Source organism: Tardiphaga sp. OK245, from assembly GCF_900108575.1.
Lineage (GTDB): Bacteria > Pseudomonadota > Alphaproteobacteria > Rhizobiales > Xanthobacteraceae > Tardiphaga > Tardiphaga robiniae.
Genome location: NZ_FNWZ01000002.1, coordinates 343392 through 458734 on the forward strand (window position 1 = coordinate 343392; position 115343 = coordinate 458734).

The 115343-nt window shown below is 61.0% G+C and carries 106 protein-coding genes, 2 tRNA genes and 1 pseudogene (2 of these 109 cut by a window edge); 43 read left to right on the top strand and 66 right to left on the bottom strand.

All coding sequences use genetic code 11. From position 1 onward, the window contains the following. Positions 1–889 carry the 3' portion of an AI-2E family transporter gene (locus BLW80_RS08270; RefSeq protein ID WP_244528055.1) on the top strand. The gene continues 239 nt to the left of window position 1, outside the view, so only the last 889 of its 1128 coding nucleotides appear in the window; its start codon lies off the left edge, out of view; the stop codon is at positions 887–889. A 16-nt stretch (positions 890–905) separates the two neighbouring features. Here BLW80_RS08270 and BLW80_RS08275 read toward each other — a convergent pair whose 3' ends face one another. After that, positions 906–2345, bottom strand: coding sequence for a basic amino acid/polyamine antiporter (locus BLW80_RS08275; protein WP_093757592.1), 1440 nt, complete (start codon positions 2343–2345; stop codon positions 906–908). Between the two features lie 108 nt (positions 2346–2453). Then, on the bottom strand, positions 2454–2999 hold the full coding sequence (locus tag BLW80_RS08280; RefSeq protein ID WP_139285795.1) for a hypothetical protein: 546 nt from the start codon (positions 2997–2999) through the stop codon (positions 2454–2456). Between the two features lie 466 nt (positions 3000–3465). Between BLW80_RS08280 and BLW80_RS08285 the strand changes: the two genes are divergently transcribed. After that, positions 3466–4149 carry a hypothetical protein gene (locus BLW80_RS08285; protein ID WP_210185310.1) on the top strand — a complete coding sequence of 228 codons (684 nt, stop codon included), beginning with the start codon at positions 3466–3468 and terminating at the stop codon, positions 4147–4149. Between the two features lie 402 nt (positions 4150–4551). Here BLW80_RS08285 and BLW80_RS08290 read toward each other — a convergent pair whose 3' ends face one another. Then, positions 4552–5022, bottom strand: coding sequence for a DUF992 domain-containing protein (locus BLW80_RS08290; RefSeq protein WP_089263526.1), 471 nt, complete (start codon positions 5020–5022; stop codon positions 4552–4554). A 176-nt stretch (positions 5023–5198) separates the two neighbouring features. Beyond that, positions 5199–7025 (bottom strand): metallophosphoesterase family protein, encoded by a 1827-nt coding sequence (locus BLW80_RS08295; RefSeq protein ID WP_093757594.1) that lies wholly within the window; start codon positions 7023–7025, stop codon positions 5199–5201. 1030 nt (positions 7026–8055) lie between these two features. Here BLW80_RS08295 and BLW80_RS08305 point away from each other — a divergent pair. Continuing rightward, on the top strand, positions 8056–8619 hold the full coding sequence (locus BLW80_RS08305; RefSeq protein WP_093758172.1) for an HdeD family acid-resistance protein: 564 nt from the start codon (positions 8056–8058) through the stop codon (positions 8617–8619). Between the two features lie 70 nt (positions 8620–8689). Then, positions 8690–9241 (top strand): DUF1269 domain-containing protein, encoded by a 552-nt coding sequence (locus BLW80_RS08310; RefSeq protein ID WP_093757596.1) that lies wholly within the window; start codon positions 8690–8692, stop codon positions 9239–9241. Positions 9242–9405: 164 nt separating this feature from the next. Here the strand turns inward: BLW80_RS08310 and BLW80_RS08315 are convergent, their stop codons facing one another. From BLW80_RS08315 to BLW80_RS08340, 6 genes are read right to left on the bottom strand one after another with little or no spacing between them, the layout of a single operon-like run. Then, positions 9406–9810: a carboxymuconolactone decarboxylase family protein gene (locus BLW80_RS08315; protein ID WP_170849614.1), complete on the bottom strand. Its 405-nt coding sequence runs from the start codon at positions 9808–9810 to the stop codon at positions 9406–9408. 60 nt (positions 9811–9870) lie between these two features. Continuing rightward, entirely contained in the window at positions 9871–10593 is a 723-nt protein-coding gene (locus BLW80_RS08320; RefSeq protein ID WP_093757597.1) for an ABC transporter ATP-binding protein, read from the bottom strand. After that, complete coding sequence (locus tag BLW80_RS08325; RefSeq protein WP_093757598.1) at positions 10590–11315, bottom strand: ABC transporter ATP-binding protein; 726 nt, start codon at positions 11313–11315, stop codon at positions 10590–10592. The genes BLW80_RS08320 and BLW80_RS08325 overlap by 4 nt, the downstream gene beginning before the upstream one ends. Continuing rightward, positions 11312–12283, bottom strand: a complete 972-nt coding sequence (locus BLW80_RS08330; RefSeq protein WP_093757599.1) for a branched-chain amino acid ABC transporter permease — start codon at positions 12281–12283, stop codon at positions 11312–11314. Before BLW80_RS08330 ends, BLW80_RS08325 begins: the two co-directional genes overlap by 4 nt. Next, entirely contained in the window at positions 12280–13140 is an 861-nt protein-coding gene (locus tag BLW80_RS08335; RefSeq protein WP_089263519.1) for a branched-chain amino acid ABC transporter permease, read from the bottom strand. The genes BLW80_RS08330 and BLW80_RS08335 overlap by 4 nt, the downstream gene beginning before the upstream one ends. Before the next feature lie 19 nt (positions 13141–13159). Then, complete coding sequence (locus tag BLW80_RS08340; protein WP_089263518.1) at positions 13160–14383, bottom strand: ABC transporter substrate-binding protein; 1224 nt, start codon at positions 14381–14383, stop codon at positions 13160–13162. Between the two features lie 114 nt (positions 14384–14497). On the opposite strand from BLW80_RS08340, the gene BLW80_RS08345 reads away from it, so the two are divergent. The 3 genes from BLW80_RS08345 to BLW80_RS08355 all read left to right on the top strand — a co-directional run bounded on the left by BLW80_RS08345 (position 14498) and on the right by BLW80_RS08355 (position 17372). Next, complete coding sequence (locus BLW80_RS08345; protein ID WP_093757600.1) at positions 14498–15181, top strand: GntR family transcriptional regulator; 684 nt, start codon at positions 14498–14500, stop codon at positions 15179–15181. Between the two features lie 61 nt (positions 15182–15242). Continuing rightward, positions 15243–16133, top strand: coding sequence for an NAD(P)-dependent oxidoreductase (locus BLW80_RS08350; RefSeq protein WP_093757601.1), 891 nt, complete (start codon positions 15243–15245; stop codon positions 16131–16133). A 12-nt stretch (positions 16134–16145) separates the two neighbouring features. Beyond that, a complete protein-coding gene (locus tag BLW80_RS08355) occupies positions 16146–17372 on the top strand; it encodes an alpha/beta fold hydrolase (protein ID WP_093757602.1) in 1227 nt (408 codons plus the stop codon). Between the two features lie 290 nt (positions 17373–17662). Here the strand turns inward: BLW80_RS08355 and BLW80_RS08360 are convergent, their stop codons facing one another. The 13 genes from BLW80_RS08360 to BLW80_RS08420 form a co-directional block, all read right to left on the bottom strand. Next, on the bottom strand, positions 17663–18604 hold the full coding sequence (locus tag BLW80_RS08360; protein ID WP_244528057.1) for a DUF2778 domain-containing protein: 942 nt from the start codon (positions 18602–18604) through the stop codon (positions 17663–17665). Positions 18605–18876: 272 nt separating this feature from the next. After that, positions 18877–18966, bottom strand: a tRNA-Ser gene (locus BLW80_RS08365). A gap of 224 nt (positions 18967–19190) precedes the next feature. Then, positions 19191–20663, bottom strand: a complete 1473-nt coding sequence (locus tag BLW80_RS08370; RefSeq protein WP_170849615.1) for a trehalose-6-phosphate synthase — start codon at positions 20661–20663, stop codon at positions 19191–19193. A gap of 157 nt (positions 20664–20820) precedes the next feature. Continuing rightward, positions 20821–21636: a trehalose-phosphatase gene (gene otsB, locus BLW80_RS08375; RefSeq protein WP_093758174.1), complete on the bottom strand. Its 816-nt coding sequence runs from the start codon at positions 21634–21636 to the stop codon at positions 20821–20823. Positions 21637–21646: 10 nt separating this feature from the next. Continuing rightward, positions 21647–23101 (bottom strand): MFS transporter, encoded by a 1455-nt coding sequence (locus tag BLW80_RS08380; protein ID WP_093758175.1) that lies wholly within the window; start codon positions 23099–23101, stop codon positions 21647–21649. Between the two features lie 213 nt (positions 23102–23314). Beyond that, positions 23315–24040 (bottom strand): GntR family transcriptional regulator, encoded by a 726-nt coding sequence (locus tag BLW80_RS08385; RefSeq protein WP_420878729.1) that lies wholly within the window; start codon positions 24038–24040, stop codon positions 23315–23317. An 11-nt stretch (positions 24041–24051) separates the two neighbouring features. After that, positions 24052–24450, bottom strand: a complete 399-nt coding sequence (hpxZ, locus tag BLW80_RS08390) for an oxalurate catabolism protein HpxZ (protein WP_089263511.1) — start codon at positions 24448–24450, stop codon at positions 24052–24054. A gap of 1 nt (position 24451) precedes the next feature. Continuing rightward, on the bottom strand, positions 24452–25867 hold the full coding sequence (locus BLW80_RS08395; protein ID WP_093757604.1) for an AtzE family amidohydrolase: 1416 nt from the start codon (positions 25865–25867) through the stop codon (positions 24452–24454). Beyond that, positions 25857–26036: a DUF4089 domain-containing protein gene (locus BLW80_RS08400; RefSeq protein ID WP_089263712.1), complete on the bottom strand. Its 180-nt coding sequence runs from the start codon at positions 26034–26036 to the stop codon at positions 25857–25859. Before BLW80_RS08400 ends, BLW80_RS08395 begins: the two co-directional genes overlap by 11 nt. Before the next feature lie 23 nt (positions 26037–26059). Continuing rightward, a complete protein-coding gene (locus tag BLW80_RS08405) occupies positions 26060–27874 on the bottom strand; it encodes a dipeptide ABC transporter ATP-binding protein (RefSeq protein WP_093757605.1) in 1815 nt (604 codons plus the stop codon). 211 nt (positions 27875–28085) lie between these two features. Further along, positions 28086–29006 (bottom strand): ABC transporter permease, encoded by a 921-nt coding sequence (locus BLW80_RS08410; protein ID WP_093757606.1) that lies wholly within the window; start codon positions 29004–29006, stop codon positions 28086–28088. A 10-nt stretch (positions 29007–29016) separates the two neighbouring features. Continuing rightward, positions 29017–30030, bottom strand: a complete 1014-nt coding sequence (locus BLW80_RS08415; RefSeq protein ID WP_093757607.1) for an ABC transporter permease — start codon at positions 30028–30030, stop codon at positions 29017–29019. A gap of 215 nt (positions 30031–30245) precedes the next feature. After that, positions 30246–31865, bottom strand: coding sequence for an ABC transporter substrate-binding protein (locus BLW80_RS08420; protein WP_093757608.1), 1620 nt, complete (start codon positions 31863–31865; stop codon positions 30246–30248). Between the two features lie 319 nt (positions 31866–32184). Here BLW80_RS08420 and BLW80_RS08425 point away from each other — a divergent pair, with 319 nt between their 5' ends. From BLW80_RS08425 to BLW80_RS08440, 4 genes are all read left to right on the top strand, one after another. Continuing rightward, the gene (locus BLW80_RS08425; protein ID WP_244528059.1) at positions 32185–34254 is read left to right on the top strand and encodes a TonB-dependent receptor; all 2070 of its coding nucleotides are present in this window, start codon (positions 32185–32187) and stop codon (positions 34252–34254) included. A gap of 130 nt (positions 34255–34384) precedes the next feature. Beyond that, the gene (gene exbB, locus BLW80_RS08430; protein WP_093757610.1) at positions 34385–35170 is read left to right on the top strand and encodes a tonB-system energizer ExbB; all 786 of its coding nucleotides are present in this window, start codon (positions 34385–34387) and stop codon (positions 35168–35170) included. 3 nt (positions 35171–35173) lie between these two features. Further along, positions 35174–35611 (top strand): TonB system transport protein ExbD, encoded by a 438-nt coding sequence (gene exbD, locus BLW80_RS08435; RefSeq protein WP_089263503.1) that lies wholly within the window; start codon positions 35174–35176, stop codon positions 35609–35611. Continuing rightward, positions 35608–36459 carry an energy transducer TonB family protein gene (locus BLW80_RS08440; protein WP_093757611.1) on the top strand — a complete coding sequence of 284 codons (852 nt, stop codon included), beginning with the start codon at positions 35608–35610 and terminating at the stop codon, positions 36457–36459. The genes exbD and BLW80_RS08440 overlap by 4 nt, the downstream gene beginning before the upstream one ends. A gap of 40 nt (positions 36460–36499) precedes the next feature. Here BLW80_RS08440 and ugpB read toward each other — a convergent pair whose 3' ends face one another. After that, the gene (ugpB, locus tag BLW80_RS08445) at positions 36500–37822 is read right to left on the bottom strand and encodes a sn-glycerol-3-phosphate ABC transporter substrate-binding protein UgpB (RefSeq protein ID WP_093757612.1); all 1323 of its coding nucleotides are present in this window, start codon (positions 37820–37822) and stop codon (positions 36500–36502) included. Positions 37823–38241: 419 nt separating this feature from the next. Here ugpB and BLW80_RS08450 point away from each other — a divergent pair, with 419 nt between their 5' ends. The 9 genes from BLW80_RS08450 to BLW80_RS08490 all read left to right on the top strand — a co-directional run bounded on the left by BLW80_RS08450 (position 38242) and on the right by BLW80_RS08490 (position 48320). Next, positions 38242–40269 carry a sensor histidine kinase gene (locus tag BLW80_RS08450; protein ID WP_244528146.1) on the top strand — a complete coding sequence of 676 codons (2028 nt, stop codon included), beginning with the start codon at positions 38242–38244 and terminating at the stop codon, positions 40267–40269. Beyond that, positions 40239–41993, top strand: a complete 1755-nt coding sequence (locus BLW80_RS08455) for an ATP-binding response regulator (protein ID WP_093757613.1) — start codon at positions 40239–40241, stop codon at positions 41991–41993. The genes BLW80_RS08450 and BLW80_RS08455 overlap by 31 nt, the downstream gene beginning before the upstream one ends. Beyond that, complete coding sequence (locus BLW80_RS08460; RefSeq protein WP_093757614.1) at positions 41990–42727, top strand: response regulator; 738 nt, start codon at positions 41990–41992, stop codon at positions 42725–42727. The genes BLW80_RS08455 and BLW80_RS08460 overlap by 4 nt, the downstream gene beginning before the upstream one ends. A gap of 194 nt (positions 42728–42921) precedes the next feature. After that, entirely contained in the window at positions 42922–43533 is a 612-nt protein-coding gene (locus tag BLW80_RS08465; protein ID WP_093757615.1) for a sigma-70 family RNA polymerase sigma factor, read from the top strand. A gap of 344 nt (positions 43534–43877) precedes the next feature. Then, entirely contained in the window at positions 43878–45287 is a 1410-nt protein-coding gene (locus BLW80_RS08470) for a cytochrome ubiquinol oxidase subunit I (RefSeq protein ID WP_093758177.1), read from the top strand. Beyond that, positions 45284–46285 carry a cytochrome d ubiquinol oxidase subunit II gene (gene cydB, locus BLW80_RS08475; protein ID WP_093757616.1) on the top strand — a complete coding sequence of 334 codons (1002 nt, stop codon included), beginning with the start codon at positions 45284–45286 and terminating at the stop codon, positions 46283–46285. Before BLW80_RS08470 ends, cydB begins: the two co-directional genes overlap by 4 nt. Continuing rightward, positions 46285–46434 (top strand): DUF2474 domain-containing protein, encoded by a 150-nt coding sequence (locus BLW80_RS08480; protein ID WP_089263496.1) that lies wholly within the window; start codon positions 46285–46287, stop codon positions 46432–46434. Before cydB ends, BLW80_RS08480 begins: the two co-directional genes overlap by 1 nt. A gap of 160 nt (positions 46435–46594) precedes the next feature. Beyond that, positions 46595–47197: a L,D-transpeptidase gene (locus tag BLW80_RS08485; protein WP_089263709.1), complete on the top strand. Its 603-nt coding sequence runs from the start codon at positions 46595–46597 to the stop codon at positions 47195–47197. Between the two features lie 82 nt (positions 47198–47279). Beyond that, positions 47280–48320 carry an amino acid ABC transporter substrate-binding protein gene (locus tag BLW80_RS08490; protein WP_093758178.1) on the top strand — a complete coding sequence of 347 codons (1041 nt, stop codon included), beginning with the start codon at positions 47280–47282 and terminating at the stop codon, positions 48318–48320. A gap of 267 nt (positions 48321–48587) precedes the next feature. Here the strand turns inward: BLW80_RS08490 and BLW80_RS08495 are convergent, their stop codons facing one another. Together BLW80_RS08495 and BLW80_RS08500 are read right to left on the bottom strand one after the other, a co-directional pair. Continuing rightward, entirely contained in the window at positions 48588–49724 is a 1137-nt protein-coding gene (locus BLW80_RS08495) for an acyl-CoA dehydrogenase family protein (RefSeq protein WP_093757617.1), read from the bottom strand. Between the two features lie 163 nt (positions 49725–49887). Further along, the gene (locus tag BLW80_RS08500) at positions 49888–51072 is read right to left on the bottom strand and encodes an acyl-CoA dehydrogenase family protein (RefSeq protein WP_093758179.1); all 1185 of its coding nucleotides are present in this window, start codon (positions 51070–51072) and stop codon (positions 49888–49890) included. Between the two features lie 172 nt (positions 51073–51244). Here BLW80_RS08500 and BLW80_RS08505 point away from each other — a divergent pair, with 172 nt between their 5' ends. Both BLW80_RS08505 and BLW80_RS08510 read left to right on the top strand, forming a co-directional pair. Continuing rightward, the gene (locus tag BLW80_RS08505; protein WP_093757618.1) at positions 51245–51790 is read left to right on the top strand and encodes a carboxymuconolactone decarboxylase family protein; all 546 of its coding nucleotides are present in this window, start codon (positions 51245–51247) and stop codon (positions 51788–51790) included. A 138-nt stretch (positions 51791–51928) separates the two neighbouring features. Beyond that, positions 51929–52426, top strand: coding sequence for a VOC family protein (locus BLW80_RS08510; RefSeq protein ID WP_093757619.1), 498 nt, complete (start codon positions 51929–51931; stop codon positions 52424–52426). Positions 52427–52521: 95 nt separating this feature from the next. Here the strand turns inward: BLW80_RS08510 and BLW80_RS08515 are convergent, their stop codons facing one another. Then, positions 52522–53787, bottom strand: a complete 1266-nt coding sequence (locus BLW80_RS08515) for an MFS transporter (RefSeq protein WP_093757620.1) — start codon at positions 53785–53787, stop codon at positions 52522–52524. Between the two features lie 214 nt (positions 53788–54001). Here BLW80_RS08515 and BLW80_RS08520 point away from each other — a divergent pair, with 214 nt between their 5' ends. Continuing rightward, positions 54002–54556 carry an ActR/PrrA/RegA family redox response regulator transcription factor gene (locus tag BLW80_RS08520; protein WP_089263491.1) on the top strand — a complete coding sequence of 185 codons (555 nt, stop codon included), beginning with the start codon at positions 54002–54004 and terminating at the stop codon, positions 54554–54556. 13 nt (positions 54557–54569) lie between these two features. Here BLW80_RS08520 and BLW80_RS08525 read toward each other — a convergent pair whose 3' ends face one another. Beyond that, positions 54570–55064 (bottom strand): MmcB family DNA repair protein, encoded by a 495-nt coding sequence (locus BLW80_RS08525; RefSeq protein ID WP_093757621.1) that lies wholly within the window; start codon positions 55062–55064, stop codon positions 54570–54572. A 148-nt stretch (positions 55065–55212) separates the two neighbouring features. Here BLW80_RS08525 and BLW80_RS08530 point away from each other — a divergent pair, with 148 nt between their 5' ends. The 3 genes from BLW80_RS08530 to BLW80_RS08540 all read left to right on the top strand — a co-directional run bounded on the left by BLW80_RS08530 (position 55213) and on the right by BLW80_RS08540 (position 57589). After that, entirely contained in the window at positions 55213–56337 is a 1125-nt protein-coding gene (locus tag BLW80_RS08530; protein WP_093757622.1) for a vWA domain-containing protein, read from the top strand. A gap of 249 nt (positions 56338–56586) precedes the next feature. Next, positions 56587–57255: an MBL fold metallo-hydrolase gene (locus BLW80_RS08535; protein WP_093757623.1), complete on the top strand. Its 669-nt coding sequence runs from the start codon at positions 56587–56589 to the stop codon at positions 57253–57255. A 7-nt stretch (positions 57256–57262) separates the two neighbouring features. Next, on the top strand, positions 57263–57589 hold the full coding sequence (locus BLW80_RS08540) for a hypothetical protein (RefSeq protein ID WP_093757624.1): 327 nt from the start codon (positions 57263–57265) through the stop codon (positions 57587–57589). 5 nt (positions 57590–57594) lie between these two features. Here the strand turns inward: BLW80_RS08540 and BLW80_RS08545 are convergent, their stop codons facing one another. From BLW80_RS08545 to BLW80_RS08585, 9 genes are all read right to left on the bottom strand, one after another. Next, positions 57595–57846, bottom strand: a complete 252-nt coding sequence (locus BLW80_RS08545; RefSeq protein ID WP_093757625.1) for a hypothetical protein — start codon at positions 57844–57846, stop codon at positions 57595–57597. 65 nt (positions 57847–57911) lie between these two features. After that, a complete protein-coding gene (locus BLW80_RS08550; protein ID WP_244528061.1) occupies positions 57912–58883 on the bottom strand; it encodes an acyl-CoA desaturase in 972 nt (323 codons plus the stop codon). Positions 58884–59049: 166 nt separating this feature from the next. Further along, positions 59050–59469 carry a DUF1236 domain-containing protein gene (locus BLW80_RS08555; protein WP_068730422.1) on the bottom strand — a complete coding sequence of 140 codons (420 nt, stop codon included), beginning with the start codon at positions 59467–59469 and terminating at the stop codon, positions 59050–59052. A gap of 195 nt (positions 59470–59664) precedes the next feature. Next, on the bottom strand, positions 59665–62154 hold the full coding sequence (locus BLW80_RS08560) for a PAS domain-containing hybrid sensor histidine kinase/response regulator family protein (RefSeq protein ID WP_093757626.1): 2490 nt from the start codon (positions 62152–62154) through the stop codon (positions 59665–59667). Positions 62155–62253: 99 nt separating this feature from the next. After that, on the bottom strand, positions 62254–63441 hold the full coding sequence (locus BLW80_RS08565; protein ID WP_170849617.1) for an extracellular catalytic domain type 1 short-chain-length polyhydroxyalkanoate depolymerase: 1188 nt from the start codon (positions 63439–63441) through the stop codon (positions 62254–62256). Between the two features lie 212 nt (positions 63442–63653). Further along, positions 63654–63902 (bottom strand): hypothetical protein, encoded by a 249-nt coding sequence (locus tag BLW80_RS08570; RefSeq protein WP_093757628.1) that lies wholly within the window; start codon positions 63900–63902, stop codon positions 63654–63656. Positions 63903–64007: 105 nt separating this feature from the next. Continuing rightward, entirely contained in the window at positions 64008–65405 is a 1398-nt protein-coding gene (chrA, locus tag BLW80_RS08575; RefSeq protein WP_093757629.1) for a chromate efflux transporter, read from the bottom strand. A gap of 1 nt (position 65406) precedes the next feature. Continuing rightward, positions 65407–66225, bottom strand: a complete 819-nt coding sequence (locus tag BLW80_RS08580; RefSeq protein WP_093757630.1) for a chromate resistance protein ChrB domain-containing protein — start codon at positions 66223–66225, stop codon at positions 65407–65409. 144 nt (positions 66226–66369) lie between these two features. After that, positions 66370–67788: an MFS transporter gene (locus BLW80_RS08585; protein ID WP_093757631.1), complete on the bottom strand. Its 1419-nt coding sequence runs from the start codon at positions 67786–67788 to the stop codon at positions 66370–66372. A 276-nt stretch (positions 67789–68064) separates the two neighbouring features. On the opposite strand from BLW80_RS08585, the gene sthA reads away from it, so the two are divergent. Further along, the gene (sthA, locus tag BLW80_RS08590; RefSeq protein ID WP_093758181.1) at positions 68065–69459 is read left to right on the top strand and encodes a Si-specific NAD(P)(+) transhydrogenase; all 1395 of its coding nucleotides are present in this window, start codon (positions 68065–68067) and stop codon (positions 69457–69459) included. A gap of 61 nt (positions 69460–69520) precedes the next feature. On the opposite strand, the gene BLW80_RS08595 is transcribed toward sthA, so the two are convergent. The 4 genes from BLW80_RS08595 to htpX all read right to left on the bottom strand — a co-directional run bounded on the left by BLW80_RS08595 (position 69521) and on the right by htpX (position 73083). After that, positions 69521–70270 (bottom strand): cupin domain-containing protein, encoded by a 750-nt coding sequence (locus BLW80_RS08595; RefSeq protein WP_244528063.1) that lies wholly within the window; start codon positions 70268–70270, stop codon positions 69521–69523. 53 nt (positions 70271–70323) lie between these two features. Beyond that, complete coding sequence (locus BLW80_RS08600; RefSeq protein ID WP_089263479.1) at positions 70324–70746, bottom strand: hypothetical protein; 423 nt, start codon at positions 70744–70746, stop codon at positions 70324–70326. 171 nt (positions 70747–70917) lie between these two features. Continuing rightward, positions 70918–71997, bottom strand: a complete 1080-nt coding sequence (locus tag BLW80_RS08605; RefSeq protein WP_093757632.1) for an OmpA family protein — start codon at positions 71995–71997, stop codon at positions 70918–70920. Positions 71998–72153: 156 nt separating this feature from the next. Beyond that, on the bottom strand, positions 72154–73083 hold the full coding sequence (htpX, locus tag BLW80_RS08610; RefSeq protein ID WP_093757633.1) for a zinc metalloprotease HtpX: 930 nt from the start codon (positions 73081–73083) through the stop codon (positions 72154–72156). A 46-nt stretch (positions 73084–73129) separates the two neighbouring features. Between htpX and BLW80_RS30220 the strand changes: the two genes are divergently transcribed. Further along, a complete protein-coding gene (locus BLW80_RS30220) occupies positions 73130–73285 on the top strand; it encodes a hypothetical protein (RefSeq protein WP_170849618.1) in 156 nt (51 codons plus the stop codon). After that, positions 73273–74499 (top strand): LLM class flavin-dependent oxidoreductase, encoded by a 1227-nt coding sequence (locus BLW80_RS08615; protein WP_093757634.1) that lies wholly within the window; start codon positions 73273–73275, stop codon positions 74497–74499. Before BLW80_RS30220 ends, BLW80_RS08615 begins: the two co-directional genes overlap by 13 nt. 130 nt (positions 74500–74629) lie before the next feature. On the opposite strand, the gene BLW80_RS08620 is transcribed toward BLW80_RS08615, so the two are convergent. Beyond that, the gene (locus tag BLW80_RS08620; RefSeq protein WP_244528148.1) at positions 74630–75403 is read right to left on the bottom strand and encodes an SGNH/GDSL hydrolase family protein; all 774 of its coding nucleotides are present in this window, start codon (positions 75401–75403) and stop codon (positions 74630–74632) included. A 150-nt stretch (positions 75404–75553) separates the two neighbouring features. On the opposite strand from BLW80_RS08620, the gene BLW80_RS08625 reads away from it, so the two are divergent. Further along, positions 75554–75850 carry a hypothetical protein gene (locus BLW80_RS08625; protein ID WP_093757636.1) on the top strand — a complete coding sequence of 99 codons (297 nt, stop codon included), beginning with the start codon at positions 75554–75556 and terminating at the stop codon, positions 75848–75850. On the opposite strand, the gene BLW80_RS08630 is transcribed toward BLW80_RS08625, so the two are convergent. Further along, positions 75831–76340, bottom strand: coding sequence for a cupin domain-containing protein (locus BLW80_RS08630; protein WP_093757637.1), 510 nt, complete (start codon positions 76338–76340; stop codon positions 75831–75833). The two genes, BLW80_RS08625 and BLW80_RS08630, sit on opposite strands and share 20 nt — an antisense overlap. Positions 76341–76358: 18 nt before the next feature. Then, positions 76359–77201: an SDR family NAD(P)-dependent oxidoreductase gene (locus BLW80_RS08635; protein WP_093757638.1), complete on the bottom strand. Its 843-nt coding sequence runs from the start codon at positions 77199–77201 to the stop codon at positions 76359–76361. Positions 77202–77446: 245 nt separating this feature from the next. Here BLW80_RS08635 and BLW80_RS08640 point away from each other — a divergent pair, with 245 nt between their 5' ends. Then, on the top strand, positions 77447–79135 hold the full coding sequence (locus tag BLW80_RS08640) for a methyl-accepting chemotaxis protein (protein WP_093758183.1): 1689 nt from the start codon (positions 77447–77449) through the stop codon (positions 79133–79135). 43 nt (positions 79136–79178) lie between these two features. Here BLW80_RS08640 and BLW80_RS08645 read toward each other — a convergent pair whose 3' ends face one another. After that, positions 79179–79979, bottom strand: a complete 801-nt coding sequence (locus tag BLW80_RS08645; protein WP_093758184.1) for a transglutaminase-like cysteine peptidase — start codon at positions 79977–79979, stop codon at positions 79179–79181. A gap of 447 nt (positions 79980–80426) precedes the next feature. Between BLW80_RS08645 and BLW80_RS08650 the strand changes: the two genes are divergently transcribed. The 4 genes from BLW80_RS08650 (at position 80427) to BLW80_RS08665 (ending at position 90391) form a co-directional block, all read left to right on the top strand. Next, entirely contained in the window at positions 80427–84956 is a 4530-nt protein-coding gene (locus BLW80_RS08650) for a cadherin-like domain-containing protein (protein ID WP_093757639.1), read from the top strand. Positions 84957–85072: 116 nt separating this feature from the next. Next, the gene (locus tag BLW80_RS08655) at positions 85073–86851 is read left to right on the top strand and encodes a type I secretion system permease/ATPase (protein WP_244528067.1); all 1779 of its coding nucleotides are present in this window, start codon (positions 85073–85075) and stop codon (positions 86849–86851) included. Next, complete coding sequence (locus tag BLW80_RS08660) at positions 86848–88155, top strand: HlyD family type I secretion periplasmic adaptor subunit (protein WP_093757640.1); 1308 nt, start codon at positions 86848–86850, stop codon at positions 88153–88155. Before BLW80_RS08655 ends, BLW80_RS08660 begins: the two co-directional genes overlap by 4 nt. A gap of 10 nt (positions 88156–88165) precedes the next feature. Further along, positions 88166–90391: a CHASE2 domain-containing protein gene (locus BLW80_RS08665; RefSeq protein WP_093757641.1), complete on the top strand. Its 2226-nt coding sequence runs from the start codon at positions 88166–88168 to the stop codon at positions 90389–90391. Positions 90392–90474: 83 nt separating this feature from the next. On the opposite strand, the gene BLW80_RS08670 is transcribed toward BLW80_RS08665, so the two are convergent. From BLW80_RS08670 to ssuD, 4 genes and pseudogenes are all read right to left on the bottom strand, one after another. Next, positions 90475–91077, bottom strand: coding sequence for a flavin reductase family protein (locus BLW80_RS08670; RefSeq protein WP_093757642.1), 603 nt, complete (start codon positions 91075–91077; stop codon positions 90475–90477). A gap of 25 nt (positions 91078–91102) precedes the next feature. Continuing rightward, positions 91103–91747, bottom strand: a pseudogene (locus BLW80_RS08675) (ABC transporter ATP-binding protein); the annotation flags it as partial. A gap of 239 nt (positions 91748–91986) precedes the next feature. Then, positions 91987–92793 carry an aliphatic sulfonate ABC transporter permease SsuC gene (gene ssuC, locus BLW80_RS08680; RefSeq protein WP_093757644.1) on the bottom strand — a complete coding sequence of 269 codons (807 nt, stop codon included), beginning with the start codon at positions 92791–92793 and terminating at the stop codon, positions 91987–91989. Positions 92794–92812: 19 nt separating this feature from the next. Then, positions 92813–93970: an FMNH2-dependent alkanesulfonate monooxygenase gene (gene ssuD / locus BLW80_RS08685; protein WP_068730429.1), complete on the bottom strand. Its 1158-nt coding sequence runs from the start codon at positions 93968–93970 to the stop codon at positions 92813–92815. Positions 93971–94582: 612 nt separating this feature from the next. Here ssuD and BLW80_RS08690 point away from each other — a divergent pair. The 5 genes from BLW80_RS08690 to BLW80_RS08705 all read left to right on the top strand — a co-directional run bounded on the left by BLW80_RS08690 (position 94583) and on the right by BLW80_RS08705 (position 98906). After that, complete coding sequence (locus BLW80_RS08690) at positions 94583–96304, top strand: putative bifunctional diguanylate cyclase/phosphodiesterase (RefSeq protein WP_244528170.1); 1722 nt, start codon at positions 94583–94585, stop codon at positions 96302–96304. A 93-nt stretch (positions 96305–96397) separates the two neighbouring features. Further along, positions 96398–96802: a YccF domain-containing protein gene (locus BLW80_RS08695; RefSeq protein WP_093757646.1), complete on the top strand. Its 405-nt coding sequence runs from the start codon at positions 96398–96400 to the stop codon at positions 96800–96802. Positions 96803–96917: 115 nt separating this feature from the next. After that, complete coding sequence (locus tag BLW80_RS08700) at positions 96918–97973, top strand: polysaccharide deacetylase family protein (RefSeq protein WP_093757647.1); 1056 nt, start codon at positions 96918–96920, stop codon at positions 97971–97973. Between the two features lie 209 nt (positions 97974–98182). Then, entirely contained in the window at positions 98183–98359 is a 177-nt protein-coding gene (locus BLW80_RS30225; protein ID WP_170849619.1) for a hypothetical protein, read from the top strand. 46 nt (positions 98360–98405) lie between these two features. Next, the gene (locus tag BLW80_RS08705; RefSeq protein ID WP_093757648.1) at positions 98406–98906 is read left to right on the top strand and encodes a hypothetical protein; all 501 of its coding nucleotides are present in this window, start codon (positions 98406–98408) and stop codon (positions 98904–98906) included. A gap of 8 nt (positions 98907–98914) precedes the next feature. On the opposite strand, the gene BLW80_RS08710 is transcribed toward BLW80_RS08705, so the two are convergent. The 3 genes from BLW80_RS08710 to BLW80_RS08720 all read right to left on the bottom strand — a co-directional run bounded on the left by BLW80_RS08710 (position 98915) and on the right by BLW80_RS08720 (position 102079). Then, on the bottom strand, positions 98915–100003 hold the full coding sequence (locus BLW80_RS08710) for an acyltransferase family protein (RefSeq protein WP_093757649.1): 1089 nt from the start codon (positions 100001–100003) through the stop codon (positions 98915–98917). A 112-nt stretch (positions 100004–100115) separates the two neighbouring features. Then, entirely contained in the window at positions 100116–101081 is a 966-nt protein-coding gene (locus BLW80_RS08715; RefSeq protein ID WP_093757650.1) for an amidohydrolase family protein, read from the bottom strand. 185 nt (positions 101082–101266) lie between these two features. After that, a complete protein-coding gene (locus BLW80_RS08720; protein ID WP_093757651.1) occupies positions 101267–102079 on the bottom strand; it encodes a class I SAM-dependent methyltransferase in 813 nt (270 codons plus the stop codon). Positions 102080–102469: 390 nt separating this feature from the next. Between BLW80_RS08720 and BLW80_RS08725 the strand changes: the two genes are divergently transcribed. Further along, a tRNA-Arg gene (locus tag BLW80_RS08725) sits at positions 102470–102546 on the top strand. An 85-nt stretch (positions 102547–102631) separates the two neighbouring features. Here the strand turns inward: BLW80_RS08725 and BLW80_RS08730 are convergent. Together BLW80_RS08730 and BLW80_RS08740 are read right to left on the bottom strand one after the other, a co-directional pair. Next, positions 102632–103723 (bottom strand): glycosyltransferase family 1 protein, encoded by a 1092-nt coding sequence (locus tag BLW80_RS08730; protein WP_139285796.1) that lies wholly within the window; start codon positions 103721–103723, stop codon positions 102632–102634. 743 nt (positions 103724–104466) lie between these two features. Then, a complete protein-coding gene (locus BLW80_RS08740) occupies positions 104467–104814 on the bottom strand; it encodes a hypothetical protein (RefSeq protein WP_089263456.1) in 348 nt (115 codons plus the stop codon). A gap of 522 nt (positions 104815–105336) precedes the next feature. On the opposite strand from BLW80_RS08740, the gene BLW80_RS08745 reads away from it, so the two are divergent. Both BLW80_RS08745 and BLW80_RS08750 read left to right on the top strand, forming a co-directional pair. Continuing rightward, the gene (locus BLW80_RS08745) at positions 105337–106221 is read left to right on the top strand and encodes a hypothetical protein (protein ID WP_093757654.1); all 885 of its coding nucleotides are present in this window, start codon (positions 105337–105339) and stop codon (positions 106219–106221) included. A 902-nt stretch (positions 106222–107123) separates the two neighbouring features. Beyond that, positions 107124–107837, top strand: coding sequence for a response regulator transcription factor (locus BLW80_RS08750; RefSeq protein ID WP_093757655.1), 714 nt, complete (start codon positions 107124–107126; stop codon positions 107835–107837). 169 nt (positions 107838–108006) lie between these two features. Here the strand turns inward: BLW80_RS08750 and BLW80_RS08755 are convergent, their stop codons facing one another. From BLW80_RS08755 to flgK, 12 genes are all read right to left on the bottom strand, one after another. Continuing rightward, positions 108007–108459, bottom strand: a complete 453-nt coding sequence (locus tag BLW80_RS08755) for a hypothetical protein (protein WP_089263453.1) — start codon at positions 108457–108459, stop codon at positions 108007–108009. Next, positions 108456–108947 carry a hypothetical protein gene (locus BLW80_RS08760; protein ID WP_244528069.1) on the bottom strand — a complete coding sequence of 164 codons (492 nt, stop codon included), beginning with the start codon at positions 108945–108947 and terminating at the stop codon, positions 108456–108458. Before BLW80_RS08760 ends, BLW80_RS08755 begins: the two co-directional genes overlap by 4 nt. A 33-nt stretch (positions 108948–108980) precedes the next feature. Continuing rightward, positions 108981–109445 (bottom strand): rod-binding protein, encoded by a 465-nt coding sequence (locus BLW80_RS08765; protein ID WP_093757656.1) that lies wholly within the window; start codon positions 109443–109445, stop codon positions 108981–108983. Positions 109446–109481: 36 nt separating this feature from the next. After that, entirely contained in the window at positions 109482–109877 is a 396-nt protein-coding gene (locus tag BLW80_RS08770; RefSeq protein ID WP_093757657.1) for a hypothetical protein, read from the bottom strand. Between the two features lie 6 nt (positions 109878–109883). Further along, positions 109884–110630 (bottom strand): flagellar biosynthesis protein FliR, encoded by a 747-nt coding sequence (gene fliR, locus BLW80_RS08775; protein ID WP_089263450.1) that lies wholly within the window; start codon positions 110628–110630, stop codon positions 109884–109886. Continuing rightward, entirely contained in the window at positions 110627–112714 is a 2088-nt protein-coding gene (gene flhA / locus BLW80_RS08780; RefSeq protein WP_093757658.1) for a flagellar biosynthesis protein FlhA, read from the bottom strand. Before flhA ends, fliR begins: the two co-directional genes overlap by 4 nt. Before the next feature lie 75 nt (positions 112715–112789). Next, complete coding sequence (fliQ, locus tag BLW80_RS08785) at positions 112790–113056, bottom strand: flagellar biosynthesis protein FliQ (RefSeq protein WP_068729862.1); 267 nt, start codon at positions 113054–113056, stop codon at positions 112790–112792. A 3-nt stretch (positions 113057–113059) separates the two neighbouring features. Further along, positions 113060–113470, bottom strand: coding sequence for a flagellar hook assembly protein FlgD (gene flgD, locus BLW80_RS08790; RefSeq protein ID WP_093757659.1), 411 nt, complete (start codon positions 113468–113470; stop codon positions 113060–113062). A 15-nt stretch (positions 113471–113485) separates the two neighbouring features. Further along, positions 113486–113893, bottom strand: a complete 408-nt coding sequence (gene flbT / locus BLW80_RS08795; RefSeq protein ID WP_093758186.1) for a flagellar biosynthesis repressor FlbT — start codon at positions 113891–113893, stop codon at positions 113486–113488. Positions 113894–113901: 8 nt separating this feature from the next. Next, a complete protein-coding gene (flaF, locus tag BLW80_RS08800) occupies positions 113902–114261 on the bottom strand; it encodes a flagellar biosynthesis regulator FlaF (protein WP_439074264.1) in 360 nt (119 codons plus the stop codon). A gap of 28 nt (positions 114262–114289) precedes the next feature. After that, on the bottom strand, positions 114290–115333 hold the full coding sequence (locus BLW80_RS08805) for a flagellar hook-associated family protein (RefSeq protein ID WP_093757661.1): 1044 nt from the start codon (positions 115331–115333) through the stop codon (positions 114290–114292). A gap of 5 nt (positions 115334–115338) precedes the next feature. Continuing rightward, positions 115339–115343, bottom strand: the 3' end of a protein-coding gene (gene flgK / locus BLW80_RS08810; RefSeq protein ID WP_093757662.1) for a flagellar hook-associated protein FlgK. 1465 nt of this gene lie beyond the right edge of the window; 5 of the gene's 1470 nt are visible here — the last part of the coding sequence; its start codon lies off the right edge, out of view; it ends in the stop codon at positions 115339–115341.

Here is a 115343-nt window from a genome sequence, read left to right on the forward strand (position 1 = left end):
TGGTCGATACATTCCGATCGGGCGCGCGTGGCGGCTAGCCATCGTGATCGTCATCCTGACTGCAGTGGTCGTGCTGGGGACAATATGGGGGATTGGAAAAATCCCCGAGCAGGCCCGGATCCTGATGCGCGTCATGGACGCACAACTGGATGTCCTGCAACAACGTCTGCTGGCTTTTGGCGTGGATCTGTTCGGCCCGGACGGAGGGCGCGACTTCTCCCGCTGGTTTCCCGATCATGACAAGCTCTTTGGCCACGCGCAATCGGCCGTCGGGACCGCCTCGAGCTTTCTTGCCAATACGCTCGTCATCATATTTCTCGGCCTTCTCTTTTCACTCGATCCGCAGGCCTATCGCGACGGCGTCGTATTGCTGGTCAAACCCTCCTCGCGTGAGCGCATGCGCTCTGTTCTGGATGAAATGGGCGCCGTGTTGCGCTCATGGCTCATGGGGCAACTGATCCGGATCGTCCTGATGACCGCCTGCGTGTGGCTGGCGCTCTATTTGCTCGGCCTTCCAAGCGCCTTTCTGCTTGGCCTGCAGGCCGGTCTGTCGAACTTCGTGCCTTATCTCGGCCCGATATTGGCCAGTATTCCCGTGGGATTGGTGGCAATGCCGCTTGGTCCCTCGATGGTGATCTGGGCCATCGGGATCTACACCGTTATTCAATCCATCGAGGGCTATGTGATCGGCCCGCTCATTCAGCGGCGCGCGGTGGAGCTGCCGCCCGCATGGACACTGGTCGCCATCGTCCTGCTCGGCTCTCTGTTCGGCGTCCTGGGAATTGCGCTTGCGATGCCGCTATTCGCGATCGGGCGCGTCGCCGTTCTTCGGCTCTATGTCGAGGACTGCCTGGGAGATAACCTGAACGACGGTCCTGACCTTAGGTAAAGGCGGGAAACTCCGACTAGATGGAAATATTGCCCATCGCAAGATTGTAGAGGCCAGCGGCCGCTGCCACGAGGATCGCTCCGAACAGGATTCCTTCGGCAGATGCAAAGACCGTCGCTTTCTGTTCCCGCCGCGCGATCACAAACAGGATCGTGACCGGCGCATAGAGAAGTGCCGAAAGCAGCAGGAAGGTGGGACCGCCTGCGTAAATCATCACAGCCGCGTAAATCGTGGCGAGCGCACCGCGCCCCGAGTCGATGGCGCGGCTACGTGGCTCCGTTTGATATGTTTCCCCGGTCCATGCGAGTTTAAGTCCGTATGCAGCGACAAACAGATAGGGAATGAGCGTCATTGAACTCGTCATCTTCAATGCCAGCGTGAAGGCATATTCAGCAAAATAGGTGACGAGCAGGAAAAGCTGGATCAGGCAGTTGGTAAGCCACAGCGCCCCTGCGGGCACTTTATTGATGTTCTCGCGCGTGAGGAAGCGCGGCATCGTGCCGCTGACGGCTGCGGAATGGAGAACCTCGGCGGCGAGCAATGACCAGGACAGGTAATTTCCAAGCACGGAGATCAGCAGGCCGATGCTGATGAATACCTTGCCCCAAGGCCCAACGATCGCTTCCAATACGCCCGCCATCGACGGCGTCGCGAGCGCGCTCAGCTCCGGGCGCAGAAGAATTCCGTAGGACAGCATGGTGACCAGGACAAGCAAAGCGAGCACACCAAGAAAACCCAGAACCGTCGCGATCCCGACATCGTTGCGGTCCTTTGCGTAGCGCGAGTAGACGCTTGCTCCTTCGATCCCCACGAACACGAATACGGTGACGAGCATCGTGTTGCGGACCTGGCTCGACACACTGGCAAAGCTCGGCTCCTCACCGCCCCAGAAATTATCCGCGAAGACATCGGCCTTGAACGCAAAAGCGGCAACGACGATGAACAGGAGTATCGGTATCATCTTCGCGAATGTCGCAATCGTATTGAGCGCAGCAGCTTCCTTGATGCCCCGGAGGATAAGGATGTGAACGCTCCAGAGCAGCAACGACGCGGCCACGATCGCAACGGGCGTGGTGCCGTCGCCAAACACCGGAAAGAACTGTCCCAATGTCGCTTTGATCAGCACAAGACAAGCAACATCGGCAAGGCAGCATCCGATCCAGTAACCGGCCGCAGATGCAAAGCCGGCATAGTCGCCGAAGCCAGCTTCAGCATAAGCGAAAATGCCCGTATCGAGATCGGGCCGACGCCGGGACAGCGTCTGAAAGACAAAAGCGAGCATCAGCATACCGGTGCCGGCAATGCACCAGGCAATCAGGGCGCCGAGACCGCCCGTGGCGCGACCGAATGCCGATGGTAATGCAAAGATCCCGGAGCCGACCATCGAGCCGACCACGAGCGCAATCAACGCGCCGCGCGAGAGCTTCTGATCGGATGAATTGGATGATGTTCCCATTTTTCTATTGAACCTGACGCTCGAAGACGATCGGTCGAATGAAGAAGGACCGGTATTGGCGCAGCAATAGGAGGGCACCGTTTCCGGGTCCCTCCGAGATCGTTCCGGCTATCCGTTCGCACCTTCTGCAATCGGCGACACGGTGTCGTCCACATCGAGCAGAACAGCCGCCCTAGAAAGCCGGTCAAAGAGTTTTCTGCGAGCTGCAACGGGTGGCCAGGCGTAAAGAAAGATTTCCGAAGGCTTCCAGATCGCAACCCAGCCCAGAATAAGAAAGCTCTCTGACAGAACCCTTGAAAACGGTCCCTCCGTCATTCGCTGAGCGAAGATCCAGCCGAGCAAGAGGCAAATGAAAAGGATCACCATTCCGACGACGAGTGACAGCCGGCCGGTCTTGAATAACTCGCTCAGTTCACGCGAGACGGCCTGGCTTCGAAGGCCAAAGTAGTATCTGACGGCGGCAGCGATATCGGATACGTGCGTTTTCCGCAGTTCGTCAGGCGGCAGATAGATGACGATTTCAATTGGGACACGGTCGGAAAACTCCAGCGCGCGATCAACGATATAATCTTCAGCCTGTAGCGCGAGATCAGTCTCGCGGAACGGAGACGGATCGAGCGTATCGAAGAGCTGCGATACCTTGCGAAGCTTCATTTCTATTCGCCCGACTTGTGCCCCTTCGGTCGAACGGTTTCTCATAGCCTTTCTCGATCGTCTTCGAGCAACACAGCGTGCTGGCGCGGCATCACTCAGTTTCTCGACCGCGTTGGGGCGCTCGCTGCACTTTTGTCACTGCGCGGCCGTCGCATGGAATGTCCGACGGGGCGAGCTGTCCCAACAGACCATTGACGCTGCCACCAGTACAATCAGGTGTTTCCCCTAGGGCGAGATGCAGATCCAGATTAGGGAACGCCGATTACGCCGCGTTTGTTGCGTCCAGCAACGCTCACCCAGGCGGGAAACGAATTGGCACCTGCGAGCTCATCGGGAAATCCCCTAAGTCCACTAAGGTGATCATCCGATATCGCATCGGCCTCACAGAAGCTTAGGCTAGCTTTTTGAAGGAGGCAGCGCCGTTTCGGAATTCGCGACAGCGGACAGAATTACGACTGGATCGCCGATGAGTGAACTGGACCTGCCGCCGAGCCGGGATACTGAGGACATTCGCTTCAGAACGAGAAGTATCGTCCTCAGGCAGCTCCCCTTTCTCGCGATCCTCGCGCTCGCAATCGCGGGTGTGGCCTATACGAATTTTTCAGGCAAACCGCTCATTGGCTATTGGGAGTTCCTCGCCCTCGCAATTGGTGTTGTATGCGTCGTGACTGAATGGACCGAGCTCGACGACAGGCGGGCTCGGGTTCGACTGGTATGGGCGCAAGCGCTTCACTGGATCGCGGTTCTTGTTACGATGAACATCATGCTGCTGGCAGGCGTTCAACAGCTTCTGCCTGCGCCTGCGACGAGTCTCGTGCTTTTGATGTTGCTGGCGCTTGGCACTTTTCTCGCCGGCCTGAACCTTATGTCGATGCAAATGGGATTTCTCGGCCTCTCAATGGCTCTGGCAGTTCCCGCGATCTCCTGGATCAAGCAATCGGCGCTCTTTCTGATTTTGGTTGTGGTCTTCGTGATAGGCCTTGCCATGGCTTTCTGGTCGCTCCGGACGGATACGCGTCGATCTGAGCGAACGAAGTCTTCACGACCCGCCTCGCCAGGCGATCCGGTTGCCGATCACGAAGACACATCGAACGAAGATACATCGGACATCGAAGCGGCCCGCCGGCGCCTTGGGCTAAGTGACGATTAGCAGATCCTGACAAACCAGGAAGCTGCGTTAGGCCGCATGGAGATGTGCAGCTTTCTCATTTAAGAGTTTCCGTTCGGAGCGATCCTCAACAGGAGATATCATGAAGCGCTTTATTGCTGCGGCAGGTTCAGGGTTGATTTTCTTGTGCGCTGCGTTCTCCGCGACTGCAGACCCTCGCGACTCCGTCGAGCGTGGTCAAAGGCTGGATTCTGAAGCAATTCGGGACGATGTCCGCACCAACCGCCTGAAGACACCGGCGTCACCGCTCAACGTCGAACAACCGCGGCAACCTCAAGGACAGACACTGCACCGCAGAGGGCGACCACGTTTGCACGCCATGCCGCGACCTCCGAGCGAGCGACAAATGCGGCTGCGCCGGCAACAAAAATCAGTTCAGTGACGCTAGCGTAACGTCATCGTCGCTATTCCCGCGGCAAGGCTCACGCCGATCTGGCGCTCTAGCGACAGTGGCTGGAGCATCACGGTCCTGCGAGATCCCCCGATCAGAACATTCGCGCCCAGACCCGGGCCAAACGCAACACTCCCACTCGCTCCGACGTAATTTCCACGGAGCGTACCCCGACCGACCTGTGAGTTTCGGGCGAAGACCCGCCAGACCAGCGCGCTCGACGGAGTCACCCCGAGATCCAGGCCGATACGGCGCACCGTTCCCTCATAGATGTACTGCCGTGACGCATTTCGCACCCTGAACACGCATCGCAGTGTCTGACGTGAGCCGATAATCAGGCCAATCCGCGGATTGCTCATACATGTCAGCGTCCCTGCCCTGAATGCGGCAGAGGAAGCCGGCAGCGATGAGACACAAAGCAAAAGGGATGCGCCGAAAAGTCCAAGCAGGGCCTTCTTGATCATGGGAGCCTCCACTTTCTGCGCGAGAATATGGCAGTGGCTATTCAGCGCCGCAAGATCGTCACGTCAGGCACAACTCGCAAGCAGACTCGATTTCAATTCGAATAGTTACGATGCGATGCCGCTCGACGCGGTTCTTCTGGTCGATACATTTCCGCAGACGATTGCGAGTAGCTGCATTACGCGATCGATGGCCTTGCGGTCGTATCCTCCGCCGCATCCGCACGGTCACGCACGCCCGCCCGCACGTCGATCCGCTCCGGCTCAAGCAAGCAAAGCTGCTCATCCGGCCCTGCCGCAAGCCTGTGAATATAGAAGTGCGTGCTCGTCGCATCAGCAGCGGCCATGACCGGTGACGGAGCCGAAATGACCTTCAGCGCGCCAAAAGTTCCGATCCAGTCGATATGACGATGTCCATGCATGACGACGGTTCGGTCGGCAAAGGCCTCCAGCCGACGGACAAACCAGCTGCCGTTGATCACCGCCGTGCCAATGCGTTCCGCGAACGCGGTCACTGGCATCGGATACTCCATCAGGTGATGATGCAATGCGATTATCCAGCGCGCTCTCGGGAACTGAGCGATAAAAGCCTCCAGCCGGCGGGTCTGCTCGATCGAGACCAGGCCAAGTGCATTGGTGAAGGAGAAATGTGTTTCAGCATTGGAGTTCAGCAGCGCTATGCCGAGACCATTCTCCTCCGGAGGCGGAACGACCATCGGGTACAAGTCATCGAAGACCCCGCGCAGTCGCGCGGCACGCTTCAGGCCACCGAGATCCGCGAAATCGGCCATCTGACGGCGATACGGCGCCAACGCGTCGTACAGTGTCGTTGTATGACCATTCGCGTCTTTCACAACAAAGACACGATCCTCCTGAATGGCAGCGATTGCCGAAAGCGTGCGGACCTGTCGCAGCCGTTTGCCCGGACTGAACGGGAGATCCAACCGCGCCGGATTCGCCCGGTCCACGATGTTGATGTCGTGATTTCCGGGCAGCACGAAGGTGCGCGCAGCGAGGTCCGGGTATCGCGACAGGACGTCCAGAAACTCCGCCCATTCGGTCGCCCGTCCAGCATCGGTCATATCGCCGCTGATCAGCACATGATCGAGCGGATCAACAGCATGAATTGCGGCCAGTCGCGCCATCACCTGCTGCAGACGCCTATTTCCTTGCGGTCCGGCGCGCCCGCTTTCAATGCGAAAACCGTACCGTTCGCCAACCACATGGAGGTCCGACAAATGAGCCACACGCCAGATCCTGGTGTGGGCCGGCGCTGCATCGAACGCGACAATATCCACCGGCTGCGCCATACGAGCATCGGCCAGACCCCAGACAAGCGATGCGCCGGCAAGGTAGCCGCATATCAGGACTGCGGCATTTGCCAGCGTCGGAATGATCAAACGATGAGGAACACCAAGATCTTCCAGGCCTCCTGTCCAGCGCGAGGCCGGCCACGCCCACATTGCCACCACCACGGCACAAATGGAGATGGCGATTCCCGCCGCGGCCGAATTCACCGCGCGGAGCCGCGCTCTGCCATGCACGGTCAGATGTCTTCCCAGCACCTTCTCCGTCAGATGCTGCAAGCCCTCGCGGCCGAGGACATATCCGGGCTGGATGGCAAGCGCGTTAAGAGACCAGAAGTTGACCTCGGCGAGCCGAAACAGAGGCTTCCAGCCGATCCACCCCAGCGCGACAATCCCGATTGCCACCAGCAGCGCGCCGATCTCGGTCAGGACGAGAACCTTGTCCGACAGAGTTGAGAGCCAGGCAGAAGCAACCAATGCCGCGAGACCCAACGACACCGCCGGCAATAGCAACGATACTGTCCAGGCAAACAGGAGCTTTGGCAGACTGACTTCAACAAGCAGGCTCCCGGCCATTGAGAGCAGGGTTCGCTGTTCAGGACTGGCGGCATCGTCCTCGATATCGCCCTGGCGCGGGTCGATCGTTTCCCTGTTCCACTCCTTCGTTGGCTCGTCGTCTCCCGCATCCCCTCTCTTCATGGCATCGCCTCTTGTGAGCAGGCATGTTCCTGTCACCAGAGTAACGCTATCACATCTTCGACGACATCCGCGCGCGTCAGGGTTTGACCCGATGCAACATCACCGCTCGTATGATGTAATTACCGAAGCATGGCGAGAGATGAGCGCGGCAAATAGAGACAGGTCACTGAAAATATCACTCAATTTCTCGAACATGTTGCGGCAGGCATGCAGATCTGATTAGGCGGTTCAAGACTCCTGAAAATTGAGACAGCGAGGCATACCCATATCGAGCGCATCTTCCCGTTCTGATTGACGGACTACGCCTTTGGTAATATCCATTCGCCCCGTGCGATATCAAAAATCAGGCTGATAAAAAGCCGGAACGGAGTCCCATGGACTCGCAATCGATCGCAACACAGGCTGAACGGCCTGATGTCCCGACTGGGCAATCGACCTGGTCGGAGACTGTTCAAGGGCTGGCGCCTGAAACCCATCGCCGCTTCACAACAGCTTTCATGGGTGAACTATCATTCGCGACTGCCATTTGCGGGCCCATACACGTCCGCGCCTCACCGTTGATCTTGCGGTGCCGTCGCCATTCGGAGTCGCTACGATTATCGGCTCTGCCGTGCAGTTCCGGTGCCTCCTTATATCCCTGACGTTCCTTTTCTATTCGTGAAAGGAGAAGTTCTATGGAAGCGATGGATCGGCGAAACCTCTTGCAGGGCCTTCTGTTCAGCGCGGTCGCCACGGGGCTTGGCACGAGCGTCTTTCTGACGACTGCCAAGGCCGCGCCAATCCCGCTGCAGAAAGACCTTGCCAACAAGTTGGAGCCGCTCACCGAAAACGCCCAGGTGGTTGTGGCAGGCCGGCCGCCACGCAGGGTCCTTCACCAGCCGCATCGATCGTGGCGACGTCGTCGCCGTGTGTGTTGGTGGCGCCATGGTCGCCGCGTCTGCGCTTGGCGCTGATGGCGTGAAGCGCATGCGCTGTGACACGGGCGGCCTCAAATCATAGCGCAAAAGCAGCGCAGGAGCGGGAGGACAAGATGACGACGTATGGCAATAGTTCCTCGGTAAGCGTCACCGGCTTGTCTTCACCGCCGTTCTGGATATGCGTACTGCTTGGCATCGTTCTGATTTTGGCCGGGCTCCTGATCCTCGGCGACGTCGTTCTCGCCACTGTCATCAGCACGCTGTTCATCGGCTGGACGGCCATTGCCACTGGCGTGTTCGAAATGATCCATGCGTTCTGGACCAAGGGATGGGGAGGATTTCTGTGGCAGATCCTGCTCGCCATTCTCTACGTCGCATTCGGCATCGTTCTGGTGCAGCAGCCCGTCGCCAGCGCGATCATCCTCACCTATGTCCTCGGTATATTGCTGCTGGTTTCCGGCGTCATTCGCGTGCTGCTTGGATTTAGCCGCTGGAGCAAAGGAGGCTGGATCATGCTGGCTTCAGGACTGTTCGGCGTTCTGGCAGGTCTGGTTATTCTGACAGGTTTTCCCAGGACGGGCCTGTGGGTCCTCGGCTCTCTGCTGGCCGTCGACATGATCTCCCACGGTCTGGCGTGGCTCGCTTACGCATGGCAGCTGAGAACCAAGGCAGCATAGCCGCAGAAGGAACCATCAACGACGCAGACCACGTGGCGGAATAGAAATCTCTTAGTCAGGAGGATTGGAAATGTCAGATCTCGTTGCGATCATCTATCCATCCGAGGCAAAAGCCGAAGAGGTGCGGCAGCGTCTGTTCAAGCTGCAGAAGGAATATCTGATCACGATCAGCGATGCCGTTATCGCGGTGAAAACTGAAGCCGGCCCCGTGAAGCTGAACCAGCTGATGAATACCACCATGGCCGGCGCGGCCTCCGGCAGCTTCTGGGGATTATTGATCGGCGTGCTGTTCCTGAATCCCCTTCTCGGCGTAGCACTGGGCGCCGCATCCGGTGCATTGGGCGGCGCACTGACGGATTACGGCATCAATGACGACTTCATGAAGGAGCTATCGGCAAACCTTCAGCCGGGAAATGCGGCGCTGTTCGTTCTCATCAAGAGCATCACTGCAGACAAGGTGCTCAAGGAAATTCAGGACGCCGGCGGCACTGTGCTGAAGACGTCCCTGGACGATGCCAAGGAGCAGGCGCTCAGGAACGCGCTCGCCAAGGCCACAACCGAGCCCCAGGCTCAGGCAGCACCAGCGGCATCCACGTCCACGGCATCCAAGCCCGCTGCCTGAGTTTGCGGGACTGGCATGGGTACAACAGAAGCGTCCGGCGTAGATATCTGCGCCAATTGCTCTTGTGCGTATCATCGCCGCGAATAACGAAGTCCGCCTGATCTTTACGGAGATCAAGCGGACTGTTGAATTTGCGTTTGAGGTGTCGTTGTCAGGCCGGCGACCTACTCTACCTTGCCCATTTCCTTGAGCACTTCATTGGCGGCCTTGAACGCATCGAGGCCGGCCGGGATGCCGCAATAGACCGTGGCGTGCAGCAGCACTTCCTTGATCTCGTCGACAGTGACGCCATTGGTGATCGCACCGCGGGTATGCAGCTTGATTTCCGGCGCGCGGTTCAGGGCAGTCAGCATTGCGAGGTTCAGCATGCTGCGGGTCTTGCGATCGAGGCCCGGACGATTCCAGGCGTAGCCCCAGCACCATTCGGTGGTGATGTGCTGGAACGACATCATGAAATCATTGGTCGACTGCATCGACTTGTCGACATAGGCAGCACCAAGTACTTCGCGCCGTGCGGCAAGACCGATGTCGAACATTCCGCCGAGTGTGATGTTCTGATCGTAGCTCATATTGTAGTCCTTCCGTTTGCGATTGCTAAGGGTTTGACGTCGTTCGCCCGTCTGCCTCGATCATATGCCGAGATAGGCCGCGCGAACGGCAGGATTTTCATTCAATTCTGCAGACGTGCCCTGCAGTGCGATGCGACCGCTTTCCAGCACATAGCCGCGTGTCGCGACGTCGAGTGCCAGTCCGACATTCTGCTCGACCAGCAATATCGAGGTTCCGCGGCTGTGGATCTTGGTGAAGGCATCGTGCATTTCCTCAACGACCTTTGGCGCCAGACCGTGGCTCGGTTCGTCCAGCAGCAACAGCTTCGGCTGCAGCATCAACGCACGCCCGACAGCGACCATCTGCTGCTCACCGCCCGACAGCGTGCCTGCCAATTGACCGCGCCGCTCCCGCAGACGCGGGAACAGTTCGAAGATGCCTTCCATACGCGACGACAGATCCTTGGCATGCCGCGCCGTAAAGGCGCCGAGCATCAGGTTTTCTTCCACCATCATATCCGAAAACACATGACGCCCTTCCGGAACATGCGCGATGCCCAGCGTGGGGATGTCATGCGAGGCGCGGTTCGACAGATCATTGCCTGCAAACCGCAACGTGCCGGTGACATGCGGCACCAGGCGCGAGATCGCGCGCAGGATCGTGCTCTTGCCCGCGGTATTGGCGCCGATGATGCAGACGAACTCGCCTTCGAACATCTGCAGATCGATGCTGTGCAGGACTTCGATCTCGCCATAACCGGCATTGAGGCCCTTGATCTCGAGCAATGGCTGAGACGCACTCATTTATGGGCCTCCATCGAACGGCCGAGATAGGCTTCCACCACCACCGGATCGTTCGCCACCTGCTCCGGCGTGCCATCGGCCAGGAGCCGACCGAAATTCAGCACCAGGATGCGATCACAGATCGTCATGATCGCGCGCATATGATGCTCGACGACCAGCAGCGTGATGCCGTCGTCGCGCAGCGAGCGGATCAGGTCCATGATCTCCTGCATCTCGACCGGATTGAGCGCGGCCATCACTTCGTCGAGCAGCAGTACTTTGGGGCCGGTACACAATGCGCGTGCCAGTTCGACACGCGCGCGCTCGGGGAACGAGAGATTGCCCGCAAGCTTGTGGGCAACGGATTTGAGCCCGACGCGGTCGAGGCAGATCAACGCCTCCTTGCGCGCGGTCTCCACGTCATGACGCAACAGGCCCGCGGTGAGCACGTTGTCGAGCACCGAACTTTCGGCAAACAGCGCCACGTTCTGGAACGTCTTAGTCATGCCAAGCGCCGCGACCTTGTGCGGCTTCTGGCCGACCACACTGGTACCGTCGAGCTGAATCGAGCCACTGTCCGGGCGAATGAGGCCGACCAGTGTACTGAAGAACGTCGTCTTGCCGGCGCCATTCGGGCCGATCAAGCCGACGATCTGGCCTTTCGGCACCGAGAACGTCACGTCTGACAGCGCCTGAAGCCCGCCGAAGCGACGCGAGATGCCACGCACATCGAGAATGGTCATGAGCGTGCCCTGCTCGAGAAGCGCGCCATCAGCGAATCGAACACGGTGATGAAGCCCCGTGGCCGCCACAGAATGACGGCGATCAGGATGACGCCGAAGATCAGTTGCGAAAGACCCGCTGCGCCCGACGAGAACAGATCGTTCATCAGCTCCTCGACCGGAATGATGAACAGCGCGCCGAGGATCGGACCGACCGCCGTACCGACGCCGCCCAGAATGGCGATCAACGCGACGCGGATGGAGATGGATGCTGCGCTGAACACCGTATCCGGATCGAAGAACACGGCGACCTGCGCATAGAGCGTGCCCAGCATGGCCATCAGGACGCCGGAGATCACAGCGGTCTGCAGCTTCACCTTGGTGGTGTCGATGCCGATCACTTCCGCAGCGGCCGGGTTTTCCTTGATGGCGCGCAGCCGATAGCCCATGGCACTGCGCCGAATCCATTCAAAAATGACCGTCACAATGATCAAGGCGATCAGCGCGATATAGGCATGCGGCAATAGCTGCTTGAACGAATAAGCAGCAATGCTGGGCGGCACGAACGGCACCGAGAGGCCGACCGGTCCGCCGGTGAGCGATGTCCAGACATTGGCAATGACGCGCATCACTTCGCCGAACGCCAGCGTTGCCAGAGCAAAGTAATGGCCCTGCAGTCGCATGGTCGGAACGGCAATGATCAGCGCGGCGATGCCACCGAGAAAGCCGCCGGCGAACATGCCGATCCACGGGCTGATGCCGAATTTCAGCACCAGGATGGTGGACGTATAGGCGCCGATGCCGAAGAAGGCAGCGTGGCCGAGCGACGTCTGGTTGGCCAGACCACCGATGATGTTCCAGACCTGTGCCATCGCAGCGAATAGCAGCGTGAAGGTGAGCACGCGGATCCAGTATCCGGTCGGGCTGAGCAGCAGCGGCAACACAGCCGCAATGGCGATCACAGCCAGAATTGCGATCCAGCGTTTCATCGGGATGCTCCTACGAGACCTTGCGGCCTCACCGCGAGCACGAAGATAAAGACGATGAACAGAATGAGGTTCTGCAACTGGATCGGAAAGAACAGCGAGGACAATGCCTGAATGACGCCCACCGCGAGCCCACCGACGACGGCACCCGCAACGCTGCCGAGACCACCGAGCACAACGACGGTGAACATCAGCACGACGAACTGGCCACCGACCCCGGGAAATACCGTGACATAAGGCAGGATCACCGCGCCGCCGAAGGCCGTGAGGCCGACGCCGAGTGCGAAGGCGATCTTGTACATCAATGCCGTATCGATCCCCATCAACTGCGCGGCCATCGGGTTCTGCGCAGTCGCGCGCATCGCCCGGCCGAACCAGCTCGTGCGCATGAACCACCACAGGGCCAGGCCACAGGCCAGCGACATGCCGAAGGCGATCAGATACGGCACGCTGATGAACAACGCGCCGAGCGACAGCGACATGGTCTGATAGGACGTGGTCACCGAACGGAACTGCGAGCCGAACAGCAGCAGCGAACCGTTTTCGATCACGATTAGCAGTCCGACGGTGAGGAAGATCTGCGCCACCGACGGCGCCTTCAGCACGCGTGCGATCAACTGCCCCTGCACCAGCCAGCCAATGCCGAATGCGACCGCAAAGGACAGCGGCGCAGCCAGCACCGGATCAAGGCCGAGATAGGCCCAGGCGAACCACGATACGAACATGCCGATCATCAGGAATTCCGCCTGCGCGAAATTCACGATGCCCATCACGCCATAAACCAGCGTCAGGCCGATGGAGATGACGGCGTAGACGCCGCCGACCAACAACCCATCGATTATTGCTTGTAGAAATGACACTGCGATCTTTCTTAGTTCGTCAGGATTTCCAGACCGCGGTGCCTTTGGCGACGTCCTTCGGCCAGACGGTGACGAGCTCCTTGTTGCGCCATTGCGCCATGACGGGAACGGACAGGGTATTGAGGCCGGTACTGTCGAATTCGACGGCGCCGCCGGTCATCGCCTTGGTCCAGCCGCCGGTGAACTTCGCGCCGCGCAGCGCCATGGTGACGTCCTCGGCCTTAGCCGACTTCGCCTTCTCGATCGCCTGCACCAGCACGTCGAGCGCGACGGCGTGTTCCAGCGCCTCATGCACCATGAAGTAGCCGAAGCGCTTGCGGAAACGCTCGGTGAGATCCGGCGCGAGATCGTAATTGGCCGGCGCGATCGAGAGCACATTCTCCGCGAATTCGCCGAGGCCTTTCTCGAAATCCGGAATAACATAGCCGGCCGCGCCACCGATGGCCGGAATCGTGATGCGCTGCTGGCGCATGGTGCGGATCAGCAGCAGGCTGTCATTGAGATAGGACACCGGGAAGACGGCCTGGGCACCGGACGCGCGCAGCTTGTTGATCAACGGCGTGGTGTCGGTGATCCCCAGCGGATAGGCATCGTCCATCGCGATGTCGATATTGGCTGCCTTGGCAGCGGCACGAAGGCCGGCCGCCTGCGCAGTGCCATAGGCAGTGTCCTCATACATGATCGCGATCTTGTCGATCTTGGCGCCGGATGCCTGCGCAATCGCCAGCGTATAGTCGAGCTGTGCTTTTCCGAGTGCGGAAGCCTTGGCGACGATCTGGAAGATGTTCTTGAAGCCGCGACCGGTGATCTGGTCCGCGAAGGACATGGTGAGCAGCGGAATGTCACGGCGTTCCGTGACTTCCGAAATCGCAATGGTCAACGATGACGCGAATGCGCCGAGGATCGCGGTCACCTCGTTCTGGGTGATAAGGCGCTGCGCGACGGTGCCCGCCGTGGTGGGTGTCGAGGTCGCGTCCGCAACGATCAGATTGATCTTGGCACCGCCGAGCGCCTTGATGCCGCCGGCTGCGTTGATCTCATCGGCGACCAGCTCGATGCCGTTGCGCGAATTGATGCCGAACTGCGCATTGGCGCCCGACAGCGGCATGATCACGCCGATATTGACCGGCTTCGCCTGCGCGCGTGCCGACGAAACAATCATCGGGCTGGCCAGCAGAGACGCGGTTCCGGCGAGCAGCGACCGTCGGCTCAGGCCACCACGATGGGAGGTTGTCTTGGACATGGGCGTTTTCTCCGAATGCAGAACGGCCTTTGCGGCTTCGTCGGCAATTCGACATAAAACAGACGAGCGGTCAAGCTGCTTGACAGATTGTCTGATAGGCGGTCAACTTGACGCATGGCAAAGATCGAATCGGACCTGAATGTCTCGCGGGAATCGACCAGCCTGCGACTGCTGGTTGAAAATCGACTACGCTCTGCAATCGGTAGCGGGCTGTTCAAGCCTGGCCAGCGGCTGATCGAGCGTGAGCTGTGCGAACAGGTCGGCGTCGGCCGCACCTCGATCCGCGAGGCGCTCCGGCAACTAGAGGCAGAGGGCCTCGTCACCACGATCCCGCATCGCGGCCCGATCGTCAGCACCATCAGCGTCGAGGAAGCCGAACAGCTCTACGATCTGCGTGCGCTGCTGGAGGGTTATGCCGGCCGCGAATGTGCGCGGCTGCGCGATCCGGAGATTATCGGGCGGTTGCGCAAACAGTTCGTCCAGATGGGCGCCGTTGCCGGTCAGGAAGACCGCAGCGACCTGTTGGCCGCCAAGACTGAATTCTATGCTGCGCTGCTCGAAGGCTGCGGCAATGTTTTCGTCGAACGCTTTCTGAAGATGCTGCTGAACCGCGTCACGGTACTGCGCATGACATCGATGACCCAGTCCAATCGCATCGGCCGCAGTCTTGCCGAAATCGAGACCATCCTTGTGGCGATCGAGGCCGGCGACGAAGATGGCGCCGAGCAGGCTTGCGTCCAGCACATCAAGAATGCCGCCGCGATAGCGCTGGAAGCGTTGCGGCGCGATAATCCCTGACAAGCGCGATCACCTGCCGCGCCAGATATCGCATAAAATAAGAACTTGAAGAGGAACGCCCGTGTCGAATTCAGCCGCCATCAATCCGCCCGCCAAGATCGCCGTCATCGGCCTCGGCAATATGGGACGCCCCATGGCCGCATGCATTGCGCGCGCGGGCTATCAGGTGGTTGGCTTCGATACGTTTGCAGAAGCCCGCGCCAAATATGCCGAAGCCGGCGGCACGTCAGCTGCGACCGTCGATGAAGCCGTTAAGGACGCAGCCGCGGTCATCACGCTGCTGCCAGATGGCAAGATCGTGCGCGTGGCCGTGGAAGGCTTCAAGGCGAAGCTCGCGCCGGGCACGGTGGTGATCGATATGAGCTCCTCCGCTCCGATGGGCACGCGCGCGCTCGGCGAAGAACTGATCGCGGCAGGCCTTGCTTTCATCGACGCACCGGTGTCGGGCGGCGTGAAACGCGCCGTCGACGGCACGCTGGCGATCATGGCCGGCGGCGACGGCAAGACCATCGATCGCACCGATCCCGTGCTGAATGCCATGGGCAAGTCGGTGTTCCGCACCGGTCCGCTCGGCTCCGGTCACGCCGCCAAGGCATTGAACAACTACGTCTCGGCAGCAGGCCTCGCCGCTGCCGCCGAAGCCGTTGCCATCGGTGGAAAGTTCGGCATCGATCCGAATGTCCTCGTCGACGTGTTGAATGCCTCCACCGGGCGCAACAATTCGACCGAAAACAAGCTCAAGCAGTTCATCATTCCCGAGAAATACACATCGGGATTTGGGCTGGCCTTGATGGCGAAAGATATCCGCACCGCCGACGAACTCGCACACCAGATCGGCGTCAGCGCGCCGCTGGCAGACGAAGTCGCTGCATTGTGGGATGCTGCACTGGAGAAACTCGGACCGTCTGCCGACCATGTCGAGATTGGCCGCTATCTCACTGCCAGGAAGTAGGTAACGTTGGGCATGGGCCTGATCGACGAGCTTCGCAATCGACTTGCGGTCGCGATTGCCGCGCCGGAGGTGCAGTCTTTTGCGCGCGGACTGGATCTTGAAATTCAGTTTGGGATCGATGAGGCCGCCGTCGCGATCGCTTGTCGCAACAACCAGCCGGTTGTCAGTATACCCAGCAATGCGCCGGATATCGCGCTATCTGGACCAGCCACAGCATGGCTGAAGGTGCTGGCGCCCTGCCCGCCGCCGACCTATCATTCATTTTCATCGATCCAGCTGCGCAACACCAGCTTCACCGTGAGCGGCGATGCGCTGGTCATTGCGCAGGCCCGCGCATTTCTAGAAGCCGTGTTTGCGAATCTGACGGCGCCGGCCGCGCATGCGGTCGAAGTCGATCTCACGCGCCTTGAGGGCCGCTATCACCGCGTGCACAGCGCCGGCGGGCAGATTGCCGAAATCTATTCAGAGGCCACGGGCACCGGCAGGCCAGTGCTGTGCCTCCACACGGCCGGAGCGGATACGCGGCAGTTTCACGGCGTGATGTGCGATCCCGAACTCGGGCGCGACTGGCGCCTGATCGGCTTCGACATGCCGCATCATGGCCGCTCCATGCCACCTATCGGTTGGGACGGCAGCATCTATCAGCTCGATCAGCCAACCTATCTGGACTGGTGCGCGAGCTTCATCGAACAGGCGATCGGCGAACCCGTTGTGGTGATGGGCTGCTCGATGGGCGCCGGCATCGCCATGGCGCTCGCCGCAGAGCGACCTGATCTCGTGAAGGCCGTGATCGCGCTCGAAGCGCCTGTGCGCCCACGCGGCCGTCGGAACGAGTATCTCACCCATGCAGGCGTCAATGGCGGCTGGCATTCGGCAGCCTATGTGCGCGGATTGATGAGCCCGTCCAGCCCCTCCGAGGATCGCCGCCGCGCCGCGTGGATCTATTCGCAGGGTGCGCCGGGCATCTATGACGGCGATCTGGCTTTCTATTCGGATGAGTTCGACGGCGAGCAGATCGCCAAGCTCATCGATGGCCACAAGATTCCCGTGCATCTCCTGATCGGTCACTACGACTTCTCCGCCACCGTAAGCGATGCCTACGCGCTCGCCGAATGGATCGAGGGCGCCGTGGTGACAGAGATGCCGGAGCTCGGGCATTTTCCGATGACGGAGAACCCGCCAAAGATGCTGGACTATCTGCGTCCCGTCTTCCAGGCACTGCGGAGTTTGCCGCTTTGACTGCGCGGGAATCAATCCGGGGGTTGCAGCCCCGGTGACGCCACCCAATTTTCGACCTTCGCGTAAAAACGAAACTGCTGTGCTTTCTTGAGCAACTCGTCTCTCTTCGGGCCGGGCTCCAAGGCGTCAGCTCGCTCAGCGCAATTTTTCGCCATTCGCGCGTAGTCACTGGGTGTCATATGCGAATCCCCCGATTCGGCGTTGGCATACTACCAATCCAAATCTGGGCGAAAATTAGTTCTGAAGATCAATCTCAAGCCGGTGCGATATCTGAGTATTCACAGACACGGCTACATCGACGTTTTTTGTGCCACCATGACGGTCGGATCGGCCAGGCTCGGTACGACGATCAATCTCTTCACGGCGCCTGCTTTGTAGGCCTGCAAGAACGTTGCGTAGTCCTTGAACGATACGCAACCGTTCGAATCTCCCTTTGGTCCCATCAGGTAGCTGTGCGTAAGCAATCCGGCGCGGCCAAACAGATCACCTTGACCCACCGGCTTCATTCGCAATGCTTCAACGCCGTGAAACGGCTTCTCTCGCTTGCTCAGTTCATATATCTGCGGTGGCGTCGCACCTCGATCATGGACGTGGACTTGCGCTGGATCGTCCATCAGTTCGCCAAGTCCAGAGTGAGCCTCGAGCCTCGTTCCGTCGGGCATGTAAACGGTGCGCGCGGAAATGTCGTAAAGCGCCGTCCGCGTTTCCGCCAACGTTGGAGGTGCACTGTCCTTTCCGTCACCAGAGATTCCACCCTCGGGTGACGCAGATGCCAAAACAGTTTCAGACGGCTGTAGCATCGCGAAGACTTTTTTAAGTGCTGCGCTTACATTGGACAAAGGATCAGACGGTGTTGACGCTTGATCGGGCAGAGACACAGCAATCAAATTGGCGGCCGACGGCCGGACTCTCGGTAGCGGCACTTTTCCATTCACCGCCGAGATTCCGAGCGAGCTGTCGGCGGGAAGCACCGGCTGCGATCGCATTGCTTGCGCGAGCTGCGACTTAGCCCGCTGAACTTCTAATTCGACATCAGAAGCCGACACTTCAAAATCAAACGCTTGCGGAAAACGCTGAACGAACGAGACGTCGTCGAGCTGGGGACGACTTGGATTTTTCGCCTTAAAGAAGCTCAGTACATTTTGAGGCTCTCGAACATACGCGCATAACGTCAGGGCCGCAGCGAGGGCTCCGGCAGACGCAGCAGCGATAACAATTCGAGATCTACGCAATTGATGCCCCGGACGCGACGCAAAAAGGCTACCCAATAATTCAAGCTTAAATCAAGCCAACGAGCCTGACGTATTAGGCCATTTTGGCCTTGCCAGACTTTGCGCCATTCAAGAATGGGCCGCCTTCCAGAGCGTGAGGTTCCTTTCAAATCCCAGCCCGCCGATACAGGCTCCTTAAAAACCTAGCCATCGACGCAGACGTCATCCTGTTACCGCGCGGCGAGCGGAAGGACGACGGCCGGCACAAATAGATCAGATGGTTAGGGGGGTGCTGGCGGAGAGAGTGGGATTCGAACCCACGGTACGGTTTCCCGCACACACGCTTTCCAAGCGTGCGCCTTAAGCCACTCGGCCATCTCTCCGGCGCGCCTTCTCATGACGGGCCGGAGCGAGATTTGCAAGGGACCGCCGGCCCGGCCCGGCGGTTTTTCTCAAATTATTGAAGGATATAGAGAATTCGGATGAGCCTTGGCGCCGCCTGCTGGCCCTGGCGAGCAGCGAATCGGCTTGCGATGCGTCGGCACAGCAATCCCCGCGCCAGCACGCCGCGGGGGACCTCCCCATTTCGCCTGGTTGGCGCCGCGGCTCAGTGGAACCGGCTACCGACCCCAGCGCCCAGCGATTGGACCGGCCAGAGTACGGCCGGCTCAACCGGCAGCGTTTCCACCGGCGTCTTGTCATTGGCGACATGGGCCTGCTGAAGCGCCTCGACGAAATCGGCGAACCAGTCCTGGATGGTGCCGGCGCGCAGCTTCGCCATCATGGCTTCCCAGCGCATCCGGCGCTCCAGCAACGGCATCGAAAATGCGGTCGCGATGGTGCGCGCCATGCCGTCCACATCATGCGGATTGACCAGCAGGGCCGTATCGAGCTCGTTGGCGGCGCCGGCATATTTCGACAGCACCAGCACACCGGGATCGACCGGGTTCTGTGCAGCGACATATTCCTTGGCGACCAGATTCATGCCGTCATGCAGCGGCGTCACCAGACCGACCTGCGCGGTGCGATAGAGACCAGCGAGGACGGTCTGGCTGAAGCCCTTGTTGAGATAACGGATCGGCGTCCAGTCAACTTCGCCGTGACGCCCGTTAATGTCGCTCACCAGCTTCGCAAGCTGGTTCTGCAGATCACCATAGGCCTCGATCGTGCCGCGCGACAGCGTCGCGATCTGCAACAGCGATACCGAGCGCTTGAGCTGCGGCTGCCGTGTCAGCATGCGATCGAATGCATCGAGACGATTGACGAGGCCCTTGGAGTAATCGACGCGATCGACGCCGATGGCGAGTTTCTCGCCGTTCAGGCTGCGGCGCAGCCGCGACACATCTGGATGCGACGCCGCTTTGGCGGCATGCGCAGCAAACTTCGCGGGATCGATGCCGATCGGAAATACCGCACAGCGCGACACGCCGTAACGCGACATCACCACACCACCCGTCGTGTCCAGACCGAGCTCGCCATCGACATAAGACAGGAAGTTGTCGCGATCACCTTCGGTCTGGAAGCCGATCAGATCGTAAGCGAGCATTGCCTCGACCAGTTCGCGATGATGCGGCACGCCGCCAAAAATATCGCGTGCCGGCCACGGCGTATGCAGGAAAAAGCCGAGCGGATGCGTCACGCCAAGCGCGCGCAATTCTGCGCCGAGCGCAAGGAAATGGTAATCCTGAATCCAGAACGCGGTGTCGGGTTTGCGGAACCGCAGCAGCGCGCGCGCGAAGAACGAATTCACTTCGCGATACGACTGATAATCATCGTGCGACGTGCAGATCAAGTCGGTACGGGAATGCAGTGCAGGCCAAAGCGCCGAATTGGCGAAGCCTTCGTAATAGCCACCGTAATGCGCCGCAGGCAGATCGAGCATCGCCAGCGCACCGGCGCCCAGCGCCTCAATTTCGGCAAACGGTTCCTTCTGCGCGCCATCGCGCACGCGGCCGCTGGAACCCACCCAAATCGCGCCAGATTTCTCCACCACGGGCAGCAAGGCTGCTGCCAGACCGCCGGTCATCGGCTCATTCGCCGAAGCGCGCGATACTCGGTTTGAGACTACGACGAGATTCACAGGGTCCCCTCCTGATTGCACACATTGATAAACGTCCGTTCATCAATATGGTTCCTCGTCACCATTCGACCCAATTGAAACCAAATTCGGGCACGCGACGATGGAACTCACCTTTCAGTGAGTTCCATCTGCATCGGTATCAATGACATGAGGTGAATCACTTCGATTTCGCTGCATCGTCGATCAGCAAGCGCGCGAGCCATGCGCGCACATCGCGCGGCTCGTCGAAGTGCCCCGATACGCCTTGCGCACGGCGACCGACGGAGAATGCGAGACCATTCATGCCGGGCATGATCGCAAATACCGATTCATCGGTGACATCATCGCCGATGAAGATCGGACGGCGCCCGCTGAATGGCTCATGCGTCATCAATTCGATCACGCCCGTCGCCTTGGTCACACCAGCCGGCTTGATCTCGCAAACAGCCTTGCCGGGCAGCACTTCGATCGGCGCATTCGGCAGATCCGCACGGATCGCTGAGACTGCATCATAGATCGCCTTCTCGGCATGCGGCGCGAGACGATAATGCAGCGCGAGCGCATACCCCTTGTCCTCGAGCAGAATACCCGGACTCAACTTCGCAATGGCAGCAAGGCGACGCTTCAATTCCTTGTCCATCGGCGGCGCGCCTGACGCCACCGATTCATTGTCGCCTGACAATCGCATTTCGGCGCCATGACCGCCGACGGCAGGAAACTGCATCGGCGCAAAGATCAGATCGATATCGTTGATCGAGCGGCCCGAAACGAGCGCCATGGCGCCATTCGTGCGCTGCAGCAGCTTGCCCATGGAGGTCGCCAGATCCGGCGGCACCCATACCTCACGCGGCGTCGGCGCCAGGTCGAGCAACGTGCCATCGATATCGAGCAGCAGCGCACATTCGCTAAGCCGCGGCAATTCCGCACCCGGATACAGTACCTCTTCGGAGTGCGGCGCATCGTCGACATGAATTTCGATAATTTTCTGAGACATGTTCATCAAGTTACTCCACCACGGCCAGCGGCCGTGCAACTGATTCAAGCGGCTGGCGTTCCGCCGCGACGGCATAGCGCCAGCCGACAATCGCAGCCACGATCATCAGAACAGCGCCAAACAGGTAGCCGGCAAACACGCTGTTGCGCGACCCGGTATCGATCAGCACGCCAAACAGCGCCGGGCCGGCAACGCCGCCGATCCCGGTGCCGATCGCGTAGAAGACAGCGATCGCCAATGCGCGCACCTCGATCGGGAACGTCTCACTGACGGTGAGATAGGCCGCGCTCGCCGCCGGCGACGCAAAGAAGAAGATGATCATCCAGGCGATGGTCTGGGTCTGTGCACTCAACACATCGATCGAGAACAGATAGCCGGAGATCGCAAGCAAGATGCCCGACATGCCGTAGGTCACCGCAATCATGACGCGACGCCCGAGCGTATCGAACAGCCGGCCGAGCAGCAGCGGTCCAAGAAAATTGCCTGCGGCAAACGGCAGGAGATACCAGCCGACGTGGTTGGACGGGATACCGAAGAAATCCGTCAGTACCAGCGCATAGGTGAAGAAGATCGCGTTGTAGAAAAACGCCTGCGACGCCATCAGCACGAGTCCGACCAGCGACCGTTGCCGATACAGCACGAACAGTGTCTGCGCGACTTCCTTCAGCGGCGTATGATCGCGCATCGTCAACCTGATCTTCGGCAGCGCGGCCAGAACCGACGGCTTGGCCTTCTGATGCGCGGAGATTTCGATCTCAGCCACGATCTCTTCGGCGCGCTGCGGCTGACCGTGGATCATCAGCCATCGCGGGCTTTCCGGAATCCACATCCGCATGAACAGCACGATGAGACCCAGAATAGCACCGGTGAAATAGGCCAGCCGCCAGCCATAGGCTTGCGAAATCACTGCGGGGTCCAGCAGGACAATGGCACAAACGGCGCCCATTGCGGCGCCCAGCCAGAAGCTGCCGTTGATCACCAGATCGGTCCAGCCGCGATAGCGCGCCGGGACAAGCTCCTGAATCGTCGAATTGATCGCGGTATATTCCCCGCCAATGCCGGCCCCCGTCAGGAATCGAAACACGGCATAGCTGGCAAGATTCCATGACAGCGCCGTCGCGGCAGTCGCCGTGAGGTAAAGCGCAAGCGTAATGAAGAACAGTTTCTTCCGGCCGATGCGATCCGTCAACCAACCGAAGCCCAGCGCGCCGATCACAGCGCCTGCAAGATAGGCGCTGTTGGCGAAGCCGACATCGAGATTCGAGAACCGCAGCGCCGGATCTTCCTTCAGCGCGCCGGACAGCGCCCCCGCCAGGGTCACCTCAAGGCCATCGAGAATCCATGTAATTCCGAGCGCCAGGACAACCCGTGTGTGAAAGCCGCTCCAGCGCAGCGCATCCAGACGCGCGGGAATATCGGTTTCGATGATACGATCCGAGTCGGAAGCTGACGTCTGGCTCGGCATCGGCGAAGCCGCGATATCCGCGCTGCTCAGATAAGCCATGCCGCCTTGCTCCTGAGCATTTGCTCGCTACCCCACGGACAAGCGGAAATCGATATCAACACGAAAAGCCCGAAACCTTGCGGTGACGGGTGATTCAGCGCCAGAGGGTTACATTCTCCGTGAAACAACCCACGAAGAACGCGTTGGTTCCCATTTTATGCGGGGAATTAGGACCTAGAGCGAAACGGCGTAATGCTCGTATTCGCCGCGTACCAGCTCGATATGGGCGCGCATCGCCGCCGCGGCGCCATTGCGATCGCCGCGCATGATGGCGACGACGACGCGGTCATGCTCGGCCTGCGATTTCGCGAGACGACCGAGATTGCGGAACTGGGCGCGCCGGAACGGCTGCACCCGCACCCGGGTCGCGAGCGTGATCTCGGCGATATATTCGTTCTGCGAGCCCGCATAGATCGCGTTGTGAAAACGTTCGTTCACTTCGTGGAAGCGATCCGGATTGCCGTCATAGCTCAGCACCCGCAGCTCTTCGTGAATGGCCTCCAGCCCGTGACGTTGCACGGCCGGCATCCGTTCGGCGGCGAGACCCGCACATATCGCTTCGAGCTCGGCCATCGCCTCGAACATGCCGGTGAGACGATCGATCGACGGCTGCGCCACGACGGCACCGCGATGCGCGCGCGAGTCGACAAGGCCGCTTGCCGTGAGCTGACGCAACGCTTCACGAACGGGCGTGCGCGAAACATTGAAACGCTGTGCCAGATCGGTTTCGTCGAGTGAGGTACCGGGAGGCAGCACGCCGCGCACGATCTCGTCGGCCAGTTGCAGGCGGAGCTCTTCGGCGCGCGTCATCTTGCCGGTGATAGTCCCGGCACGGTCAACCCGGCTGACCGGCCCGGCGATGCCCGCCTTGCGGCGCGGCTTCCCCGGCTGAATCAGCATGTCGTCGAAACTCATCCCTTGGCGCCCTGCGGTTCGTCGATCAGGCTGACAGACGCCGCCACGATTCGCCAGCCTTCCGGAAAGCGGATCCACGTCTGCATCTGTCGACCGACCTTACCCGGAGCCGTGTCGCGATAAAATAGCGTCGAGGCGACCGCAGTGTCGCGGCCATAGGCGGAAATCACCGTGCGCGCAGTGCGGCGCATCAATCCGACCGGCGAGCGTGCACCGCGAAATGCCTGGATCTCGTCATAACCGTAGAGGTTTTCGCCCATGCCGTAACGGAGCGTCCGCGGATCGTTGCGAAACAGCTCGCCAAGCACCGCCGTGTCGTTGGTCGTCAACGCCTTCTCATAACGTGCGAAAGCGGCGCCCACTTCGGCGATGACGTCCGGCAGATCAATGTCCATGTCAGAACCCTTTTGCTGATGGAGCAGCAACGATGCCGGCCCGCTCCAAAGCATAAGCGACGCGCAGCGCGATGTCTTCCCGCCACGGCGCCGCAATGATCTGCACACCGATCGGCATCGGATCGAGCGGCACGGGGACGGCGACCACGGGCAGACCGATGAAAGAGATCGGCTGGGTATGGATGCCGATATTGGCCCGCACTGGCAGTTCGACGCCGTCGAGCACGAAAGTCGCCTGCCCCAGTTTCGGCGCGATGCAAGGCGTCGCCGGCGCGATGATCACATCGACGTCCTTGAACAGTTCGAGCACCTTCGCGCGGTACCAGCGACGGAATTTCTGCGCGCGATCAACCAGCGGCGCCGGCACCATGGCGCCGGCCAGCAACCGGTCTCGCACCGCCGGGTCGAAGTCATTGGGCCGTGTCCGCAGACGGTCCAGATGCAGCGAGGCGCCTTCAACGGTCGAGATGACGTAGGCCGCCGAACGCGCGCGGGCGACCTCGGGCAGCTCGATGTCGCGTGTGACGCCGAGCGCCTTCGTGACACGCGCAACCGCCTCCTGGGCCTCCGGAAACAGGTTCTTGCGAAAGTATCCGCCGGCCGCAGCGATGCGGAGAGAGCCGATATCCTGTCCGAGCAGCGCCGTCACCGACTCGATGGCGCGGGTTGAACACGCGGCATCCTCGGCATCGGGTCCCTGCATGGCATCGTAGGACAGCGCGAGGTCCTCGACCGATCGTGCGAACGGGCCGAGATGATCGAAGCTCGCGACAAACGGAAACGAGCGCGCCCGCGACAGCCGGCCGTAAGTCGGCTTCAGGCCGAAGATACCGCAAAACGACGACGGCACGCGGATCGATCCGTTGGTGTCCGACCCCAAGGCAATCGGCACGAGACTGCCGCCGACTGCGCCGCCGGAACCGCCGGATGAGCCGCCGGTCATCCGGGTCACGTCATGCGGATTCCGCGACGGCCCGTCATGAATGTTCTCGCCCGTAAAATCATAGGCGTATTCGCCCATGTTGAGCGCGCCGACCAAGACGGCGCCCGCGGCTTCCATGCGCTCGACCAGTGTCGCATCGCGGGCTGAAGCCGGACGATCGCGATTGATCCTGGAACCGGCGCGGGTCGGCAGACCGGTGACATCGAACAGGTTCTTCACCGCGAACGGCACGCCTGCCAGCGGGCCGACGCTTTGACCGGCGGCAATCGCGGCATCCAGCGCCTTCGCCGTGGCGCGTGCGCGGTCGGCGGTGATATCCGTGAATGCGTTCAGGACCGGATTGTGCTGGGCGATGCGCGCCAGCGCTGCTTCAGTGACAGCGAGCGCCGAGATCTTCTTCACGGCAACCGCCTGGGCGATTTCGGAAGCCGGGCGCCAGTCGCCTTCGGGTGTGATGACAAGATCAAGCTGCATAGATGCTCGCCGGCTCGGTTTCATCTGGCAGCGCAAATTCGTCGACCATTTTGGCCATTTTCAGCGTCACCGCGAGATTGGCACGGACGGATGGCTTCCACGCGTCTTCAATCGGCAGTCCCAACGCCCCGGCGACAGCGTCGATATAGTCATCAAGCGGTTCGGCCACGGTCCCTCTCTCGATCATTCGTATCAGTGAACCGGCAGCGGCGGATGCGGGATCGCCGACAGCAGTTCCTTCGTATAAGCATCTTGCGGCGCATCCAGCACGGCCTCGGTCAGGCCCTGCTCGACGATCCGCCCCGTGCGCATCACGATGACACGATCGCACAGCAAACGCACCACATTCAAATCGTGCGATACGAACAAATAGCTCATCCCCATCGACTGCTTCAGGTCCTGCAGCAGGTTCAGCACCACCGCCTGCACAGAGACGTCGAGCGCCGCCGTCGGCTCGTCCAGGATGATCAGCTTCGGCTGCAGCGCGACGGCCCGGGCAATGCCGACACGCGCCTTCTGGCCACCGGACATCTGGTGCGGAAAGCGATCGAGCAATTCGAGCGGCAGCCCCACCTGTCGCGCGAGGTCTTCGCATTTTGCACGCAATGCATCGGAGCCCTTGATATCGCCGAGCTGCATGATCGGATCGGCGATGGCTCGCGCCGCCGTGAAACGAGGATTCAGGCTGTCCGTGGGATCCTGAAACACCATCTGGATGCTCTTGCGCAGCGGCAGCCGCGCAAAAGAGTTCGGCGCAATCTCGCCGATCTCGTCGCCATCGAACGAGATGCGGCCCGAGGTCTTGTCGATCAGCCGCATCACCATCATCGACGTCGTCGACTTGCCGCAGCCGGATTCGCCGACAAGACCGACGCTCTCGCCATGGCCGACCGTAAAGCTGATGCCATCGACAGCACGAAACTTGTCCGGCTCGGTCGGCGGCTTGCGCGAGAACAGTTTTGCCAGAGAGGCGGTTGCGCCCTGGCGCGCGTATTCCTTGACCAGATTTTCGACGGTGAGAAGGGGCTTCTGCTCCCCCTCCCCGCTTGCGGGGAGAGGGTCGGGGTGAGGGGGAATCAGAGATTCACTCGCCGGCTCCCCCTCACCCGACGCGCTGCGCGCGTCGACCTCTCCCCGCAAGCGGGGAGAGGTAAGAAGAGCCTGCACCGGCATCGCCGCGCGTTCTTCGGCCGGCAGCAGATCGCGCAGCGAGACGCCAAGCCGCGGCGTCGCCTGCATCAGCTTCTTCGTATAGGCGTGTTTCGGATTGGCGAAGATATCCGCCGACAGCGCCGTCTCGACCACCCTGCCCTTTTCCATCACCACCACACGGTCGCAATAGGCAGCGGCAAGACCGAGATCATGAGTGATCAGGATGGTCGACATGCCGCGGCTCTTGGTGAGCTCGACGACCAGATCCATCACGGCTTTCTGCGTCGTGACATCGAGGCCGGTGGTCGGCTCATCAGCGATCAGGAGCTGCGGATTGCAGGCCAGCGCCAATGCGATCACCACGCGCTGGCACATGCCGCCCGAGAGTTCGAACGGATAGGCATGATAGCGCTCGCGCGGGCGTGCGATCTTGACCTGCTCCAGCGCCTCGATGGCCTTCTCGGCACGGTCTGCGCTACCAGCCTGCGCATGTTGGCGCAGCACGTCCTCGATCTGGTCGCCGACCTTCCGGATCGGATTGAGCGCCGCGCGTGGATTCTGGAAGATCATCGAGATTTCGCGGCCGCGCAGGTCGCGCATCTGGTTCTCGGTTGCGCCCTTGATGTCGACGCCGGAGAACATCACCGAGCCTTCGGCGATCTTGCCGGCGCGGTCGAGAATGCGCATCACTGCATAGGACGTCACCGACTTGCCCGAGCCGGACTCGCCGACGATGCCGAGTGTTTCGCCCTTGGCCACGGAAATATTGACGTGCTGCACGGCCTTGACGATGCCGCGCCGCGTGGCGAATTCGACAGTGAGGTCGCTGACGTCGAGAAGCGGTTGAGCTGTCATGCCGATGTCTCCACGTGCTCGGTAGGCTCCCTCGCCCCGCCCTTGCGGGGAGAGGGTTGGGGTGAGGGGCTCTTGCGATCCGCAAACCCCTGCGTTGATGGCGAGGTCAGTGCCCTGCCCCTCACCCGCCGCTCGCTACGCGACCGTCGACCTCTCCCCGCGCAGAGCGGGGAGAGGTTAAGAAAGCGATCTGCGGAGTGTGCTTGCATCGTTACGTCCGTCGCTGCGGATCGACGATGTCGCGCAGACCGTCGCCGAGCAAGTTGAAGCAGAACACCGCGATCATCAGCGCGAGACCAGGAAATAATGCGATCCACCATTCGCCCGACACCATGAAGGACGCGCCTTCCGCGACCATGATGCCCCATTCCGCGGTCGGAGGCCGCACACCGAGGCCGATGAAGGAGAGGCCCGCGGCATTGAGGATGGCATAGCCCATGGTGAGCGACATCTGCACGATCATGATCGGCATGATGTTGGGCAGGATATGCACCAGCAGGATGCGCATCTCGCTATTGCCCGACAGCCGGGCCGCCTGCACAAAGCCGGCCTCGCGGCGGACATTGGCCTCGGCGCGAGCGACACGCGCATAAAGCGGGAAATTCACGATCGCCGTCGCAATGATGATGTTCTGTACGGTGTTGCCCAGCGCCGCGACGATACCCATGGCGAGCACGAACAGCGGAAACGCCATGATCGTATCGGCGATGCGGCCGACGATGCGATCGGTCCAGCCGCCGAAATAGCCCGAGGCGATGCCGGCGAGGCCGCCCATGGCGAACACCAGGATGACCGAGGCGATAGCGATGAAGAAATCGAGCCGGGTCGCGACAATGACGCGGCTGAAAATATCGCGGCCGAGCTGATCGGTCCCGAACCAGTGCGCCGCGGACGGCGCCTTCAGCGCCTGCGCCGTGTCGCTGGCGAGCGGATCGTAAGGCACGACATACGGACCGAACAATGCAGCGAAAACGATCAGCACCAGCAGGCCGAAGGCAAAACCCGTGACGCGGTTCTCGCCGAGAATGTAGCGCGTGTGCTGCAGCGTCGCAGCAAAGCCGGATGTGCGTTTTGCTGGCGCAGGCGGCGGCGCGGGAACGGCTTCGGAATCGACAGGCGTGACAGCGTTCATGGTTTACACCTCACCCTTCCAGCCGCACGCGTGGATCGATCACGCCGTAGAGAATGTCGATGATCAGATTGATCAGCACATACATGACGGCCATTGTCAGCACGAAGCCCTGCACCGGTGCGAAATCCGACGAGATTAGTGCTTCGACCGCGTAAGAGCCGATGCCCGGCCAGGCGAAAACCTTCTCGACCAAGACGTTCGCACCGAGCAGGAACGAGAATGTCATCGACAGTGTGGTGATGACCGGCAGCATTGCGTTGCGGAAGGCGTAAGTGACGATCACGGCGCGTGGCGACAGACCGCTGGCGCGCGCCGTGCGGACGAAGTCGGACGACAGGATCGCCAGCATCGAGGCGCGGGTCATGCGCGCGATCGGCGCCAGCGAGAAGATCGCCAAAGTTGCCGTCGGCAGGATCAACTGGTTGAAAGCGGACCTGAAGGCTTCCCAGTCACGGGCGATGAGACTGTCGATCAGATAGAAGCCGGTCACGTTGGGCGGCGTCGACGCGAACACGTCGAGACGTCCGAGCGGAGCCGGCGACCAGCCGAGCCTGAAATAGAAGACATAGACCAGCACCAGACCGGTGAAGAACACCGGCAATGACACACCGGCCGTCGTCGTCACCCGGCAGAGATGATCGATCCACGAGCCCGGCCGGGTGGCGGCGAGAATGCCGAGCGGAATGGCGATCATGACCGAGACCAGCAGACCCAGCAGCGTCAGCTCGGCCGAGGCCGGCAGGCGATTGCGAATTTCAGTCGCCACCGGTTGGCCGGTGGTCAGCGAGTTGCCGAGATCGCCCTTGGCCAGATCCGCCGTGTAGCGGAAGAACTGCTCGATCAGCGGCTTGTCGAGGCCGAGCTTCTTGCGGATTTCCTCGATCGCCTGTTTATCCGCTGACGGTCCTGCGAAATAGGCCGCGGGATCGCCGGGCAGTGCGCGCGTCAACAGGAATGTGACGATGACGACCCCGATCAAGCTCGGGATCGCGAACATCAATCGTTTGCCGATCAAAGCCAGCATGACACGTGCCTCGTATTCAGCGACGGATGTGAACGCAAACTCGCAGCGCTCCCTCTCCCCTTGCGGGAGAGGGTTGGGGAGAGGGGTAGCCGCAGGCGACGACGCTTCATGGCTACCCCTCTCCCGGCGCTTCGCGCCACCCTCCCCCGCAAGGGGGAGGGGACGATAGAACCGCCCCGTCATCGAACCAGGCGAGCTTCCTCGCACCCATCACATCACGCCTTCACGAGCGCGCGATAGTCGAGTCGACGGTGGAACCAGTACTGGTAGCCGGAGATGTTCTTCTGCATCGCCACGTTGACATAGGGCTGATACAGCGGGATCCGTGGCACATCGTTGAAAGCGAGATCGACGAAGCCTTTCACGTCCGCATCATAGGCTGCCTTGTCGCCGGTTGCAGCGGCGGTGCGCGCGCCGTTGATGAATTTGTCCATCTCGGGCGATTTGTAGCTCATGGTGTTGAACACCGAATTGTCGCCGTGATAGCACCAGTAGAAGAAGTATTCGGGGTAATCGAGCCAGCCGGAGAACACGTTGGTGTAGAGCGGCATCTCCTTCTTGTTCAGCTCGGTGCGCCAATTGGCGCCGGGGATCTTGTTGATGGTCGTCTTGATGCCGATCTGGCCGAGGCTTTCCTGCACCAGCACACAGAGTGGCTCATTGACGACAGCGAAGCCGAGATCGAATGAGATCGTGGTCTCGAAGCCATTGGGATAGCCGGCCTCTGCGAGCAGTGCCTTCGCCTTGGCCATGTCGGTATTGTATTTATGGGGCTGCGGCCACGCGACTTCGGTCGGCTTGTCGGCTGATGCGCCGTACATCGGATTGGCGAGACCGAACAACACGGCATCGACGATCTTCTGATAGGGCAGCGCATAGGCGACGGCCTGGCGCACCTTCGGATTGTCGAAGGGCGGCTTGGTGACATTCATGCCGATATACTGGATGCCGTTGCTGAACGGCAGCGACACCACGTCGAGCTTGCCGTTGGCCTTGATCTCCTGGAAATCCTTGTAGGGCAGTTCATAGGACATATCGGCATCGCCGCGCTCGAGCAGCGCGCGCCGGTTGCCGGCCTGCGGCACCATGCGCCAGATCACGCGCTTGATCTTCGGTATCGGACCGGAGACCCAGTCGTCATTGCGCTCGAGGATGACTTCGGTGCCGGCGGTCCACTTGGTCACCTTGTAGGCGCCGCCGCCGGCGGTCTGCATCTTGGTGTATTCGAGACCCCACGGATCCTTCTCGGTGGCGTTCTTCTTCACCAGTTCGGAATTGATCACGCAGGGGACGATAACCGCGAGATCCGGAATCGTCAGGCGATCCTTGGTGGCGAAATCGACGCGCACAGTGTGATCATCAACGATCACGAACTGCTCGGGCTTCTTCAGCGATCCGGCGCTCATCTGGAAGGTCGGAAAACCGCCGACGCTCACCGAGCGATCCAGTGACCACTTGACGTCCTTCGCCGTCACCGGCGTGCCATCGTGAAACTTCGCGTTCTTGCGCAGCTTGAAGGTCGCCGACATGTCGCTGATGGTCATGTCCTCGGCGAGTTCGGGCTTGAACTTGTCGCGGTCGTAATAGGGCACGCCGCCAGGGCCGGCCTTCATCTCGTGACCGATCAGGCGGTCGTAGCAATTCCAGGACACTTCATAGCCGGGCACATTGGTGCCGACGCCATGGATATCGAGGTTGTTGGGGCCGCTTTCGGAGACGATCAGCAGGGTTTCGGATCGGGCATCCGCCTTGGCGGACGAGAAGATCGCCGGACCGGAGACCATCGCGCCGGCGGCGGCGCCTGTGGCGGTTTTCAGAAAATCACGACGCTTCATTCTTGCTCTCCCCAAGGGCGCGAGTGGATCGGCTTGGGAACAGACATCGCAAACTTCGTGCCAGAGCTTAACGAACCCCTAATAGCTATCTATGCGACTGATAAATCTAGCATTTTTTCAACGACCCCGGCGGTCAGCATCGCCAGAGACTTCACCACATTGCATACAAAGATATTGATATGCCCATAATTTGGACTGACGCACCGACCTGCTCGGTCGTTGGTCTCCTGTTTCTGGCTTGACATACATCGGCTCCCGCCTCTTATTGCGAATAGTTCGCATTAGCATTCGCATCAGATCAAGAACCTTGGGGAATGGCGTGAGTTTGAGGTTGTGGGCGTCGATCACGGGGGCAGCGTGCCTCTCATCAATCTGGATTGGAGAGGCAAAGGCCCAGGAGGGACAAACGCTGTCGGAAATCGTGGTCAGTGCGGAGCGGCAGAAGGAAGCGGACGCCTTCCAGTCCACCACCCTGCTGACCGGTGATGCCCTCCAGCGCACCACCTCGGCCTCCATCGCCGACCTGCTGGCCACCCAGCCGGGCGTTGCCGCATCGACCTTTGCGCCGGGCGCGAGCAGGCCGAATATCCGCGGTCTCGACGACTATCGTGTCCGCATTCAGGAGAACGGCATCGGCAGCCAGGACGCCTCGGATTTCAGCCAGGATCATCAGGTCCCGGTCGATCCGCTCTCCGCCGACAAGATCGAGGTCATTCGCGGTCCCGCAACGCTGCGCTATGGCAATCAGGCCATCGGCGGCGTCGTCAATGCCAGCAACAACCGCATTCCGGAGAATCTGGTGCCGGACAATTTCAGCGCACGCATCAAGGGCGGCGGCTCCTCCGTGGATAGCAGCATCGACGGCGCGGCCAGCATCGATGCGTCAGGCAGTAATGTCGCCATTCACGTCGACGCCTTCGGCCGCAGCGCCGGCGATTACAGAATTCCCGGCGGCGGCGTGCAGGCCAATACGAGGCTACGCTCGGAAGGCCAGTCGGTCGGCGGCTCCTACATCTTCGATGGCGGCTATATCGGCACCGCGATCCAGCACATCACCAGCCTGTATCATATCCCCGGCATCGCCGAATCCGCGTCGCGGACTCGCATCGATCTCGAACAGACCAAGGTGACCAGCAAGGGCGAATGGCGCGCGCCGACCGAGGGCATCGCCGCGATCCGCTATACGTTCGGCGTCAGCGACTACAAGCATGGCGAGCTCGGCATCGGCAGCAATGGCGTCGACGGCCTGCAGAACACCATCACCAACAAGGAAATCGAAGGCCGCTTCGAATTGGATCACGCCGCGGTCGCAACACCGCTCGGCGCATTGACCGGAAGCTGGGGCGTACAGGCCAGCAACCGCAAGCTCGGCACCGCGGGCCTGCTCGGTGGGCTGCTCGCTCCCACCAATACGGACACAGTCGCAGGCTTCGTGTTCGAGCAATTGCAGCTCTCGGACACACTCAAATTCCAGGCGGCCGGCCGTATCGAGAGCCTGTCGGTCTCCGGCATGGCACCGATCTTCCCCAGCAATTTCCTGCCGCCGCCCGACACATTCTCCGAGACAGCAGCGACGCGCGATTTCACCCCGAAGAGCTTCAGCTTCGGACTGCTGAAATCACTGCCCTGGGATATGGTTGCCAATCTGAGCGTACAGCGTGCACAGCGCGCGCCTGCCGCGCCCGAGCTTTATTCGCGCGGCTCTGACGGCGCATCCGGCACTTTCGTCATCGGCAATCCCGATCTGAAAATCGAAACAGCTGAGTCGATCGAGGTCGGCCTGAAACGCAGCAGCGGCCAGCTTCGCTTCGAGGCGAGTCTCTACTACACGCGCTATCTCGATTTCATCTTCAAGCAGGTGACCGGCAACTTCTGCACCGACACTTTCGCAAGCTGCGGCGCGACCGGCCCACTGCTGCAAGTGGCCTACGGTCAGCGAGATGCGAACTTCCGCGGCGCCGAGTTGATGGCACAACTCGATGTGACGCCGCTCAGCGACGGCATGCTCGGGATCGACACCCAGTTCGACGTGGTCCGCGCGACCTTTGCCGATGGCAGCAATGTTCCGCGCATCGCACCGATGCGTGTCGGCGCCGGCGTCTGGTGGCGCAGCGCCGAATGGTATGCCCGTTTGGGCGTCCTGCATGCATTCACGCAGAACGACATTGCGCTCAATGAAACTTCGACGGCCGGCTACAATCTGCTGAAGGCTGAGGTGAGCTATACCCACACATTCGCGAAGGTCGACGGCGGCCTGCGCGACATCACCTTCGGCGTCACCGGAGACAATCTGCTCGACGAGCAGGTCCGCAACCACATCTCCTTCAAGAAGGCGGAGGTGTTGCAGCCTGGACGCGGCGTGCGGCTCTTCACGAGTATGAGATTTTGAGCCCAATGACCTTGGAATCGCTCCAGTTTGGGCCTCAACTCGGCCTCCAGAGGGCGACATCGTTCACATGCGAAGGTATTCTTCGCCATCATCTCCCATTGCAAACTTCGACCGACGGAATGCAGCCCCTATGACAAGATCCTGGTCTCCCATCACAACTGTATTGGTGGCGGTTAGCGGAACGGCGGCGCTTCCGCAGTTTGCTGTAGCTGCGACCACGGAAGCGCTGCTGCCGCATAATCTGTCCCCATGGGGCATGTTCATGAACGCCGACATCGTGGTGAAGGCCGTGATGATCGGGCTTGGCATCGCCTCGCTGGTGACCTGGACGGTCTGGCTCGCAAAGACCATCGAACTCAACCGCGAAACGCGGTCCGCCAAACGGCGGCTCGATATACTGGAAAGCGACACGACGCTGGCTCAGGTCGAGCGCGATAGTGCCAACGCCCGCGATCCCGTGGCCCAACTCATTCATTCGGCAGTGCGCGAGACTGCCCTCTCCCATGGACTGTTCGATGACGGCTTCAAGGAGCGCATTGCGCTCCGCCTTGAGCGCGTCGAACAGGCGATGTCGCGCCGGATCTCCCGTGGCATCGGCGTGGTCGCCACGATCGGTGCGACTGCGCCCTTTGTCGGCCTGTTCGGAACCGTCTGGGGCATCATGAACGCCTTCATCGGTATTTCGGAAACCAAGACCACCAACCTCGCCGTCGTCGCGCCGGGCATCGCCGAAGCCTTGCTCGCGACAGCACTCGGTCTTGTCGCAGCCATTCCGGCCGTGGTGATCTATAACCAGCTCGTTCGTAACATCACGACCTACCGAGCGCTGCTCGGCGACGCCTCCGCACAGGTCATGCTGCTGATGAGCCGCGATCACGGCCGTCGCGGAATGCCGATCTCGCGGGCGGCGGAATAGATCATGGCTGCAAGATTAGGTGGACGCTCAGGTGGCGGTGACGACCTCGAAGTCAACCACGAAATCAATGTGACGCCCTTCATCGACGTGATGCTGGTTCTGCTGATCATCTTCATGGTGGCAGCGCCGCTGGCGACGGTCGATCTCGGTGTCGACCTGCCGGCAAGCGCCGTCGAACCACAGCCGCGTCCCGACAAGCCGGTCTTCGTCACCGTCAAACCTGACCTGACGATCGCCGTCGGCGAAGACATCATCCCGCGCGATACGCTGAGCGGCACGCTGGATGCTGCGACCAAGAACAACAAGGACGAGCGCATCTTCCTGCGCGCGGACAAGGTCGTGAGCTATGGCGATCTGATGGAAGTGATGAACCTGCTGCGCAACGCAGGCTACCTCAAAATCGCACTGGTCGGCCTCGACGGACGAACCTCCGCGCCATGAACGTCTTTGCGCTACATGCGCCGACCGACAGCGTCGGTCTTCGCTGGACCGGGTCGGCGATCGCTATCGTCGCGATCCATGCCGGCCTGATCGCCGCAGGCATCTGGTGGTACCATCAACCGAACCCGCCGGGCGTTACGATGCCGACCATCATGATCGACATGGCGCCGGCCACCGCCGCGCCTGAAACGCAACCACTGGATATCGCGCCCGGCCCCGAGATGCAGCAAGCGGAAGCGCCGTCCGAGCCACCGCCCGAGCCCGTTCAGCAGAAGCAGGTGGAAGAACAGATCCCGCCGACGCCGCTGATGGAGAAGCCGGTCGTCGAAGCGCCGCCCGAGCAGAAGACCGAGCCGACGCCGCCCCCGCCCGAGCCCGCCAAGATCATTCCCGATCCGCCAAAGCCGGTGCCGGAAAAGCCCAAGCCGAAGCCAATACGCGCCGAGATCAAGAAGAAGCCCAACGATACGCCAGCAGCGCCGCAGACCACCGCAGCACCGCGCGCAGAACGCATTGCGCCTGCAGCATCGGCTGCAGCGGCCGGTGCCTCGAGGGCAGCGTCTGCGTCTTACAATCAGCTCGTTCAATCACACTTGCAGCGCTTCAAGCAATTTCCCCAGAGTGCACGCACCGGTCAGTCAGGCACGGCAGTCGTCAGGATCGCCTTTACACTCGATCGCAGCGGTCACGTGCTGTCTTCTCGCCTCCTGGGATCGTCGGGAAATCAAGCGCTCGATGCCGAAACGCTCGCCATGGTTCGTCGCGCGCAGCCATTCCCGGCATTTCCGCCGGAGAAGACCGGCGGTACAGAGGCGTTCAATGTTCCATTGAGATACGATCTTCGTTAGCGACTAACGAAGATCATGATACGTCGCGGCCCGACAGATATCACTGCACCGGATTCGCCCGCTCGAACTGGCGCAGCAGTTTGTTGCCGCGCTCTGCTGCAGCGTCGAGGGCCTCCTGCGCAGGCTTCTTGCCGCTGAAGGCCTGCTCCAGCTCATCCTCGATGGCGTCACGGATCAGCGTGAACGAGCCGAGGCGCAATCCCTTCGAATTTTCCGTCGGCGCTTTGAGGGTGATCTGTTCGATGGATTTCACGGTGCCCGGGTTGCGGTCGTAAAAACCCTGCTGGCGCGTGAGTTCATAAGCGGCGCGCGTGATCGGCAGGTAACCCGTCTTCTGATGCCAGGTCGCCTGCACTTCGGGCTGCGAAAGAAACGCAAAGAACTTCGCGATGCCTTTATATTCTTCGCGCGGGCGATCGCGCAGTACCCAGAGCGTTGCGCCGCCGATGATCGAATTCTGCGGCGCGGCCGTGACATCCGGCCAGTACGGCATCATGCCATAGCCGACCTCGAATTTCGCATTGGCGAGAATGTCGGCGCGGGTGCCTGACGAGCCCAGAAAAATCCCGCACTCGCTCTTCTGAAAGCGTGGCTCAGCTGCTGTCGCACGGCCGCTGTAGTCGAAGACCTTGGTCTTCTGCCATTCGGCGAGTTGCGTAATATGCCGCACCATCAGCGGATTGTTGAAGGTGAGCACGGCATCCAACCCGCCAAGGCCGTTGGACTTGGTGGCCACCGGAATGTTGTGGAATGCCGAGAAGTTCTCGACATTGATCCATGATGGCCAAGCCGTGGTGAAGCCGCAAACCGCGCCTGCCGTCCGCAATCGCTTGGCAGCGGCGCCGAGCTCTGGCCAGGTCCGCGGCGGCTCGTCCGGATTGAGACCGGCAGCCCGGAACAGATCCTTGTTGTAGTAAAGGATCGGCGTCGACGCATTGAACGGGAAGGACAGCATGTTGCCGGCCATGTCAGTGTAGTAGCCCGTAATGGCTGGCAGATAGGCCGACGGATTGAACGCCTCCGCCTGGTCGCGCATCAGTTCGTAGACGGGATAGGTTGCGCCTTTGGCGGCCATCATGGTGGCCGTCGCGATTTCGTTGACCTGGACGATGGCCGGCTGGCTCCGGGACCGGAAGGCAAAGATCGCCGCCGTGACGGTTTCGGTATAGTTGCCCTTGTAGACCGGAACGATGCGATAGCCCGTCTGCGTGGCGTTGAAATCCGCGGCCAGCTTTTCAACGTGCCGGCCGAGTTCTCCGGACATCGCGTGCCACCACTGAATGTCGGTGGCGCGTGCGGGCGTCGCCGTCTGGCTGACTGTCACCACGAGCGCGAGATATCCGAGCGCCGCCTTCAACTTCATTTCATTCTGCCCTTACAACGCCGTCGGCTGCCGGCCTGCTGTGCTAATCATTCTTGTTGGGAGGCCAAAGCTTCCGCCGCCCAATAAAATAATGATTCCATTATAGTTTTGATCGAAATCGCCCGGCACGGTGGCGTTCACCGGACGCGATCTGCCGCAGCACTCTGTTGCGACTTCGCGGCGTTCGGTTCAATCGGGACTGCGCCAATTCAACCAGTTGTTGCAGGTTAATAGCCAGCACCGCCTGTATTTGCTACATTGAACTGTCTCGCAACCTCAACGAAACTCTTTCAGACTAGAAAAAACGAATTGCCGGGTTGCGACGCACGGCTGTCTCACCGATTGAACCTTTCGCAAGGCCGAATGACACACCTGTGGTGACGAGCCCGCACAACGGAGTTTCTGAAGGACAGGACGAGCTGGCGGCGCGAGGCCGGACCGGTCTCGTTGCGGCTGTCCGTGCGATTCCGATCCGCTGGCGCATTTTGTCCATCGCAGCCCTAAACTCGGCAGTCGTCCTCGTCCTGGCGGGATTGATCTGGAGCGGCTCGCGGGTGCTGTCCTCGGCCTGGGATGACGTGCGCCAGGTCCGGCAATCCGATCAGGTTCTGGCCTTGCTCGAGAGCGAGACCGGCCGGCTGCAGAACCTGATCCATCGCTATATCAATCAGCCCAGCCCCGAACTGTTCGCCGAAATCCTGCTGCTGCGCGAGGCTGTGCTTGGGACACTGAATACCCGTGCCTCGACCGACCCCATGCTGTCAGGCTCGGTCGCCGAGCTGGAGCGCGTCACCGAACGCTTCCTCAGCGGCTTCGGTGAATTGCGGACGCTTCAGACCACCATTGCCAAGACCTATGAGGAACAGGTGCTCGGGCCTGCCAAGGACATGGCGGGACTGTACTCCATCATCGAAGGCGCCACGGGCCAGCGCGACGCGCTGATCTGGCCGGCACTCGGCAAGTCGCGTGAGGCATTCACCGCGATGCTGGTCGCCGCCAACGCCTATTATCTGTCGCTGGCATCCGCCTCGGCCGAAGATGCACGCCGCAACACCGAGACGATTGAGCGTACTATCCCGGTCATGACCGACCTCGCCGACAATGATCTGCAGCGTATTGCGTTGCAGCGGCTCAAGGGACGCTCAGTTGCCCTCCGCCAGGGGCTCGCAAAACTGTCCGAACAACTCTCCAGCCGCACGGACCTGCTGCGCAATTCGATCGATGCCAGCCAGGCCGACACGATTGCTGCGATCGATGGCCTGTCCGTCAAGATGCGCCAGCGCGAGCAGTCCGCGCAGGCCACTTTCGACCGCACGCTGACGGCGATCTCCCGCAATGTCATGGTCATCGCCACGGCATTCCTCGGGCTGATCATCACCGCAGGCATCATTATCGCGCTGAGCATCCGCCTGCCGCTGCAGCAGATCATGGCCTCGATGCGCGCAATCACCTCCGGCGACTATGATCGCAAGGTTCAGGGCACCGCCGCCAAGGACGAGGTTGGCGCCATGGCCCGCGCGGTCGAAGTGTTCCGTGAGAACGCCGTCGCCAAGCGCGAAGCCGAGAACGAGCTGCGCGCGTCGAAGGAGAAGGCCGAGAGCGCCTTGCTCGAACTAAATGCCGCACAGCAGAATTTGATCGACGCCGAACGGTTGGCCGCACTTGGCGGTCTGGTCGCCGGCGTGGCCCACGAGGTCAATAATCCGATCGGCATCAGCCTCACCGTGGCATCAAGCTTCGCCCGGCGCTCGGAAATGTTCGAGGCCGAACTGCGCTCCAATGCCCCGCTGCGGCGCTCGCAGCTCGAGGAATTCGTCAAGACGTCACGCGATGCGGCGCAGCAACTGGTCGCCAACCTGCATCGTGCTGGCGAGCTTATTCAGTCCTTCAAACAGGTCGCCGTCGATCGGTCCCACGCCGAACGGCGGCAGTTCAGCCTGTCCGAGGCCACCGATCAGATCATCGCCAGTCTGCGCCCCGTCCTGAAGAAGGCGCCGATCACGCTGACGGTCGACGTGCCGGACGGGCTGATGATCGATGGCTATCCCGGTTCCTACGGCCAGATCCTGACCAATCTGTTCCTGAACGCGGCCAATCACGCATTCCCGGACGGCAAGCCCGGCGCCATCGCTATCACCGCCAAGCCGCGCGGCACCGACGATATCGAGATCAGCTTTTCCGACAACGGCGCGGGCATGAGTCCGGACGTCCAGCGGCAGGCTTTCGACCCGTTTTTCACCACGCGCCGCAACGAAGGCGGCACCGGCCTTGGCCTCCACATCGTGTACAATCTGGTGACCCAGCAACTGGGTGGCCGGATGATGCTGGAGTCAAGATTGGGACAAGGCACGACATTTCGCATTATCATGCCGCGGGCCGCCACTGGCGCCGCCGGATCATTTGACGGGACTACGCAATGGCCGACCAGGACGATGTCCTCTACCTGATTGAAGACTCCGGTGATGTCCCGGAAGAATCCAATAACCGAAAATGGAAGATCGCGGTCATCGACGATGACCAGGCCGTGCATGAGGGCACGCGCTTCGCGCTGAGCGATTACACCCTGAACGGCCAGTCGCTGGAAATCCTGTCGGCCTATTCCGCTGCCGAAGGCCAGGCCCTGATGCGCGAGCATACGGATATCGCGGCCGTGTTGCTCGACGTCATCATGGAGACCGACGCGGCCGGCCTCGAACTGGTCGAGTTCATCCGCAACGAACTGCACAACGAAACCGTTCGTATCATCCTGCGCACCGGCCAACCCGGCCAGGCGCCGGAGCGCCGCGTCATCGTCGACTACGACATCAACGATTACAAGGCGAAGACCGAACTGACCGCCGACAAGCTGTTCACCTCGCTGACCGCGGCACTGCGCAGCTATCAGCAGCTCGAACGCATGGTGCAGACGCGGCGCGGCCTCGAAATCATCATCGACGCAGCCTCGACGCTCTATGATTTCAAGTCAATGCAGCGGCTTGCCGAAGGCGTGCTGACCCAGATTGCCTCGCTGCTGAATGTGGATTGCGCCGGCATTCTGGTGCTGCGCGATGGCGGCGTTGTCGGCGACGACTATGCCGTCCTCGCCGGATCCGGCTGCTACAGCCGCTTCATGGGTACCGCCACCGCGCAGTCGCTCGACCCGGACCTGCGCCTGATGGTCGAAGAGGCCTTCAAGCGCCGCAAGCATGATTTCGCCGACCATCGGACGGCGCTCTACATCCGCACCGGCAGCGGCCGTGAGGTTGTCGTGCTGCTGCAGGCGGAGCGGCAATTGTCGGAGACAGACCGCTCGCTGGTGGAGATCTTCGGCAGCCGATTGTCGATCGCCTTCGACAACGTGATCCTCTACCAGCAACTGCACGAGGCCAATACGCAGTTGGAAGACCGCGTGGCGCAACGCACCCGCGCCCTCATGCAGGCTAATCGCCGGCTTTCCGCGCAGTGGCTGCGGCTGCAGCGCGCCAACGGCTTCAAGAACGAGATTCTGGGCACCGTCGCCCATGACCTGAAGAATCCACTCGGCGTGATCCTCGGTCGCACCGAGATGCTGACCGAGCTGATATCCGCGGGATCGCCGAAGGAAAATATCGCCGCGCAGGTCGATCACATCCGTGACGCCACCAAGCGACTGACCTCGATGGTCGATCACCTGATCTCCGACGCCATGGCGGACGCCTTCGATATCACCATCCGCCGCGAGCCGGTCGATCTGGCGACGCTGGTCCGGGACGTCGCGGAAGCGAACCGGCCGTCTGCGGTGAACAAGCAGCAGGATCTCTCCGTCTCCGCGCCGGCTCACCACGATCTCACCATGTGCGACGCCGACCGGATGCGCGAAGCCATCGACAACCTCGTCAGCAACGCCATCAAATACAGCCCGATCGGCGGCAAGATCGCGCTGCTCATCACGGGCGACGCCGATTATGTGCGGATCAGCATTAGCGACGAAGGCCCTGGCCTGTCGCCGGAAGATCTCGACCGTCTGTTTGGCCGTTTCCAGAGGCTGTCCGCCAAGCCGACCGGTGGTGAAAGTTCGACCGGCCTCGGCCTGTCGATCGTCAAACGCATCATCGACATGCATGGCGGCGAAGTGAACGCACATAGCCCCGGCCCCGGCCAGGGCGCCACCTTCACCATCCTGCTGCCAGCCACCAGTGAGGGCCTGTCATGAGCCAGAGCCCGCATATCGTCATCGTCGACGACGAAGCGCCCGCCCGCGAGATGGTGGGCGACTATCTCAAGATGCACGGCTTTGCCGTGACCCTGTGCGACGGCGGCAAGAGCCTGCGCAGCGAGATCGAGACCAAGGTGCCGGATCTCGTGGTGCTCGACCTCAACATGCCCGAGGAAGACGGGCTCTCGATCATCCGTGACCTCAAGAGCCGCATCAATGTGCCGGTGATCATGCTCACCGCCACCGCGAGCCCGATCGACCGTGTCGTCGGCCTCGAACTCGGCGCCGACGATTACATCGCCAAGCCCTGCGAACTCCGCGAATTGATGGCGCGCATCCGCTCGGTCTTGCGCCGAAGCACGCCGGTGAAAGGAGCAGCAGCAGATGCAACGCCTGCCAAGGAGAACAAGGACCATCTCGTGCGCTTCGGCACGAAATGGCTCGACCTGGAAGCGCAGGCCTTGCGTGACGACGAAGGCAACGAACATCCGCTGACGGCCTCCGAATTTGGCCTGCTCAAGGTATTCGCCGCCAATCCGAAGCGCGTGCTCTCGCGCGAACGGCTGCTCGAACTGGCCAATGCCCGGGATGCCGAGGCTTTCGACCGGGCGGTTGACCTGCGGATCATGCGAATCCGCCGCAAAATCGAACCCGATCCGACAAAGCCCGCCGTGATCCGTACAATTCGCGGCGGGGGCTATTTGTTCTCCCCGGCGGGCGAGAAGGCCTGAGCACCCCTTTTGGAATCTATCTCATTCAAGTTGCACGCATTTCACCCCTGAATGTTTCGTCGCTAACCGTGCGATGAAACAATTCTCCGGTTCCATGAAACCATTTTCCGCTTTTGAAGCAGACGCCCTGAAACCGGGGCTCCTTAACAATCCTCCCAACGAAGCCGCAACGCGGTCTCTTACGGGAGTTAGTCATGCAGAACGTCATCGCCCTCAATGCCGCCGGTCAGCAGGGTATCATTACGGCCCGCGCCACCTCGGACGAGATGCTGCTGGAGAATATCGCCAGCGGTGACCGGACGGCGATGCACACGCTTTATGCCCGGCACAATGTGCGGGTCTATCGCTTCGTTCTCCGCATGCTGCGTGATACGTCGGCGGCTGAAGATCTGGTCAGCCAGGTGTTCCTCGATGTGTGGCGGACCGCCAGCCAGTTCGAAGGCCGCTCGCAGGTCTCCACATGGCTGTTGTCGATCGCACGCTTCAAGGCACTGACCGCGCTACGCCAGCGTAAATATGAAGACATCGACCAGGACGATGTCATGGAAATCGCCGACCAGGCCGATACACCTGAGGCATCGCTCGATCGCAGCCGCACCAGCGCCATCCTCCGGGCCTGTGTCGCCAAGCTGTCGCCGGCGCATCGCGAGATCGTCAACCTCGTCTACTATCATGAGAAGTCAGTGGAAGAGGTCGCCGGCCTGATCGGCATCCCCGCGTCGACGGTGAAGACCCGCATGTTCTACGCCCGCAAGCAGCTCGCCGATCTCTTGAAGACCGCCGGCATCGACAGTATCGCAGCGTAATCTGCCGCGTTCCTTTTGCTCCAACGTTCCAGACGTCAGTTCGCGTAAACCTCCCCACCTCCAGCGACCCGGACGGGATGCCCCCTTCCGGGTCGTATTCTGTTTGGAGCTACGGCTTTGTCATCGTCGGCGGACGCACGAACTTCCGCATCGACCTGCGCAATACATCTGACAAAATTGGACAAATTGTCTACGAGTCCAACGGCGAACGCCAATGTGGGCAGATGGACAGCCTTTTCAAGACGTTGCCGAATCCGGGCGGCCAACTAACAAAGACCTCGCGCAGTTTCGCCCGCGCGCTCTGCATGATAGAACACGTCCAGACTACACATGGACGGATGCAGATGTTCGAAGGCTTTGACCCTGTCATACTAGCCCGAGCGCAATTTGCGTTCACGATGTCATTTCACATCATCTTTCCCGCGTTCTCCATCGGGCTCGCGAGCTATCTCGCCGTGCTCGAAGCGCTCTGGTTGTGGACCGGGCGCGACGTCTTCCTCAACCTGTTCAATTACTGGCTCAAGATCTTCGCCGTTGCCTTCGGCATGGGCGTGGTCTCGGGCATCGTGATGTCCTACCAGTTCGGCACCAACTGGTCGGCCTTCTCCGACAAGGCAGGACCGATCATCGGCCCGCTGATGGCCTATGAAGTCCTCACCGCCTTCTTTCTCGAAGCAGGTTTTCTCGGCGTCATGCTGTTCGGACTCAAGCGCGTCGGTCCAAGGCTGCATTTCTTCGCTACGCTGATGGTCGCGATCGGCACGTTGTTTTCGGCGTTCTGGATTCTCTCGGCGAATTCCTGGATGCAGACGCCGGCCGGCTACAGCATCAATGCTGCCGGCCAGTTCGTTGCGGCCGACTGGTGGAAGGTGATTTTCAATCCGTCCTTCCCGTATCGTCTCGTGCATATGGTGCTGGCGGCCTATCTCACCACGGCTTTCGTGGTCGGCGCGGTCGGTGCCTGGCACCTGCTCAAAGATACGCGCCTGCCCGGCCCGCGCGTGATGTTCTCTATGGCGATGTGGATGGCCACATTGGTCGCGCCACTGCAGATTCTTGCCGGCGATCAGCACGGCCTCAACACGCTTGAGCACCAGCCAACCAAGATCATGGCCATGGAAGGCCATTTCGAGAGCCATCCCCATGGCGCGCCGCTGATCCTGTTCGGTCTCCCGAGCCAGGCCGAAGGCAAAGTGAACTACGCCATCGAGATACCCAAGCTCGGATCGCTGATCCTGAAGCATGATCTCAATGCGCCGATGGCCGGGCTCGATACTGTTCCGCGCGAAAACTGGCCGCCGGTGCCGGTGACCTTCTGGTCGTTCCGCATCATGGTCGGCATCGGCTTTCTGATGCTGGGGCTGGGACTGCTGAGCCTCTTCATGCGCTTCCGCGGCAAGTTCTATGAGTCGCGCTTGCTTCACAGCTTTGCGCTCGCGATGGGCCCGGCCGGCTTCATCGCCGTGCTAGCCGGCTGGGTCACCACCGAAACGGGGCGGCAACCGTTCACGGTGTTCGGCCTGCTGCGCACCAGCGACTCGGTCTCGCCGCTGGCGGCGCCAGCCGTTGCGTCGTCGCTGATCGCCTTCGCCATCGTCTATTTCCTGGTGTTCGCCGCCGGCACGATCTATCTGCTCCGGCTCATGGCCGCGCCACCCCATCATGATGAGCAAGGCCCGGCCGGCAACGTGCCGAGTCGTGCGGCGGGCATTACCCCGGCTGTGGGTGCAACCGCATCGGGGCACGCGTCATGATCGATATCGCGGTCGTCTGGGCCTTCATCATCGCCTTTGCCGTGTTCGTCTATGTCGTGATGGACGGCTTCGATCTCGGCCTCGGCATGCTGTTTCCACTGTTCCCGAAGAAGGAAGACCGTGACGTCATGATGAACTCGGTCGCCCCGGTCTGGGACGGCAACGAGACCTGGCTAGTGCTCGGCGGCGGAGGGCTGATGGCGGCGTTTCCGCTGGCCTATGCGGTGCTGATGCCGGCGCTCTATACGCCGGTGATCGTGATGCTGCTGGGGCTGGTGTTTCGCGGCGTCGCCTTCGAATTCCGCTGGCGCACCACGCGCGAGCGCAATCTGTGGGACATCGCCTTTGCCGGCGGATCGCTGATGGCCACCCTGGCGCAGGGCGTGGCGCTCGGCGCGATCCTGCAAGGCATCGTTGTCAACGGTCGCCACTATGGCGGCGGCTGGTGGGACTGGCTGACACCGTTCAGCGTCCTGACCGGCCTCGCACTGATGGCCGGATACGGCCTGCTCGGTGCCACCTGGCTGGTGTTGAAGACCGAAGGCGCGTTGCGCGATCAGGCCTATCGGCTGAGCTGGTGGCTGCTATTCGCCATGCTCGCCGCCATCGGTCTCGTCAGCATCGCGACGCCATTTCTGGATGCCGAATATGCGCGGCGCTGGTTCGCCTGGCCCAACATCATCCTGACGGCGCCGGTGCCGATCGCGGTTGCTGCCATCACAGCGCTCTTGATGCGAAGCCTCGCGGCCAAACAGGATTACCGGCCGTTCTTCCTGTCGCTGGCGCTGTTCGCGCTGTCCTATGCGGGATTGGGCATCAGCATGTGGCCCTATATCGTGCCGCGCAGCATCACCATCTGGCAGGCCGCGTCGCCCGACAACAGCCTGCATTTCATGAGCTACGGCGTCGCCGTGCTGGTTCCCATCATCCTCGGCTACACCGCCTGGGCCTATTACGTGTTTCGTGGCAAGGTTCGCGCCGGCGCGGGCTATCACTGATGACACCTGCATCGCAGCAAAAGCCCGGCTCTTTGGGCAAGCGCCCGCTGATGCAGCGCCTGTTGTGGTTTGTTGCGCTGTGGCTGGGCGGCGTCGCCAGTGTGACCCTCGTCAGCTACGTGCTGCGACTGTGGATCGCACCGAAATAGACGCGGTGACCTTTAATCAAATCGTCACCCGCGAACGGCAAATATGCGGGCGATTCACGACGTCCGCCCGCGGACTGTCGCCATGCCCGTTGATTTCATGGTTCCCGTGATTTGGCTGGGATGATACAGAATATCGGACGCGAAACCGGAGATGCCTGCGATGATCAACATCCGCCGCCTGCTTGGCTTTCAGCTCGTCGCCGCAGCCAGCCTGATGTTGTCGATCACGCAAGGCCTCGCCCAGCAACCGCGTCCGGATGTCGGCGACGAGCCCGGGCTAATTGCCGACGACTCCGTTCAGCTTGAGCCGGAATTCCAGAAGCAGATGGTGCTGTACCGCACCACCGAGGCGCCAGGCACCATCATCATCGCGACTTCCGAACGCCATCTCTATGTGGTGCAAGGCAATGGTCGCGCGCTGCGTTACGGCATCGGCGTCGGCCGCGACGGCTTCCAGTGGCAGGGCCTCTTGAAAATCTCGCGCAAGGCGGAATGGCCGGACTGGACGCCGCCGCCGGAAATGATCGCACGCCAGCCTTATCTGCCACGCTTCATGGCGGGTGGCCCGGGCAATCCGCTCGGCGCCCGCGCGCTCTATCTCGGCGCCACCGTCTATCGTATCCACGGCACCAACCGGCCTGACACCATCGGCACCGCCGTATCGTCCGGCTGCTTCCGGCTGGTCAATGCCGATGTCGCCGATCTCTACGAGCGGATCCCGGTGGGCACCAAGGTCATCGTGCGCCAGAAGCCTGAAATCTGATCTGCGCCTCGCCGCGCAGCTCTTCGATCCAGTTTTTCTCTGACATATTTTTCTCTGACGACGGGGCGGACTTCGCATGGGGATGAAGCGGACTTTCACGACCGGGCTGGCCATCGGCCTGGTGGTTGCCACTGCAGTGGCTGCGGCTGCGATCACCTATGAGCGCTACGACACCAAGACGCTGAAGCGCACCGTCAAACGTGATGCTGTACTCTGCGGCGTGAACACCGGCCTGCCCGGCTTCTCGTCCCCGGATGCGCAAGGCACCTGGACTGGCTTCGATGTCGACTTCTGCCGGGCCGTCGCCGCCGCGATCTTCAACGATCCGAAGAAGGTGACCTTCGTCCCGCTCGACGCCTCCGATCGCTTCAAGGAGCTGCAGAGCCGCAAGGTCGACATCCTGTCGCGCAACTCCACCTGGAGCATGTCGCGCGAAACCAATTACGATCTCTATTTCCCGGCCGTATCCTATTATGACGGCCAGGGCTTCATGGTGCCGAAGTCCCGCAAGATCGATTCCGCGCTGGAACTCGATGGCAGCAAGGTCTGCGTCCAGGACGGCACCACGACGGTGTTGAATCTTGCCGACTACTTCCGCAGCAACAACATCAAATATACCGAAGTGAAGTTTCCCAAGCTGGACGAAGTCCTCAAGGCCTATAATTCCGGCCAGTGCGACACCTTCACGGCGGATGCGTCGCAGCTCTATGCGCTGCGCCTGACCATGAGCAAGCCGGACGATCATGTGATCCTGCCCGACGTCATCTCCAAGGAGCCGCTGGCCCCCGTGGTGCGCCAGCGTGACGACGACTGGATGATGATCGTGAAGTGGACGCTCTATGCGATGATCAATGCTGAGGAGCTTGGCATCACCTCGAATAACATCGACGAAGCCCTGAAGTCCAAGAAGCCCGACGTGATGCGTCTGGTCGGCACCGAAGGCGCTTATGGCGAAGACCTCAGCCTCTCGAAGGACTGGGCCGCCCGCATCATCCGCCATGTCGGTAATTACGGTGAAGTCTATGACCGCAACATCGGCGAAGGCTCGAAGCTGAAAATTCCGCGCGGGTTGAACCAGATCTGGAGCGCCGGCGGCATTCAATACGCCCCGCCGATCAGGTAGGTACTTAACCTCTCCCCGCATCTTGCGCGGGGAGAGGTCGACCCGGCAGAGCGCAGCGACGCCGGGGCGGGTGAGGGGCATGGCACAAGGTCCGCGTCCATCTCGCAACTATCGGATCGAAGAATTTCTCTGGAAGGTTGCACGTCAATCATCGGAGCGATCCGATGAACTGCCGATGAGGCGCGCGCCTGCCATGCCCCTCACCCGCCGCGAAGACGCGGCGACCTCTCCCCGCAAAGCGCGGGGAGAGGTTAAGAGCGCCCGCTCTCAATAATTCTTCAGCCGCGCCAGTTGGTCCGCGTGATAATTGCTGTCGCCCAGCAATTCCTGGCAGACCCGCGCGCGCTTCATGAAGAAGCCGATGTCGAACTGGTCGGTCATGCCCATGCCGCCATGCATCTGCACGCCTTCCTGCACGGCCAGCGTCGCCGTGGTGCCGGCCTTGGCCTTGGCGACGGCAATCGCGGCCGGCGCCGTCGGCGCGCCATCATCGACGAGTTGCAGCGCCTTCAGCACGGCCGCGCGCGTGACTTCGATCTCGGTATAGAGATGCGCGGCGCGATGCTGAAGGGCCTGGAATTCACCGATCAGCTTGCCGAACTGCTTGCGCTCCTTGAGATAGGTCACGGTGCGGCCGAACACTTCGTCTGACAGGCCGACCATTTCGGCGGCAACGGCACCGCGGCCGATATTCAGCACGCTATCCAGCAATGTGCCGCCCTGATCGACATCGCCGAGCACGCTGTCGGCGGTAACCTCGACATTGTCGAACGTGATCCGCGCTGCATTGTGCGAATCCACCATCGCGGTGCGCTCGAGCGCGATGCCCTTGGCCTTCGGATCGACCAGAAACAGCGTGAGGCCGTCCCGCTCACCCGGCGCACCTGCGCTGCGCGCCGCGACGATCAGGAGATCGGCGGTGTGGCCATCGACCACAAATGCCTTCGCGCCATTCAGCTTGAAGCCATTGCCGGAGCGTGCGGCCTTCATCGCCGTCTGCAGCGGGCGATGCTTCGCGCCTTCGTCGATGGCCAGCGCCGCCAGCAGCACGCCACTGGCGATCTTCGGCAGATATTCCGACTTCTGCGCGTCGCTGCCCCGATTCAGCGCCGAGACGCCCAGCACAGCCGTGGAGAAGAATGGCGACGGCATCAGTGTGCGGCCAATCTCTTCCATCACGACGCCGGCTTCGACGGCGCCGAGCCCGCTGCCGCCGAACGCTTCCGGCACCAACAATCCGGCAAATCCCATTTCGGAAAACGCGCGCCAGTAGTCGCGCGAAAACCCGGTCGCATCCTTGGCATCGCGGAGCTGCCGGAAATGACTGACCGGCGCCTTGTCGCCGATAAAGCCGCGGGCGCTGTCGCGCAGCATGGTCTGTTCTTCGTTGAGGAGGAGAGGCATGGGTGTGATCCAATGATGAGGCGGTCTGGCGACCAAATTGATCCTAGCTCAGTCCTCATGGTGAGGAGGCGCGAAGCGCCGTCTCGAACCATGAGATGGAGTGCACCACCATCCTTCGAGACGCGGCCTTCGGCCACTCCTCAGGATGAGGGCAGAGTGAAATTCACGCCCCCGGCAAATCCAGAATGCGTTTGGCAACGATCCCCAGCATCACCTCGCTGGTGCCGCCTTCGATCGAATTCGCCTTGGTACGCAGCCACGCCCGCGGACGTGCGCCTTCTTGCGAGCGCTGGCTTTCCCATTCCAGTGCATCGATGCCGCCCGATGACATCAGGATTTCATGGCGGCGCTTGTTGAGTTCGGTGCCGTAATATTTCATCGCCGACGAAAACGCCGGATGCGCCTGACCGGCTTTCGCCAGATCGACCGCGCGCTCTGCCGCACAGGCCAATGCGGCCTCATCGACTTCGAAACTTGCGATTTGCCCGCGCAGCATCGCATCGTCGAGGCGGCCCTGTTCGTCCGCCCCGATGGAGTCGGCAGCGACCTGGCCAAGCGGCCGGCCAGCACCGCGCTCGCCCATGCCAGAGATCATCGCACGCTCGTGCTGCAGCAGGTATTTCGCCACGTCCCAGCCGCGATCGACAGTGCCGAGCACATGCGACTTCGGCACGCGGACGCTATCGAAGAAAGTTTCGCAGAAGGGCGACTTGCCAGAGATCAAAAGGATCGGCTTGGTCGAGACACCCTTCGACGCCATGTCGAACAGGATGAAGCTGATGCCGTCATGCTTCTTGCCGGACGCGTCGGTGCGCACCAGGCAGAAGATCCAGTCGGCATAGTTCGCGTAAGACGTCCAGATCTTTTGACCGGTGATGAGATAGTCATCGCCGTCGCTCTCGGCGCGCGTTTGCAACGAGGCCAGATCGGAGCCGGCATTCGGTTCGGAATAGCCCTGGCACCAACGGATCAGGCCTGCGGCGATCTTCGGCAGATGCTCCTGCTTCTGGGCGTCGGTGCCATATTTCAGCAGCGCCGGCCCGAGCATGGAAATGCCGAACGACACCAGCGGCAGACGGGCGGAGATCGCAGCCATTTCCTGGCGCAGGATCTTCGTCTGTTCGCCGTCGAGGCCGCCGCCGCCATATTCCTTTGGCCAATGCGGCACGGTCCAGCCCTTGTCGCGCATCCGTTCGAACCAGAGACGCTGCGGCTCGGATGAGTACTTCGCATTGCGACCGCCCCAGAATGTATCCTCATCCGAACTCATCGGCCTCCGCATCTCCGGCGGGCAATTGGCCTCAAGCCAGGCGCGCGTCTCGCTGCGAAATTGATCGAGATCCGACATCAGCGTTTCCATCCATTTTGTGCGCGGGATGCCGAGCATCCGCAATGTTGTTGGGCGAAGCTTACTCGCCACTTCGTGGAATTCAATGGCCTGCTGCAAAGCGGAAGTAGTCAGGCTCGCCATTCCGGTGTATCGCCAGAGAACAACGAGCAAAAACACACGAGGAAACAACATGCGTCTCAAGTGGCTTTCGCCTGGCGAAATGTCTCCCGACCAGAAGTCCATCTATGACGAGTCGATCGCCAGCAAGCGCGGACGCCCGCCGGAGCCGATGATGGCCTGGCTCGCCAGCCCGAACATGGCCCGGCACGCGACCCGCCTCGGCGCGTTTCTGCGCTACGACACCACGCTGACACCCGCGCATGCCGAGCTGGCGATCCTCGTCACCGCGCGGCACTGGACCGCGCATTTCGAATGGTATGCGCACAAGAAGATGGCGCTCGACGGCGGCCTCGATCCCGCCATCATCGAAGACATCAAGAACCGCCGCACGCCGACCTTCAGCGAGAAGAAGGCGCGGGTGATCTATGACGTCGCCAAGTCGCTGCACGAGGCGCAGGGCCTGTCCAAGCCGCTCTATGACGAAGCCACCGAGACGCTGGGCGCCCAGGGCCTCGTCGAGATCATCGGCCTGTGCGGCTACTACACCATGGTCTCGATGACGCTGAACACCTACGAGTTCGGCCTGCCGGACGGGCTGGTCTCGGAACTTGCGTAGGCGATGCCCCTATGGGTAAAGCGCCGCGAGACCCATCAATCCAATTCCTGGAAACGATGGGTTTCGCGAAGACGCTCTACCGATCCTGCGATCGCGTGACTAGATCGTGCTGAGCGCCATACCCCTCAGGAGTTTCCCATGCCCGACCAAACCCTACCGATCCCCGCAGGCACACGGATCGGGCATGTTCACCTGAAGGTTGCCGATCTTGATCGCGCGCTCGGCTTTTACCGCGACGTCCTCGGCTTTCAGGTCAAGCAACGCTATGGCGATCAGGCTGTCTTCATCGCCGCCGGCGATTACCATCACCACATCGGCCTTAACACCTGGGAGAGCAAAGGCGGCCAGCCGCCGGCGCCCGGCACCACAGGTCTTTTCCATACCGCGATCCTGTATCCCACCCGCGCCGCATTGGCCGACGCGCTGCACCGCGTACTCTCGGCCGGCATACAGCTTGACGGCGCCAGCGACCACGGCGTCAGCGAAGCGCTGTATCTGCGCGACCCCGACCAGAATGGCGTCGAGCTGTATTCGGATCGCCCGGAGGCAGATTGGCCACGAAATGGCGATGGCGGCATCGCGATGTTTACCAGGCGGCTGGATGTTGAGGAGCTGCTGAAGCAGCGGCAGACATAAACTCAGTCCTCATCCTGAGGAGCCGCGCCCCTTCGCGCGGCGTCTCGAAGGATGTGCCAAGCAGCTCATGGTTCGAGACGGCGCTACGCGCCTCCTCACCACGAGGTTAGAGCTTTGCTCTTCTGCCCCCGCACCATGATCAACACTGCCGCGGCCACCTGCAACGCCATGCAGACATAAAACGGCACGGCGTAACTGCCCGAAAGATCGCGCAGCCAGCCGACGATGCCCGGACCGAAAGCGTAAGTGACCTGCGTCGCCGCCGTGATCAGGCTAACCAGCACCCCGAACGAGCGTGCGGCAAATTCGCGCTGCACGATCAGCGCCGGCAGCGTGATCAGATTTCCAACCGAAAAGCCGAACAACGCGCAGGCAAAGAACACCAGCGCCTCATTGCGCGAATTGATGATGATCGCAAGCGCCGTCGCCTGGCTGAGAAACGACAGCGCCGATGCCAGTCGCTGATTGAGCCGGTCGATCACTGTCGAGAACAGCACGCGGCCAACCACCGCCATCAGCGTCAGCAGTGATACCGCGGCTGCCGCGCGCTCGCGGCCGATCACCGGATCGAGAAACGAGATCAGGTGCACGATGAAGCCGACCTGCGCAAACAATCCGAACGCAAAAGCAATGGTGAGCGTCAGGAACGCCACGTCGCGCATCGCCTCCGCGCGAATGCGTGTCGACGATGGCGCGCTGGCCGTAACGGCAACACCGCCTTGCGCAGCGCTCGCCGCACGATGCGGCGGATGGCCGACGAAGATGATGATCACCGGGACGAGCAGCACAAGCATCGCGATCGCTGCTGCGATAGTCGCGCCGCCAAAGCCGAAGGCATTGCTCGCCGTCACCATCAGAGGCACGCCGACGATGCCGCCGAAACTCGCGCCATTCAGCGCAAGGCTGATGGCCATGCCGCGCTTCTTGTCGAACCACAGACCAAGCGTGTTGGTGATCGCGCCCAGACTTGTGCCGGCCCAGCCGAAGGCGAGCAGCACGTTCACTGCATAGAGCTGCCAGGGCGACGTGATCTGTCCGAGCAGGATCGTGGCGAAGGCCATCACCCCGACACCGGCCAGCAAACAGTTGCGCGGCCCGAGCGCGCGCATTGCTTCACTCACGAATGCGACGAGCAACGCGCCAACGAGATAGAAAAACGTGGTCGCCGTCGCGATGGTCGAGGCCGGCCAGCCATGCACGCGCTGAAGTTCCGCGAGATACACGCTCTGGCCATAGAAACCGAGCGCCCAGCCGAATGTCGCGAGCAGGAAACAAACACCGACGATACGCCAGCCGTCGTAACGAGCGGATGTCTCGTCATTTACCTCGGGCTTCTTCGGCCCAGTCGGAGTCGCGTCCATTCCGGATCTGCTTTCATTACGTTTCGTCCATCATGCTGCTCTGCGACAACACGCCGCGCTGATGTACCACCGTGATTAGAATTAACCACCCGTTTTACGGGCCAAAACGCTTTTGGATTAACTTCACAATCAAGCCATTCAAATCTTCACACCCTTGGCAGCTGCATTCGGCAGCGCCATATGGTATCGTATTGGATATGGAGGATTTTGAACCGTGAATGCGCTCGCCGAAGTGACTGAACAGACCGACCGTTCGCTCCTGATCGTGGAGGACGACAAGCCGTTTCTGGAGCGTCTTTCGCGTGCGATGGAAACGCGCGGCTTCACGGTCACGTCCTGCGACTCCGTTTCCGAAGGTCTCGCCCAGATCAGCAAATCAGCGCCCGCTTTTGCCGTAGTCGATCTTCGTCTCGGTGACGGCAACGGCCTCGATGTCGTGTCGGCGCTGAAGCAACAGCGCCCCGATGCGCGCGCCATCGTGCTCACCGGCTATGGCAATATCGCCACCGCCGTGACCGCGGTGAAGATGGGCGCTGTCGACTATCTGTCGAAGCCGGCCGATGCCGACGACGTCGTTGCAGCGCTGCTTGCGATCGACAATGACAAGTCCGAACTGCCGAACAACCCGATGTCGGCCGACCGCGTGCGCTGGGAGCACATCCAGCGCATCTATGAGATGTGCAACCGCAACGTCTCGGAAACCGCACGTCGCCTGAACATGCATCGCCGTACGCTACAGCGCATTCTCGCCAAGCGCGCGCCGCGCTGAGCCTTCTTAAAAGCTAGATTTCGTTCGGCCAGGCTGCATGACCTTGAGGGTCGTGCAGCCTGTTCAGTCTGTGCGCCGCGGTCATCGCGAAGCGCAGCATCATGCCCTTGCGCGTCGGCGCCGGCAGCCGGTGCTCCGGTGCATCGCAATGAACATGCGCGCCATAGGCATCCGCCACGATCAGGCCTGTGTCAGCGGGAAAAATCTCGCACGGCAGATCCTGCGTGAAGGCGAAGAACAGCCGGTCGCAATGCGCGCGATACTCGGGCCATTTCTGATCAGCCCGCAGATCCTCGATCGATGACTTGATCTCGACGATCCAGACATCGCCGCGTTCGTTCAGCGCAACCAGATCCGCACGCCGTCCGGATGGCAGCGGCAATTCGCTGACGCATGAGAATCCCAGCGACCGCAGCAGCCTTGTGGTTCCGCGCGTAATCGCCAACGCCGTCTCCGACTGGCGGCGATCGAAAATCAGCGCGGGCGTGTGAACGGCATTCGATTCCATGGCGACAAACTTAGCCGATTTCGGCGGGGCCGCACATCACGTCTCCCGCCAGTCTGCCGCACGCATGTCGCAAGCCGGACGCAAGTTTTCCGCAGGCGACGACGTGCGCCGAAAATCATCGCTGCAGCCCGGATTACGGAGATATCTCATGAGCTTAGCCCATCTCGGTCGTGTCGTTCTGCTCGCGGCTGCCGCAACTTTGCCGCAAGCGATTTTCGCCGGTTCCGCGCAGGCCAAGCCGACCGTCGAAGTCGCCTTCGCGCTCGACACCACCGGTTCCATGAGCGGGCTGATCGAAGGCGCCAAGCGCAAGATCTGGTCGATCGCAACTACAATCCTCGATAGCAATCCCGACGCCGACATCCGCATGGGCCTCGTCGCCTATCGCGACATCGGCGACGACTACGTGACCAAGACCTTCGACCTCACCACCGACATCCAGGATCTCTATGGCAACCTGCTGCAGGTCCGGGCGAAGGGTGGTGGCGACTGGCCGGAGAGCGTCAACGAGGCGCTCGATGTCGCCGTCAACAAGCTGCAATGGACCAAGGGTAACGATGTCAGGCGTATCGTCTTCCTGGTCGGCGACGCACCGCCGCATATGGATTATCAGCAGGACACGAAATACACGACCACGCTCGAAGTCGCGAAGCAGAAGGACATCATCGTCAACGCTGTTCTGGCAGGCGGTGCCCGCGATACGGAGAAGGTCTGGCGCGACGTTGCCCAGCGCGGCGACGGCCGTTTCATCGCAATCCCGCAGGATGGCGGCCAGATCGTCATCATCGAGACGCCCTATGACGAAGAGATCATTATCCTGCAGAATGACATCAACAAGACGGTGATCCCCTACGGCCCGCGCGCGCTGCAGAAGCACACCGAGAACAAAACCCGGCAGCTCTCGGAAGTCGCAGCGGCGGCGCCCGCCTCGGCAACGGATATGGCAAGCTACATCAACAAGCGCGCGAAAGTGTCGTCGGAAGCCGTCACGGGCGGCGGCGATCTTGTCAGCGACGTGTCCGCCGGCAAGCAGAAGCTCGACAGCGTGAAGGAAGATGAATTGCCTGAGGCCATTCGCAAATTGTCGCCGCAGCAGCGCGCCGATGAACTCGGCAAGCAGATGAAGGATCGCAAGGCGCTGAACGACAAGCTGACCGCGCTGGTGGCCAAGCGCGATGCCTACCTCATGACCCAGCGCGACAAGGCGCCGGCCAAGGCATCGTCCTTCGACCGCGAGGTGGAGGCGACGCTGAAGGTGCAGTTGAAGAAGTAGAACGCGGTCGTCCTTCCCCTCCCCTCTCCCCCAGCGCAGCGAAGCTGCGCGCCGTGGGAGAGGGTGCCTGAGCGAAGCGAAGGCGGGAGAGGGCCTTGAGCGAGCGCCCCCTCTCCCGTCTCGAACCGCTCTGCGGTTCGATCCACCCTCTCCCACCCGTCGCGGCTGCCCGCCCCCGGGGAGAGGGGAAGAAAGAAAGCCGCCCAAGTTCCCCCTTTTCTCGCCCGCAAAAATCAGCATTGTGGCGCGATGACAGATGAAACCGAACATAAAGCCCAGGCCGGCGGCACCATCATTCCGGTGACCCTGTTTCAACAGAACTGCATGTTGCTGTGGGATGAGGCCACGCGGCAGGCCGTGGTGATCGATCCCGGCGGCGACGTGCCGCTGATCCTGGACGCCATTGCCAAGGCTAATGTGAAGGTCGAACAGATCTGGCTCACCCACGGCCATATCGACCATGTCGGCGGCGCCGACGAGCTGCGCGAAACGCTGAAGGTCGAAATCATCGGCCCGCATGTCGCCGATACGTTCTTGCTCGAACATGTCGAGGACAGCGGCGCGAAGTACGGCATGACGGGCACCCGCAACTTCATGCCTGACCGCTGGCTCAATGAAGGCGACACCGTCAGCGTCGGCGGCCTGACTTTCGACATCTTGCACTGCCCCGGTCATTCGCCTGGGAGCGTCGTGTATTACAGCAAGGCGATGAAATTCGCCCATGTCGGCGACGTGCTGTTCGCAGGCTCCATCGGACGGACCGACTTCCCCGGCGGCAGCCATGAGACATTGATCCATTCGATTACGACCAAACTGCTGCCGCTTGGCGACGATGTCGGCTTCATCTGCGGTCATGGCCCGGGCTCCAGCATCGGCCAGGAGCGCATGACCAACCCGTTCCTCACCGGCCAGGCATAATCCCGCCATGAGCGACGACAGGGTTTCCGGGGAGCAAGGAGCGCTTTCCAAGCACATCCTGCCGAGCTCCGGGACGATGATCGGCGTCTGCGCGACGCTGATCGGACTGGTCAAGATCATGGAGCCGCAGATCGGCCCCAGCCGGGTCGATGAATATTCGGCCATCGCCTCGCTGTTCTTTCTCGCCAGCGCGGTCGCGTCCTACACATCGATGCGGAAGTCGCAAAACCGCCAACTCAGCGAGCGCTGCGAGTCGATTGCCGATCAGTGCTTTCTGGGAGGCCTCGTCGCGATCACGGTAATCATCCTGTTTTTCGCCTACGAAGTGATCTAGCCGGATTAGTCGGCTCGAGCGGGATCGGCCCAGTCTTCGATCTGCGATGCCGCAATGGTGCGCTTGGGTTGATATGGATTGAGTGTGCCGGCTGTTGCGGTCCAGCCTTTGGCCAGGATTTCCCGGGCGAACAGTTTTGCATCGATTTCGGATTTGAAAGTCCTGGTCGTACGCACACCGTTTGTCGCGCGGGTGTCGGACTTCACGGATTTGTCGGGGCCAAACGCCACATACCAGATATCGGGCTTCGTCATCATGGTGTAGTAACGCGAATTGTGACGAAAAGTTGCACCTCGTGTGGCATGTGCGGCGCCAATTTTGATTAGCGCTTGGTCGTATGCCGCGGTTCGACAATATCCGATACCAGGCCGAGCTTCTCCAGCAGGCGGATCGTCAGATAGGTGGTATCGAACTCCCACCAGCGATGGCCATGGCGCGCGGAGCGCTGATCGGCGTGATGGTTGTTATGCCAGCCCTCGCCATGGGCGAGGTAGCCAATGAACAGATTGTTGCGGCTGTCCTCATCGGTCGCGTAGTTGCGATAGCCCCAGATGTGGGTGACCGAGTTGACCGCCCAGGTCTGATGCCAGACGAAGACGGTTCGCACGAAGACCGCCCAGATGACGATGCTCAAAGCGAACTGCACCGCCTCGGCCCATGAGCCGCCCCACAGCAGTTTGCCGGCCAGGCCCGCAAAGAAGAAGACGTTGATCTGGATGAGCAGGATCTTCAGCTGCCAGAAATTACGTTCCAGCGCGACATAGAACGGATCGCGCAGGACATCCTTGGCATATCGTTCATAGATGCCGAGGCGGGACAGGTCCGGGTTCTTCACCAGCAGCCAGCCCATATGGCCCCAGAAGAAGCTGGCAAGCGGGCTGTGGGGGTCCGGCTGCTCGTCGGACTTCTCGTGATGACGGCGATGGATGGCAACCCAGCGCGCCGGCGTATCCTCGGCACAGCAGATCGCCACGACAACGAAAGCGTGCTCCAGCCATTTCGGGCACTTGAAACCGCGATGCGTCAGCAACCGATGATAACCGATATTGATGCCGATGAGGCCGAACAACCGCGCTGCGATGACCGCCACGATCACCGCTGTCCAGTTGAAGAACATCGGCATCAGCGCGAGTAGTGCGAGTGCGTGAAAGGTGGCGATGGTGAGCGTGTTGAGCCAGTCGATGCGATAGGGCTGCACGCCGTCCGGCAAAGCGAGACCTGTCTCGGTACGATCGGCAAGGGGAATGTCCAGTGCGATGGCAGGGGCGATCTGATCGCGATTGCTGGTGGCCATCGTTCTCCGCATCCGGGCGATTGATCGCCGCGTGGTGCTCGTGTGATTCCCCGGCACTTCTCTACGCGAGAACATCGGCGCTGACTACAGATACGCCGCAGGCCATAGATGGAACAAAACGGGCCGCCTGAAGGCGGCCCGTTCGAAAAGTCATTTATTGATCGGCTTAATCGATCACTTCCACGATGCGATGGGTGCGCGGCTCGACGAGAACCGTGCGACCATTGACCACGGTGTAGCGGTATTCACGGGCGGAATTGTATTCTGCCGGAACCTCGTAATAGGTCACGCCGCTCTCAGGCAGCACGGCACCGACACGAACTTCGTTGCTATAGGTGTAGGATGGGCGACGCTGTTCCACGACATAGCTGCGGAACCGCGGGCGATCGTCGACACCGAGCACGCCGGCTACGCCGCCGACAACACCACCGATGGTGCCGCCTACGATAGCGCCCACAGGACCAGCTGCGCGCTCGCCATCGCGCGCACCACGCTCAATGCCTCCGGGGACACCCTGAGCCTGAGCAACAGCGGGAAGAGCCATCATGGCGACGATGGCAGCGGTTCCAAGAAGACGGCGGATCATGATGATCTCCAGTTTTGATTGATCGGTATTGCGCCGATACAAGCTCGCGGCCGCACAATGGTTCCGGCGATTGAACTGTTAGAACCTGCGCACCGAGGCTGAAATATCTGGAGAGATATGGAACCGGAGGGCTACGCCTTTTATTCTGACGCATTTTCTAGACGCGAACCGGTATCTACTTCGCTTGAAAACGCTTTAGCTCGTGACCATCGCGCGGATGCGTCGTAGGAAATGATCGAGGTCGAACGGCTTGGTAATCATCTCCATCCCAGGCAGCAGAAAGCCCTTCGCCATAACGACGCTTTCGGAATAACCGGTGATGAACAGGATCTTCAAGTTCGGCCGCGCCTCGCGCGCTTGATCGGCAAGCTGACGGCCGTTCATGCCAGGCAGCCCGATATCGGTGACCAGCAGATCGATATTCGGCGTCTCGCGCAGGACCCGCAACCCCGACGGGCCATCAACTGCCTCGAGCACGCGATAGCCTTCGTCCCGCAACATATCGACGATGACAGAGCGCACCACCGGCTCATCCTCGACCACCAGCAGGGTTTCGCCTGCGGCCACATGCTGATCGCCCTTCAGCGGGGCCGCATCCTGTGCGGCAGCGTCTCCCTCATGGCGCGGCAGATACAGTTTCACGGTCGTCCCGATATCGAGCCTGCTGTCGATGCTGACATGTCCGTTGGATTGACGCGCGAAGCCGTAGATCATCGATAGGCCGAGGCCCGTGCCCTGCCCGATCGGCTTTGTCGTGAAGAACGGATCGAAGGCGCGCGCCACGATCTCCGGGCTCATGCCGGTTCCGCTGTCGCTGACGCTGATGCAGATATAGTCGCCAGGCGTCAGAGCCGGCGCATTGGCATTGATGGCATCGACGCGCACATTCTGTGTCGCGATCTTCAAGTGCCCGCCATCAGGCATCGCGTCGCGCGCATTGATCGCCAGATTGAGCAACGCGCTCTCTAACTGGTTTGGATCGCACAGCGTGCACCATAGATCAGGCGCCGCCACGATATCGAGATCCAGCGTCTCGCCAATGGTCCGGCGCAACAGATCCTCCAGCGAGACGATCAGCATATTGGCATCGACGCTTTTCGGAATCAGCGGTTGCCGCCGCGCGAAGGCCAGCAACCGGTGCGTCAGCGCAGCCGCACGATTGGCCGAGGTCATCGCAGCGTCGATATAGCGCGCGATATTGTCGGTGCGACCCTGACCGAGCCGTGTCTGCATCAGGTCGAGCGAGCCGACGATGCCGGTGAGCAGGTTGTTGAAGTCATGCGCGATACCGCCGGTGAGCTGACCGACAGCCTCCATTTTCTGCGACTGCCGCAGCGCCTCTTCAGTGTTTTTAAGGCGCTCGGCGGCAGCCTTCTCGGCCGTGACATCGCGCGCCACACAATAGATCTGGTTCTGATCCGGCACTGCCGTCCAGGACAGCCAGCGATAGGAGCCATCCTTGTGGCGAAGGCGATTCTCGAAGCGGATCGTCGGCTCGCCGGCAGCAAGCTTATCGACCTCGGCCATCGTCCTGGCCTGATCCTCGGGATGCTCGAGCCAGCGCGAGGTCTTGTTGAGCAGCTCGGCCTCGCTCCAGCCGAGCGTGCGCGTCCAGGCCGGATTGACGGTGCGCCAGACGCCATCATGGTCGGCGACCATCAGGAGATCCTGCGACACGCTCCAGATCCGGTCGCGCTCACGCGTCTTGTCGCGCACGCGCTGTTCCAGCGTCTCATTGAGGTCTGCTAGTTTTGCCGCGAGCTGACGCGCCTCATCCTCGCTCTTGCGCAGCGCCTGCTCTGCCAGCACCTGATCGGTGACGTCGGTATGCGCACCGACCAGCCGCAGCGGCTTTCCCGCGTCGTCGCGCTCGATATAGGATCGCACTGAAATCCAGCGGGTCTGGCCATCGCTCGGGCGAATGATGCGATACTGCACAGTGTAGTCGCGCACGCCGCTTTTCACCGCGTCGCGAAACTTCTGCTCCGTTGCCTCGCGATCCTCAGGGTGGATGCGACGCACCCAATCTTCGTGCGACTCGTTGGCCGCTTCCGGCGGTAAACCATGAACAATCAGATATTCGGGCGATCGACGATTGCGGAAGCCGGTACGCAGATCGACTTCGAGACCGCCGATCTGGCCGATCTGCTGCACGCGCGCGAGCTCTGCTTCTCGCTCGCGCAAGACAATGGTCGCTTCATGATCCCGGGTAACATCGCGGCAAACCACCAGCACACCGCCGACGCCGTCATCCAGATCGAGCGGACTGTAGCTGTAAGTCCAATAGCTGTGTTCGAGCTTGCCATTGCGCGTCATGGGGATCAGCTGGTTTTCGTGCCAGGTGGCACCTCCGCCACTCATCACCTGCGCGATCTGCGGGCCGATGATGGGCCAGATCTCGTGCCAGAATTCACGGCCGCGCGCGCCCAGCCCTGCGTGATGCTGTTGTGCATCCATGGTCAGCGCATAGGCGTCATTATAGAACTGGATGAGGTCCGGTCCCCACCAGATGAACATCGGGTGGTTGGTATTCAGGACGATCCGGATCGCGGTGCGCAGACTCTGCGGCCAGGTATCCGGTGCTCCGATCGGATGCGATGCCCAATCGTAAGCACGCATCAACGCCCCCATCTCGCCTCCACCGGCGAGAAAGTCGGGCGAATTCGGTCGATGGGCATCCAACATGCGCGGGCAATCGGTACGCAAGACCAGTCTGACGTATCTTGAGAACTTAGCGCCCTGTCAGACCTGGCGCAAATCGGCGCCGATCACGCCTGTTACTTGTCAGGGTGACTTGATGAGACCGGCAGCCGTGAGGGCACGAGTAATGGCACCGTTGATATCGATAGACCGCCGTCCTACGGGATCGCGGCGCGCGGCGCGTCGATCGCCTGACGTGCGCGGCTTTTGCGTCACCGATGAGACAGTGGCATCCGCCGGAGCCGCCGGTTCCACGGCTGCAGCTTCGACATTGCGGGGTGCAAGCTGCCGGGTAAGGCCGAAGAACTGCGCGATATGATACGAGGATGAGATGCCGGCTTCGAGCAGGAAGGCACCGGCGGCGCCATAGGGCTCGTCCTGTCCGGCAATCGCCAGCGGCGTGCCATGCGCCATGTCGGTGATCGTGTAGGATTCCACGACGGTTTCACCGTCCTTGTTCCACCACACCTCGCGCGGATAGCCGTCGACATCCACGGCGGACATCGGTGCGGGCGGCAGGCCGTGAAGGTCGAGCCATTGCTTGACGATCTCGCCGGCATTGGCCGGATTGACGGTGCGATCGGCACTGCCGTGCCAGACGGACACTTTCGGCCACTCACCGGTATGCGGCGATGCCTTGCGCACGAGATTGCCGAGATCGTTCGCGGCACGCGGCGCCGCGCGATACATACCGCTCAGCGCCTCCTGCATGGTGGTGGCGATACCGTAAGGCAGGCCCGCAATGATGGCGCCGGCCGCAAACACGTCAGGATAGGTTGCGAGCATCACCGAGGTCATCGCGCCGCCGGCCGACAGACCCGTAACGAAGATACGCTTGCGGTCCACATCGTGGTCCACGGCCATCTGCTCGATCATCTCACGGATCGAGAGCGCTTCGCCGCTATCGCGCGCGATGTCATCGGCATTGAACCAGTTGAAGCAGGTGTTGCCGTTATTGGACGGCTTCTGTTCGGGCATCAGCAGCGCGAAACCATAGCGCTCTGCGAGAGCAGACCAGCCGGTGCCGTTGTCATAGCCCGCAGCGTTCTGAGTGCATCCGTGCAGCACGACGACCAATGCCGGATTTGCTGCCAGCGTGGCGGGCACGTAACTGAACATACGGAGGTCGCCGGGATTGCTGCCGAAACCCGTTGATTCGCTGATCGGACTCAAACCTGCCGACGCACGGCCGCGCGCCAACCCCTGCAACGTATTGATTCCGGGCGGTTTCGGGAGATTGCGGAGGAAATCGATATTATCGGCAAGAGACACGGCAGCTCCTAGGTCGTCAGGCTTATACAACAGTACCGACGACATATGGTTGCTGCACTGCAAAATAAAACAATTACGGTTTCAATATACCTATCAACGAAACGAGAGGCGCCACGGACGCTTCCGAAATTACCTATATTGCAAAGGAAGCCCCGCAGGGCCGGCCATAACATGGCCACGCCATACGGGGCGAGTCGGGGAGAGATGACGAGTTATTGTTTCATCTCGTTCTTCATCATCTTGTCTTTCTTCATGCCGTCCTTGTGCATGGAATCCTTCTTCGCGCTATTTTTCGACATTCCCTGGGTGCCCGTGGCCTTGGTCTCGCCTTCCTTCGCCGTCGTGCCGGTGCCCATCTTGGTCGAATCCTGGCCGGACGGGCCGGTCGCCTGGGCAAAGGCTGCGAACGGAGTAGCGCCGATGGCCGTGGCGCAGATCGCAACAAGAATGGTTTTCCGCATGGTCAGCTCCTGTTGAGTGAACGGCCTTCAACGCGACGTGGTTCGAAACGTTCCTGTTCCGTCGGCCGTCAATTACCGGTTCCGCACACGGTTTCGCGATTGACGTCACACCAGACCGACGATGTGCAAAAGCACGCCCGCGCCTGCACAAGCCAACAGGATCTGCAGCAAACCAATCCTCAGATAGAAGACCCCAAGCAGCGCCGCGACCGACAGCGCGACAGCCCATCCATTGACGCTCTGCAGAACCGGCATGTCGAAGCTGAGTCCGAGCGTGCGAACAGGTTTCACCTCCCGAAACATCGTGTGGATGGCGAACCATATCGCCAGGTTGAGGATGACGCCGACCACTGCGGCGGTAATCGCCGCCAGCGCGGCGCTCAGCGCGCGGTTGCCACGAAGAGTTTCGACGAACGGCGCCCCGAGGAAAATCCAGAGAAAGCATGGCGCAAAGGTCACCCAGGTCGCGAGCAATCCACCAAGCGTGCCCGCCAGCAGCGGCGGCAACATCCCCGGTGCGCGGAAGGCGGCCATGAAGCCCACGAATTGCAGCACCATGATCAACGGACCAGGCGTGGTTTCGGCCATGCCAAGGCCATCGAGCATCTCACCCGGCTTCAGCCATGCGTAGTGATCGACGGCCTGCTGCGCGACATAAGCGAGAACCGCATAGGCACCGCCAAAGGTGACCATCGCCATCTTGGAGAAGAAAACGGCAATCTGGCTGAACACATCATTGCTGCCGAACGCCACGAGCAGCACAGCGACGGGCGTAAGCCACAGCACCAGCCAGACGACCGCAACGGTGAGCGACTGCCGTACACTCGGCCGGGCATGGAGAGGAAGTTGATCTCCGAGCAAACTATCAGCGTCGCCGCCGCCTGATGACCCGTGGCCCGCACTCACCGTGAAGGCCGACAGACCGGCCCGACCGCCGAGGAAGCCAATCGCTGCCGCACCGAAAACAATCACCGGGAATGGCACGTCGAGAAAGAAGATCGCGAGGAAGGCGATGGCCGCCAGCGCGCGCATCACATCGTTCTTCAGTGCACGACTACCGACTCGCACCACCGCCTGCAGCACGATCGCGAGCACTGCGGCCTTCAGGCCGAAGAACAGCGCCGCGACGATGCCGACATTACCGAATGCAGCGTAAATCCAGCTCAGCGCCATGATGCAGATCGCACCGGGAAGGATGAACAGCCCACCGGCCATCAGCCCGCCAGCGGTCCGGTGCATCAGCCAGCCGATATAGGTCGCAAGCTGCTGCGCCTCCGGGCCCGGCAACAGCATGCAATAGTTCAGTGCATGCAGAAACCGGCTCTCCGACACCCAGCGCTTCTCATCGACGAGGATGCGATGCATCACCGCGATCTGCCCGGCCGGACCGCCGAAGGAAAGCAACGCGATCCGGAGCCACACCGAAAATGCCTCCGAGAAGGAAACGCCGTGGGTCTGCGGCTCGGGAATGGCTGGCGGTGTGACCGAAGTTGCTTCCGTCATCTCAAGCTTTCGTCTTTGCTGTCGGCCAGTTGTGGGTTTCGGTGCTGGCATCTCGGCACCAGCGATAGAACGCATCGTACAAATTCAGTCCAGCCTCAAGCTGCTCGAGATCGTCGGCATACATTCGCGACAGGCCGAGTGACGCCGCCAGCAGGCCCGGCGCTTCCGGGGCGAGATCGAGCCGCGCTGTATCCGCCGCGCGGACAATGGTAGCCAGCCGCAGCAACGGCGGCGTGGCGAGGCCGAATTCCTCTATCATCACATCGAAGGTACAGAGCTCGCCGCGATGGCTCCAGAACACGCCTTCGATATCGAACGGCGCAGCATCAAATTTCTCGCCGACGGCCGAGACTTCCGACGGCGCAACGAACATGAACAGCGCCGCCGGATCGATGAAACGCCGGATCAGCCAGGGACAGGCAATGCGGTCGATCTTTGGGCGCTCCCGCGTCACCCACAAAGTACGGCCCTGCGGGTTTTGCGGCGGCAACTTGCTGGTGGGAACGCGCGGCAGGCCTGCACTCTCCCATGCGAGATAGCCGCCTTCCAGAACCTCTGCCGGGATACCGGCATCGCGCAGCAGCGCGGCAACGCCGTGACTGAGCTTGAGACCTTTCTGGCAGATCACCATGGCGGACCGACCGCGCAGCGCCGCGGCCCAGCCATTCACGTCGCCGAATGGCCGCCGGACCGAACCTGGCAGGAGAAACGGCGACAGGGCGAAATCCTCGTCGGTGCGAACATCGACGAGCGCGGGACATTTCGGCGTCCCGATCAGGCGAACGAGTTTTTCAACGGAAATGCTGTTAATCGATGACATGGCGCGTCCTTGCAGGAATGCGGGACGCGATACTTGGGCATGTCGCCTCGTGGGGAGATCGCTTTGTCCCCATGCCCCAATATCAAGCCATCGCGATTGACCTGTCAAGGCGCGTGCTGGACGATCAAACGCTGTGCTGGAATTCTATGCGGCGCCCGCGCGGCGCATCCATAGCAGAAAGCCCGCACAGGCGGCGACCGACAACACGCACAATGCGAAGCTTGCGAGCAGCGCGATGACTGCCGATGCCTCGGATTGCACCGCGAAATAGACCGCGCCGATCGCAGCAACGCCGGCTGCATTGGCGATTTGTGTCGTGGTGCCGTACATGCCCGAGCCGGCTCCCGCGCTCGACGTTTGTACGGTCGACAGCACGGCACTGGACAGCGGCGCCATGACCAGACCCTGGCCGTAACCGAACACGGCAAGCGGCACCGCCAGCAGCGATGCAGACGACGCGTTGACGGCCAGCACCGTTGCGGCCAGTGCGGCAAGACCGATGACCTGCACCACGCAGCCCTCGATCAGCACCAGCGTGCCACGATGGCGTGACCGCATGCCGCTGTGACGGGATGCGACAACGAAGGCCAGCGCCAGCGGTACGAAAATAAAACCGGCCCGCAGCGGCGGCATGTGCAGCGTATTCTGCATGAACAATGTCATCACCAGGTAAAATGACAGATTGGCGAAGAAGAAAAAGAACACCGCGCACAGCCCGCGCATGAAAGCAGCATCCGCGAGCAACGCCAGATCGATCAGCGGCATGCCACCGCGCAACGCGACACGGCGCTCCAGCCGGACGAAGCCGGGGATCACTGCCGCACCCGCTGCCATCGCCAGCCACACAGACAGCGCCCAGTGCAGTTCGTGCCCGAACAGCAGTGGGCCGATCAGACCGAGCAATCCGGCGAACAGCACCAGCGCGCCCGGTATATCCAGCCGCGTGCCTGGACGGCGGGGAACGGATGGCATCAGCCGCCACGCAGCCACTGTGATGACAAGCCCCACCGGTACATTGACGAAGAACACCGCACGCCAGCCGAGGCCTGCGAGGTCCATCGTCACCAGAAGGCCACCGAGCAGAAAGCCCGCAGCGCCGGCAAGGCCGAGCACGATGCCGTAGACGGCGAAGGCGCGGGCGCGGGCGCGGGTTTCTTCATCCACAAACAGCACATGGATGGTGGCCAGCACCTGCGGCACCATCAGCGCCGCAGTGGCACCCTGTGCCAGCCGCGCCAGAATCAGCTCCGGCCCGGACTGCGCGAGCCCGCACCACAGCGAGGTCAGGGTGAAGCCAAGCACGCCGGCGAGAAAGGTGTTCCTGGTGCCGTGGATGTCACCGAGCCGGCCGCCGGTGATCACCAGCGTCGCGTATCCGATCAGATAGACCGCAATAACGGCCTCGATCTGCGCCGCGCTGGCACGAAGCTCGGCCGCGATGGTTGGGATCGCGACATTGACGATAAAGGCATCGACCCCAAACATGAACTGCGCCGCAACGACGATCGCCAGCACCCACCAGCGGCGCGTGGAGTCGACAGGATTGGCAACGATCTGGTGCATGGTAGCGCCTCGCTCAACGGTTCGGCCTGAAGCAGCCGCCCACTTTGATCCCAGCTTCCAGTCATCGCGTCGATTACCTCGGAGGTAGCCTTATTCAATTGAACTCTCCCGTCGGAATTGGTGGTGCTGACCGCGGGCCCGGCTTCGCAGGTCGATCTCCCCGTCCAAGTCACACCGAATTTGCATTCCTCGTGCAGGAAGATACCGCCTGTGGCCCGATTGCTGCATGGCGAAGCGATTGCATATGCCGGCCCTTCCGGTTTCGAGGCCTCTTCGATGTATGACTACGACACGATCGTGATCGGCTCCGGCCCCTCTGGCCGGCGCGCTGCCGTCCAGTTCGCCAAGCTCGGTAAATCGGTGCTGGTGGTCGAGAAGGGCCGACGAGTCGGCGGCGTCTCGGTCCATACCGGCACCATTCCGTCGAAGACCCTGCGCGAGACCGTGCTCAACCTGTCCGGCTGGCGCGAGCGCGGCTTCTACGGCCGTTCCTATCGGGTGAAACAGGACATCGACGCCCACGACCTGATCGTGCGGCTGCAGAAGACACTCGACCACGAGGTTGAGGTGTTGGAGCATCAGTTCAGCCGCAATGCCGTAAAGACGGCGCTCGGCGAGGCACGTTTCACCGGGCCGCACCAGATCGAGATCGCCAACGAGAAGAACGAGATCAAGAATGTCACCGCCGGCCATATCCTGATTGCCTGCGGCACCCGCCCGTTCCGGCCGGATTACGTGCCGTTCGACAACAAGACAGTGTTCGACAGCGACGAGATCATCGACCTGCCGAAACTGCCGCGCAGCCTCGCGGTGATCGGCGCGGGCGTGATCGGCGTCGAATATGCCACCATCTTCAGCGCGCTCGATGTCGCCGTGACCCTGATCGAGCCGCGGCCGACCTTTCTCGATTTCATCGACAAGGAGCTGATCGACGAATTCATGCATGAGCTGCGCGATCGCAATGTCGCGCTGCGGCTCGGCTCCAAGGTCAATGCGATCGAGCAGAACGCACATGGCCAGATCGTCACCCGGCTCGCTGACGGCCGCAACGTTACGTCCGAGATGTTGCTGTTCGCCGCCGGCCGCGTCGGCGCGACCGACCGACTCAATCTCGATGCCGCCGGCATCACCGTCGATCACCGCGGCCGCATCACTGTCGATCCCGTCACGCTGCAGACCAGCGTGCCGCATATCTATGCGGCGGGCGATGTCATCGGCTTTCCTTCACTGGCCTCCACATCGATGGAGCAAGGCCGCGTTGCCGCCTGCCACGCGCTCGGGATGGAGCCGCTGGCGCCCCCGGAGTTCTTTCCCTACGGCATCTATTCGGTGCCGGAGATTTCCACGACCGGGCTCACCGAAGAGGAAGTCCGCCAGAAGGGTATTCCCTATGAAGTCGGCGTCGCGCGGTTTCGCGAGACCTCGCGCGGACATATCATGGGCCTGGATAGCGGCATGATGAAGATGATCTTCTCGACCAAGACCCGCCGCCTGCTCGGCGTGCATATTCTGGGCGAAGGCGCGACCGAGCTGATCCATATCGGCCAGGCCGTGCTCAACCTGAAAGGCACGATCGACTACTTCATCCAGAACACGTTCAACTATCCGACGCTGGCCGAGGCCTACAAGATCGCCGGGCTGGATGCATGGAACAGGATGACGGCGCGGTAGCGCAGAAGCGCCATGGCCACATGGATTCGTGGCCTGACGTCACGCGTGGCATGCCCAGGTCCTAGCCGCGCTTGCCACCAATCGAGATGAACGCCATGAGACACGGCTCCGGCAACGGGTTGCGCCAGCGATGGCGTGTTCCGTTCTGCACGACGCAGTCGCCCTGACGCAAATGGACTTTCTGTCCATCGTCCAATTCCAGCGTCATCTCGCCGCGAACCACGACTCCGTAATCGATCGTATCCGACGTGTGCATGCCTGGCGCATCGCGCTCGAAATGATCCCCCATGCCCGGGACCTTGTCCGACAACTCGCGCAGCCCGCTTTCCATTGTGACGCCGGGCGGCGGCTTCCAGCCTTCGGGCCGCTTGGGCGGATACGAAATCAGGCGAAACATCGTTCCGCCTGGGCCGGGAAAAGCGCGCGTTCCCTTGAGCATCGGGTCCGGCTCCAGGCCGGTGAGCTGCGGCACGCCCTCGGTCATATAGAGTTCGTAGAATGTCAGCCCGGGATTGGCATCGATCTCCACGACCTTGGACGTGACATCGAAGGACTTGAACACCGACTTGCCGGCTTCATCGCGGCCGGTCACGACCCGCTTGGGCGGTGGCAGCTCGCTCGCATCTTTCGCATCCGAGCTTTGCGGCAGCGCGGCCAAAGCGCCGCCACCGACGATCACCGAAAGCGCCTGAAGCAGTTGGCGCCGATCGCTGCCTGCAAATCGTTCAGTACCCTGCGCGGCATCCAGAGACCCAGCATTCGAAGGCTTAGGCTTCTGACGTGACAACCACCGCCATGAGAACTTGCTCATCTGCATTCTCCATCGCGGTTTATCGTCAGCACATCGCTGTGCTGCGAGGCTGATCAAGCCGACATGACGTAGGGGATGCTGCCGATAATGGCGGCAAGCTGGAATGCGTTCGACAGCATGCCGCCCCAATGCATCCGTCGGAGCCGGCGCACGGCCTCGGCATCACCGGCGTCTCGTGCGCTCATCTGACTATCCATCCGCCGCAAGAACCAGCCCCGCGCCCAAATCGCAAAAGCCGCGATCAAGCCGATGCCGATGGTGAAAACCAGTCGACCCGCCAGTGCAAAGGCCGTTGTCGCGATGACACCGGCGATAGCGACCATCAGAAAATAAGAGCGGAACAGGCCCCGCAGTAACTGAGTCACTTCCGGGATATCCAGCCTCACCAGCAGAAAGGCCGGTGACGACAGCAGAAAGAAGCCCATCGAGAAAATCAGAAGGACCATAGAGGCCAAGGCGACGGCATCGGGCGTCATGCAATTACCCTTCTATCTGTCCGGGCAACAACCTTTCCATCAATTTCAGATACCAATATCCCCGAGGGCCTCTTCGACACTATTGGGCTTTGGTCGAATCCGGAGAGATATGCCTTCGCCTATCCGAAGACCTGACACGGGCGAACCCACCCAGCCGAACATCCGTTGCGATCAGTTCAGCTTGACGACCTCCACACGCCGGTTCTTGGCGCGGCCGTCATCCTGGTCATTCGATGCTGCGGGTGCGAGCATGCCGACACCGGCTGCGCGCAGGCGCTTGCCATCGGCGCGGAAGCTCGTGGTGAGCGCCGCCACAACCGACTCCGCACGGCGGCGCGACAGGTCGAGATTATAGTCATAGGCGCCCTGATTGTCGGTGTGACCAACGACCAACACGGCCAGTTTGGGATCGGACGACAGAAGCCCGGCGATCTCCTGCAGGGTCGGCGATGATTCCGGCTTCAGGTCGGCCTTGCCTGTATCGAAGAATATTCCGTAAAGGGCAACGCGGCCGGTAGAGCCGATGGTCTTCGCCATCTCGTCGGCCTTCACGACCACCATCTTCTGCTCGCGCGGCTTCGGCTCGACGACATGGACGACGGCGACCGTCCGCTCGTTGAAGGCCTTGCAGTACAGGTCGTCCTTTACGAGGTAAGTCTGCACGGTGACATAGGCTTCACCGCCAGCTTGCGCGATCTTGGCAGCAAAGAAGCGCTGATCGTCGAGATGGGACGCCATGGCGCATTTGCCGTTGGAGAAATCACCGTCTTTCAACTGCGCCTCAGCGACGAAATACATCAGCAGGCTCATATCGCCGCCGCCGCCCGCGGCCGAGCGCGTCGGATCGCCCCCGCAGTCCTCGGTCTTGCAGCTATAGAGCACCTCGCCGCCGGCTGCCTTGACCACATCCTGATAGTTCCGCAGCACTTCGAGCGGCGAACGGTTGGCCGGCAGCAGATAGGTGATGCGCGTGCGTGCGCCTTCCACTTCAAGCACCTTGTTCGGCTTGTAGACCTGATTGTTCATGCGATCGCGGTCGCTATCACCCGTCTTTTCGAGCTTCGACAGCGGGATGGTGAAGTCAGTGAAGGCGAGACGCTCATAGCTGATGATGAAGGAGCCGTCGTAACGCTTCAGCAGCGCACTATCTCGGGCACCGGGAATATCTTTGTTGGGAATTGTCGCATCGGCCTGTGCCGCACACGCACCGAAAAGAACAAACAAGCCAACCGTCAGAATGCGTCCGAGCATGAGTCATGCGTCCCCGTTTCAGGAGCGCTCACGATGACGATTTGGGACATGTAAACAAGCGGACTAAAGCGCAGCGAATGGCCGCGCAGCCATGTCCGGTTTTCATTGAACCGGACGATGCTGCGCGGCGACCAATCTCGTTAAGTCCAAACGGGTTTAGCCCCACGGACCGCGGCGCGACTGGCCGCCGTTCCACGGGCCGGTCGCGGGCGGTGCTGGACGTACAGGCGCGCGCGACTGAACACCCATCTGCCCCGCAAGCTGCTGCAGCGCTGCGATTCGATTTTGCGTCGCCGGATGCGTGGTGAACAGATTATCCATGGCACGCCCCGACAGCGGGTTGATGATGAACATATGCGCTGTCGCCGGCGCGCGCTCGGCATCCTCGTTCGGAATCTGATGCGCGGCGTTGTCGATCTTGGCCAGCGCCGAAGCGAGCCACATCGGTTGGCCGCAGATTCGCGCGCCCATCTCGTCGGCGGCATATTCACGCGTGCGGCTGATCGCCATCTGCACCAGCATGGCGGCGAGCGGCGCCAGGATCATCAGCGCGATCTGGCCGATCATGCCCGGGCCATTATTGCTGCGGTTGCCGCCGAAGAACATGCCGAACTGGGCGATCATCGAGATCGCACCGGCGATGGTCGCGGTGATGGTCATCAGCAGCGTGTCGTGATGCTTGATATGCGCCAGCTCATGCGCCACCACGCCGGCGAGCTCTTCGCGCGACAGCTGCTGCATCAGCCCCGTCGTCACGGCGACGGCGGCGTTCTCGGGATTCCGGCCGGTCGCAAAGGCGTTCGGCTGCGGATTGTCCATGATGTAGATCTTGGGCATCGGCAGGCCGGCATTGTGGGCGAGCTCACCGACCATACGATACAGGTCCGGCGCATTGCTGATATCAACCGGCTGGGCGCCGTGCATCGACAGCACCGCGCGGTCCGAATTCCAGTAGGCGAACATGTTCATGCCGGCGGCGACCACCAGCGCGATCATCGCACCCGACGCGCCGCCCATGAGATAGCCGACGCCCATGAACAGGGCGGTCATGCCAGCCAGCAGAATCGCGGTCTTGAAGTAGCTCATTGGTCCTCCTGCCCGCCTGCGGGAAACGCTGCGGTGCAGGCATCAAATGGTGATCCGCCCGATCGTTCCGCAAGACGGCATTGTGCGGCAGCGCGTCGCGGCCATGCAGCGGATTGCATTGAATGCCGCGACATCCGGCCATAGGCTGCGCAACGAAAACATTAACAAACATTACAAAGAGGAAACACTATGGCTCGCGTGAAGTTCGGCGCCTTTCTCGCACCGCATCATCCGATCGGCGAACACCCGATGCTGCAGTTCCGGCGGGACCTCGATCTCGTCGAGCAGCTGGATTCACTCGGCTATGATGAATTCTGGTGCGGCGAACATCATTCGTCGGGCTGGGAGATGATCGCCTCGCCGGAGATGTTCCTCGCCGCGGCCGGCGAACGTACCAAGCGCATTCGCCTGGGGACCGGTGTGATCTCGCTGCCCTATCATCATCCCTACAATGTAGCGCAGCGCATGGTGCAACTCGACCATATGACCGGCGGCCGCGCCATCTTCGGCTCCGGGCCGGGCGCGCTCGCCTCCGACGCGCATACGCTCGGCATCGACCCGATGACCCAGCGCGACCGCCAGGACGAAGCCATCGCCATCATCCGCCGTCTGTTCAACGGTGAGCGCGTCACCGCGAAAAGCGACTGGTTCACCATGAACGACGCCGCGCTGCAGATCCTGCCGCTGCAGGAGGAGATGCCCTTCGTGGTGGCGTCGCAGATCTCGCCTTCGGGTATGACGCTGGCCGGCAAATACGGCATCGGCATCATCTCGCTCGGCTCAATGTCGACGCAGGGATTGATGGCGCTGCCGACGCAATGGGGCTTTGCGGAGGATGCCGCGAAGAAGCACGGCACCACCGTGGACCGCGCCAACTGGCGTGTGCTGCTGTCCTGGCACATCGCCGAGACGCGCGAACAGGCCGCGCGCGAGGCCGGCCCCGGCCTGATGCGCTGGCACAATGAATACAATGTCGGCACGCTCCAGCGACCGGGCCTCCAGCCCTTCACCTCGCCCGAGGACGCAGTGGAAAAGACGGCGGGCGGCGAGAATGCGGCCTCGACCATCGGCACGCCGGATGACCTCATCAAGACCATCAAGAACCTGATGCAGGTTTCCGGCGGTGTCGGTACCATCATCGGCTTCGTGCATGACTGGGCCAATCCGGAAAACACGAGGCGCAGCTGGGACATGGTGGCGCGCTATGTAGTGCCAGAGATCAACGGCTACATCGCATCACTGCGCAAGTCGCAGCAATTCGTCATCGAGAACCGCGAGGTGTTCGAGCGCGCCGGACAGGCCGTGATGGCCAAGATCATGGCCAATGAGAAAGCAGCGGCGGCGCTGCCGCTGACGGGACCGGGACGCGTGGCGATCCCACTGGTGAATGCACCGGATCTGCAGAAGAAGAGCTAAGCCCGCTCGGCTCAGGCCTTTCCTCCGTCATTGCGAGGAGCGAAGCGACGCGGCAATCCAGCTCTTCACTTCGGCGAAGAAAGACTGGATTGCTTCGCTGCGCTCGCAATGACGGGGAGAAGCTGGCGGCCTACTTCCCGTAATAGTCCTGCACCGTTTCCCATGCTGCTGTCTGCAGCATCTTCGCAGTCGCTTCATCGAGACCTGCGAGATACGGATTGCCCACCGGCGAGCGGCCCGTCAGCGCGGTGAAGACCACGCAGGACGCAAGGTATGTGCCTGCCATGCTCGGATGACGCTTGTCGGGCTGGTACAGATTGAGCTCGGGCTGCTTCGCGCGCACCCTCGCAAATGCCAGACCTGCCGGAATCACCAAGGCATTGTTATCATTACCGGCGACCGTATAGGCCTCGGCCAGTTGCTGCGTCATCTCCGGCTTGTCTTCATAGGCCCAGGACATGAAGAAGATCGGCTTCGCGCCATGGGCGCGGACGATGTCGGCATCCTTTTTCGCATATTCGGTAAAGACCGACTTCAGCTTGGGATGGATCGGGCACTGGCTGCAATCCATCATGATCGCAGCATCGAACAGCCGCTCCCGCTTGTTGAAGATGATGTTGTTATTATCGTCGAAGGAATAGGACGCGATGGCGTTGGGTCGGAAATAGCTCTCGACATCATGCCACTCGAATCCGGAGCCGCCGATGGTCACCGAGGTCGCCTGATAGCTCGTCCTGTTGGCGGGATCGGCAGCGCGCACCATCCCTAGCACGTGGCTGTGCATGCTGTTGTTGAAATAGAAGAAGCTGTTGCCGATGAAGATCTCTGTCTTGGGGAAATCGGGCCCCAGCGACATGACCTTGGGTTTGGTCTGCGCTTGCACCGCAACGGGCACACTGGCCATGGCAGCAAGGGTCGCCACAGCGACAAGCAAGACTCGCAAAGTTCTGGACAATGGAATGTCTCCCGGTTCTTATTATGTACGGATATGCGTATCGATAGCATAGGTCGGTGCGGATTGCGCCGGCCTCGATCGCGGGAGGCAGATCACCGCATGCCCCATGAGCTCGATTCCCATGACCTCGATCCCCTGATCCTTGATCTCCTGGAATGGATCGCGCGCGAACCCAGATCCCATGCCGACGTGCTCGATGCATGGCGGACGTCGTGCCCGCGACTGACGGTGTGGGAAGACTGCATCGACCGCGGATTTGCCACACGCATGCACATCGCCGGACATGGCTCCGTCGTTCAAGTGACGGCCGCAGGCTTGTCCTTCCTGCAACGGCATGGACGCGTCATGCCAAAGACGCCAGCCTCGATCACCGCAACTAGTCCAGCGGCATCGTAAGCTGCGCGCCTTCATCGGCCACAAACACCGCGATCAGCTCGGCCGGCTCCGTATTGCTCGCATTGGCTGAGACGAGATGCGTCGAGCCCGGCGGCTCGAAGAATGACCGCCCAACCTTGAAGATTTCGACCGGACCGCCGCCGAGCTGCGAGCGAATCTCTCCCTTGGTGATGTAGGCTGTCACCGTGCCGGAATGACGATGCGGCGCGCTGAAGCCGCCGGGGCCATAGGACACGCGCACAATGGTCACGCGCTTTCCCGGCACATTCGGCAGCACATGCGACGTGATCAGTTCCACCGCATCGCCGGGATTGGCGCTGGAGCCAGCGTTGACGGCGCAAAGCGGCGCCAGAACAATCGACATAGCGTCCATTGTCGTCGGAAGTGCTTTGCCAAGGGCAATCGCACACATCAGTCCTGCGGCAACGGCAACGGACACATAGCGGGCTTCAGGCAGCCGCGGTGCGATCGCATCGCATGTGATGGACATTCTTCGCTCCCCTGCCCGTCAGCCATTGTCCTGGCCGAACGCCTTGCGCATCGCCACATAGCCCGCCTGCTGCTGGCTCCAGTTGCGACCGCCCGTGACACCGCCATCGACCACCAGATCGTTGCCATTGACGAAAGACGACTCGTCGCTGGCGAGGAAGACGGCGGCATGGGCGATGTCGTCCGGCAGACCAGCGCGCGGGATCGGCTGTGCAGCCTTGAATGCCTCGCGCATCAGCGCCGGCGTCTGCTCGGCTGCTTCCACCGATAGTCCCAGCGCCTTGCCGAAGATTCCGGTCGCAATGGCGCCTGGCGAGATGCTGTTGACGCGCACGCCGCTCTCACCGAGCTCCATCGCCACGCATTTGGTCAGATGGATGACCGCGGCCTTGGCAGCGCCATAGACCACCGAGGACGAATAGCCGGCGAGCCGGCCGGCAATACTGCCATTGTTGATGATGCTGCCCGAGCCCTGCTTCTTCATATACGGGGCGGCGTGTTTCATGCCGAGCATGACGCTGCGTACGAGTGTCGCCATCGCCGTATCGAAACGATCGACGTCGAGGCCTTCGATACCACCGGTTTGCGCCGGACCGCCGGCATTGTTGAACAGGCAATCGATGCGGCCGAATTTCTCGACCGCGTGACCGATCAGTGCACTCATCTGCGCTTCATCGGTAACGTCGGTCTGACGGAAACTGCAATTTGCGCCGAGCCTCAAAGCAAGCGCATTGCCTTCCGGCGCGCGACGCCCGGCAATCACAACTTTCGCACCCTGCGCGATGAAGATTTCCGCCGTACGGTATCCGATGCCGCTCGTTGCACCGGTGATGACTGCGACCTTGTTGTCGAGACGCCCCATATCGTTTCCCCGTTTGTTTTTATGGCCGGCATTTGACGCCCCGAACCTGCGCCCGCGCAAGGCGTATTTTGAGTCAGCGCGACTCGCAGCCCGCTGAATTTGCAGATGAAGCGGCGCACTTTCCAAGCCACAACCGTCGGAGAGTCCCGAGAATTACGATTAAGGAAGTTCTAAGACGCATCTGCGTATCGTGCAGCATTGTACCGCCATCCAAGCATGGCTCGCGATTGCTGGAGACCTTTTCCGTGAAGCTGCTCAATAACCTGCCGATTTCCGCCAAGCTCGGGCTTCTCGTCACCGTCACTCTGATCGGTCTCTGCCTCGCCGGCGTGCAGGCGACGCGCCTCGTCAGCGCCGAGATGCGCAGCTCTCGCATGGAGCAGGTTCTCGCCATCGTCGAAACGGCTCGTAACATGGCGCTCGGTCTGCAGAAGCAGGTGACAGCCGGCGAGTTGACAAAGGATGCTGCAATCCAGGAATTCGTCAGGCGCGCCCGCACGATGACTTATGACAAGGGCAACGGCTACGTCTTCTCCTATGACATGAACGGCATCGCGCTGGTGACGCCGGATCCGAAACAGTTCGGCACCAACCGGCTGGACGTCCCGACCAACGGCCGTGCGCTGACCCGCGAGTTGCGCGACGGCGTCGCCGCCAAGGGCGATGTCACGCTGTATTACGAATACATGAAGCCGGGCACGACCGAATTGATCCGCAAGTTCTCCTATGCGGTTGCCGTGCCCGACTGGAATCTGTTCGTCGGCACCGGTGCCTATCTTGACGATCTCGATGCGAAGCTAACGCCGATCATCTGGTCGCTGGCGACAGCGATCCTCGGTATCGCTGTTGTTGCCGGCCTGATCGCCTGGTTCATCGCCCGCAGTATTACGAGGCCGCTGAGCCAGCTCGGCACCCGCATGCGGGATCTCGCTGACGGCAAGCTGGAAGCCGAGATACCCGGCGCCGATCGTCGCGACGAGATCGGTGCGATGGCCACGACGGTGCAGGTGTTCAAGGACAATGCGATCCGCATGCATGGCCTCGAGCAGGAAGAGGTCGCCGTCCAGCAGCGCGTCGCCGCCGAACGAAAGTCGGCGATGAACAGCCTTGCCGATGGCTTCGAGCAAAGCGTCAACGGCGTCGTGAAATCGGTTGCGACGTCCGCGGCCGGAATGCAGGCCACCGCATCGTCCATGACCAACACCGCAAGCGAAACCACCGATCGCGTCGCCAGCGTCAGCATGGCGTCCGAGAAGGCGCTGAACAACGTGCAGACCGTTGCCGCTGCAGCGGAAGAATTGACCGCGTCCGTCGAGGAAATCTCACGGCAGGTCGCGCAATCGACCGAGATCGCGCGGCAGGCCGTCGGCGAGGCAGACCGAACCAACGCAACGGTTCAGCTCCTGTCCGGCGCAGCCGAGAAGATCGGCGTTGTGGTTCAGTTGATCGACACGATTGCAGCACAGACAAACCTCCTGGCGCTCAATGCCACCATCGAGGCCGCCCGTGCCGGCGAAGCGGGGCGCGGCTTCGCGGTCGTCGCCTCGGAAGTGAAGGCCCTGGCTACCCAGACAGCCAAGGCGACGGAGGAAATCTCGGCGCAGGTCGCCAGTATGCAATCGACGACCGGCGATGCCGTCTCGGCGATCGGCAATATCAGTGCGACCATCGAGAAGATGAGCGAGATTTCGATGGCGATCTCATCGGCCGTCGAGGAACAAGGCGCCGCGACCCGCGAAATCGCCCGGAATATTCAGGCGGCAGCCACTGGCTCCAGCGAAATCGCCACCAATATTGGCAGCGTCAACGCGGCAGCTTCAGCCACAGGACAAGCGGCCGGCCAGGTTCTCAGCGGCGCGCGTGAGCTCGACGGGCAGGCCAGCATGCTGCAATCGGCGGTGACGGACTTCCTGACCAAGGTTCGCGCGGCCTAAATCAGGCGACCGACCGAGCTTCGATCGATACGGGCCGTTCCGCTTACAACGCGGGGCGGCCCGATGTCTTTTTGGCGCTGAATGCCAGCATGGTCAGAGCTGCTTCATCCGCAACGGGACGCTGCGTAGCTGCCAGCAGCGGCGCATCGACATATTGACGGATGCCGTTGTGATCCATCACGAAGAGCGGCCTGGTGTTCTTCATGTTGACGTCCTCGACCATCGCCATGCGACGGTTGTCGAGCATGAACCAGCGGCCATCGAGACGGGCGGCCGCAACGGCGTGGTCTTCCTGGCGCAGCGTGTCGCGCAGGATCACAACCCGCAGATCCTCGGCCGCAACGCCGGCGGCACGTAATGCGGTGAACTTGGCGATGGCATAGTCCTCGCAATCGCCGGCACCCGTGGCGAACAGTGCCAGCGGCGAGCGCCAGACATCCGTTGCGCCATAGAGCACAAGATCATCACCGGGCCGAACCGCCAGATTGATAGCGCGATTGACCTCACCCATGCGGGCGCGACCATCGCGAGCACTGGCATCGCCGACGATATCCAGAAACTTCGCGGCCTCAGGCGAGCAGCGGACGGGTGTCTCGGCACAAAGCTCGACAGCAAGCTGCTCGTCGTCCTGCTCGCGTTCCACCCCGCGCCATTTGGCTTTGAGCTCGCCTTCCGGCAGCGCCGATGTGGCGAGGCCAAACGGCTCCGCAGGCCGTTCGACTGCGTCGATCGCCTGGTCAGGAAAGGCCGTTCCGGCCAGGAGATCAGCGGGTGCCGCGAAAATCGCCAGCCCCAAGGCCAGCACAGACGCGCAGCGCACCCGCGCAAAAGCAGAAGTCCACATCATAGACGCCCCGTCTGTCCGGGCATCGGCAAGCAGGGCTGCTCGCACGTGACCGGATCATTTGTGGGGCCATCTTGAGGCGGCTAATTTTCGACGAGATTAAAAGGGGTTAGCCGGGTCGGCGAAGTTCGCGGACAGGCTGAAGGAGGGCTAACCGGCTTGACGACAATTTTATCGAAATGGCCGAAAGGCTCGTACGGGAGGGATTATATTACCTCACGGATTCGTTCCAGCGACGTCGATTTCCGGAACCGGGAACACAGCCTGAACTCGGAACATCGTTAACGAAAATTCACTATATGGATCAGTGGTATCCGGATGATTTCACAAAGTGGGCAATAGCTTGAAAAAGTGATGCGCAGACGTCCACTATCGCATTGCACCCCGCGGTGGTATGCATGGCTCGCAAATTAGCTAATTAATAACCATAATCATGCGCGGTAGAAATTGAACTACGCGGGTCCATTCGAATTTTCGCAATCTGGCGATGCTCCGGCCGAACCAACGGCTGGCGGCGGCAGTATTGGCCATACGTTTTCCGCTCATACGGCCGGTTCCGCGATTGTCGTGCAGGATGCCAACCTGCTGTTCTCCGGCGACTACAAGCGCTCCGGCGTCGATCTCGTGCTGTCCAAGGACGGGCACGAACACGTCGTCTCCGACTATTTCAAGGGTTCGCTGCGCGCAGCTCTGTCGTCGCCCGATGGCGCGCAGCTATCTGGCGATCTCGTCACTGCCCTTGTCGGCGAAGTGCAGGTCGCGCAACTCGGCGGCGGCGCCAATGCTGCCGCGCAAGTCATTGGTACTGTTAGCAAGCTAGCCGGCAGCGCGACTGCGATCCGCAATGGCGTCTCTGTGACGCTTAATGTCGGAGACCAAGTGCAGAAGGGCGACGTGGTCCAGGCCGGCGCAGACTCATCGCTGACCATGACTTTCATCGATGGCACCGTGTTTGGCCTCTCGGCCAACGCACGCATGGTGCTGAACGAGATGGTCTACGATCCCCAGGGATCGGCGAACTCATCCTTGCTCAGCCTCGTGCAGGGCACGATCACTTTCGTTGCCGGCGAAACTGCCAAGCATGGCAATATGCGCGTCGACACGCCGGTTGCCACGATGGGCATCCGCGGCACCGCCGTGTTGGTCGAAATCGGTTTCGAAGTGCCCGGACAGGGCGGCGCACCGCCGGTGAAATTCCAGGTTCTGGTCGAGCCCAACGGCGTGACCGGTTCCTACGTTTTGTATAGCAAGACCAGCGGCCAGGCGATCGGCACCGTCAATGCGGCCGGTCAGGTCACCAGCGTGCTCGGCAATGGCGATACATCCACAGGCATCGCCGATCCGCTGACGCCGATCGCACGGGCGATCATTGAGCAAACGCTGCAGACTTATTTCCCGAACTACGTTCCGAACGCCAATCCGCGCAGCGGACCCGGCGGCGGTTCATCTCCGGGCGATCCCAATTCCGGCACCAGTCCGGATCCCTTGAAATTCATTATTCCGGATTTTCTGCCGAACCAGCCCTACACCGTCCCGATCAAGCTGCAGGGCGACGGCTCCAACACGTCGCCGATTGACGTCACCTTCACGCGCTTCAACACAGCGCCGACCATCACCGTTGCACCGGTTGTGGTGATGCTGCCGGTCGACAAGACGAGCTTCGAGATCAAGGATCAGGTGCACATCACCGATCCCGACAGCGGCGACGTTGCGACACCGTATGTGCCGGGCACGGCGCATATCATTTCGGCGAGCGGCCCGACCGGTACACCAACGTCGCTTGACCTCAAATCGCTGATCACCGTCGATCCGCAAACCGGCCATGTCAGTTACGATCCGGCAGTGTTCAAGTTCCTCGCCGCAGGACAACAGGCCGTCTACACCATCGGATTCGACAGCCAATCGGGACCGGACACGACCCATGAGACCCTGACCTTCACGGTCGATGGCTCCAATGACGCGCCGGTCGTGACGACCGCACTGACCGCTGCGGCGAACCAGGATGATGGGGCGCAGAGTTTCAACCTGCTGGCCGGCGCTTCCGACGCCGATCTCGGCGAAACGGCGACATTGACAGTCGGCAATGTCAAATTCGCGCTGAACGGCGGCTTCGCGCAGCCTGCTGCGCCGACTGGCGTGACGCTGAACGGCACAACGCTCCATGTCGATCCAGGCGCCTTCGCCTATCTCGGCGAAGGCCAGACGGCGACGATCAAGGTCACCTACAATATCATCGACGCCCATGGCGCGAGCGTGGCGCAGACCGAGACGATTACGATCACGGGCGTCAATGACGCGCCAGTGATCACCGGAACATCGATCGAAGTCGTTCTCGGCGGCGCGACGGTGCTGAGCGATACCAGCTTCGCGGTCAGCGACCCCGACGGAACGACCGATTTCACCTTCACGGTGAGCAACGTCATTGGCGGCTCATTTGAGGTGTGGGACGGCGCCGAGTGGGTGCCGGCGACGAATTCCGTGTTTGAACGCCTGAGTGTAACCAACGAGACGGGCACCTCCTACACTTTCACGAGTGAGCAACTCGCTCAACATCATGTCCGCTTCGTCAGCGACGGCAGCACGAGTCAACCCACCTTCACGGTGCAGGTCGACGATGGCGGCAGTCACAACAATCTCAGTGCCCCCTATGACGGCACGGTCACGCCGGGTGACAACCACGCGCCGGTTGTCGAGGGCGATGTCGCGCTTACAGCCATTGCGGAAGACCACTGTCTGATCATCACAGAGGCGCAGCTGCTGGCCAATGCCACGGATGTCGATGGCCAGGCGCTGCACGTGACCGGCCTTGCGGTTGCGAACGGCTGCGGCACGCTGACATATAACGAGGACGGCACCTGGACCTTCACGCCCGCGGCCAATTTCAACGGGCCGGTGTCATTTACGTATCAAATCTCCGATGACGTGACGTCGGTTTCCGGCGGCGCGACGCTTGCCGTCACGCCCGTCAATGATTTGCCGAGCGGCAAGGTCACGATCTCCGGGACATTCCAGGAAGGCGCGACGATCACCGCCCAGACTGGCAGCGTGGCCGATGTCGATGGGCTGGGGACGTTTCACTATCAATGGTACCGCTCAAGCCCCGGCTCCAATGAACCTCTCGAGATTTCGCAAGCCACGGGTAGCAGCTACGTCCTCACATCCGCAGATGCCGGCCTGACCGTCTATGTGGTCGTCAGCTACACTGATGGCGGTGGAACCGCCGAGACGGTCGCCAGTGGCCCAACCGGCGTGATCATCGGCCTCGGCGCCTCAAACGTCTGGACCGGTGCTGCCCACGATAACAACTGGACTACGCCGGGAAACTGGTCGCTCGGCATCGTCCCGACGGCAGACGAGATCGTCTATATCAATGCGGGGACGGTGACCTTCAATCTGAACGGCCTGCTGGAAATTGCCGGGCTTCACATCGGCGCCCAGGCCGAGCTCGATTTGACCGGCACCGGAGCGCTGAATGTCACCGGCACACTGGTGAACGACGGCGATATCCAGCTCGCACCGGGCACGACGCTTGAAGTCAATGGTGTTGTGCAAAACACCGGCACGCTGCTGGTCGATGACCACACGGCCGGCGCGACCCTGCTGATCCACGGCACGGTCACGCTCGATGGCGAAGGCACCGTGACGCTCGACGGAAGCGCCGACCGGATCACCGGCGACTCGTTCAGCTCGAAACTCATCAACGCCGATAATACGATCAACGGCTATGGCAAGCTCGGCGACGGCAAGCTCAGCATCGTCAATGAATGCGACGGCAAGATCATCGCATCCAACTACTCGCACGCACTGATCATCGACACCGGCAAGGGCAGCCTGATCAATTTCGGTGTCATCGCGTCGATGGCCACCGGCGGTCTCGAGATCAAAGGCGATCTGGTCAATTACGGGACCATCGAAGCCTATGCCGGCCTGTTCGAGATCGGCGGCGATGTCACCGGTCACGGCACCGCCAGGATCAGCGGCGGCAATCTCGAATTCGGTGGCTGGTCGAACGCCAATGTCATCTTCTCCGGCGTCAGCAGTGACGAATTGATCCTCGATCGCGGCTCTCACTTTGTCGGCACGGTTTCCGGTCTGTCCTATGGCGATACGATCGACCTGAAGGGCATCTCGCCCTGGCAGCTCTGGTTCGATCAGCACGACGGTGTCGTCGATGTGCATTACGGCTGGGGCAAGAACGACTATTTCACGCTGACCGATCCGGGTGTGCTGAAACATCTCGACATCGACTCGGACCATCGCGGTGGCACCGAGATGACCTGGAAGAACGATGCGCCGGAATTTGACACGTCATCGGCTGAACTTTCCAAGCGCGGCGACGGGTCTTTCAAGATTTCCGACATCTCCGTGTGGGACTGGGATTCGTCCGGCAGCGAGAACTATCAGCTGGACATCAATGGGCATGTCGTCAAGTCAGGATCACTCGCCTCTATAGACCACTACCTCGAGGACGGTTTCACCTTTAGGCCTTCCAGTTCCGACGCGCCTCAGGCCACCGTCGCTGTCACCATCACCGACGGGTTCGGCGCTAGCGAGCATGTCAACTTCATCTTCAACACGGCGCCTCTCCAGCCCAATACGCAGGTGTCACTGACCGGCACGGGCGGAAATGACGTCATCTTCGCAACGGTCAACAAAGACACACTGACCGGCGGCCATGGCTCGGATCAATTCGTCTTCGGGTCGCATAGCGGATCGATCGACAAGGATATCGTCACGGACTTCGAAGTCGGCATCGACAAGATCGTGCTCGACCACATTCGTGGTGTGCCCAATCTTTCAGGCCCGCTGGGCGATTTGAAGCTGGCCCTTTGGGAATTGTCGGGCGGAATCGAGCAAAAGGGAAACAACACCCTGATCCACCTCGATGGCGGTGACACGCTGCAACTCAATAACGTGCACATGTCCCAACTGCACGCCAGCGACTTCATCGTGCACCCCTATTCCAACGTGGCGTAACGCGGCACCGTTAACCGTCCCGTGGACAGCATCTGCACAAGTCGCCTGACTGATGGCATAATGGCTATCTGATCGGGGCTTGGGGGGCGTTTGATGCCTGACGAGCGACCGTCCGCATGATCCGCAAAGGTTTGACGATGCAGCGTGGCCTGTCACGAACCTCCAGTCTACCGGCGCGGACCGAGCTCGGCGATGCCTTGCGGGCCTGCCGTGGCGCCTTTCTCGGCGTCGGGCTGATGAGCTGCATGATCAATATCCTGTATCTGACCGGCTCGTTCTTCATGCTCGAGGTCTATGACCGCGTGCTGCCGAGCCGCAGCGTGCCGACCCTCGTCGGTCTCATCATCCTGGCCGGTGGCCTCTATGTCGCCCAAGGCGTGCTCGACCTGCTGCGCGGGCGCATCCTGGTGCGGATCGGCAGTTCGCTCGACGAGGCGCTGAGCCCCCGCGTCTTCCAGACCGTGGTGCGACTGCCGCTGCTCGCCGGCGGACAGAACGAAGGCCTGCAGCCGCTGCGCGATCTCGATAACGTCCGTTCCTTCCTGTCCGGCATGGGGCCAAGCGCACTGTTCGACCTGCCCTGGCTGCCGCTCTATCTGGCGATCTGCTTTGCCTTCCATCCGATGATCGGCGTCACCGCGCTGGTCGGTGCAGTTCTGCTGGTGGGCCTGACGATCCTCACGGAAATCATGACCCGCGAACCTGCGCGCGAAGCCAACGGCCTTGCGGCACGTCGCAGCGGGATTGCCTCGGCCAGCCGGCGCAATGCCGAAGTCGTCGTCGCGATGGGTATGGCCGGGCGTCTGACGCAGCGTTGGCGTGAGGCCAACGAGACCTATCTGGCAGGCAACCAGCGCACCAGCGATGTGGCCGGCGGTCTCGGCGCCATCGCCAAGGTGATGCGCATGGTGCTGCAATCGGCGGTGCTCGGCGTCGGCGCCTATCTCGTGATCAATCAGGAAGCCACCGCCGGCATCATCATCGCCGGCTCGATCCTCAGCGCACGTGCGCTGGCGCCGGTCGATCTGGCAATTGCGCACTGGAAGGGTTTTGTCACCGCGCGGCAGAGCTGGCGGCGCCTCAATGGGCTGCTGCATGCCTTGCCGGAGCAAGCGGCGCTGACCCAGCTTCAGAGCCCGTCGCAGAAGCTGAGCATCGAGGGCGTCAGTATCGCGCCGCCTGGCGAGCAGAAAGTCACCGTCAGCGACATTAGTTTTGCGCTGGAAGCCGGTAATGGCCTCGGCATCATCGGGCCGTCAGGCTCGGGCAAATCGTCGCTGCTGCGTAGTCTGGTCGGCGTCTGGAAGCCGGTGCGCGGTCATGTCCGGCTTGATGCCGCGGCCCTGGAGCAATGGGCGCCTGACGATCTCGGCCGCCATATCGGCTACCTGCCGCAGGATGTCGAACTGTTTGCAGGCTCCATCGCCGACAATATCTGCCGCTTCGATCCCGACGCGAAGGATGACGACATCATCGCCGCGGCAAGGCAGGCCGGTGTGCATGAGCTCGTCGTCGGTATGCGCGAGGGCTATGATACGCAGGTCGGCGATCACGGCGGCGTTCTATCCGCCGGTCAGGCGCAACGCATCGCGCTGGCGCGCGCACTGTATGGCGATCCTTTCCTGATCGTTCTGGACGAACCGAATTCCAATCTCGACACCGAAGGTGATGAAGCGCTGACCAAGGCCGTGCGCGCGGCCCGGACGCGAGGTGCCATCGTCATCGTGGTTGCACATCGGCCGATCGGCATCGAAGGCGTCGACATGTTGCTGGTGCTGAAGGACGGCCGCATGCAGGCCTTCGGACCGAAGGAGACGGTGCTCGGCCAGGTGTTGCAGCGCCCGGCAGCACAGCCGATCAAGATCGTCGCAGACGGCGGAGTAGCCAAGCCATGACTACGCCGCTGACAGGATCGCGCCGCTCGATCCGAATCCACCTCATTATCGGCCTCGTCGTTGTGCTCGTGCTCGCAGGCGGTTTGGGCGGCTGGGCATCGACCGCGCAGATCTCCGGCGCCCTGATCGCGCCCGGCTCGGTGGTCGTCGATTCCAACGTCAAGAAAGTCCAGCACCCGACCGGCGGCGTCGTCGGCGAAGTGCGTGCCCGCGACGGTGACCTGGTGAAAGCCGGCGATGTCGTCGTGCGTCTCGACGACACCGTCACCAAAGCCGGCCTCGCTATCGTCACCAAGAATCTCAACGGATTGTGGGCGCGCGCGGCGCGGCTGGAAGCCGAGCAGCGCGGCGTCGATCGTATTACGTTTCCACCGCAGCTCATCGAGCAGATCGCAGATGACGACGTGAAGAATGTCATCGCCAGCGAAACGAAGCTGTTCAATGTGCGCTCGACCGGCCGCGTCGGCCAGAAGCAGCAGCTTCGCGAGCGCATCGCGCAGCTCAACGAGGAGATCGCCGGCCTCACCGCGCAGGAGACTGCCAAGACGCGCGAAATCGCGCTCGTGGAAAAGGAATTGGTCGGCGTCCGCGGACTGTTCGATCAACAACTGGTGCAGATCTCGCGCCTGACCGTGCTGGAACGCGACGCCGCGCGCCTAGCCGGCGAGCGCGCGCAGTTCATCGCCGCCCGCGCTCAGGCCAAGGGCAAGATTACCGAGATCGAGCTGCAGATTTTCCAGATCGACAAGGACCTGGTCAGCGAAGTCTCCAAGGATCTGCGCGAGACCAATGACAAGATCGGCGAATTCGTCGAACGCAAAGTCACCGCCGAGGACCAGCTGCGCCGCATCGACATCCGCGCGCCGCAGGACGGCATGGTGCTGCAGTCCACCGTACATACGATCGGCGGCGTCATCACCGCCGGCGATGCGATCATGCTGATTGTGCCGCAGACCGACAACCTGTCGGTGGAAGCCCGGGTCAATCCGCAGGATATCGACAAGCTGCAGATCGGCCAGAAGACGCTGCTGCGACTCTCCGCCTTCAACCAGCGCACCACGCCCGAGCTCAATGGTGCCGTCAGCCGCGTCTCGCCGGATACGACGACGGATCAGCGCACCGGGCAGAGCTATTACACGATCCGGATTTCGATGCCGGCGTCGGAAGTCGCCAAACTCGGCGATGTGCGCCTGATCCCCGGCATGCCCGTCGAAGCCTTCGTGCAGACCGGCGACCGCACCATGCTGTCCTATCTCGCCAAGCCGCTGAGCGATCAGTTGATGCGCGCCTTCCGCGAGAAATGACCCGCCAACCATGAAGCGCATGCGGCGAGTGATACGGCTGGCGCGGCGGTTCGGTTGGGCACGTGCATTCTGTCTTGTCTTGCTGCTGGGCCTCGCGCTGCTACGCATCGCTGACCCGCCCGCCATCGAGGAATTGCGGCTGCGCGTCTTCGATACCTATCAGGTGATCCAGCCACGGGTGAAGACGGCGAAGCCCGTTACCATCGTGGATATCGACGAGAAGAGCCTCGCAAGACATGGCCAGTGGCCGTGGCCGCGCACGCGTATCGCCGAGCTTGTCACCAGGTTGAACCAGCTCGGCGCCGTCGTGACCGGCTTCGACATCGTATTCCCCGAACCGGACCGGCTGAATCCTGCGCTGGCGGCGGAGAGTTTTACAGGGCTCGATGACGAGACGCGCATCCGGTTAAAAGCATTGCCGAGCAACGATCAGGTGCTGGCCGACGCCATCCGGCGCTCGCGCGTGGTCCTCGGCGAGTCCGGCCTGCCCTATATCGTTTCGGAACTCGACAAGTCTCTGCCCCTGACGGGATTGGCCATGCTCGGCGGCGATCCGCAGCCGTTCATGCTGGCGTTTCCCGGACTGATCCGGAATATCGACCTGCTGGAAAAGGCCGCCATGGGACGCGGCCTGTTCACGATCAGTCAGGAGCGCGACGGTCTCGTGCGCCGCGTGCCCGTGATGATGCAGGCGCAAGGCATAGTCATGCCGTCGCTGAGCTTCGAGATGCTGCGCGCCATCACCGGCACCGACACGATCCTGATCAAATCCGACCGCGCCGGCATCAAGAGCATTGCGGTCAAGGGTCTGGAGATTCCCACCGACAGCGAAGGACGGATCTGGGTGCATTTCGCCAAGCGCGATCCGAGCATCTATGTCTCGGCATCCGACGTGCTCGATGGCACGGTGCAGCCCGGCATGATCGCACGGCATCTGGTGCTGATCGGCACCTCGGCGGTCGGCTTGCTCGACACCAAAACGACACCGCTCGACGCAGTGATTCCCGGCGTCGAAGTTCATGCGCAGGTGCTGGAGAGTGCGCTCACGAAGACCGTGCTGTCGCAACCCGCCTATACGCGTGGCGCCGAACTGTGCATTGCGATCATTCTCGGCATTATCGTGATCTGGCTCGCCCCGATGTTCGGCCCCATCACCCTTATCATCATGGGCGCCGTGTTTGCCGCGCTGCTCGCCGGTACATCCTGGTATTTCTACACGCAGCACCGTCTGCTGATCGACTTCACCTATCCGCTCCTTTCGACCACACTGATCTATCTCACGCTCATCTTCAGCAATTTCGTACGTGAGCAGGCGCAGCGCCGCCGCATCCGCTCGGCCTTCAGCCAATATCTTTCGCCGGCGCTGGTGGCTCAGCTCGCGCAGTCGCCGGAGAAACTGGTGCTCGGCGGCGAGGAACGCGAGATGACCATCATGTTCTCGGACGTACGCGGCTTCACTACGATCTCGGAATCCTACAAGCATGATCCGCATGGCCTGACCACGCTGATGAACCGCTTTCTGACGCCGCTGACCAATGCAATCCTCGATCGCAAGGGCACGATCGACAAATATATGGGCGACGCCATCATGGCGTTCTGGAATGCACCGCTCGACGACGACCAGCACCAGATCAATGCCTGCCACGCCGCGCTCGACATGCTGGATCGCATCGACGCGCTGAACAGACTGCGCCAGACCGAGGCCGAGAACGGCGGCCACGTCTATATCCCGATTAATGTCGGCATCGGCCTCAATACCGGCATCTGCGTCGTCGGCAATATGGGATCGGATCTGCGCTTCGACTATTCGGTGCTCGGCGACAGCGTTAATCTGGCCTCGCGTCTCGAAGGCCAGTCAAAGGAATACGGCTTTCCGATCATCGTCGGCTCGAAGACCGCGCTCGCCGTCAAGGACAAGTTCGCCATTCTCGAACTCGACTTCATCATGGTGAAGGGCAAGAAAGAACCGGAAGTGATCTACGCCATCGCCGGACGTGAGGACGTGACGCATTCGGAGCGCTTCCAGACGCTGCGCAACCTGACCATCGAAATGCTGGCTTGCTATCGTAGTCGCGACTGGGACGGCGCATTGTACGCCGTCGAGCGCGGCCGCGATTCCGATGTCGCGAATGCGCTCGAGAAGCTCTACGATCTCTATGAGAAGCGCATCCGCGCCTATCAGGAGACCCCGCCACCAGTGGACTGGAACGGCTCGTTTGCATTGCTGACGAAGTAATCCCACGTAGGGCACAATAGCAAAGCGTATTGCGCCACCGGGCGGTGGGTTACGTTGCGCTAACCCACCCTACAGTCTATGGATCAGATTTCGCGCAGTGCCCGCATGCTGGGCACGCTGACTTCGGCGAGCTTCAGATTATCTTCGTTCTGGTCGATCGCCACATATTGCCCGTCCCAATAGGTCAGCGCGGTGTGCGGGACCGAGGTGATGACATCGCGGACGCGGCCGATGACGATGGCGTGGGAGTGGCGCTCGATGACTTCCTCGACGTCGCAGTCGATTGCCGCAAGGCTGCCGGCCAGCAGCGGCACGCCGGTTGCCCGGGTCACCCATTGCGCGCCAACGAAACGTTCTGCGCCCTTCAATCCGCCCTTGCCCGAAAATCGCTCGGCCACGTCGAGCTGATCAGCCGACAAAATGTTGACACCGAAGGCGCCGTAGCGCTGCAGCAGTGGCCAGGACGACGACTCCCGGTTGACGCTGACGATCAGCGTCGGTGGATCGACCGACAGCGACGAGACCGACGTCACCGTCATGCCGGTGATGTCCTTGCCGCGCCCGACAGTGATGACGCTGACGCCGCCGGCCAGCACCCGCATGGCGCCACGGAATTCTTGCGAAGTGACCTCGCGATCGGAAGAAATCTCGCGATCGACGGTGATGTTACGAACGACGGAATTCATGGCAGCCTCGCAGGTCACAATAGTCTCACAAACCAGTGGCGTCGGCTCCCGGGCCGAGCAGATTGCGCAGGATCGAACCTTCCAGCGCCGCAAGATCTGCCGAGCCGCGCTGCCGCGGCCGGGCGATATCGACATTGATATCGTGCGCGATGCGACCGTCTTCAATCACAAGCACGCGATCTGCCAGCGCCACGGCCTCGGACACGTCATGCGTCACGAGAATCGAGGTGAAGGTCTGATCATGCCACACGCGACCGAGCAACTGCTGCATCGAAATACGGGTCAGCGCATCGAGTGCGCCGAGCGGCTCGTCGAGCGCCAGCACACGCGGATGGCTGACCAGTGCCCGCGCCAACGCGACACGCTGCTTCTGGCCGCCAGACAACACGGACGGCCATTGATCGCGCTTCTCGGCGAGACCGACTTCCGTCAATGCACTTTCAGCGCGCGCCTTGGCATCGGCCGATATCCGGTCGGTCCCCAGGCCAACTTCCACATTCGAGAGTACGCTGGCCCATGGCAACAGGCGCGGCTCCTGGAACATCACGCGGATGTCCTCCGCGCGGGTTTCCTCACCAAAGCTGATCGTGCCGGCAGTCGGCTCGTCGAGGCCTGCGATCAAGCGGAGCAGCGTGCTCTTGCCACAGCCGCTCTGGCCGACAATGGCGACGAACTGGCCGGCAGGAATATGCAGATCGACGCCGCGCAGCACTTCATTGCTGCCGAAGGATTTGCGGAGACCACGAATGGTCAGCGACAGTCCACGGGACTTCTGCTCGGACGGACGCCGCGCCTGCGTGGCGCGGGCCTGTTCGAAATCGACGGGCGCATCGATGACCTGAGCATCGGCATGGCTGAGGCGAAGAGACTGTTGCACGGTCATTTCAAATTCTCGCTTCCGAATTTCGCTCAATGTTTCTGAAAAGCCGGGTGCCAGGACAATGTCAGCCGTTCCAGCGCGCGCGAGGCGCTGTCGGCGACCTTACCCAGCAGGGCATAGATCAGGATGCTGAGCACCACGACGTCGATCTGCATGAATTCACGCGCCTGCATCGCCATGTAGCCAAGGCCCGACGAGGCCGCGATGGTTTCGGCCACGATCAGCGTCAGCCACATGATGCCGAGCGCAAAGCGCACACCGACGAAAATCGACGGCAGCGCGCCCGGGAAGATCACCCGGCGGAACAGTTCGCTGTTGCGCATGCCATAGATGCGGCCCATCTCGATCAGCTGCGGATCGACGGTGCGGATGCCGTGCAGCGTGTTGAGATAGATCGGGAAGAATACGCCAAGCGCAACCAGGAACAGCTTGGCCGACTCATCGATGCCGAACCACAGGATGACCAGCGGGATCAGCGCCAGATGCGGCACGTTGCGCACCATCTGCAGCGTCGTGTCGGTGAGCTTGCTGCTGAGCTGGGACAGACCGTTGGCCAGACCGAAGGCAAAGCCGATGCTGCCGCCGATCAGGAAGCCGACGGAAGCACGCCAGAACGACACCCAGATATTCTGGGCGAGTTCACCCGAGATCAGCAGCTTCCACCCGGCCAAGGCGACATCGGTCGGCGCCGGCATCACCCGCGCCGGCACGTAACCGGTCACGCAAGCGGCCTGCCAGACGAGCAGGATGACCAGTGGCACGATCCATTGGGTCAGGCCATCGATGCGCGGCAAGCGAAAGCTGCGAATGCGGGGAAGGATTTCAACAATGCTCATGATGGGGTGCCTGTCGGAATTACGAGGCGCTCTGCGCGCGATGCTCATTGGCAACGATTTCACCGACCGGGCCGGTGCGCGTGCGTAGCGATGTGACGTTGTCGTGCTGTTGCAGCGACAGCAGCGGAAAGACGAGCTCGGCGAAGCGATAGGCCTCCTCGAGATGCGGATAGCCGGACATGATGAATGTATCGACGCCGACGTCCTGATATTCCTTGATGCGCGCCGCCACCGTCTGCGCATCGCCAACCAGCGCCGTACCGGCGCCACCACGTACGAGGCCGACACCGGCCCAGAGGTTCGGGCTGATTTCGAGCTTGTCGCGACGGCCGCCATGCAACTGCATCATGCGCTGCTGGCCGACCGAATCCTGCCGGGCCAATGTCTTCTGCGCATTGGCGATGACGTCGTCGGTGACATATTGAATGAGTTCGTCGGCAGCCTTCCATGCGGCTTCGTTGGTCTCGCGCACGACCACATGAAGACGGATGCCGAAAGACAGCTTGCGACCGCGCTTTTCGGCAGCAGCCTTGACGCGCGCGACCTTCTCGGCGACCAGCGCAGGCGGCTCGCCCCAGGTGAGATATTTGTCGACGGTGTCCACCGCGACATCGATGCCGGCATCCGACGAGCCGCCGAAATACAGCGGCGGGCGCGGCGACTGCACCGGTGGGAAGATCAGGCGACCGTCTTCAATCTGGATATGCTTGCCCTGCACATTGACGGTCTTGCCGGCCAGCAGGTCGTTATAGACGTTGAGGAATTCGCGGGTGACGGCATAGCGCTCGTCATGCGGCAGGAAGATGCCATCGCCCTTGTTCTCGACGGGATCGCCGCCGGTCACGACATTGATCAGGAGGCGACCGTTGGTGACGCGGTCCAGCGTTGCAGTCATGCGCGCGGCGACGCTCGGCGATTGCAGGCCTGGCCGAACGGCCACGAGATAGCGAAGCTGTTCAGTCCACGGGGCCACAGCGGATGCGACCACCCATGAATCCTCGCAGCTGCGCCCCGTTGGCAGCAGCACGCCGAAATAGCCCAGCTGATCGGCCGCCTGCGCGATTTGGCGGAGATATTTGAAGTCGATGTCGCGCGCACCATGGGTCGATGCCAAATAGCGTCCATCGCCGTGGGTCGGCAGGAACCAGAGAACATTGGCTTTGGATGGATTGCTCATCGGCGACGTCTCTCTCGCATCGGGCGACCATTGCGGCGTCGCGAGAGGATGGTGTCATGACATAAGTCTGTCGAGTGGCCCGGAAAAATAGCGACGTGCGCACTGTGACTTAGGTCGATGACGAGGCGTTCCTTTCAAACTTCCGGGCATATGCAGCGCATTTTTCTCCGCCAATCTTGCATCCCGCGGCGATCACAACCGCGTGGGCCGGAATGCAAGGGCTCGCCCGGCGATCAGCGCGACTGAGTGGAGAATTTCATGCTGAGATCACGGCGCGTGGCACCCTGATTGTTTTGCTCAAAGGCTCGTCATGAGAATGGTCGTGCAGGCCGTCATTGAGCAATCTAGCGCTTTTGCCGGCGGCATTGACGCTTTGTTAATGACGTCAGCACCGCTACCGCTCCAAATCGCGCGGCATTTACACAACTACCCGCGTTTTGCGAACCGATTTAACCAAATCGACAAGGCGTTTTGCGAGGCTCGGCCACCATGCAGAACGCATCCACCTCAGGCTCGTCGGCCTCTCCAATGGACAGCGACCGCCCGACCGCAACCTCTTCGACCGAGGCTGCTACCGGATTCGTGGATAGCGATGCCGCACGCGAATTGGAGATGCTGCGCGAGATCGTACGCATGCTACCGGCCTCCGTCACTGTGCAAGACGATCAGGGCGACTTTCTGCTGGTGAATGATGCCGCGGCAATCCAGTTCAATGCATCGGCAGACCAATTCAACAGACCCGATCCGCAATCGCATTTTCTGGTGCAAGCACTGACGCATCGACGAACGACTGCACTCGACCTGCTGCAGTCCGGCCGCTCCGCGGTGTTCGAGGAACGCGTCAATTCCGAACGCGACAGGCGCGTGTTCCTGACCACGCATCGTCCGGCGCGTATCGGTGATCGTAGCGTGCTACTGTCCAGCGCCACGGATGTGAGCCGGCAGAAAGAGATGGAAGAGGAGTTGTTTCGTCGCGCCTATTACGACGAGCTGACCGATCTGCCGACGCGGCGCGTGATCGAGAAACATGTCGGCGACATCATAGGCCATTCCGGCGAGACATCGCATTTCGCGCTGGCCTTCCTCGACATCGACAATTTCAAGCACATCAACGACTATTACGGTCACAGCGTCGGTGATGCGCTGCTGGTGCAGTTCGCCAAGCGACTGGCGCTCGACCTGCGCGGCACCGACATGCTGTCGCGGATTTCCGGTGACGAATTCCTGCTGCTGCTGAACCCGATCCAGAGCCAGCAGGAGGTCGCCGAATATCTGGAACTGCTGGTGCAGCGGCTGCGTGCGCCGTTCTTCATCGACGGCTCCGAAGTATTCGCTTCAGCCTCGATCGGCGTCAGCCTCTATCCCGAACACGGCCGCAACTACGACGCGCTGCATCAGAACGCCGATATCGCGATGTATCGCGTGAAGAATGAGACCAAGGGCGCTGCGGTGTTCTTCGACTCCAGCATGGAGAGCGAGGCGCTGACCCGCATGGCCACCGAACAGTCGTTGCGGCTGGCGATTCTCGACAAGCGGTTCTGCTGCGCGTTTCAACCGAAGGTCGATATCCGCAGCCTGGAGATCAAGGGTATCGAGGCCCTGGTGCGGCTGCGTGACGACGATGGCGTGATCCAGGCACCCAGCACCTTCATCAATCTGGCAGTCGAACTCGGCCTGATTGACGAGCTCACCCATCTGGTGCTCGCCGAGATTATGAAGTCGATCGACCTGATCGACGAGACCTTCGGCGCCACCGCCAGTATCAGCATCAACGTCGCCGCCAAACAGGCTGGCAACCCGGAATTCATGCGCGCCTTTGCCAGGGCCATCGAGGAGACCGGCTGCCCGACGCGCTTCATGGTCGAAGTGACCGAAGACGCATTCGTCGCCAAGACGCATTTCCAGGACGACATTCTGCCGATGTTCCGCGCGCTCGGCGTCGGCATCTCCATCGACGATTTCGGCGTCGGCTATTCGTCGTTGTCGGCGCTGGCGGATATCACCGCCGACGAGATCAAGATCGACCGATCCTTCATTACGGACATCCACAAGCGCCCGCGCAGCCAGGGCATCCTCCGCGCCATCGAGTCGCTCAGCGAAGCGCTGGGCATGACCGTGATCGCGGAAGGCGTCGAGACCTTCGAGGAACTGGCCTATCTTCAGGCCGCGACCAAGATCCGCTATGCGCAGGGCTATTATTTCTCCAAGCCGATTTTTCTGGAAGAACTGCAGCCACAGGCACGCACCAGTAGCGACCTGCGCGGCGCATCATCGGCTCGCCCGGCACCAGATGCCCGTCCCGCCTATTCCCGCTCCGGCGGCCGGGGTTATTGAGGCACCGCCCTCTCCCGTCATTGTCATCCCTTAACCACATCCCATCTGCTAAGGGACTGAAAACCACGCGCTACGCATCACCAGAGAGCCCCCATGCCCGTCGTCCCGCTGTTTCTGAATATCCTCTGGATCGTGTTCGGCGGATTGGGAATGGCAGTCGGCTGGCTGATCGCGGCCGTTGTGATGGCCATCACCATCATCGGCCTGCCCTGGGCCCGCGCCGCCTTCAATATCGCCGCCTATACGCTGCTGCCGTTCGGCCAGCGCGCCGTTGACCGCGAGGCCGTCACCGGCCGCGGCGACATCGGCACCGGCGTCTTCGGCCTGCTGGGCAACATCATCTGGCTGGTACTGGCCGGCTGGTGGCTGGCGATCGGCCATCTCCTGGCAGCGCTGGCCCTGGCGATCACCATCGTCGGCATTCCCTTTGCCTGGGCACATCTGAAGCTCGCCGGCATCGCGCTATGGCCGATCGGCAAGGTCATCGTACCGGCCTGACGCGCATTGCGTTGAACAAATTCAAATTTTCTCGTTGAGAGTGCGCCGCGCATACGCGTGATTAACTATTTCGCTCAATGGTGAAACGAGGTGGGCCTCGGGCGCCGGAGTGATTATGCGTAAGCTTCCTTTTTTGATCGTTGCAGGTTCTTTCACGGCGGTTGTCGCCGCGGGCGCTGGCGCCTGGCATTTCTTCGGGCCCACCGGTGCTCAGACCAGTGCGAAAGCCGATAAAGGCGAGCTCACCACCGCCTCGATCGACACGCGCGCGCCGAAGTCGAATTCGGCCGCACCGACCGAACCGCCGCCGCGCGTGCAGGCTGTCGCAGCCGCACCGGCTGCCATGCCCGTGGCTCCCGCGGCGGAAAAGCGCCCGACCATCGCCAAGCCCGTCTGCAACAATCCGAACGCGCTCGGCGTGTCACGCACCGTGCAGATCGACACCACCGGCGGCCCCGGCCTTGGCATGTCGCAATATCGCGACTACGACTTCCTGCAGCCCGGCGAAGTCGTGCTGACCTTCGACGACGGCCCGTGGCCGGTGACCACGCCTGCCGTGCTGGCTGCGCTCAGCGCGCAATGCGTACAGGCCGTGTTCTTCCCGATCGGCAAGCATGCCACCTGGCATCCCGCGGTGTTGAAGCAGGTGATCGCGGCCGGCCATTCGGTCGGCACCCATACCTGGTCGCACCAGAACCTGGCGACCAAGACCCCGCAGGAAGCCAAGGACGAGATCGAACGCGGTATCAGCGCCATCACCCTGATGGCCGGCCAGCCGCTGTCGCCGTTCTTCCGTTTCCCGCAATTGCGCCAGAATGCGGAGCTGAAGGCCTATCTCGCCGAGCGCAACATCGCCGCCTTCTCCATCGACATCGATTCCGAGGACTTCCGCATCCACAATGCCGGCAAGCTGGTTGCCTCGGTGATGGAAAAGCTGAAGAAGAAGGGCAAAGGCATCATCCTGATGCATGACCTGCACAAGTGGTCCGCCGCCGCGGTGCCGGACCTGCTCGCTCAGCTCAAGGCCGGCGGCTACAAGGTCGTGCATATCCGCGCCAAGGACACGCTGCCGACCATCGCAAGCTACGACGCCGCCATCGCCGCCGAACTGCAGCCGGTGAAAACCAGCAATGCGCGCCCGATTTCCAACGTGATCCAGACGGTCGACTAACACCTGATCCACTCGGGTTGAACCGAATCGAGGCCGGGGCGGCACCGCTGCCCCGGCCTTTTTTGTGTTTCGTGGCAAGGCGCGCGGCGAAACAAAACGATCCCCCGACGAAACCATTATCCACCTCGACGCAGACCGCCCGAAACCGGGCATGGTTATCCATCTGTCCAACGACGCGGCACACAGCGCCGCCCAACAGGGACAGTCAGATGCGCATCATCGGTTTCATCGTCGCCTTCTCGTTCGCCTTTGCCGGCCCGTCATTCTCCGGCACCGCGATGAACGACCTGCCGGGTATCGGCACCTTTTCCTACAACGGCGCGCAGATCGCCCCCGATACGGCGACCGCGAAATTCGCCTATCTGACGCTCACGCGTCGCGCCTGATCGCACCCCTCCCCTCCGATATCCCCAGACACAGAAAGCCATCACCATGACCTCATTCAGCGCACATCTGATCGGACACACGCTCAAGGCCGCCACTGTCGGCGCAATCCTGATGCTGTCGGCGACGGCGAGCCAGGCCCAGTCGGCGAGCCCTTTTGCCGGCTTTGACGGATCGTGGAGCGGTAGCGGCACCGTGTCGCTGTCGGATGGCTCCTCCGAACAAATTCGCTGCCGCGCCACCTACAACGTTGTCGGAGGTACCGCGCTGAAACAGTCTCTGCGCTGCGCAAGCGACAGCTACAAGTTCGAACTCAGCAGCGATGTGAAGAGCCAGGGCAATCAGGTAACCGGCACCTGGGGCGAAGCCAGCCGCAATATCTTCGGCAATCTGCAGGGCAGCGCCGGTGGTGGCCAGATCGATGTCTTCGTCGAGGCCGCCGGCTTCGCCGCCAACCTGACGCTGACCACCAAGGGCAACAAGCAGCTGGTTTCGATCAGCTCCAAGGGTCAGATCCGCGACGTCTCGATCAATATGATCCGGAGCTGACGCATAACCTATGCGGCTTGATGCCGTCGACCCACAGCATCAAGCCCACTGCCTGACACGAGTGTTTTGATGCCCGGTTGCCGCCTGCGCCTGATCACGCGAAGCAGTGGGTTTTCAATTGTGAGATGCACGATGATGCCCGCGCCGCCGGCTATGGCGACATAACACAGCATCATCATTGTCGATGCTTCGGGCGTTGGCAGCTGAAGCCATCGCTCATTACCTGTTTTCATGACGTCGAAAACGATCGGATGCGTGAGATAGATGGCGTAGGACGCATTGCCGATCAGAATAAGCGGCTGCCAGGTTATGGCACCGCCGGCATATTCGACAAACAGCGCACTGGCGACAATCACGACCGGCGCGGCTGCGGCGAGCGCCATATAGACCGACGGCGTGACGCTGTTTGCCCATAGCGGTCCCACGAATTGTGACCCATAGCAGAGTGTGACGAGTGCGGCGCCGATCCAGACAATGGAGCGTTGTGGTGCAGCGGGAGCAAAAACCTGCAACGCATAGAAGATCGCGATCCCGGCGATGAAGAACTTCGTATAGTCGAAGGACAGATAGTGGCAGGCAGCCGCCGTGCAGACGGCGGCCGCGGCATAGTTCAACGCCACCAGGCATCCGACAACGATCAGCGGCGCCAGACGGCGGCTGATCACAAGCGCGGCTGCGAAGATCAGATAAAAATACACCTCGTAGTTCAGCGACCAACCGACATTCAGGATCGGATATTTGTCACCGATCGGCGCGAACATCAGGCTGCGGCCGACATAGGCCCAGAGCGGCTCGGACGAACGGCCATCCAACGGCTTTGCCCATGTCTCTGCCTCAAGCAGCGCAGATCCGAACATCACGACAAGAAGCACGGCTGTGCACAGCCAATAGAGCGGTGCGATCCGCTCCAGGCGCTTGGCGAGAAAATCGTCATCACCCTTCCGGGTGATGAAACACATGATGAAGCCGGAGATGACGAAGAAGGTGGAGACCCCGAAGAATTCGGTGTGCCAATCGCCCGCGAACTTGTAGCCGGTGTGGAAGAACACCACGCCAAGGGCAGCTATGCCGCGCAACACCTGCAGATTTGACAGCATGGGCCTCCCTCAACCGCCCGTCGCGGTCGGGGGCAAACCTCTGGCAGAGACGAGAGTTCCGCCGATCCGGAACTCTTGCGGGACAAAGAAGGCGGCGAGGTGACGCCAGCGGTCAGAAGCCGTAAAGCCGTGCGGGATTGTCGACGAGGATTGTCTTGCGAAGCGCCGCGTCGGGCGCCCACACCGCGAGCTGGTTCAGCAGGCGGCCGTCGTCAATCTGAAAGAGCGGCGTGACCTCGGTCGGCTTCCTGCCAGCCGGCGTCACCGAATCCGGATGCGGCCAGTCGGTGCCCCAGATGATCCGCTCCGGATTGGCGGCGATCAGCGCCTTCGCCAGCGGTGCGACGTCCGGGTAATCTGGCCCTTGTGTCGAAGCGCGATAGGCGCCGGAAATCTTCACATAGGCCTTGCCGGTTTTGACGAGGTCGAGCAGGTCCGCAAAGCCCGGCTGATCCAGCCCGAGCCTGGCTTCCGCGCCGCCGAAATGATCGAACACCAGCGGCATCGGTGCGCTGGCAACAACATCCTTGATCGCGGATACCAATGGCAGATTGGTGAACATCTGGATGTGCCAGCCGCGCGTCTTCATGCGCTCGATCGCGCCGAGAAGACGCTGCTTGCCGATGGCGGGATCGCTCACGCCGCTGGTCGCAAGATTGATCCGCATGCCGCGAATGCCGGCGGCCTTCATGGCGTCGAGCTCGCTCTCCGGTGTCTTGTCATCGATAACAGCAACGCCGCGCGCATCGTTGCCCCGCGCCTTCATGCCGAACAGGGTCGCCGAATTATCAGTGCCGTAGATGCTGGGCGTGACGATCACCACGCGCTTGACGCCGAGTGCCTTGTGCAGCGCCGCCATTTCCTCCGGCGACGCCAGTTCCGGCGTGTAGACGCGGCCTGCAAAAAACGGGAACTTTTCGGGATCGCCATGAATATGGGTGTGACAGTCGCAGGCGTCTGCAGGCACCTGGAAATTCACCGGCGTCGCCGGCTGCGCGGCCTTGCCAACCGCAAATCTGTTGCTGAGCACGACAGCCCCCGCGATTGAAGAGAGCAGAACACCGCGTCTGGTGAGCATTGGTTCCTCCCTGATGTCGTGACGCCATTTTGGGCCGGCGTTCACTTGATTGAGGCCAACGTGATCGTTTCGCGATCCATGTCAAGTGTGCTTCCACATGCTGCAAAGCGAAGACGACGGGGATCGCGCTCCTGCTGCACAGCCCGATGCCAAATTGGCTGTGCAGCAGCTCGCTCGCAGTCATGTCACGGTTTGCGGACGGTAACGCGCAGGAACGTCGCCTTCACCGATGTCGTCGAAGGATCGGAGCTTCTGTTCTGGCTCTCGAAGAGCTTTACAAGCTCGCCCTTCAAGGTGTCGGCGCGACCGTCTTTTTCAGCCGCATCGAAGGCATTCATGGTCGGGCCGTAATATGCCTTGAACTGGTCGACGAACTTTGCCGGCGGTCCGGCAAAGTTGAATTCGTAGGAGTCACGAGCGAATGAGATATTTGGCTTCGGAATGCCGGCCGAGGTGAAGCGCTCGACAACATTGTCCTCGAGCCCCCAGGTCATGGGACTTACGAACCCTTCCGGCGGAGGCGGCGAGTAGGATGAGCTGATCTTGAGAATCTGCGCCACCAGAGTGGGATCGTTCGGGATCCAGTTTCCCATCACAATCCGGCCGCCCGGCCGCGTGACGCGAACCATTTCCCTGGCAACATCCGATGGCCGGGGCGCGAACATCGCGCCAAAGATGCTGACAACGAGATCGAAACTGTCGTCCTTGATATCTTTCAGATTCGATGCATCGCCTTCCTGAAAGCGACACGTAACCCCTTCCGCCATCGCGCGCCTGTTGCCGGCGTCCACCAGATTGCGCGCAATATCGACACCCGTGACGATTGCTCCGGCTTTTGCTGCTGGCAGTGCTGTCGTGCCGTCTCCGCATCCAAGATCGAGCACGTCACTTCCGCGCGAGATCCCGATCGACGCAACGAGCGCCTCGCCGCTGGCGCGCATCGTCTCCGCAATACGGGTGAAATCGCCTTTCTCCCAAAGAGCCTGGTTGGGATTCATAGGACATCCTCCAATGTTCGACATGGGAACGGCCGGCGCCTTTGCTCGGTTCGCAGACCGGCGCCCAGGTAGCCGCAGTTATGTCACTCGGCTCTTGTTCTAGGTTCAGCATTCGCGATCGGACGACGTCCCGTTGCCAAACACAGCGTGATTGAGCAAATGGGCGAGGTTCCGGGACAATCACGGGGCGCAACCTGGTCCCCTCGCCCGCGCGAAATACCCACACACCAGCGGCGCAAGCGCGTCCGGGCATCCCGACACGATTCAAACGTGTGATCGTCGCCTGAAAGGAAAGAGGGCAGCGCACCCTCCAACCGAGCCGTTTTCGCCCAAAACCACCCCGGCCAGCCGTTGCCGCCGCCCGGCCAATCGGCTAAATGGACCCTCGAAGCACCCGTAGCTCAGCTGGATAGAGCGTTGCCCTCCGAAGGCAAAGGTCACACGTTCGAATCGTGTCGGGTGCGCCAGATCTTGCTGCGCCGCATTAGACGGCATGGCGACATGCACGGCGGGGTCAAATCCAACGGATTGGGCCTCAGAGCTTTGCCTCCGTTAAGCCGTTCGACCATCAGCACGCAGCGTCTCGTCGATGACATAATCGACCATCGCGTCCTGCAGATGATATTTGCGAACATGCTCGCGCAGATCCAGTGCCATCTGGCGCAGATGCGGCTTGTCGCTCAGTCCGCGCTCGATCACGACCGACAGACTGCCCGGGGTTACGTCGTACAGCAGAACATGCTCGTGTTCTCGAACGGGCGCGTGACGCTCGACCGTCGGATAGTTGAGAACCGGCACGGTCAGACATTGCGCCGCCTCGGCGGTTCGATAGCACTCCCAGCTATAGCCCGACGGCGACCAGGCCAGCCATGCGCTCGAAAGCCGCCGCAGGAACTCGTCATGCGGTAGCCTCTCATGCGGAATATCGACCTTGAGACCCTTGCTTCTCAACGCCTCGAGTTCTGAAAGACCGACACGGCGCACCCACGAATTTTCCGCGACCTCGCCAACGAAAAACACGTCAGATGTCTTTTCCGGAGGTTCGCTATCGGTATCGATCCTTGTTGCAGGAAGCGAAATGGGGCGGATCTTCGCCAGACGTTCGTTCCAGCGCCGATTGCGCCGTATGCGCCGCGTCGGAAGTGCCGGATGGGCCGAGTGGCAGAGAATGTGCCACCGATCGACGGGAAGCTCGCGTTTAAAAGCCGCGGTAGCTTTGTCGAGCAGAAAAAAGTTATGCGAGCCGACGATGAAGGCGTCGTTCATATCCAGAACGGCGATCGGCACGGGAGGCTTCACGAATCGTAGCCAGGAGACGCCGAACACTCTTGTCATCGCGGATAGCGGGCGAAGCGGTTGCCGGAAGAAAGCGCGTAGCCAGTAGCGCGGATGCCACGCCGGGCGTAGTGGCATATAGACGATGATCAGGTCGTATGCCCCGCGTCGCGCCTCACGCATCGCCTTGATAAATCGCCAGGGCGTGCAGTCGGCGAAGCCTTTCGCCGCTCGCCCGCGAGGGATCGGACGTTCCCCCGTCCAGAGCACATCCGTCTCTTCCGGATAGATATCCTTGCAGTAGTGCCAGGAGCCCAATTCGAGGATTCTCGGTCTGGTCCTATTTGGGCTTTCTGCCGTCGCACTCACCGATGGAATTCCTTAACAGACGAGGCCAGCTCACAGGAGTTGCAATAGAACGGGTATCGCCATCACGGATTGATGCGCGACACGACATGAATGCAACAAAAAAGCGCGTCTGACGAGGGCGAAGAAGGCTGCAACATGCCCGTTTGCAAGCGTTTTTGGCGAGCTGCCCTCAAGGCGCCTTTTAGCCTCTCCCAGAGCTACCTGCGATCGGACACCGGCTGTTCACTTGCTGCACCGGCTGCAGTTTCTACAACACTCGGCGGGGACCGCTGCTCAACCTGTTGAAGGTCGGCGGGCATTCCAATTTTCATTTTCCGCACCGCGACCGCTGACGCGGCAGGATCAGTCGATGAGCGCCCCCGCGCCATCACCCATATTCCATGTCGTCAACTGGGCGCACCACGCGCCGTAGCCACATCCTCTACAGGACATGATGAAGCATAACATCCTGAGCGCGCGGCGGACTGGATCCATACCTGGTTGATCATGAAGCTGATCGCATATCAGGGTGGACAAGGCCGAGCGTCGGCACGTCAGATAACCGAACTGTCGGAGCTGAAGCAGGCGCCACACAAGACAATCAATGTCGAGCGAATGCCAAAGGCAGAGCCCATGCCGCAATGCGGCGGGAGCACCATTCCCGTCCTCTTTCAACTCGATCCACTCCAACGATCTTGGTGACAGAAGGTCGTCAACAAGGGACTCATTTTGAATGGATCGAATTTGACAATTCGCAACGTGACTCAGTCGGCAGTGCCTTGTGGCTCGGGCGGCTCCTGATCAGGCGCATCACCAAGCGCCTTTCCCCGGGCGAGACTCCGTTCTTCCTGCACCCTGATATTATGCATCAGAGCTGTGAGGCGACGGCCAGTGATGGGCTGACCATCACCCTGGGTAACGCCCTGCGCAGCGAGGCCCGCAGCAATTTCGGTCCACGTTGCGCCGTCTTCACGGTGCATCCGCTCCAGTTCCCGAAGGTTCTTTCGAATAATTTCAGTCGCGCCGGATTTGATCTTGCCGATCGGCGAATCCTGCCGCTCGGCTTTCAACAATTTCACGTAATCGCGAAGGCTTTTGAGATCGATATCCATGGCCACGGCAATAGTGTCGGTTTCTTAAAACGCCACTTCATCAACCGATGAATAGCCCCTATCGATCTATTATCAAGATTTACGGCATTTAACTCAATGCGCGGATTTACCGATTTGATCTGATAGACTTTGGAGTGAGGCAGCTCGACTCATCTATATTTTTACGAATCAATTTCAATATTCTTTGGGTCGACTTTGATTTGATTGTCTCGCATCTCATTGATCGTGCGCGCGCCATTCTCCATTCCTCGATCAAATCGCCACCCTGTGACGGTCATGAGATGTCCGGCTAGCAGCTCGTGACCACACGAAGACCACACCGATAACTACACAACTCCTATGCGCTCTTGTGCACGACATATCGGTGCGGACAGCACCCGATCATCGTTCGAACGATCTGCATCGTCGTGCGATGAAGATCGACCGTCGGTTGATCGTTTGCGCACACACCTATCTCGACGGCTTCGCGCAAGCTTCACTTGTTACGCCGCTCTTACGATTTGATTGCCACTGCAGACAGTCATGACCAATGCAAAGATCAGCATGACGATGTCCAAGAAACCGTCGGATTCACAGTCGGCCGCTGTGGAAAACGGCAGCCTGTTTCGTGAGCAATCACCGAATTCACACTCCACGCCAAAACCTCACATCGCCGCTGCCGCCGCGATCGACGAGCTTCTCGCCAGCGAGGCGCGGGCAAATATGCAACGCGCTCGCATTTCCACTCGCGAAGACCCGATCAAGGCAAAGGTGCGCTTCACTGTGCCGCCCGCCCGTATTGTCGCAAGACCGTTACAATCGCCGGCATGGAAAGCTCCATTCTTCTCCCTGGCAATGGTCGTCGGCCTGTCAACGCTCGTTTCCGCTGGCGCGATTGCCTATCTGCTCCTGCGGCCGATGACATCTTCAGCCGTATCTGATGCGGATCTTCGCAGCATTCGCGATTCCGTCGCGCAGCTACGACGGCAAGTTGCGGAGATGACCGGCGATGTGGCGAGCAGTCGCGCTGCCGCTGAAGCTGCCCGTACGCAGGCCGCCGAACAGGCAAGCCGCGCACAAGATCGCGCCGACCGCGAACAAACCGCTCTGGCTGCGAAATTTGCACGCATTGCCGATGAAAAAGCACAAGCGGTACAGGTCGCAGCCACGCTGGCGAATACTGCCGATATCACCGGCACGGTGCAGCCTCAGGCGCAACGGCCAGCAAGTACGTCACGCGAAGTTATTCCCGGCTGGCACGTGCGCCGCGCCTATGATGGCGTCGCAGTGCTCGAGGGAAAGACCGGCGTGATTGAGGTCGTGCCGGGGCAGGATGTCCCTGCTCTCGGGCGGATCCAGGAAATCAAGAACGAAAACAACCGCTGGCAGGTTCTGACCAGCAGAGGCGTCATCCTTTCAGGTCGCTGAATTGATGCCTCGATCTGACTGATCGATACTAACGGCCACGCACAGGCAGGATGCTCGTGACACGCTGGATGACTACCAAGGACGACGCCGACAAGATCGGCAACTTCGGATTCGTATCGAACGATCCGAGCGCCCTATATGGCACGCTCTTGAGAGCGGATATCAGTATTGGCCGATGCCGACTGATATCGGACCCACGCAATCGCATGTTGCTGCCCCGCACATGACGAACAGACTCTCGCTCCATATGCCCGCGCACGACAATCAATGCGTTTTGCCGTGTGGTACTGCACTGGTTCAAACCGGTGAAGTGGCGATTGCATCTGTGACGACACGCTGTGAGATAGTTCGATGCAAAAAGGGTCTGACTAAATCGTCGCCCTTCATGAATTATCCACTTGTTAGTTTGCTTCAACTGCATGGTTTGCATGCACGACTCTTTGCAAATTTGTGCACCTCGACTACTTGATGATGCGGTATCATCTTGATGACCAGTATGCCGATTCGCGTGTGTGACAACTCGGGCAAGTTCAGCCGATCAAAGCGCCAGATATCGACGATACGGCACGCGATCGGCCACCTCCCCCGTTTTGACATTAGCGCTGGTTCGGTTCTGCCACCGACCGTGCACGACCATGAGATGTCATGTCGTGTTCACATAGCGAGAGGGAGCTCTCTGAAACTACGGATGAATGCAAGCCGGAGAATGTGAGCTGACCGCATCACAGCATTGGGTATCCCGTAAAAAGCGACCGGGCCTCCCATTTGCAAGTCAGCGAATCGCTCAAAGGCCCATCCATCCGCTCAAGTAACTGTTGTGTTGCGTCTTCAAGACAAAAATGGGGCGAGTGCGCCTAATTCGACCCCATAACGATATCAAGGCGAACACGCAGGGGATTAAAATGTTTGTTGTAATCGATGACCGAGAGGGCGTCACACAAGGCTATGCGGCCGGGTTTGATCGCGAAGGGGTTGTATCGATTGGCTTCACTTCTACAGACTTTCGCGATTGGCTGGAATGTGCCGTTGGTAATGATTTAACTGTCATTCGGGCCTTTCTGCTGGGCGATTGTCCGGATCGGACGAGCATCCCATCCAGTATCCGCAACAGGTCACGGGCGCCGATTATTGCGCTCAACAGCCTGAAGCACCTCAAGCAGACCATTGAGTTATTCGAAGCTGGCGTCGATGACGTCGTTCACGCACCGGTCCACGTCCGCGAGATCATGGCACGAACGGCAGTTATTCGCCGCCGCACCATCGATCAGCATGAACCGGCACAAACGAGCGTAATTCGTGTCTTTCTCGATGGCCGCGACCCGGAGGTTGCCGGTCGCACTTTGGTCCTGCCACGACGCGAACTACGCATTCTCGAACACCTAGTCGGGCATCAGGGCAAATGGCTGACGAAGACCCAGCTCTTCAACGCCATCTACGGGCTGTTCGATGCCAGCTTCGATGAGAATGTGATCGAAAGCCATGTGAGCAAGCTGCGCAAGAAGCTACGCGATCATCTCGGCTTCGACCCAATCGAATCGAAGCGTTATATGGGTTACCGGCTGGACGATCTGAAGTCTCGTCCCGCTAACGAAGCGCCTATTTCAAAAGCGAACTAAGGCTCACGCCTTACGCGCAAGAGGACGCCGACTACGGCGTTGGCGTCCACCGCCTCCTCGAACTGCTGTGCAAGACACAGAGCTTCTCGCTTAACGCGAAGTACCACACATCCACCACGCCAGATCATTGAGCATCACCGTACCACAGCGATGACCACTCGCTGTAGTCTCAGCGGCGAATCTGATCCTTCGACACATAGTTGAAATCCTGCACCAGGACTTCCTGCAGCGCCTCCGTCTGCAGACGCTTGTTGACCTGCGCGCGCACCGTCTGCGCAAATTGCGTGAGGTCGTAACGACCGAGATTCTTGAAATCGAGCTTCTGGTCGCCATAGATCATACGGAATGCTTCATCGACGACGAACGGCTCCGGTGGCACCGGAAGCTGACGTAGGACTTTGGCGTTAGCAGTGAAGACGAGCTGGGTGACGATATAGCCCTGAACGCTGCCGTCGGCGATCATCGGCACATTGATCACCTTGACCTTTTCATAAACCAGACCTTCAGGTTGGTCCTGCTTCGCGGGCAATGCGGCCGCAGTCTCCTTCCAGTAGGAGATCCCGAAACTGGTACCCACAGTGACGAGGCAGGCCCAAATGCCCGTGATCAGCAGCTTCATCATTTGCGCTTGCCTGCGATCGCCAGGGAATAGGTGCCGTCCGATTCAACCTCCTGGATCGAACGCGCGATGATGGCCGAGACCTCACGCACCGCATCGAGATGGATCTGTAACGCCGCTTGATTACGGATCAGGCTGGCGCGCAACAGTGTGAGTTGCGGCGCGACGCGCGGATCGTTCTTGATGTCCTGAGTCAGCCGCATCGCGCGAGTCAGCTCGAGCAGACCACGGTTCTTGCGCTGACTGAAGCCGTCGAAGTCCACTACGGCGCGAACCTCAAGCTTCTCCGTCTCTTCGTCGATGGTTGCTTTCAACCGATCAATCGCGGTCAGCGCGCTGCTTTGGGTGCCGAGCCATTGGCCAGGCGTATCGTCCGCCTCGCCGGAAATGGGGGCTTCCTGCACTGCCGACTCAGGAAGGTCGGTCTCAGGCAAGGCCAGAGCCTGCGCCTCGACGGGGATGACTGAGGTCTGCTGTTCGATCTGTTCCATGTCGATCTCTACTGTCATGGCCGGATTCGGCCGTTAGCCTTCGGAAGTTGGAGCCGATGTCGGGCGCGATTTGGCCAGTTGCTTGGCGATGCCGACGCCGTTGCCCTTGGCCATTTCATTGCCGATCTGCTCGGCGAGCATCGAACGCCAGATATTGCCGGCAGTACCCTTGCCGAATACGTCCTCGGCGTCCTTCGGCAGCATCGTTTCCACGAACATCTGCAGCACGAAGGCTTCGAACTTGCGGTAGACCGGATTGCTTCCCTCGGCCTTCCGGATGATCGGCGTTGACGTTATCTCTCCGCCGCTGACGGGGGCAGACTTCGCGCTCTGGGCGGCCTGCCCTGCGGCAAACTCGTCGGCGACCGCAGATGCGAAGTTCGCCTCGCCCGCCGGCGCCATACGCTCAAGCCTCGTTGCCGCGACGCGTTGAGCGGCCGGATCCGCCGCCTTCATGACATCCGCAATTAGATCGTTCGATACCGGCGCGACTGTCATGCCACGCTCCCCGCAATTGCGAGATTTCTCATCGGTCTACGCTCCCTCGATCGACCGCCGGACGGCCTTGTCGACTTCATCTTCCAGAACCCGCTTTTCATCGGCCCGAACCGTGCGTCCGACCGCCGACTTCACCATCTTCAGCGCATGTTTCAGCTTGCGGCCTTCGTCGCGTGCATGCGCCGCCAGTCTTTCCCTCGTCTTGGCTACGACGCCTTGCTCGATGCTGGCGGCGCGCAAACTCTGGCTCGCCGTCTGCACGGCGAGGTCCGGAAGCTTGCTCTCATCATTGAACCCTTCCAGAATGAGGCGCTGTTTCTCCTCGAGCTGGTTCTCCCGTGCCTGGCATTCCATCAGCTGCCACTCGGCAATCCGGTGCAGCCTTGCCTGCACGGCGGCGATACGGCGGATCTTGTGGTCGCGCTTCTGCATGGTTCGTCACCCGGACAGCCAGGATGCGAAAGCGATACTGAATTGCAGCACCATTTCGCGGCCCGTGAGATAGAGCAGCAACAGACCGCCAGTGAGTACAAAGGGAATCGAGATAAAGTAGACGGGAATGCTTGGCGTCAGTTTATTGGCGAGACCAACCGCGAAATTGACGATGACAGCATAGACGACGAAGGGACTTGCGACCCGGAGCGCCAGCGTAAAGGCCATGGAGAGATGATCTACGAGTTGCGTTAGCCCGCCCTCGGCGCTGATCCCGGTTGCCGGCAACCAGATCTGATAGGACCCGACCAGGCCGCGCAACAATTCCCAATGCTGGTCGGTTACAAAGAAGACCACCGTCGCAGTCAGCGTGATCAGCGGCACCAGCGCCGGCACATGCTCGCCATCGTCGGCGACACCAGGGAGGGTCAGACCGATCCCCGACGCGACGAATGTAGCCATCGTTTCCAGCGCCGCGAAGAACATGCGTGCAGTGAGTCCAATGACCAAGCCCACCATCAGCTCGGACATGATCAGGCGGAGGAGATCTGGCGCCGTCGCCGCTTCCACAGCAGGCCGGACCGTAGACTCCAGCAGAGGTGTGAGCATCAAGGTGACGCTGATGGCGAGGAACAACCGGATCTGCGTCGGGATATTGACGCGGGAATAGCCCGGCGCCACCATCATGCAAGTCCCGATGCGGCAAAAAATCAGGAACGTGGCCAGGATGGAGACGGAGCTGCTTGCGATCAAGACACGGCTCCGAGCGACATCACCTCGGCCCCCCGCGCGATCTCCACATGCGACAGCACCGGCAGCGTGGGGAACATACGTTCGGTGATCATGCGCACATAAGGACGGACGTCAGGCGGCGCGACCAGCACCGCAGTGTCGCCATTGGCAGCCGCCTTGCGGACCGCAACCGACACGTCATCCGCAAATTGCTCAACCAGCCGCGGATCGGCATCGAATTCCACGATCTCACCCTTGCCGTCGCGTTTGATGCTCTGATGGAAAGCAAGATCCCAGCGATTGCCGAGGCGGAGCACCTTGAGCACGCCGTTGTCGGCGAAATCGCCGCAGATCTGCTGCGCAATGCGCATCCGTACATGCTCGGCCACATGCTCGGACCGACGCACATGCGGCGCGATCTCGGCGATGGCTTCCAGAATGAGATGCAGATTGCGGATCGAGATCCGCTCGGCGAGCAGAAGCTTGAACACAGCCTGTAGCCCTGAATAGGAAATCTGCGATGGCACCATATCCTCGATCAGCCGCTTGTATTCGGGATCGAGCCGATCGATCAGTGCGCGGGTGTCCTTATAGGTAAGGAGCTGGGCCAGATTGTTGCGGACGACCTCGCTGAGATGCGTGAGGAGCACCGAGATATTGTCAGCGATCTTGAATCCATCCTGTTTGACTTCATCAATAAACGTCTCCGGAACCCACATCGCCTTCATCCCGAAAGCGGGTTCGATTGTCTCGTCGCCCGGAACATCGGGCTTCCGATCGCCGTCAAACAACACGAGGGACTCGCCAATGCGCAATTCGTGATGGGCCACGACGGTGCCGTAGATCTTGATACGATATGACTTCGGCCCGATGGAGAGGTCGTCGGTCAGCTTGATCTCGGGAATGACGAAGCCATATTGGGCGGCGAAACGCCGCCGAACCTTGGCGACGCGATGCGCCAGTTCGCCATGGGCATTCAGCATCTGGATCGCAAGCTGACTGCCAACGCAGAGCTCGACATCGGAGGTCTTGAGCAATTCCTTGACGGAATCCCTGTTCTCGATCTGCGCTTTTTCCTGAACCTGCGCGATGCGCGCCTGCTCGACCTTCGCACGGGCGGCCTGCTGGCGCGGCAGCGTAAAGCTCATAAACGCCATGGCGCTGCCAAGCAGCGCGAAAGGCAGAAATGGCAGGCCGGGGAGCAGACCGAGGGCGAACATCATCATCGCGGCAACTGACTGGGCGCGCGGATACTTGCCGAGCTGTTTCAGCACCATTTGCTCAGCGGAGCCGCGCGTGCCTCCCTTGGAGACGAGCAGGCCGGCCGACAGCGACACGATCAGCGCGGGGATCTGCGAGACCAGGCCGTCACCAACGGAGAGCTTGGTGAAGACGTCAGCGGCGCGTGACAGTTCCATGCCATGATGAGTGACGCCGATGATGATGCCGCCAAAGATGTTGATGGCGGTGATAATCAGGCCGGCAATGGCGTCGCCGCGCACGAATTTCGAGGCGCCATCCATGGCGCCGAAGAACGAACTCTCTTCCTCCAGCTCGTGGCGCCGACGCTGCGCTTCCTTGTCATCGATCAGACCGGCCGACAGGTCGGCGTCGATCGCCATCTGCTTGCCGGGAATGGCGTCAAGCGAGAATCTGGCGCCGACTTCGGCGATACGCGTCGCACCTTTGGTGATCACCACGAAATTCACGGTGACGAGAATTGCGAAGATAATCAGGCCGATGACGAAGTCGCCGCCCATCACGAACTTGGCGAAGCCGGCGACGACGTAGCCCGCGGCGTGCTCTCCCTCACCGCCATGCGACAAGATCACGCGCGTGGTCGCCACGTTCAGCGCCAAACGCAGGATGGTGGCGATCAGCAGCACGGTGGGAAATGCCGAGAAATCCAGCGGCCGCTGAATCCACAACGACACCATCAGGATCAGCGCGGACAACGCGATCGAGAAGGCCAGGCCAAGGTCGATCAGGATCGTCGGAACCGGCAGCACCAGCATCACCAGAATGGTGACGATGCCGAATGCAAAGGCGACGTCCGTGCCGGCCCGCCGTTCGGCCGGCAGGGCTGAAATCGTTACGTCGGCCATGGCAATTCTCGCGCGAATATCATGGCCGCACTGTGCAGCGCCGACCTTGCGTGAAGATGGTGGAGACGATGGCGGCTAGAAGCCGCGTTCGATCCGGCCGTAGAGCACTTCGGTGAAGGCGAATATATGGGCTCCCATGAAGGAGCCGGTGACGGCGACCACGATTAACATCACCACGATCTTGGGGATGAAGGTCAACGTCATTTCCTGCACCTGGGTTAGCGCCTGCAGGAGGGCAATGACGATGCCCACGAACATCGCGGCGCCAACCGCCGGGCCGGCGGCAACGATGATAGTCCAGATCGCCTGCTGGGCGATATCGAGGGCGTCGCGCTCGTTCATGGTTCAGCTAATGGTAATGCCGGGCCCGAGCTGGACCTTCGTGCCGTTTTCGAGCGTCGCAACCGCACCGCCCTGGATGATATAGACTTCCTTGATCTTGCCGGTCGTGCTCGTTCCGCTTTCATCCGTGAATGAAGCGGTACGGCCGATCAGGCCTTCTGCCTGGGTAATCGCGCTGGTTGACAGCAGCGTATCGAGCTTCGCATTGGTCTGAACCGCCTGTTCGACGGACGACAGCTGTGCAAGCTGGCTCATATATTGGGTTGAATCGGTCGGATTGGTGGGATCCTGGTTGCGCATCTGCGCGATCAGAAGCCGCAGGAAGCCGTTGTAGTCGATCATGCTGGTCGACTTCGGCGGCGTCGTCGACGTGTCTGTCGTGGATTTCGCGGTATCTACGCCGTTGACGATCATCTCGCTCTCCCTGGGTTAGGCCACGACCGGCAGCAGCATGTCGGCGCTGCCAAGGATCGCCTGTTCGACTTCGAATAAGGCCCGGATCTTCCGCAACGCCTCGTAATAACGCTTCGCCTCGACGAGCTCCTCGATCGCATCGAGGCCTTGCAGCAATTCCTTGTTGTCGGCGGCCGCGTAAATCGCGCAACGCTGATGCCCAAAAACCGCACGCGCCTGCTCGATATCCCCCGGGCTCATCAACATCAGTTGCACAACGAAATAGAGCTGCCGGAGCGGCGTGGTCGCGTCGGCGACCTGCATGACCTGACTTTCCAGCAGAAAAGTCACGTCGTTGATCAATTCCAGCGTCACCTTACGGTCGACCCGCAAAACTGCGCCGTTAATATAGATTTTCTCGCCCGATCGCAGCGATATGCACATTGGCTTCTTCATGCCAGCGAATCCCGGATAACGATATTGATGGCGACGAGATCGCTCACGTCCGACAGTTGCTCTTCCCGGAGGCGCTCGGCTTCCTTGACAACCCAGAGGCCAATCGAAATCAGCTGCGCTCGCAACTGCTCCGGCAGGCCGTTTCGCGGACTCGACAGATCTTCTATGAAGAAGGTCCAGAGATTGCGGATATAGAGCAATGCGTCCGCCTCTTCGGATGAAGCAAGCGCTCCGCTCTGGATTTTCTGAAGCAGTGCAATGCCGTGATTGAGCGCTTGTTGTTCTCTGGATCGCGCCTCACGGCCGCTATCCTCGATTTCCGCGTCGTAACCTGCCAGTGTCATTTCAATCGACAACCTGTTGCTTCATAGATCAGCCCGCCGATCAGAGATAGTTGAGGATACTGAGTCGCTGAATTTGCGCTGTCAGCGCGTGTGACATTTCCAACTGATTCTTCAGGCTCGTGACCCGGACGGACGCTTCTTCCGGATCCACAACTTCCATCGCATTGACCTGCTTGTTGACGATGTCGATCTGAACCTTGAGACGACTGGTCGCATTCGTCGTCTGCTCCTGCGAGGTGCCCAGACGTGCACCGACGCTCGCCAGATCCGAGATCGAGTCGGCGATCACCAGCCACGCTTTGTCCGTAACCGCCTGGAACGTGCTCTGATTCAAGCTTTTCACATCGAGCCCACTGAGCATCGTGTAAGCCATCGCCAGTTTCCGGAACGCCTTGTCATTGACGCTGGCGGAGGAATCGACGGTTTGTGTCGTGGAAATACGATTACGCACGACCTGATCAGATGCCGAAGACCAGTTCGTTCCCCAGGCCGGATCGTCGAATTCGGTCGCAAACGCATTGTCGAGGAAATTATTCATGGCAGCGGGTGTAATGTTTTCAGATCCCACGGCGCCGGGTGCGAAACCAAAGGCGGCAGTGAAGGCCGCATCGATCGCCGTCTTGCTGGGCGAGCCGGCCTCGTATGGCGTCATAGGCTCCTGCCCGGTATTGATGCCACCGAAGAGATACTGCCCGTCCATCGCGACATTGAGTGACGTGAGAAGTGATTGGAGATTCGATGTCGCGGGCTGAGCAATGATGCCGCCGCCATTTGCCGAATTGCGCGCCGCCAGAAGGTCCTTCTGGAAGGACTGCGCAGTTTCGATCAACTGGGAGACGCGCTCCTGTGCGACGTCGAGGCGAGAGCCAACGAGCGCATTGGTATCGACGAGTTTCTCCATATCGAGAAGCTCTGCGCGTAGAGTGACGTCGCGGCCGGCGAGTGCACCAAGGCCCTCCCCGACATCGGCCAACCTGCCGGTCGTCGCTTCCTTGGTCGCCTTTGCGAGCGCAACTTGGCTTTTCGATGCGGCGATCCGCAGGGTGGTCGAGATCGAGTTTGACGAGATGAAATTTGTAGCCATATCGATTACC

What these genes read in the sequence shown, in the direction of transcription:
- BLW80_RS08460 (WP_093757614.1), top strand. Translation starts at nt 41,990, where the DNA reads ATGAGCCAGAGCCCGCATATCGTCATCGTCGACGACGAAGCGCCCGCC.
- BLW80_RS08705 (WP_093757648.1), top strand. Translation starts at nt 98,406, where the DNA reads ATGACCTCATTCAGCGCACATCTGATCGGACACACGCTCAAGGCCGCC.
- BLW80_RS08740 (WP_089263456.1), bottom strand. Translation starts at nt 104,814, where the DNA reads ATGGATATCGATCTCAAAAGCCTTCGCGATTACGTGAAATTGTTGAAA.
- BLW80_RS08320 (WP_093757597.1), bottom strand. Translation starts at nt 10,593, where the DNA reads ATGAGTGCGTCTCAGCCATTGCTCGAGATCAAGGGCCTCAATGCCGGT.
- htpX (WP_093757633.1), bottom strand. Translation starts at nt 73,083, where the DNA reads ATGAGCTACTTCAAGACCGCGATTCTGCTGGCTGGCATGACCGCCCTG.
- BLW80_RS08545 (WP_093757625.1), bottom strand. Translation starts at nt 57,846, where the DNA reads ATGATGACGAAGCCCGATATCTGGTATGTGGCGTTTGGCCCCGACAAA.
- BLW80_RS08605 (WP_093757632.1), bottom strand. Translation starts at nt 71,997, where the DNA reads ATGCTCGGACGCATTCTGACGGTTGGCTTGTTTGTTCTTTTCGGTGCG.
- BLW80_RS08530 (WP_093757622.1), top strand. Translation starts at nt 55,213, where the DNA reads ATGAGCTTAGCCCATCTCGGTCGTGTCGTTCTGCTCGCGGCTGCCGCA.
- BLW80_RS08655 (WP_244528067.1), top strand. Translation starts at nt 85,073, where the DNA reads ATGATCCGCAAAGGTTTGACGATGCAGCGTGGCCTGTCACGAACCTCC.
- flgD (WP_093757659.1), bottom strand. Translation starts at nt 113,470, where the DNA reads ATGATCGTCAACGGCGTAGATACCGCGAAATCCACGACAGACACGTCG.
- BLW80_RS08625 (WP_093757636.1), top strand. Translation starts at nt 75,554, where the DNA reads ATGCCCCATGAGCTCGATTCCCATGACCTCGATCCCCTGATCCTTGAT.
- BLW80_RS08525 (WP_093757621.1), bottom strand. Translation starts at nt 55,064, where the DNA reads ATGGAATCGAATGCCGTTCACACGCCCGCGCTGATTTTCGATCGCCGC.
- BLW80_RS08385 (WP_420878729.1), bottom strand. Translation starts at nt 24,040, where the DNA reads ATGCTGATTCAGCCGGGGAAGCCGCGCCGCAAGGCGGGCATCGCCGGG.
- BLW80_RS08670 (WP_093757642.1), bottom strand. Translation starts at nt 91,077, where the DNA reads ATGAATTCCGTCGTTCGTAACATCACCGTCGATCGCGAGATTTCTTCC.
- BLW80_RS08700 (WP_093757647.1), top strand. Translation starts at nt 96,918, where the DNA reads ATGCGTAAGCTTCCTTTTTTGATCGTTGCAGGTTCTTTCACGGCGGTT.
- BLW80_RS08580 (WP_093757630.1), bottom strand. Translation starts at nt 66,225, where the DNA reads ATGTCATCGATTAACAGCATTTCCGTTGAAAAACTCGTTCGCCTGATC.
- BLW80_RS08765 (WP_093757656.1), bottom strand. Translation starts at nt 109,445, where the DNA reads ATGACAGTCGCGCCGGTATCGAACGATCTAATTGCGGATGTCATGAAG.
- BLW80_RS08660 (WP_093757640.1), top strand. Translation starts at nt 86,848, where the DNA reads ATGACTACGCCGCTGACAGGATCGCGCCGCTCGATCCGAATCCACCTC.
- BLW80_RS08290 (WP_089263526.1), bottom strand. Translation starts at nt 5,022, where the DNA reads ATGATCAAGAAGGCCCTGCTTGGACTTTTCGGCGCATCCCTTTTGCTT.
- BLW80_RS08500 (WP_093758179.1), bottom strand. Translation starts at nt 51,072, where the DNA reads ATGTCGGATCTCGATCAATTTCGCAGCGAGACGCGCGCCTGGCTTGAG.
- BLW80_RS08275 (WP_093757592.1), bottom strand. Translation starts at nt 2,345, where the DNA reads ATGGGAACATCATCCAATTCATCCGATCAGAAGCTCTCGCGCGGCGCG.
- BLW80_RS08465 (WP_093757615.1), top strand. Translation starts at nt 42,922, where the DNA reads ATGCAGAACGTCATCGCCCTCAATGCCGCCGGTCAGCAGGGTATCATT.
- BLW80_RS08440 (WP_093757611.1), top strand. Translation starts at nt 35,608, where the DNA reads ATGAACGTCTTTGCGCTACATGCGCCGACCGACAGCGTCGGTCTTCGC.
- BLW80_RS08745 (WP_093757654.1), top strand. Translation starts at nt 105,337, where the DNA reads ATGACCAATGCAAAGATCAGCATGACGATGTCCAAGAAACCGTCGGAT.
- BLW80_RS08695 (WP_093757646.1), top strand. Translation starts at nt 96,398, where the DNA reads ATGCCCGTCGTCCCGCTGTTTCTGAATATCCTCTGGATCGTGTTCGGC.
- BLW80_RS08305 (WP_093758172.1), top strand. Translation starts at nt 8,056, where the DNA reads ATGACGACGTATGGCAATAGTTCCTCGGTAAGCGTCACCGGCTTGTCT.
- BLW80_RS08470 (WP_093758177.1), top strand. Translation starts at nt 43,878, where the DNA reads ATGTTCGAAGGCTTTGACCCTGTCATACTAGCCCGAGCGCAATTTGCG.
- cydB (WP_093757616.1), top strand. Translation starts at nt 45,284, where the DNA reads ATGATCGATATCGCGGTCGTCTGGGCCTTCATCATCGCCTTTGCCGTG.
- BLW80_RS08615 (WP_093757634.1), top strand. Translation starts at nt 73,273, where the DNA reads ATGGCTCGCGTGAAGTTCGGCGCCTTTCTCGCACCGCATCATCCGATC.
- BLW80_RS08570 (WP_093757628.1), bottom strand. Translation starts at nt 63,902, where the DNA reads ATGCGGAAAACCATTCTTGTTGCGATCTGCGCCACGGCCATCGGCGCT.
- BLW80_RS08620 (WP_244528148.1), bottom strand. Translation starts at nt 75,403, where the DNA reads ATGGCCAGTGTGCCCGTTGCGGTGCAAGCGCAGACCAAACCCAAGGTC.
- BLW80_RS08355 (WP_093757602.1), top strand. Translation starts at nt 16,146, where the DNA reads ATGGGCCTGATCGACGAGCTTCGCAATCGACTTGCGGTCGCGATTGCC.
- ugpB (WP_093757612.1), bottom strand. Translation starts at nt 37,822, where the DNA reads ATGAAGTTGAAGGCGGCGCTCGGATATCTCGCGCTCGTGGTGACAGTC.
- hpxZ (WP_089263511.1), bottom strand. Translation starts at nt 24,450, where the DNA reads ATGGACATTGATCTGCCGGACGTCATCGCCGAAGTGGGCGCCGCTTTC.
- BLW80_RS08405 (WP_093757605.1), bottom strand. Translation starts at nt 27,874, where the DNA reads ATGACAGCTCAACCGCTTCTCGACGTCAGCGACCTCACTGTCGAATTC.
- BLW80_RS08345 (WP_093757600.1), top strand. Translation starts at nt 14,498, where the DNA reads ATGGCAAAGATCGAATCGGACCTGAATGTCTCGCGGGAATCGACCAGC.
- BLW80_RS08690 (WP_244528170.1), top strand. Translation starts at nt 94,583, where the DNA reads ATGCTGCGCGAGATCGTACGCATGCTACCGGCCTCCGTCACTGTGCAA.
- exbB (WP_093757610.1), top strand. Translation starts at nt 34,385, where the DNA reads ATGACAAGATCCTGGTCTCCCATCACAACTGTATTGGTGGCGGTTAGC.
- fliQ (WP_068729862.1), bottom strand. Translation starts at nt 113,056, where the DNA reads ATGAACGAGCGCGACGCCCTCGATATCGCCCAGCAGGCGATCTGGACT.
- BLW80_RS08540 (WP_093757624.1), top strand. Translation starts at nt 57,263, where the DNA reads ATGAGCGACGACAGGGTTTCCGGGGAGCAAGGAGCGCTTTCCAAGCAC.
- BLW80_RS08515 (WP_093757620.1), bottom strand. Translation starts at nt 53,787, where the DNA reads ATGGACGCGACTCCGACTGGGCCGAAGAAGCCCGAGGTAAATGACGAG.
- BLW80_RS08600 (WP_089263479.1), bottom strand. Translation starts at nt 70,746, where the DNA reads ATGACGCCCGATGCCGTCGCCTTGGCCTCTATGGTCCTTCTGATTTTC.
- BLW80_RS08480 (WP_089263496.1), top strand. Translation starts at nt 46,285, where the DNA reads ATGACACCTGCATCGCAGCAAAAGCCCGGCTCTTTGGGCAAGCGCCCG.
- BLW80_RS08595 (WP_244528063.1), bottom strand. Translation starts at nt 70,270, where the DNA reads ATGAGCAAGTTCTCATGGCGGTGGTTGTCACGTCAGAAGCCTAAGCCT.
- BLW80_RS08755 (WP_089263453.1), bottom strand. Translation starts at nt 108,459, where the DNA reads ATGATGAAGCTGCTGATCACGGGCATTTGGGCCTGCCTCGTCACTGTG.
- BLW80_RS08505 (WP_093757618.1), top strand. Translation starts at nt 51,245, where the DNA reads ATGCGTCTCAAGTGGCTTTCGCCTGGCGAAATGTCTCCCGACCAGAAG.
- BLW80_RS08535 (WP_093757623.1), top strand. Translation starts at nt 56,587, where the DNA reads ATGACAGATGAAACCGAACATAAAGCCCAGGCCGGCGGCACCATCATT.
- BLW80_RS08510 (WP_093757619.1), top strand. Translation starts at nt 51,929, where the DNA reads ATGCCCGACCAAACCCTACCGATCCCCGCAGGCACACGGATCGGGCAT.
- BLW80_RS08555 (WP_068730422.1), bottom strand. Translation starts at nt 59,469, where the DNA reads ATGATCCGCCGTCTTCTTGGAACCGCTGCCATCGTCGCCATGATGGCT.
- BLW80_RS08485 (WP_089263709.1), top strand. Translation starts at nt 46,595, where the DNA reads ATGATCAACATCCGCCGCCTGCTTGGCTTTCAGCTCGTCGCCGCAGCC.
- BLW80_RS08410 (WP_093757606.1), bottom strand. Translation starts at nt 29,006, where the DNA reads ATGAACGCTGTCACGCCTGTCGATTCCGAAGCCGTTCCCGCGCCGCCG.
- BLW80_RS30225 (WP_170849619.1), top strand. Translation starts at nt 98,183, where the DNA reads ATGCGCATCATCGGTTTCATCGTCGCCTTCTCGTTCGCCTTTGCCGGC.
- BLW80_RS08380 (WP_093758175.1), bottom strand. Translation starts at nt 23,101, where the DNA reads ATGCCGAGCCAGACGTCAGCTTCCGACTCGGATCGTATCATCGAAACC.
- BLW80_RS08495 (WP_093757617.1), bottom strand. Translation starts at nt 49,724, where the DNA reads ATGCCTCTCCTCCTCAACGAAGAACAGACCATGCTGCGCGACAGCGCC.
- BLW80_RS08310 (WP_093757596.1), top strand. Translation starts at nt 8,690, where the DNA reads ATGTCAGATCTCGTTGCGATCATCTATCCATCCGAGGCAAAAGCCGAA.
- BLW80_RS08770 (WP_093757657.1), bottom strand. Translation starts at nt 109,877, where the DNA reads ATGCAGAAGCGCGACCACAAGATCCGCCGTATCGCCGCCGTGCAGGCA.
- BLW80_RS08295 (WP_093757594.1), bottom strand. Translation starts at nt 7,025, where the DNA reads ATGAAGAGAGGGGATGCGGGAGACGACGAGCCAACGAAGGAGTGGAAC.
- BLW80_RS08750 (WP_093757655.1), top strand. Translation starts at nt 107,124, where the DNA reads ATGTTTGTTGTAATCGATGACCGAGAGGGCGTCACACAAGGCTATGCG.
- BLW80_RS08760 (WP_244528069.1), bottom strand. Translation starts at nt 108,947, where the DNA reads ATGGAACAGATCGAACAGCAGACCTCAGTCATCCCCGTCGAGGCGCAG.
- BLW80_RS08330 (WP_093757599.1), bottom strand. Translation starts at nt 12,283, where the DNA reads ATGAAACGCTGGATCGCAATTCTGGCTGTGATCGCCATTGCGGCTGTG.
- BLW80_RS08715 (WP_093757650.1), bottom strand. Translation starts at nt 101,081, where the DNA reads ATGCTCACCAGACGCGGTGTTCTGCTCTCTTCAATCGCGGGGGCTGTC.
- otsB (WP_093758174.1), bottom strand. Translation starts at nt 21,636, where the DNA reads ATGTCTCAGAAAATTATCGAAATTCATGTCGACGATGCGCCGCACTCC.
- BLW80_RS08340 (WP_089263518.1), bottom strand. Translation starts at nt 14,383, where the DNA reads ATGTCCAAGACAACCTCCCATCGTGGTGGCCTGAGCCGACGGTCGCTG.
- BLW80_RS08635 (WP_093757638.1), bottom strand. Translation starts at nt 77,201, where the DNA reads ATGGGGCGTCTCGACAACAAGGTCGCAGTCATCACCGGTGCAACGAGC.
- exbD (WP_089263503.1), top strand. Translation starts at nt 35,174, where the DNA reads ATGGCTGCAAGATTAGGTGGACGCTCAGGTGGCGGTGACGACCTCGAA.
- flhA (WP_093757658.1), bottom strand. Translation starts at nt 112,714, where the DNA reads ATGGCCGACGTAACGATTTCAGCCCTGCCGGCCGAACGGCGGGCCGGC.
- BLW80_RS08805 (WP_093757661.1), bottom strand. Translation starts at nt 115,333, where the DNA reads ATGGCTACAAATTTCATCTCGTCAAACTCGATCTCGACCACCCTGCGG.
- BLW80_RS08455 (WP_093757613.1), top strand. Translation starts at nt 40,239, where the DNA reads ATGGCCGACCAGGACGATGTCCTCTACCTGATTGAAGACTCCGGTGAT.
- BLW80_RS30220 (WP_170849618.1), top strand. Translation starts at nt 73,130, where the DNA reads ATGGTGATCCGCCCGATCGTTCCGCAAGACGGCATTGTGCGGCAGCGC.
- BLW80_RS08710 (WP_093757649.1), bottom strand. Translation starts at nt 100,003, where the DNA reads ATGCTGTCAAATCTGCAGGTGTTGCGCGGCATAGCTGCCCTTGGCGTG.
- BLW80_RS08280 (WP_139285795.1), bottom strand. Translation starts at nt 2,999, where the DNA reads ATGAAGCTTCGCAAGGTATCGCAGCTCTTCGATACGCTCGATCCGTCT.
- ssuD (WP_068730429.1), bottom strand. Translation starts at nt 93,970, where the DNA reads ATGAGCAATCCATCCAAAGCCAATGTTCTCTGGTTCCTGCCGACCCAC.
- BLW80_RS08560 (WP_093757626.1), bottom strand. Translation starts at nt 62,154, where the DNA reads ATGTTGGATGCCCATCGACCGAATTCGCCCGACTTTCTCGCCGGTGGA.
- sthA (WP_093758181.1), top strand. Translation starts at nt 68,065, where the DNA reads ATGTATGACTACGACACGATCGTGATCGGCTCCGGCCCCTCTGGCCGG.
- chrA (WP_093757629.1), bottom strand. Translation starts at nt 65,405, where the DNA reads ATGACGGAAGCAACTTCGGTCACACCGCCAGCCATTCCCGAGCCGCAG.
- BLW80_RS08285 (WP_210185310.1), top strand. Translation starts at nt 3,466, where the DNA reads ATGAGTGAACTGGACCTGCCGCCGAGCCGGGATACTGAGGACATTCGC.
- BLW80_RS08420 (WP_093757608.1), bottom strand. Translation starts at nt 31,865, where the DNA reads ATGAAGCGTCGTGATTTTCTGAAAACCGCCACAGGCGCCGCCGCCGGC.
- BLW80_RS08415 (WP_093757607.1), bottom strand. Translation starts at nt 30,030, where the DNA reads ATGCTGGCTTTGATCGGCAAACGATTGATGTTCGCGATCCCGAGCTTG.
- BLW80_RS08720 (WP_093757651.1), bottom strand. Translation starts at nt 102,079, where the DNA reads ATGAATCCCAACCAGGCTCTTTGGGAGAAAGGCGATTTCACCCGTATT.
- BLW80_RS08490 (WP_093758178.1), top strand. Translation starts at nt 47,280, where the DNA reads ATGAAGCGGACTTTCACGACCGGGCTGGCCATCGGCCTGGTGGTTGCC.
- BLW80_RS08315 (WP_170849614.1), bottom strand. Translation starts at nt 9,810, where the DNA reads ATGAGCTACGATCAGAACATCACACTCGGCGGAATGTTCGACATCGGT.
- BLW80_RS08550 (WP_244528061.1), bottom strand. Translation starts at nt 58,883, where the DNA reads ATGGCCACCAGCAATCGCGATCAGATCGCCCCTGCCATCGCACTGGAC.
- BLW80_RS08645 (WP_093758184.1), bottom strand. Translation starts at nt 79,979, where the DNA reads ATGTGGACTTCTGCTTTTGCGCGGGTGCGCTGCGCGTCTGTGCTGGCC.
- BLW80_RS08630 (WP_093757637.1), bottom strand. Translation starts at nt 76,340, where the DNA reads ATGTCCATCACATGCGATGCGATCGCACCGCGGCTGCCTGAAGCCCGC.
- BLW80_RS08395 (WP_093757604.1), bottom strand. Translation starts at nt 25,867, where the DNA reads ATGCAGCTTGATCTTGTCATCACACCCGAAGGCGACTGGCGCCCGGCT.
- BLW80_RS08665 (WP_093757641.1), top strand. Translation starts at nt 88,166, where the DNA reads ATGAAGCGCATGCGGCGAGTGATACGGCTGGCGCGGCGGTTCGGTTGG.
- BLW80_RS08325 (WP_093757598.1), bottom strand. Translation starts at nt 11,315, where the DNA reads ATGACCATTCTCGATGTGCGTGGCATCTCGCGTCGCTTCGGCGGGCTT.
- ssuC (WP_093757644.1), bottom strand. Translation starts at nt 92,793, where the DNA reads ATGAGCATTGTTGAAATCCTTCCCCGCATTCGCAGCTTTCGCTTGCCG.
- flbT (WP_093758186.1), bottom strand. Translation starts at nt 113,893, where the DNA reads ATGTGCATATCGCTGCGATCGGGCGAGAAAATCTATATTAACGGCGCA.
- BLW80_RS08585 (WP_093757631.1), bottom strand. Translation starts at nt 67,788, where the DNA reads ATGCACCAGATCGTTGCCAATCCTGTCGACTCCACGCGCCGCTGGTGG.